Source organism: Pseudomonas sp. SWRI81, assembly GCF_014268545.1.
GTDB classification, from domain to species: domain Bacteria; phylum Pseudomonadota; class Gammaproteobacteria; order Pseudomonadales; family Pseudomonadaceae; genus Aquipseudomonas; species Aquipseudomonas hamedanensis.
Genome location: NZ_JABWQS010000015.1, coordinates 1 through 115,343 on the forward strand (window position 1 = coordinate 1; position 115,343 = coordinate 115,343).

Genomic DNA, 115,343 nt, shown 5'->3' on the forward strand with positions numbered 1-115,343 from the left:
GCTGGTTCAACCAACTGCCGGTGCAGGCCAACAACCTGTCCTCAACCGCCGTCGGGCTGAGGCCGCCATCGCGAGCAGGCTCACTCCTACAGTGGGGCGGTGGGGGGAGTCAGGGTTTGTTGGGAATGCCGTATTTGCGCAGGCGATGGGCGATGGCGGTATGCGAGGTTTGCAGACGGCTCGCCAACTGGCGGGTCGAGGGATAGCTGACGTAGAGTTTTTCCAGCAGCTCTCTTTCGAACGATTCGACGGCCTGTTCGAGGCTGTCGACATCGCTGTCGGTCTGGCGTGCGACGGAGGTGCCGGCAATGTCGAGATCCCCAATATCGACCAGACTGCTTTCGCAAATCGCCGCCGCACGGAAGATCACGTTCTGCAATTGCCGCACGTTACCCGGCCAGCGATTGCCGAGCAGCGCCGGATAAGTGCCCGGGGCCAGACGACAGACCGGGCGCTGAATTTGCGCGCAGGCCTGCTGCATGAAGTAGCGCGCCAGCAACAGAATGTCCTGGCCGCGTTCGCGCAGCGGCGGGACTTCGACATTGAGCACGTTGAGGCGGTAGAACAGGTCTTCGCGGAACAAGCCTTCGCTGACCATTTTTTCCAGGTCGCGGTGGGTCGCGCTGAGGATGCGCACATTGACCTTCACCTCGCGATCACCCCCCACGCGGCGGAAGCTGCCGTCGTTTAAAAAACGCAGCAGTTTGGCCTGCAAGTACGGCGACATCTCGCCGATCTCATCGAGAAACACCGTGCCCTGGTTGGCCAGTTCCATCAGACCTGGCTTGCCGCCGCGCGCTGCGCCGGTGAAAGCGCCGGGGGCGTAGCCGAACAGTTCGCTCTCGGCCAGATTCTCCGGCAGCGCCGCGCAGTTGAGGGCGAGAAATGGGGCACTATGGCGGGCGCTGATCGCGTGGCAGGCGCGGGCCACCAGTTCTTTGCCGGTGCCGGTTTCGCCCTGAATCAACAACGGCGCATCGAGGGCCGCGACCCGTTGGGCGCGGGCCTTGAGGGTGCGGATCGCCGGGGATTCGCCAAGCAGCGCGTCGAAGCCTTCGGCATGGTCGTGGTGCAGCGCCGAGAGTTGTTCGCCGATGCGGTTTGGTTGATACAGGGTCAGCAGGGCGCCGGCGTCAGTGATCGGCGTGGCGTCGAGCAACAGGGTCTGGCCGTTGACGGTGATCTCGCGCAGCGGCAGGCGGAAGCCGTTTTCGAGCAGGGTGTCGAGCAGGCCGGGATCGTTGAACAGCGCCGAGACACTTTCTCCGGCGGGTTCGCGGCCGTATAACGCAATCAACGCCGGGTTGGCCAGCAGCACCTTGCCGGCGCTGTCGAGGGCCAGCACCGGGTCGGTCATCGCCGCCAGCAAGGCGTCGAGCTGCAAGTGCCGACGCTGGCCGGGAAGGATATCGACCACGGTCACCGCTTCAACGCCGAGTACCCGAAACAGCGCATCCTTGAGTTCTTCGAGCACTTGCGGGCTCAGGGTCGGCGCGTCGATGTAGACGTTCGGCGGGATCATCTCCACCGCATCCAGATTGAGATTGCGTCCACCGAGAATAGCCAGGACTTCCTGGGTGATGCCGACGCGGTCGATGAAGCTGACGTGGATACGCATGGGGCGGTTCAGTGTTCTGCAGTGCGGAGGGAGGCAAGTATGCCTTGGGGCGGGGGATTGGTGAAACCTGACGCAGGATTTCAGGCCAACACCAATCTCTGTAGGAGTGAGCCTGCTCGCGATAGCGGTGTGTCAGATAACAGCGATCTTGACTGATACACCGCTATCGCGAGCAGGCTCACTCCTACAGGGGGATGTGGAACGTTCGGGTTATTCGAAATGCTCCGGATTGACCGGATCCCCCGAGTGCATATCCAACTTCTTCCGAATGTCTTCGAACATCAGGTCGTAATGCTTGTGCACCGAGCCGATCTGGCTGTGGGCCTTCGGAATCCCGTATTTCTCGGCAATCCTCGTCACGTCGCGGGCGAAGTTGTAGGCCTCTTCCTTGGGCAGGAAAAACGTCTCCTTCATGTCCTTGCCCTGCATGCTGCCGTGCAGGGTGAACTGAATCCCTTTGCCTTTCTGCGGATCGGTGAACACTTCATAGTCCAGGTGCACGTTGTAATTGACGTCATCGTCCGTCAACGCGTGCCGCTCGATGTGCAAATGACCAGGTTCGAATTGGGCCATTGAGGTACTCCTTTCAAGGCATGGGAGCAGGGCAGGCCTTCAGCCTGCCCCGGTCATTATTGTTATCGGTAGCTGATACCCGGTTTCGCCGTGCTGACCCGCGTACCGGCGGTGCCTTGCACGATGGCTTCGATATCGGCCAGCGAACCGATCACCGCGACCTTGCCAGTATGGCGGGCGAATTCGCAGGCTGCCTGCACCTTCGGTCCCATGGACCCGGCGGCGAAGCCGAGACGTTCGAGTTCGTCCGGGTGGGCTTCGGCAATGGCTTTTTGGGTTGGCTTGCCGTAGTCGATGAACGCGGCGTTGACGTCGGTAGCGATCACCAGCAAGTCGGCTTCCAGTTGCTCGGCGAGCAGCGAGGAGCACAGGTCCTTGTCGATCACCGCTTCGATGCCTTTGAGGTTGCGGTTCTCGTCATACATCGTCGGGATACCGCCGCCACCGGCGCAGATAACGATGCTGCCTTTGTCCAGCAGCCACTTGATCGGGCGGATTTCAAAGATGCGTTTTGGCCGTGGGCTGGCGACTACACGGCGGAATTTGTCGCCGTCGGGAGCAATCGCCCAGCCTTTCTCGGCGGCGAGTTTTTCCGCTTCGGCCTTGTCGTAGACCGGGCCGATCGGCTTGGTCGGGTTCTTGAAGGCCGGGTCGTTGGCGTCGACTTCAACCTGGGTGAGCAAAGTGGCGAATGGCACTTCGAAGTCGAGCAGGTTGCCCAGTTCCTGCTCGATGATGTAGCCGATCATGCCTTCGGTTTCGGCGCCGAGCACGTCCAGCGGGTAAGGGCTGACCGAGGTGTAGGCCGCCGCTTGCAGCGACAGCAGCCCGACTTGCGGGCCATTGCCGTGGGCGATGACCAGTTGGTTGCCGGGGTGGATCTTGGCGATTTGCTCGGTGGCGATGCGGATGTTGGCGCGCTGGTTGTCAGCGGTCATCGGCTCACCACGGCGGAGCAGGGCGTTGCCGCCCAGGGCTACGACGATACGCATGGTGCGAGTCCTTCTAAAAACAGAGGAATGGCAAACGACGCGATCTCCCTGTCGGAACAGCAGACTTTGTGGGAGGGGGCTTGCGCCCGAAAGCGGTGGATCAGTCGACATCACTGCTGAATGATGTACCGCTTTCGCGAGCAAGCCCGCTCCCACCTTTGGCTCGTGTTCCTTCAGTGGGAGCGCTGTGGCGTCAGAGATCAGCCAGGGTCGAGACCAGAATCGCCTTGATCGTGTGCATGCGGTTTTCCGCTTGCTCGAAGGCGATGCAGGCCGGCGACTCGAACACGTCGTCGGTCACTTCGATGCCGTTTTTCAGGTGCGGATATTGCTCGGCGATCTGTTTGCCGACCTTGGTATCGCTGTTGTGAAACGCCGGCAGGCAGTGCATGAACTTGGTGCGCGGGTTGCCGGTGGCTTTCATCAGCTCGGCGTTGACCTGATACGGCAGCAGTTGCTGGATGCGCTCGGCCCAGGCTTCCACCGGCTCGCCCATCGATACCCAGACGTCGGTGTGAATGAAGTCGACGCCCTTGACCGCCGCTTTCGGGTCTTCGGTCAAGGTGATGCGCGCGCCGCTTTCTTCGGCGTACTTGTGGCAACGTTCCACCAGATCGTCCAGCGGCCACAGGGCTTTCGGCGCGCAGATGCGCACGTCCATGCCCAGCTTGGCGCCAATCAGCAGCAGCGAGTTGCCCATGTTGTTGCGCGCATCGCCGAGGTAGGCGTAGCTGATTTCGTGGATCGGCTTGTCGGCGTGTTCACGCATGGTCAGTACGTCGGCGATCATCTGGGTCGGGTGATATTCATCGGTCAGGCCGTTGAACACCGGCACACCCGCGAACTTGGCCAGTTCTTCGACGATTTCCTGTTTGAAGCCTCGGTACTCGATGGCGTCGTACATGCGACCGAGCACGCGAGCGGTGTCCTTCATGCTTTCCTTGTGGCCGATCTGCGAGGAATTCGGGTCGATGTAGGTAACATTGGCGCCTTGATCGTAGGCCGCTACTTCGAATGCACAACGGGTACGGGTCGAGGTTTTTTCGAAGATCAGGGCGATGTTGTTGCCCTTCAAATGCTGCTGCTCGGTGCCGGTGTATTTCGCGCGTTTCAGATCGCGGGACAGGTCGAGCAGGTAACGCAATTCGCGAGGGGTGTGGTGTTCCAGGCTGAGCAAATTACGGTTATGAATATTAAAAGCCATGATGGATCTCCTTCGGTGTCGGTTATCCCCCTGGCTGCACTGGGTAAGTGCCGGCCAGGGCTCAGAGGTTAGTAATCAATCGGGTCGCGGATGATCGGGCAGGTCATGCAGTGGCCGCCGCCGCGGCCGCGGCCGAGTTCGCCGGCGCTGATGGTGATGACTTCAACGCCAGCCTTGCGTAGCAGGGTGTTGGTGTAGGTGTTGCGGTCGTAGCCGATGACCACGCCCGGCTCCACGGCCACCACGTTGTTGCCGTCGTCCCATTGCTCGCGTTCGGCTGCGAAGCTGTTGCCGCCGGTTTCCACCACGCGCAGCTTGGGCAGGTTGAGCGCCGCGGCGACGGTGTCGAGGAAGCTGCCTTCTTCACGGCGGATGTCGATGCCGCCCTGTTTGCTTTCGTCAGGGCGCAGGGTGAAGGCGACAATCTGGTTGACCACTTCGGGGAAGATCGTCACCAGGTCGCGGTCGCAGAAACTGAACACGGTGTCCAGGTGCATCGCCGCGCGGGATTTCGGCAGGCCGGCGACGATGACTTTTTCCACGGCCTTGTTTTTGAACAGGTTCAGCGCCAATTGGCCGATGGCCTGACGCGACGAACGTTCGCCCATGCCGATCAACACCACGCCGTTGCCGATCGGCATGACGTCGCCGCCTTCGAGGGTCGAGCTGCCGTGATCCTTGTCCGGATCGCCGTACCAGATTTCGAAATCGGCATTGGTGAATTGCGGATGGAATTTGTAGATCGCGGTGGTCAGCAAGGTCTCCTGACGACGCGCCGGCCAGTACATCGGATTCAGCGTCACGCCACCGTAGATCCAGCAGGTGGTGTCGCGGGTGAACTGGGTGTTGGGCAGCGGCGGCAATATGAAGCTGGAGTGGCCGAGGAAGTCGCGGAACATCTGGATGGTCTTGCCACCGAAGCTGTCCGGCAGGTCATCGGCGGAAACCCCACCAATCAGGAATTCGGCGATGTGCCGTGGCTCCAGGCTTTGCAGCCAGGATTTCACTTCATTGATCAGGCCCAGGCCCACCGAGTCGGCGGTAACCTTGCGTTCAAGGATCCAGTCCAGTGCTTCGGGGATGGCGACGATGTCGGTCAGCAGGTTGTGCATTTCCAGCACGTCGATCCCGCGCTCGCGCATTTTGGTGACGAAGTCGAAGTGGTCGCGCTTGGCCTGCGCCACCCACAGCACGTCGTCGAACAGCAGCTCATCGCAGTTGTTCGGGGTCAGCCGCTGATGGGCCAGACCTGGGGAGCAAACCATGACTTTACGCAGTTTCCCGGCTTCGGAGTGGACGCCGTACTTCACTTTTTCCGTGGTCATTTCTGTGTTCCTCCAGATGACAAAACAATCAGGGGTTACAGCGTCAGGAAGCCATCGTAGAGGCCGTAGGCCGCCACCACGGCGCCTATGACCACCGCGGCGAAAATCAGCTTCTCGACGTTGGTGAATATCGGTTGCTTGAGTTCCAGCTTGGCCTTGGCGAACAGGATCGCGCCGGGCGCATAGAGCAGGGCCGACAGCAGCAGGTACTTGACCCCGCCGGCGTACAACAACCACACCGCATAGATCAGGGCGATACCGCCGATGATCAGATCCTTGCGCCGTTCTGCGGCGAAACCTGCGTAGCTCTCGCCCCGTACCGCGAGCAGCAGGGCATACGCCGCCGACCACAGGTAAGGCACCAGAATCATCGAGGTGGCGAGGTAGATCAGCGACAGGTAGGTGCTGGCCGAGAACAGCGTGATGATGAGGAAAATCTGCACCATCGCGTTGGTCAGCCACAGGGCGTTGACCGGCACGTGGTTGGCGTTCTCCTTGCGCAGAAATTCCGGCATGGTGTGGTCCTTGGCAGCGGCGAACATGATCTCCGCGCACAGCAGCACCCACGACAGCAGCGCCCCCAGCAAGGATATGATCAGACCGACGCTGATCAGCACCGCGCCCCAGTGACCGACCACGTGTTCAAGCACCGCGGCCATCGACGGGTTCTGCAGTTTCGCCAGTTCCGGTTGGGTCATGATGCCCAGCGACAGCACGTTGACCAGCACCAGAAACAGCAGCACGGTGATGAAGCCGATCACGGTGGCCTTGCCGACGTCCGAGCGTTTTTCGGCGCGGGCCGAGAAAATGCTCGCGCCCTCGATACCGATAAACACCCACACGGTGACCAGCATCATGTTGCGCACCTGGTTCATCACGCTGCCCAGATCGGGGTTTTTCACGCCCCAGATGTCGGCGGTGAAGATGTCCAGTTTGAACGCGAAGACGGCGATCAACACGAACAGCAGCAGCGGTACGACCTTGGCGACGGTGGTCACCAGGTTGATGAACGCCGCTTCCTTGATCCCGCGCAGCACCAGAAAGTGCACGCCCCACAGCAGCACCGACGCGCCGATCACCGCCGCCGGCGTGTTGCCTTCACCAAATATCGGGAAGAAATAGCCGAGGGTGCTGAACAGCAAAACGAAGTAGCCAACGTTGCCCAGCCAGGCACTGATCCAGTAACCCCAGGCGGACGAGAAGCCCATGTAATCGCCAAAACCGGCCTTGGCGTAGGCGTAGACACCGCCGTCCAGGTCAGGCTTGCGATTGGCGAGGGTCTGAAAGACAAAAGCGAGGGTGAGCATGCCGACAGCGGTGATGGCCCAGCCGATCAGCACGGCACCGACGTCGGCGCTGGCGGCCATGTTTTGTGGCAAAGAGAATATCCCGCCGCCGATCATTGAGCCGACTACCAGTGCGACTAGTGCACCGAGTCTTAGTTTTCCGGGCGCTTCAGACATTTGCATGACTCCATTGCAGGAAAGGAGAGCTCACAGCCTAGTACTGTTGTCTGTTCGAATAGCTGACATGGATCAGTGCATGGTCACATTCCATTGTTAATGAATGACTTATGAACCCGTTGCAGGCATAAGACGGTCGTCTGGAAGGCCCGTGCCAGAGGCGTTCCGCTTACGTAATCGGGAATGGCTGTTAATGCTTTCGAACTATGACGCTAGTTGCTTTTCAGCGTTTGGCAAATGTCCGTCATCTGTTTTCAGTACAGAATTGATTAATCAGGATCAGCGCACAAAACCGACTGGATGTGCTACGCGTTATCGTCATCAGCTATATATAAGCGCGCGAAAAAGGGCATTACCTGATAAACGTCATCTACGCTCAGGGTTTTAGTCCGTCGTTGTTACAAATAAACATCAGCGGTTCTTTCGAGGAGATTTGCATGTCGCAACCGACGCAGAAGCTGCGCCTTGGCGCGTTGATCGCTCTGGTGGTGGGGTCGATGATTGGCGGAGGTATTTTCTCGCTGCCGCAGAACATGGCGGCGCGCGCTGATGCCGGGGCGATCCTGATCGGTTGGGGCATCACCGCGATTGGCATGCTGACCCTGGCATTCGTCTTCCAGACCCTGGCCAATCGCAAACCGGAACTCGACTCAGGCGTCTATGCCTACGCCAAGGCCGGGTTCGGCGACTACATGGGTTTCTCATCCGCCTGGGGTTACTGGATCAGCGCCTGGCTGGGCAACGTCGGCTATTTCGTCTTGCTGTTCAGCACCCTCGGCTATTTTTTTCCAGTGTTCGGCCAGGGCAACACGCCGATTGCCATTGGCTGCGCCTCGGTGCTGCTGTGGGCCGTGCATTTTCTGGTGATGCGCGGGATCAAGGAGGCGGCGCTGATCAATCAACTGACCACCGTCGCCAAAGTTGTGCCGTTGATCATGTTCATTGTCATTGCCGCGGTGGCGTTCAAGGCTGACATTTTTACTCGCGACATCTGGGGCACCAGCAACCCGCAGTTCGGCGGGGTGATGGACCAGGTGCGCAACATGATGCTGGTCACTGTGTTCGTGTTCATCGGCATTGAGGGCGCCAGCGTGTATTCGGCCCGCGCGGAGAAACGCAGCGACGTTGGCCGCGCCACGGTGATCGGCTTTATCGGGGTGCTGGCGCTGCTGGTGCTGGTCAACGTGCTGTCGCTGGGCATCATGAGTCAGCCGGAACTGGCCAATCTGCAGAACCCGTCGCTGGCCGCGGTGCTTGAGCACATCGTCGGGCCGTGGGGCGCGTTGCTGATCAGCGTGGGGCTGGCGATTTCGCTGCTCGGTGCGTTGTTGTCGTGGGCCTTGCTGTGTGCGGAAATTCTCTTCGCCACGGCCAAGGACAAGACCATGCCGGCGTTCCTGAAGAAGGAAAACAAGAACCACGTGCCGGTCAACGCGTTGTGGCTGACCAACGCGATGATTCAGATTTTTCTGTTGATCACGCTGTTCTCGGCGGGCACCTACACCAGCCTGATTTACCTGGCCTCGTCGATGATTCTGGTGCCCTACCTGTGGTCGGCGGCGTACGCGGTGCTGTTGAGCGGACGCGGCGAAACCTACGAGCACGCCTCGGCCGAGCGTACCAAGGATCTGCTGATTGGCGGCATCGCGCTGGTTTACGCGGTGTGGTTGTTGTATGCCGGCGGGGTGAAGTATTTGCTGCTGTCGGCGTTGCTGTACGCGCCGGGGGTGATTCTGTTTGCCAAGGCCAAGCATGAACAGGGGCAACCGGTTTTTACCACGGTGGAGAAGGGGATTTTTGCTTGCGTGGTGATCGGGGCGGGGCTGGCGGCTTATGGGTTGTATAGCGGGGTGTTGAGTTTGTAGGCGGGTTTGCTTTGGCAGGTCCGGCCCCTTCGCGAGCAGGCTCACTCCTACATTTGGAACGCGTTCCCCTGTAGGAGTGAGCCTGCTCGCGATAGCGGTTTCAAATTCACCACCGTGGGCAATGCGAACCCAGATCAGTTGCGGGCAAATCCCACCACACCGGCGTCCCGCTGATCAGCACCGGCACGCGCAACCTCTGCGCCGGGCCCCACGCGGTCTGTTCGATCGCCGGATCCTGATCCAGCGCATCTTCGGCCCGCAACGGCTCATCTGTCCCCGGCCCGTGCTCGACTAACAGCTTCGCCGTACGCGCCAGCGACAACCGCGCCGAACCCCCGCGTCCGTTGGCCAGGCGTTCAGTCAGCAACCGGAGCGCACTCGCCGCCATCAAATACCCGGTCGCATGATCCAGCGCCTGCACCGGCAACGGCGTCGGTTTATCCACCTGCTGCCAGCGCATCCCGGCCTCGGCGATACCGCTGCTCATCTGTACCAGACTGTCGAAGCCCCGGCGGTTCTGCCACGGGCCACTCCAGCCGTAGGCGTTGAGGCAGACGTCGATCAGCCCCGGTGCCAGTTGCTGGCGGTGCTCAACACCAAAACCGAGATGTTCCAGAGCGTCGGCACGATAGCCATGCAGCAAAATATCAGCGTCTTTCAATAAACCTTCGAACACGGCTCGATCCGCGGATACTTGCAGATCCAGCCGCGCACAGCGTTTGCCGACGGTCATTTCCGGGACGACGCCGGGCTCGTTCCAGCTCGGCGGATCGATGCGCAGCACGTCGGCGCCCAGCCCTGCAAGAAAGCGGCTGGCGGTGGGCCCCGCGAGTACGCGGGTCAGGTCCAGCACCTTAATCCCGGCCAGAGGTCGTTCGATCGAACCGCGCCACGCGGCGCGCGTCTCGTTCGGCTGCTCGATGAAGTGCACCAGCGGTTCGGCATTCACCGCCAGCCCCTGCGGATGTTGCTGCCACTGCGCCCAGCTGCGCATTTCGGTGGCGCAGCCCTTGGCCTCGACCACCGCTTGCTCCAGATCCTCGCTGGCCCATTGCGCCACTTTTGTCGCCATTGCCGCACGGTCGGCACAGGCACCGAGCACGCGTTCAGCGGCGGCGCGATGATGTGGTGCGTTGGTGTGCAGGCGAATCCAGCCGTCGCGGGTGGCGTAGTCGCCGGCGATGGGGTCCCACAGCGGCGGCACTTGCCAGCCGATCGGGCGAAGCGAGGTGGAGAACCAGAACGAGGCCAGCCGCCGGTCGACTTCCACGCTCGGCAAGTGGCCGGTCTGCTGGTGAAGCAGTTCGCTGACGGCTTGCCCGGCAGCGGCAATACTCGCGCAAGCCAGTTCGGTGACAGCGAAGGCCGAGGGCAGGGCGCCGTGACCGTTGAAGGGAATTGGCGTGCGCGACAAGCCGAATGCGGCTTGAATGGACGTGAGCAGATCAGACATCGAAGGCCCTCCGGAGCGAGAAGGCGATGATAGTGCAAACATTACCAGGCTGAATGAAACTTCCTGTAGGAGTGAGCCTGCTCGCGATCGCGGTGGATCAGTCAGCAAATATTCAACTGATAAACCGCGATCGCGAGCAGGCTCACTCCTACAAGGGATAGGCGGTGTGGCGACTACACGCGGAACTGATCCATCAACTTCATCTGCTGGCTCGCCAGGCTGTTGAGCTGGCTGCTGATCGCCGCCGATTCGGTGGCTTGCCCGGTGAGCGTTTCCGTCACGGTGCGAATCGCCGAGACGTTGCGATTGACCTCTTCGGCCACCGCGCTTTGCTGTTCAGCCGCGCTGGCAATTTGCAGGTTCATGTCGCTGATCACCGTTACCGCATCGCTGATCTTGCCCAGCGCATCGACGGCGTGGCGGATCTGTCCGGCGTTGTTGTGCGCCTGGGTCTGACTCGAATGCATGGTCGCGACCACGCCACGGGTGCCGGTCTGGATGCGTTCGATCACCAGACGAATCTCCTCTACCGAATCCTGCGTGCGCTTGGCTAGATTGCGCACTTCGTCCGCCACCACCGCAAACCCTCGGCCGCTTTCGCCGGCACGGGCCGCTTCAATCGCCGCGTTGAGCGCCAGCAGGTTGGTCTGTTCGGCGATGCTGCGGATCACTTCCAGCACCGAGCCGATCTGCTCGCTGTTGACCGCCAGTGCTTCGACTTCGCTCACCGCTTTGCTGACTTCATCGGCCAGTTGATTGATGTCGCGGGTGCTGCGCTCGATGATCGCCATGCCGTCCTTGGCCGACTGGTCGGCACCCTTGGCGGCGTTGGCGGCGTTCGAGGCGCTGTTGGCGACATCGTGAGCAGTGGCGCTCATTTCGTTGGATGCGGTGGCGACCTGGTCGATTTCGCGGAACTGCACCTGCATGCCTTCGCTGGTCTGCCGGGCGATTTCCGAGGACTGGTCGGCGGTGCCGCGCGCTTCGGTGATGCTCTGCTTGATCTGGGCGATGGTCGGTTGCAGTTTGTCGAGGAAGCGGTTGAACCAGTTCACCAGTTCGCCCAGTTCGTCTTTCTTGCTGTAGTTCAGGCGCTGGGTCAGGTCGCCTTCACCGCTGGCGATGTTTTTCAGCATGTCGGCGACGCTGTTGATCGGGCGGGTAACGCCGGAGGCGGTGAGCCAGATCAGCAACAAACCGACCACACCGGCGGCGACGGCCACCAGCAGGGCGGTGATCACGCCGGTTTCCTGCGCGTCGTCGAGCACCGCTTGCAGCTTGACCGAGTCGGCCAGCAGCACATGCTTTGGCAAGTCGATGACCACGCCCCACGCACGCGAATTGCCGATCGGGTCGACCGGGTACACGGCGCGAATCAGCTCGCCCTGTTCAAGGATTTTTGCGGTGCCGCTGCCGACCAGTTGCAAGACATCCTGGCCATCGGCACCGAGGGTGTCGCTGATTTTTTTGCCGACCCGGCTGGCGTCAGCGCTGTCGGCAGCGAGCACGCCGCTGCCGGAAACGATCAACATATGCCCGGCGTTGTTGAACAGGCTGCGTTGCGAATCGACAGCGGCGGCTTGCAGGGCGTCGAGGGCGATGTCGACACCGACCACGCCGATGGCTTTGCCGTCGACCAGCAGCGGTACGGAAATGGTCGTCATGAGCATTTCCTTGCCACCGACGGCGTCGGCATACGGGTCGAGCAGGCAGGTGCGCTTGTTGTCGCGAGGGCAGGTGTACCAACTGTTGTAGGGCGTACCGCTGACGCTGAGGGTGGTCTTGGTCAGGTCATCTTCGACCATGATCGTATTCAGCGCGGCGCCGCCGGCACGGCTCCAGTACGAGGCGAAACGCCCGGCTTCGTTGGACTGACGCGCGGCATCGTTGGCGAACTCGCTGTCCTTGCCGTCGAGGCCGTTGGGTTCGAAGGCGAGCCAGATGCCGAGCACCTTGTCGTTGCGCTCGAAGGCGGTTTTCAGGCTCTGGTTCAACTCTTCACGCACGGCGCCAGCATCCAGTGAACGCTTGGCCGCCATCGTCCGCAGATCTTTGATCTGGTCGGCGAGGGCAGTGACCACCAGCAGGCTTTCGCCGAAGGTCTTCTGCACCCGCACCGCTTGCTCGGCGGCCTTGGCTTGCAGCAGGTTCTGTACGCTGGCGGTGAGCATCTTGCTGCTCGAGGTGCTGACCAGCGCGTCGTTCTGGTTGGTCTGGTAAATGTTCATGCCGACAATCAGCGCCACCACACCGAGCAGGCACAGGCCGGAGAGCAGGACAATTTTCAGGCGAATGGAAAGGGCGTCGAACATGGGCGATCTCGCGAATGGAATAAACAGGTGGCCTGGGCCAGGAGCCCGGTTTGCCAAATCCATTCAGCGCCATTCAATGCTCATCGGCGTCGAGCGAGACGGCATGAGGCGCTTGCCGACGGACGGTCGCCGCTAAACGTTTGCGCAGGGGAAAGTGCTGAAAACGATTAAAAATTCAGGGAGATTTCGCTCGGCCCTTGAGGGCTTTTTGTGGCGAGGGAGCTTGCTCCCGCTCGACTGCGCAGCAGTCGCAAAACCAAAGTCTGTCAGGCAAAACACCGGGGAGTGCTTCGCCCTCCAACGGGAGCAAGCTCCCTCGCTACAGAGAATTGGCTGAACTAGTGAGGGAGGCATTCCGGGCGTGACCAGATCCACAGGTTGCCCAGGCACATCCCGGCAATTGCCAGGTAAATCGGCCAGCCGTGATCGAGCATCACCAACATCAGCGTCGCGCACAGCAGCATGCTCGCGGTGGCGCTGATCTTGGCCTTGCGCGCGATGATTCTGCCGTTGCGCCAATTACTGAGGATCGGTCCGAACAGGCGATGGTTTTCCAGCCAGGCACTCAGGCGCGGCGAACTGCGGGTCGCCGCCCACGCAGCGAGGAGGATGAACTCGGTGGTCGGCAGGCCGGGCACGACAATCGCGATCAGGCCGATGCCAAGGCTGACATAGGCGAGCAGGCCGAACAGCAGGCGGGCGAGTTTTGAGGTGGCGGGTGCGGGCATGGCTCAGCGGTGGCTTCTGAAGCGGAACGGAGATCTTACAGACTTACGCGATCCCCCTGTAGGAGTGAGCCTGCTCGCGATAGCGGTGTATCAGTCGACATCGATGTTGAATGAAAAGACGCTATCGCGAGCAGGCTCACTCCTACAGAGGAAAACTGTGTTGTGTCAGGCAGGTTCGGCTTCGGTTGCGTATGCCTGTTCCAGCAGCACGGTAAAGCGGTTGAACGCCTCCAGTGCACCTTGCTCCACTTCGGCTTCTTCCTCAGCCGTGAATGGCAAGGCGTCGAGGGTGCGCACGAAGCTTTTCCAGCCCTCGGCCCGGCCGCCTTCCGGCTCACCCAAATGACGGGCACCGAAGGTTTCGCTCAGCTCCAGCGCCACTGCGCGTTTGATCAGGAACGCCGCGCCGAGCTTCGAACCTTCGGACACGAAGAGCCAGCCCAGTGCCCGCGCCTTGCTCGGGTTTTTCACCGCGCCGGCCACGGGCGCGGGGACTTCGGTGTCGAGGTCGGTGAGGTCGGCCCTGGCCGCTTCGGCACGGCAGCGGGCCGGCAGGTCCGGGATAATCGCGGTCAGTTCGGCGTCGTTGTACAGCTCGACCAGTTCCGACTGGAACAGGTATTGCGCGACGACGAAACGGGCGAAGCTGGCGCGGGTTTCGAATGGCGCGTGGGCCTTGACCAACGCATCGAGCTTGCTGTGCGGCTCATAGGTGATCTGGTTCAGGCGTTGCGAACGCAGAGCTTTTTCCGAGGCAGTCATGGGGGGTGTCCTTGATAGATGAGGCGCTTGATAACAAGACGTACGGGCAGGCGCCGGAGCGTAAAAAAACCTCACTGCGCAATAACTGAACACGCGCAGTGAGGCCGGCCGGATCAGATGTCCCAGATCAGGTTGATCGCGAAGTTGCGTCCCGGTTGAGTCAGGCGATCGAGATTGGCCGGTTGCGTTACCGAGGCTTCGCCAACGCTGTCGTAGCCGCGCACGTCATCCCACAGCCAGTATTTCTTGTCGGTCAGGTTGTAAATCCCGCCACTGACGGTGACGTCATCGCTGACTTTGTAATACCCGGCCAGATCGAGAATGCCGAAGCCCGGCGTCTTGAACTGGCTGCTGACACCGTCCGGCGACTTGAAATTGCTGTCGTCGACGCGGTCCTTTTTCTTCACCACGGTCCAGCTCAGCAGGCCGCCATAGGTGTCCTGGTCGTAACCGAGGCCGAAGACGCCGGTGAGTGGATTGACGCTGTTGATCGGCTCGCCGTTGTCGTTGTTTCTACCGTAGGCGTAGGCGATCGAGCCTTGGGTGTAGAGGCCCTGCGGGGCGCCGAATGCATCCAGATTCAAACGACCTTTGACTTCCGCACCCTTGATCGTGGCGCGTTTGATGTTGTTGCTCTGGAAGGTCAGTTGGTCGTCGCCCGGCTTGACCGCGTCCTCGTTAATGAAGTCGCGGTACTTGTTATAGAACACCGCGACGTCGAACGAGCCTTGCTCGAAGTTGCCGCGCAGACCGGTTTCGAAGCCTTTGCTTTTCTCCGGCTCAAGGTCGGAATTAGGCGCGACGGTGTAGCCGGTGGTGTTGTTCTCGAAACGGCCATACAACGCCTTTGCGGTCGGCGTGCGGAAGCCTTCGGCGTACTGGCCGTACCAGGTGTAGTTTTCCGTCAGCGCGTAGGTCAGGCCGAACTTCGGCGACACCTTGTGCCAGGTCTTGTTCTGGTCGCTGACCGTGCCTTTGCCGTCGGCATTTACGGTGTTGAGGAATTCCTCGGTGATGTGCGGCTTGAGCTGGGTGTAGTCGTAGCGCAGGCCCGGCACGAAGGTCCAGTTGTTCCAGCTGATCTGGTCCTGGGCGAACAGGCTGTAGGTGTTGATGGTCGGGTCCGGGAAGTCGCTGGCTTTCTTCAGTACATCAGCTGTGCTGGTCGCGCCAATCGCCGTGCAGCCACGGCCGACGGCCAGGCACTTGCCATCGCCACTGCGCGAACCGGTGACTTTCTGTTGCTTGATTGTGGTGCCATAGGTCAGCACATGATCGGTGTCACCGATGGCGAAAGCCTTGTCCAGTTGCGCGTCGAACACCCACTGCTTTTCCTCGTAAAGCGTATCGCGGGTGCGCAGCACTTTACGGGTCATTGGGTAGTAATACTCTTCGGTACTCTGGTCGGTCTTGGCGATCTGGTGATTGAGGCTCCACTTGACGTTGTCGACCAGCAGGCTGTCGAGGGCAAAGCGGTGCTCGATACCGAAACGCTCGCGGGTAATGGTGTCGTTGCCGGTGCGCCACTGGTACATGCCGCCGGGCAGCAGGCTGGTCGGGATCGTCGGGGCGCCGTTGACGTACGGGCCGCCATAAGCGCTTTTCTGGTCAGTGTCGCGGTCATCCTTGTACTTTTCGTAGGTCAGGCCCAGGCGCGAATCGTCGTTGTAGTTCCAGCCGAGCTTGGCCAGCACGTTGGTCGCGCGCACGTCCTCCGGGTTGGCGGCGGTGCGTGCAAGCCCCGTACCGTTGTGGTTGCCGTAGGACTCGGTTTCATGGCCGTCGCGCTGGCTATAGTGCAACAGCGCATCGAACTGTTCGGCACGTCCGGCGACGGTGGCAGACTTCAACCAGCTGTCGTCGGCAGAGCTGTAACCGCTTTTCAAACGGGCGCCGACGTCTTTGCCGGGCTTGATAATGTCGTCTGCATCGAGGGTGTAATAACTGACGGCGCCACCGATGGCGTTACTGCCGTACAGCACCGACGCCGGGCCACGGAGGATCTCCACGCGCTTGACGATTTCCGGGTCGACGTAGTTGCGCTGGCTCTTGGCGTACGGGCCGTTGAAGAAACCATTGGGGATTTCCACGCCGTCGACCTGCGTCAGAATGCGGTCGCCGTCGATGCCGCGGATGTTGTAGCCGCTGATGCCGCCACGCTGACCGGCGCCACCGACGGAGACGCCTGGCTCGTAGCGCACCAGATCCTTGATGGTGTTGACGTTGTTGCGGTCCAGCTCGTCGCGAGTGTGCACGCTGACAGTGGACGGCACGCTGCTGACGGACTGTTGCTGACGGGTGGCGCTGATGGTCACCTGATCCAGATTCAGCGTGCCGCTGGCGTTGCGCTTTTCCAGCACGACGTTGTTATTGCTGATTTTGCGGAAGCTCAGGTTGGTCCCCACCAACAGCCGCTCCAGGGCTTTTTCCGGCGGCAGCGAACCGCGCACGCCGGGCGACGACACACCCTGGCCCAGTTCTGCCGGCAAGCCGACCTGCCAGCCGGTCACGGCGGTGAAGGCATTGAGCGCCGAGACCAGCGGTTGCTGGCCGATGGCGAACGAGTAATCCGCCATGTTGCGCGACGCCGGTTCAGTGGCCGCCAGCAGCGGTGCGCTGCCGGCCATCAGCATGGCCGCGGTCAACAGTGACAGTACGCGGGAGGGGGAAGCAGTCTGGCGGGTAAGGCGAGAGGACATCGATAGCGCTCCGTGTCGCACGAATCTTTATAGGTGCTGATCGCATGGTGATGCGAATCAATTGCATTGGCTATAACGAGACGTACTACCGGTGGCTATCGAGTAAAAATAATTCTCATTTAGTTCAAGATCACCAACGCGGGAAACTCCTGTAAGCGCGCCGAGGTGATGTGAGCAAGGGAGCGGACCACGTCGAGCGGCTGATCGAGGCGGTAATTGCCAGTGACGGCAACGTCGGCCAGTTGCTCGTTGTTGTTGATGATCCAGCCCGGGTAGTAGCGGCGCAGTTCGGCCAGCACCTGATTCAGCGGGCAGTTCTCGAACACCAGTCGGCCTTGTACCCAGGCCAGGTCCGTGTTGGCATCGAGCCTGGCCGGACGGTCGAAACCGTTGGGGCCGATGCGGATACTTTCCCCAGCGCTCAGGCGCACGCGGGCGTCGTTGTGCGTGGCGCGCAGATCGACGTCGCCACGCTGCACATTGACCTGCGCGACGCCGTCGAGATAACGAACGGCAAATGCGGTGTCATGCACGCTGGCCTGGACCGGGCCGGCATCGATTTCCAGCGGCTGACTGCGCCCGCTGGCGATCTCGAAAAACGCCTCGCCCTGAAACAGCCGGGCCACGCGTTGCTGATCGTTGATGGTGCTGGAGAACGCCGAGTTGGTGTTGAGCAGGACCTTCGAGCCATCTTCGAGTTGCAGGCGCTGGCGCTCGCCAACCACGGTCAGGTGATCGGCTTGCAGGCGCAGCGGCAGGTTGCTGAAACTGAACAGACCGAGCACCAGCACCGCCGCGGTGGCCAAGGGTTTCCAGTGCGCGCGCAAGCGTTTGAAGGCCGTGACCCGGGAAGGTTTCGCCGCGAGGGCCTGTGCACACAATACGACCTGCGGACCGTCCCAGATTGCCTGGGCCCTGGCGAACGCCTCGGCATTCAACGGATCGGCCGCCAGCCAGGCATGAAATTGCCGGGTCTGCTCCTCGTCCGGGCTGCCAAGCACGATGAGCCAGTCCAGCGCCTGGTCCATTGCGTTTGCAGCGTCCTGCACCGAATCCGGTGAAGGCGAGCGGTGGGTGTCCGTCACGGTGGTTCCTCGGGGGCTTCTGGCGAAGCAGTTTCTAGCTTCAAGCTGCAAGCTGCAAGCCGGATGCGTTACTGCTTTTTGTTTTTACTTGTGCTTGCAGCTCAAAGCTTGCCGCTGCTGTTATGTCGCTCGGCGACGCCGATGCAGATCGACATGATCAGTTTCAATTCTTTCTGCACGGTACTCAGCGACACGTTCAGTTCGTCGGCGATCTCCTGATAGCTGTGCCCGTGCAGGCGGCTGAGGATGAATATTTGTTGCTGGCGCATGCTGAGTTGGCTGAGGCTCACGTTCAAACGCTCCAGCAGTTGTTCGGCGTGGGCGGCGTCTTCGGCGCTGCTGGCGGGGGCGGCGATGCTGTGCACGACGTCCTGCGGAACATCGTCGACCATGGTTCGAGAATGAATCCTGCGCGCACGCAAATGGTCCAGCGCCAGATTGCGCGCGGTCTGGAAGACAAAGGGTTCAAGGTGATCGATGGCCCGCTCGCTCAGCGCCCGCGTCACGCGCAGGTAGGTCTCCTGCAGCAGGTCTTCAGCGGTGCTGTGATTGTTGACCATTCGTTCCAGCGTGCGCAGCAGGGAAGTGCGCTGGGCGAGGAAGACGTGGTTGAAGCGCGATTGACTCACGGGAGGACCTGATCCATTTTGAGCGAATGATAATGATTGTCATCCAGCTAAATGGTCAAGCGCTGATTTTGAATACAGCACAAATCCATTGTAGGAGTGAGCCTGCTCGCGATAGCGGTATCACATTCACCATTTTCATTGGCTGATAGACAGCTATCGCGAGCAGGCTCACTCCTACAGAAGAGCCACCCGTTTATTCGGCGTTACACAACGCCAGGCAGTTATCCAGCATGCGGTTGGAGAAGCCCCATTCGTTGTCGTACCAGGCCAGCACTTTCAGCAATTTGCCGCTGGACTTGGTGTGGTTGGCGTCAAAAATCGACGACAGCGGGTTGTGGTTGAAGTCGCTGGAAACCAGCGGCAACGTGTTGTAACCCAAAATCTTCGAATGCTGGCTCGCCGCTTTCAGCAGTGCGTTGACTTCGTCCGCCGAGGCTTCACGCTTGAGCTGTACCGTCAAATCCACCAGCGACACGTTGATCACCGGCACGCGCACGGCCATGCCGGTCAATTTGCCGGCCAGTTCCGGCAGCACCAGGCCGACCGCTTCGGCAGCGCCGGTCTTGCTCGGGATCATGTTCTGGGTGGCCGAACGCGCGCGGTACGGGTCGGTGTGATAAACGTCGGTGAGGTTCTGGTCGTTGGTGTAGGCATGAATGGTGGTCATCAGACCGCTTTCGATGCCCAGTTCGCGGTGCAGCACTTGCGCCACGGGCGCGAGGCAGTTGGTGGTGCACGAGGCGTTGGAAATAATCTGGTGCGACTGGCGCAGAATGTCGTGGTTGACGCCGTAGACGACAGTGGCGTCGGCGCCTTTGGCCGGGGCCGAGATGATCACCTTGCGGGCGCCGGCGCTAATATGCGCGGCGGCTTTGGCGCGGTCGGTAAAGAGACCGGTGCATTCGAACACCACATCAATCTTTTCCGCCGCCCAAGGCAGTTCGGCCGGGTTGCGAATGGCGCTGACTGCAATGCGGTCGCCGTTGACCGTCAGGCTTTCGTTGTCATGAGCCACTTCGGCATCGAAGGTGCCATGAACGGTGTCGTATTTGAGCAGATGCGCGTTGATCGAACTGTCACCCAGATCGTTGATGGCGACGATCTGCAGGTCTTGACGATAGCCTTGGGTATACAGTGCGCGCAGGACATTACGGCCGATGCGGCCAAAACCATTGATTGCGATTCGTAGAGTCATGGAACAGCGCCGCCGTCGTTTTGTTGTTGGAATTACAAGATTATTCGCATAAAAATAGAAAACAAGCCTTTTTAGTGGCAATATTTTGTTTTATCTACAACGAGTGACCTGAATCAACTGGTCCGAATGGTCAAAAAAACCGTCCGTCATTCCAACGACAACGGTGTTTGACCAGCATAGACAATCAGGTCGCCACATCCGTTAGCCTGGAGTTCTACACATGCATCCCCGCGTTCTTGAGGTCACCGAACGGCTTATCGCCCGCAGCCGCGCCACGCGTCAGGCTTACCTTGCATTGATTCGCGGCGCCGCCACTGACGGGCCGATGCGCGGCAAGCTGCAATGCGCCAACTTCGCCCACGGCGTGGCCGGGTGCGGCAGCGAAGACAAGCACAGCCTGCGGATGATGAACTCGGCGAACATCGCCATTGTTTCTTCGTATAACGACATGCTCTCGGCGCACCAGCCTTACGAAGTGTTCCCGCAGCAGATCAAGAACGCCTTGCGCGAAATCGGCTCGGTCGGCCAGTTTGCCGGCGGCACGCCTGCGATGTGCGACGGCGTAACCCAGGGCGAGCCGGGCATGGAACTGAGCCTGCCAAGCCGCGAAGTCATCGCCATGTCCACCGCCGTGGCGCTGTCGCACAACATGTTCGACGGCGCGCTGATGCTCGGCATCTGCGACAAGATCGTCCCGGGCCTGATGATGGGCTCGCTGCGCTTCGGTCATCTGCCGACCATCTTCGTGCCGGGCGGGCCAATGGTCTCGGGTATTTCCAACAAGGAAAAAGCCGACGTCCGTCAGAAGTACGCCGAAGGCAAGGCGACTCGCGAAGAGCTGCTGGAATCGGAGATGAAGTCCTACCACAGCCCGGGCACCTGCACGTTCTACGGCACCGCCAACACCAACCAGTTGCTGATGGAAGTCATGGGCCTGCATCTGCCGGGCGCGTCTTTCGTCAACCCGAACACGCCGCTGCGCGATGCCCTGACTCGCGAAGCCGCGCATCAAGTCACGCGTCTGACCAAACAGAACGGCAACTTCATGCCGATCGGCGAAATTGTCGACGAGAAGGCGCTGGTCAATTCGATCGTCGCGCTGCACGCCACTGGCGGCTCGACCAACCACACCCTGCACATGCCGGCCATCGCCATGGCGGCGGGCATTCAACTGACCTGGCAGGACATGGCCGACCTCTCCGAAGTCGTGCCGACCCTCAGCCACGTCTATCCGAACGGCAAAGCTGACATCAACCATTTCCAGGCCGCCGGCGGCATGTCGTTCCTGATCCGAGAGCTGCTCGGCGCCGGTCTGTTGCACGAAGACGTCAACACCGTGCTCGGCCATGGCCTGAGCCGGTACACCAAAGAGCCGTTCCTCGATAACGGCGAGTTGGTCTGGCGCGAAGGCACGACCGACAGCCTCGACGAAAACATCCTGCGTCCGGTGTCCCGTGCGTTCTCGCAAGAGGGCGGGTTGCGCGTGATGGAAGGCAACCTCGGTCGCGGTGTGATGAAAGTGTCTGCCGTGGCCCTGGAAAACCAGATTGTCGAAGCGCCGGCGATGGTGTTTCAGGATCAGCAGGACCTGGCCGATGCGTTCAAGGCCGGTCTGCTCGAAAAAGATTTCGTTGCGGTGATGCGCTTCCAGGGCCCGCGTTCCAACGGTATGCCGGAGCTGCACAAGATGACGCCGTTCCTCGGCGTACTGCAGGATCGCGGCTTCAAAGTGGCGCTGGTGACGGACGGGCGCATGTCCGGCGCCTCGGGAAAAATCCCGGCGGCAATTCACGTCAGCCCCGAAGCTTATGTCGGCGGCGCTTTGGCGCGCGTGCAAGAGGGCGATATCATCCGCGTCGATGGCGTCAAAGGCACCTTGGAACTCAAGATCGACGCCGCCGAATTCGCAGCGCGCGAACCCGCCAAAGGCCTGTTGGGCAACAACATCGGCAGCGGGCGTGAACTGTTCGGCTTCATGCGCATGGCCTTCAGCTCGGCGGAGCAGGGCGCCAGCGCCTTTACTTCTGCCCTGGAGACGCTTAATTGAAACTGGCTTTGGTCGGTGACATCGGAGGCACCAACGCGCGGTTCGCGTTGTGGCAAAACCAGCAATTGCAATCAGTTCAGGTGCTGGCCACGGCCGACTTTGCCACCCCGGAGGAGGCGATCGGCCTGTACCTGAGCGGGCTCGGTCTGGCGCCGGGTTCGATCGGTTCGGTGTGCCTGTCGGTGGCCGGCCCGGTCAGCGGCGATGAGTTCAAATTCACCAACAATCACTGGCGGCTCAGTCGCAGCGCGTTCTGCAAGACATTGCAGGTCGAGCAGTTGTTGCTGACCAACGACTTCTCGGCGATGGCGTTGGGCATGACCCGCTTGCAGCCGGGCGAATTCCGCGTCGTTTGCGAAGGCACGCCGGAGCCGTTGCGCCCGGCCGTGGTCATCGGCCCGGGCACTGGCCTGGGTGTCGGCACCTTGCTCGATCTGGGCGAAGGTCGCTTTGCCGCGTTGCCGGGCGAGGGCGGTCACGTCGATCTGCCGTTGAGCAGCCCGCGGGAAACGCAACTGTGGCAGCACATCTACAACGAGATCGGCCATGTCAGCGCGGAAACCGCGTTGAGCGGCAGCGGCTTGCCTCGGCTGTACCGGGCAATCTGCGCGGTGGATGGGCATGAGCCGATCCTCGATACGCCCGAGGCGATCACATCGGCCGGTCTGGCGGGTGATCCGGTGGCGCTGGAGGTGCTGGAGCAGTTCTGCTGCTGGCTCGGTCGAGTGGCCGGCAACAATGTGCTGACCACCGGCGCACGCGGTGGGGTGTTTATCGTCGGTGGGGTCATTCCACGGTTCGCCGATTTCTTCCTCCAAAGCGGTTTCGCCCGCTGCTTCGCCGACAAGGGCTGCATGAGCGATTACTTCAAAGGCATCCCGGTGTGGCTGGTCACGGCACCGTATTCCGGGCTGGTCGGCGCGGGCGTGGCCCTGGATCAAGCAATCCGGACCTGAAACACGGTCAACTGTAGGCGTGAGCCTATGTGGCGAGGGGATTTATCTGTGGCGAGGGGATTTATCCCCGCTGGGCAGCGAAGCGGCCCCAAAAAGCTAAGGCCTGCTGCGCAGGCCATCGGGGATAAATCCCCTCACCACAGATAAATCCCCTCGCCACAGGTTTGTTTTCCACAGTGGTTTTGTGGTGTTTGTAAAATCAGTCCTTAAGGCATAATCCGCCCCAACTCCAACAACAAGGATGCCTTCGAAGTGAGCTCAGTCAACAAGTCGATATTGTTGGTCGATGACGACCAGGAAATACGCGAGTTGCTGGAAACCTACCTGACCCGCGCCGGGTTTCAGGTGCGGGCCACCGCCGATGGCGCCGGTTTTCGCCAGGCACTCAACGAAGCGCCGAGCGATCTGGTGATCCTCGATGTCATGTTGCCCGACGAAGACGGTTTCAGCCTGTGCCGTTGGGTGCGCCAGCATCCGCGTCAGGCGCAGGTGCCGATCATCATGCTCACCGCCAGTTCCGACGAAGCCGACCGGGTGATCGGTCTGGAACTCGGCGCTGACGATTACCTTGGCAAACCGTTCAGCCCGCGCGAACTGCAAGCGCGGATCAAGGCCCTGCTGCGCCGCGCGCAATTCGCTCACGAACGCAGCGGCAGTGAAGTGTTGGCCTTCGATGACTGGCGCCTGGACATGGTCAGTCACCGGCTGTTTCACGCTGACGGCGAGGAAGTGATTCTCTCCGGCGCCGATTTTGCCCTGCTCAAACTGTTCCTTGATCACCCGCAGCAAATCCTCGACCGTGACACCATCGGCAACGCCACCCGTGGCCGCGATCTGATGCCGCTCGACCGCATCGTCGACATGGCCGTCAGCCGTTTGCGCCAGCGCCTGCGCGACACCGAAAAACCGCCGCGGCTGATCCGCACCGTGCGTGGCAGCGGTTATCAGCTGGCAGCCAATGTGGTTGCCGGCAATGGTCACTGAGTCGCTGCGCAAACTCGCTGCCAGGGTCCCGGTGCCGCGCTCGCTGCTCGGTCGCATGCTGCTGTTGACGCTGCTCGCGGTGCTGTTCGCGCAGACGTTATCCAGCGTGATCTGGGTCTCGCAACTGCGCGCCACTCAGCTTGAAGGGTTGGTCACCAGCGCCCGTAGCCTCGCCCATTCGATGACCGCCAGCGTCAGCTATTTCCGCTCTCTGCCGGTGGCCTATCGACCGCTGGTACTCGACCAGTTGCGCAGCATGGGCGGCACGCGATTCGTGGTGACGCTCAATGACCGACCCCTGGGCATGGAAGTGCTGCCGGTCACGCCACGCAAGGCGGCGGTGATGAAAGCGGTGGATGAAGTGCTGCGGCAGACCCTGGGGCATGACACCGATATTTCGGTGACGTTTGTCAGCCCCGAGGACCTGCGGATTTTCAACGCCGGGCTGAAACTCGACGAGTTGCCGCGTTCCTGGGCGCACTACGCGCTGACCCTCGAACCGGTCAATCCGCCAGTGCTGGTCACGCAAATTCAAATGGCCCCGGGCGAATGGCTGTACATCGCCTCGCTGTTGCCCGAGCCGTACACCAGTCTCGAAGAGCAAGGCCTGCCGGCGCAGCAGGTCTGGTTCATCGTGCTCACCAGTGGTTTTCTTTTGTTGTTCATCGGTCTGCTGGTGCATTGGCAGAGCCGGCCACTCAAGCGTCTGGCGCGGGCGGCGCGCGACCTGTCGCTGGGCGCCGACGTCGAGCCGGTCGCCGAGGGCGGCGGCAGCGAAGTGGTTGAAGTGGGCCGCGCGTTCAACACCATGCGCGAGCGCATCAGCCGCTATCTGACCGAACGCAGCCAGTTATTCAGTGCGATTTCCCATGACCTGCGTACGCCGATCACGCGTTTGCGCCTGCGCGTCGAGTTGCTGGAAGACGAAAAACTGCAAGCCAAATTCGGCCGCGATCTCGATGAGTTGGAGCTGTTGGTCAAAGGCGCGCTGCAATGCGTCAAAGACACCGACATCCATGAAAACATCGAGCCGGTGGATCTCAATCATGTGCTCGATTGTCTGGTCGAGCCGTACCTGGCGCCCAACGGCAATGGCCGCGTCACCCAGCACGGGCGGGCGCTGTCGGCATATCCGGGCAAACCGCTGGCGCTCAAGCGCTGCATCGGCAACCTGATCGACAACGCCTTGAAGTACGGGCAGAACGCGCACCTGCACATCGACGACGATGACAGCGCGTTTGTTTTGCATGTCGATGATGAAGGGCCGGGCGTGCCGCAGCAGCGGCTGGAGCAGGTGTTCGAGCCGCACTTCAGACTCGCGGGGCAGCAGCAGGGCTATGGATTAGGTTTGGGGATTGCGCGCAACATTGCCCATAGCCATGGCGGTGAGGTGACCTTGCAGAATCTGCGTGAGGGCGGGTTGCGAGTGACGTTGCAGTTGCCGCGCAGTGTTGATTAGCAGACCGCGTTACCGTTCTTCGCGAGCAGGCTCGCTCCCACATTAGACCGCGTTGCGGCGGGTGGAATGCGTTCACCTGTGGGAGCGAGCCTGCTCGCGAAGGCGTCAGATGCATCAATACAAATGTCACAAGTCAGTGACAAACCCCGTCCCCTTCGTTACAAGCCGACCCCAGCCCGTTGTTTAGACTGCCCGCAGTCATAACAACAAAAAAGGGCCACTCCATGGACACCTTTCATCCAGGCTTCAGCAGTTGGCTGAACGCCCCTGCCCATCAGCAATGGCTCGCCGCCGAAGGCCTGCGCCTGCTGGATTTCGCCAAAGCCTCGAAGCTGCCTGAAGGCTTCGGCAATCTCGACGAGCGCGGCCACCTGCCGGTGAACGCCCACGCCGAAACCATGAACACCGCGCGCATGACCCACAGTTTCGCCATGGCCCACATTCAGGGCCTGCCGGGGTTTACCGAACTGGTCGATCACGGCATCGCCGCCCTGCGCGGGCCGTTGCGCGATGCGCTGCACGGCGGCTGGTTTGCGGTCGCCGGGCACCGTGACGACAACACCGGCAAAAACGCCTACCTGCACGCCTTCGTCGCGCTGGCCGCCAGCTCTGCGGTGGTCGCGCAACGGCCCGGCGCACAGGCCCTGCTGGATGACGCGATCGATATCATCGACACGTATTTCTGGAGCGAAGAAGAGGGCGCCATGCGCGAGTTCTTCAATCGCGACTGGAGTGAAGAAGAAGCCTATCGCGGCGCCAACAGCAACATGCACGCGACCGAAGCGTTCCTTGCGCTGGCCGATGTCACTGAAGACCCGCGCTGGCTGATCCGTGCGCAACGCATCGTCGAGCGAGTGATCCACGGTCACGCCGCTGCCAACGGGTACATGGTTATCGAACATTTCGATCGAGACTGGCAACCGCTGCGCGACTACAACCACGCCAATCCCGCCGACGGTTTCCGTCCTTACGGCACCACGCCGGGCCACGGGTTCGAGTGGGCGCGGCTGTTGTTGCACCTGGAAGCTGCGCGGGTCCAGGCCGGCATGCTCACACCGGGCTGGCTGGCAACCGATGCGCAAAAGCTGTTCGAGAACAACTGCCGCCACGGCTGGGATGTCGACGGTGCGCCGGGCATCGTCTACACCCTCGACTGGGACAACCAGGCCGTCGTCCGCCATCGCCTGCACTGGACGCACGCCGAAGCGAGTGGCGCCGCCAGTGCCCTGCTCAAACGCACGGGCGAGGCGCAATACGAAACCTGGTATCGACTGTTCTGGGAATTCTGCGAGACGCATTTCATCGACCGCTGCGACGGCAGCTGGCATCACGAACTCAGTCCACAGAACCTGCCCAGCGCCGATATCTGGCCGGGCAAGCCCGATCTGTATCACGCCTGGCAAGCCGTACTGATCCCTCGATTACCGCTGGCACCGAGCATGGCCACGGCTTTGGCGCAGGTGTCTCGGCCTGCTCCTGTGTAACCATGTGGTGACATTTACGCATCGCTTCGTTACCTGCGAAGCGAAATGCCCTGTTTAAACTCCTGTGCAGCGCAAGCACCAGACTTGCAATGCATAACAACAAGAAAGGTACATCTCGAATGAATGCGATTTCTCGCCTCGCTACTGTCATTTCTGTCGCCTCCCTGTTCCCGCTCGCAATCCTGCCGCTCAGTGTCTCCGCTGCCGAATCCAAAGGTTCGGTCGAAGTCGTGCACTGGTGGACTTCCGGTGGCGAAAAAGCCGCCGTCGATGTGCTCAAGGCTCAAGTCGAAAAAGACGGTTTCACCTGGAAAGACGGCGCTGTCGCCGGCGGTGGCGGTGCGACTGCCATGACCGTGTTGAAAAGCCGTGCCGTGGCCGGCAATCCACCGGGCGTCGCCCAGATCAAAGGCCCGGACATTCAGGAATGGGCATCGACCGGTCTGCTCGACACCGACGTGCTGGAAGACGTCGCCAAGTCGGAAAAGTGGGACAGCCTGCTCGACAAGAAAGTCTCCGATACCGTGAAGTACGACGGTGATTACGTGGCCGTGCCGGTGAACATCCACCGCGTGAACTGGCTGTGGATCAACCCGGAAGTCTTCAAGAAAGCCGGCATCACCAAGAATCCAACCACCCTTGAAGAGTTCTACGCCGCCGGCGACAAGCTGAAGGCGGCAGGCTTCATTCCGCTGGCTCACGGCGGTCAGCCTTGGCAGGACAGCACCGTGTTCGAAGCCGTGGTGCTCTCGGTCATGGGTGTGGATGGCTACAAGAAAGCCCTGGTCGACCTGGACAATAGCGCGCTGACCGGCCCTGAGATGGTCAAGGCACTGACCGAACTGAAGAAAGTCGCGACCTACATGGACGCTGACGGCAAAGGCCAGGACTGGAACCTGGAAGCGGCCAAGGTCATCAACGGCAAGGCCGGCATGCAGATCATGGGTGACTGGGCCAAATCCGAATGGACCGCCGCCAAGAAAGTCGCCGGCAAGGACTACGAGTGCGTGGCCTTCCCGGGCACTGACAAGGCGTTCACCTACAACATCGACTCGCTGGCCGTGTTCAAGCAGAAGGACGCAGGCACTGCGGCCGGTCAGCAGGACATCGCCAAAGTCGTGCTGGGTGAAAACTTCCAGAAAGTCTTCAGCATCAACAAAGGCTCGATTCCGGTACGCAACGACATGTTGAACAACATGGACAAGCTCGGCTTTGACTCTTGCGCCCAGACCGCGGCCAAGGATTTCCTCGCGGACGCCAAGTCCGGCGGCCTGCAACCAAGCATGGCGCACAACATGGCGACCACGCTGGCCGTGCAGGGCGCATTCTTTGATGTCGTGACCAACTACATCAACGACCCGAAAGCCGACCCGGCCGACACCGCCAAGAAACTCGGCGCGGCGATCAAGTCGGCCAAGTAATGCTTGGCCCCTGTAGGAGTGAGCCTTTGTGGTGAGGGGATTTATCCCCGTTGGGTCGCGAAGCGGCCCCGGAAAGTTGCAGCGGCGCAGTGTCTGAAATACCGCGTGTAATGATTTTGCGACTGCTTCGCAGCCGAACGGGGATAAATCCCCTCGCCACAGGGCTCACTCCTACAAGGGAATGCTTTCGTAAACCCCTATTTTGGATTTGCTCATGAGTTCTGTTGCTGTGTTCAGCAAGGCCTCGCCGTTCGATGCATTGCAGCGCTGGCTACCGAAACTGGTGCTGGCGCCGAGCATGTTCATCGTGCTGGTGGGCTTTTATGGCTACATCCTGTGGACGTTCGTTCTGTCGTTCACCACGTCGACGTTCCTGCCCAATTACAAGTGGGCGGGCCTGGCGCAATACGCACGGTTGTTCGACAACGACCGCTGGTGGGTCGCAAGCAAAAACCTCGCTGTGTTCGGCGGCATGTTCATCGGCATTACCCTGGTGATCGGCGTGTTGCTGGCGGTGTTCCTCGACCAGCGCATCCGTCGCGAAGGCTTTATCCGCACCATTTACCTGTACCCGATGGCGCTCTCGATGATCGTCACCGGTACCGCGTGGAAATGGCTGCTCAACCCGGGCATGGGCCTGGACAAATTGTTGCGTGACTGGGGCTGGGAAGGCTTCCGTCTGGACTGGCTGATCGACCCGGATCGCGTGGTCTACTGCCTGGTGATCGCCGCTGTGTGGCAAGCCTCGGGCTTCATCATGGCGATGTTCCTCGCCGGCCTGCGCGGCGTCGATCAATCGATCATTCGTGCTGCGCAAATCGATGGCGCGAGCATGCCGCGCATCTACTGGAAAGTCGTGCTGCCAAGCCTGCGTCCGGTGTTCTTCAGTGCGGTGATGATCCTGGCGCACATCGCGATCAAGAGCTTCGACCTGGTCGCGGCGATGACGGCCGGTGGTCCGGGTTATTCCTCTGACCTGCCAGCGATGTTCATGTACTCCTTCACCTTCAGTCGCGGCCAGATGGGCATGGGCTCGGCCAGTGCGATTCTGATGCTCGGTGCGATCCTGGCGATCATCGTGCCTTACCTGTATTCCGAGCTGAGGACCAAGCGCAATGACTAGTCTCGCTGCCAAACCTGCCATCAGCTTCAGTCGCATCGCCATCTACGCGGTGCTGATTTTCGCTGTGTTTCTGTATCTGGTGCCGCTGGTGGTGATGTTGCTGACCAGCTTCAAAACCCCTGAAGACATCAGCACCGGCAACCTGCTGAGCTGGCCGACGGTGGTCAGCGGTATCGGCTGGGTCAAGGCCTGGGCCACGGTTGACGGCTACTTCTGGAACTCGATCAAGATCACCGTGCCCGCCGTGATCATCTCCACGGCCATCGGTGCGTTGAACGGCTACGTGCTGTCGATGTGGCGCTTTCGCGGTTCGCAGTTGTTCTTCGGCCTGTTGCTGTTCGGCTGCTTCCTGCCGTTCCAGACCGTGCTGCTGCCAGCCTCGTTCACCCTCGGCAAGATGGGCCTGGCGAGCACCACCACCGGCCTAGTGTTCGTTCACGTGGTTTACGGTCTGGCGTTCACCACGCTGTTCTTCCGTAACTACTACGTGAGCATTCCCGATGCGCTGGTCAAGGCCGCGCGTCTGGACGGCGCGGGGTTCTTCACGATTTTCCGCCGCATCATCCTGCCGATGTCGACGCCGATCATCATGGTCTGCCTGATCTGGCAATTCACCCAGATCTGGAACGACTTCCTGTTCGGGGTGGTGTTCTCCAGCGGTGATTCGCAACCGATCACCGTGGCGCTGAACAACCTGGTCAACACCAGCACCGGCGCCAAGGAATACAACGTGGACATGGCAGCGGCGATGATCGCCGGCCTGCCGACCCTGCTGGTCTATGTGGTCGCAGGCAAGTATTTCGTGCGCGGGCTGACGGCCGGCGCAGTCAAGGGGTAATCATGGCAACGCTCGAACTTCGCAATGTAAACAAGACTTACGGCGCCGGCTTGCCGGACACCCTGAAGAACATCGAACTGTCGATCAAGGACGGTGAATTCCTGATTCTCGTCGGCCCGTCGGGCTGCGGCAAATCGACCTTGATGAACTGCATCGCCGGGTTGGAAACCATCACCGGCGGCGCGATCATGATCGGCGATCAGGACGTCAGCGGCATGAGCCCCAAGGATCGTGACATCGCTATGGTGTTTCAGTCCTACGCGCTGTACCCGACCATGAGCGTGCGCGAGAACATCGAATTCGGCCTGAAGATCCGCAAGATGCCGCAGGCCTCGATCGATGAAGAAGTTGCCCGTGTGGCCAAGCTGCTGCAGATCGAACACTTGCTCAACCGCAAACCGGGTCAGCTCTCCGGCGGACAGCAACAACGGGTGGCGATGGGCCGCGCACTGGCGCGTCGACCGAAGATTTATCTGTTCGACGAACCGCTGTCCAACCTCGACGCCAAGCTGCGCGTCGAGATGCGCACCGAAATGAAACTGATGCACCAGCGGCTGAAAACCACCACGGTTTACGTGACCCACGACCAGATCGAAGCGATGACGCTGGGCGACAAGGTTGCGGTGATGAAAGACGGAATCATTCAGCAGTTCGGCACGCCTAAAGAGATCTACAACGACCCGGCCAACCTGTTCGTGGCGAGCTTCATTGGTTCGCCGCCGATGAACTTCATCCCCCTGCGTTTGCAACGCAAGGACGGTCGTCTGCTGGCGTTGCTCGACAGCGGTCAGGCGCGTTGCGAGTTGCCGATGAGCATGCAGGACGCCGGGCTTGAAGACCGCGAAGTGATCCTCGGCCTGCGCCCGGAGCAGATCTGTCTGGCGAACGGCGAGGGCAATGGTTTGCCGAGCATTCGTGCCGAAGTGCAGGTCACCGAACCGACGGGTCCGGACACCCTGGTGTTCGTCAATTTGAACGACACCAAAGTCTGCTGCCGTCTGGCGCCGGACGTGGCACCGCAGGTGGGCGAAAGCCTGACGCTGCAGTTCGATCCATCGAAAGTGTTGTTGTTCGATGCCAATACCGGCGAGCGTCTGGGCGTTGCGAGCCAGGCGCAGGCTGAAGTCCGGTCGGCGAATGTGGCGCAATTCAAAGGCCGCTGAAGAACCCTGTAGGAGTGAGCCTGCTCGCGATGACGGTGTGTCAGTCGACAGAGATGTTGAATGTAAAACCGCTATCGCGAGCAGGCTCACTCCTACAAAAAAAGGAGCACGCGGTGAATGGCCTGTCATTCGTCGCACTTTATGTAAACCGCGTTAGATAAAAACAGTTAATAACAATAAAGACGAGGATGTAGGGATGAAAAAGAAACACGTCAATGCCCGGTTGATCTGCCAAATGTCCGCTGCTGCGGCATTGGTGCTGGCCGGCAATGCGATGGCGGCGGATGCGTTCAGCTCCGACTCCAAATGGATGACCGGTGACTGGGGTGGGGAGCGGACCAGGCTGATCGAGCAGGGTATCGACATCAAGGCCGACTACGTTGGGGAAATGGGCGCCAACCTGAACGGCGGCTACAACGACGACAAGACCGCGCGTTACGCCGACCAGTTCGGTCTGGGCGTGGCCCTCGACCTGCAAAAACTGTGGGGCTGGGACAACACCCAGGCGAAGATCCAGCTGACCAATCGTAACGGCTACAACATCTCCAACGACCGCGTTGGCGATCCGCGTGCCGGCACCCTCAGTTCCTCGCAGGAAGTCTACGGCCGTGGCCACATGGTGCGTCTGACCCAGTTGTGGATTCAGCACCAGTTCTTCGACAACAAGCTCGACGTCAAGGCCGGTTACTTCGGTGAAGGCGAAGACTTCAACACCTTCCCGTGCGAGTTCCAGAACCTGGCGTTCTGCGGTTCTCAGGTGGGTAACTGGGCAACCAACATCTGGTACAACTGGCCGGTCAGCCAGGCCGCTATCCGTGTGAAGTACAACATCAACGACGAGCTCTACGCGCAGATCGGTGCGTACAACCAGAACCCGTCGCAGCTGGAACACGGCAACGGCTTCAAGCTCAGTGGCAGCGGCACCAAGGGTACCGTTTTGCCGGTTGAATTGGTCTGGTCGCCGAAGGTCAACAGCCTGCCGGGCGAGTACCGCATCGGTTACTACAAGAGCACGGCCGATGCCGATGACGTTCGCGAAGACGTCAACGGTTTCGACGCGGCAACCACTGGCGATGCCTACAAGACCCACAGCAGCAAAAGCGGCTACTGGTTCGTCGCGCAACAGCAACTCACTACCCACAACGGTGATGCGACGCGCGGTCTGAACATTGCCGCCAACGCGACCTTCCACGACAAGGACACCAACTTCATCGACAACTACCAGTCGGTGATGTTTGTCTACAAAGGTCCGTTTGATGCGCGTCCGAAAGATGACATCGGCATTGGCGCGGCGCGCATCCACGTCAACAAGGACGTCAAGCGCAACGCTGAGCTGTTGAACGCTTCCAACGGTGTTTCCGACTACGACAACGCCGCGTTCTCGCCGATTCGTGAAACCGAATACAACTACGAGCTCAACTACGGCTTTCACGTCACCAACTGGCTGACCGTGCGTCCCAACCTGCAATACATCACCCATCCGGGCGGTGTGGATGAAGTCGATAACGCTTTGGTCGCTGGCCTGAAAATTCAGTCTACGTTCTGACGCGTCTGCGATAAGCTCCTCTCTATGTGCGCATTTTGCGGACAGCCTTGGCTGTCCGCTTTTTTTTGCGAGACCCGCAGAAAGGGTTGCGTCGTGCCCATTTGTGGCGAGGGGATTTATCCCCGTTCGACTGCGAAGCAGTCGCAAACCCAGAAAACGCGGTCTGGCTGATACACCTCAGTGAATGGTTCTGGGGCCGCTTCGCAACCCAGCGGGGATAAACCCCCTCGCCACAGTATTAACCGGTCACATAGGTAATTGAGTACCCCCATGATTTTCAGGACCGTAGCCAATGCATGAGCATCCGCTGCAACGCTTCTTCAAGTCCCTGCGCGAGCGACCGGTGTTCGCCTGGGAGCGCTATCAGTTGCGCGACGTGTTGGTGATCGATCATCCGCTGTGTCAGGCGGTGTTCAGTCGTCAGGGCGCGCAGTTGCTGCACTTTCAACCGCGCGGGCAAAAGCCGTGGTTATGGTGTGCGGCGAAGTGGCCGCATGTCGGCGCGATTCGCGGTGGCGTACCGGTGTGCTGGCCGTGGTATGGCCGCCACCCGAGCGAAAACGCGTGGCCGTCCCACGGTTGGGCGCGATTGCTTGACTGGAAACTGCTCGACAGCAGCAGCGCCGAGGATGGCGTGCGCCTGCATTGGCAATTGCAGCTGTGCGACTGGCAAGTCGACCTGCACGCGCATCTGGGCGAACGCATGGAGTTACGTCTGAGCACCGAGCATCAGGACGACATGCCCTGCCAGTTGAGCCAGGCGTTGCACGCTTACTGGCGTATTGGCGATGTTGGTGAGATAGCGCTGTCTGGCCTCGAAGGCGCGCAGGGCTATGACCAGTTGAACCGTCAGGTTTGTCAGCAGGAAGGTGAGTTGCGGGTTGATGGCGGCTGCCAGCGGGTGTTTCAGCATGACGGCGAATTGCAGCTCAAGGACCACGCCTGGCAGCGTGAGTTGTGCATTGATACGGGTGACAGTGGTGACACAGTGGTCTGGCACCCGGGGTCACGGCCGCTGTTGGGGGTGAGTTGGGATGAGATTTGCGAGTTCGTCTGCGTGGAAGCAGCGGCGGGCGGCACCGACAGTCTGCATCTGGCGCCGGGGGAGAAGGCGCATTTGAGTTTGCAGGCGTGGGCGGCGGCCTGATTCTGTGTTGCTGCCGCTGGCCTCATCGCGAGCAGGCTCACTCCTACAGGGGGAATGCGTTTCAAATGTAGGAGTGAGCCTGCTCGCGATGGCGATTATCCAGTCAGCCGAGATTTTGGATCAATTGAACTCGTCACCCACCGGATACCGGCTCGCATTCAGGCTCTCTTTGATCTTGCGCAAATGCGGCTGGAAATCCACACCACGGCGCAGGGTCATCCCCGTTGCCAGCACATCCAGCACGGTCAACTGAATGATCCGCGAAGTCATCGGCATATAAATGTCGGTGTCTTCCGGCAGCGGAATGTTCAGGCTCAGGGTACTGGCCTTGGCCAGCGGCGAATTCTCGGCGGTCAGGCCCAGCACCGAAGCACCGTTCTCACGGGCAATCCGCGCCACTTCCACCAGCTCGCGGGTACGCCCGGTGTAGGAAATGATCACGAACAGCTCGCCGGTGTGCGCCACCGAAGCGATCATCCGTTGCATCAGCACATCAGCGTGGGCGGTAACGGCCAGATTGAAACGGAAGAATTTGTGCTGCGCATCCAGCGCCACCGGGGCCGAAGCGCCGAGGCCGAAAAAGTGAATCTGCCGCGCCTGAATCAACAGGTCGACGGCGCGGCTGATCAGGTTCGGATCGAGTGCCTGACATGCACTGTCCAACGATGCAATGGCGCTGCCGAAAATTTTCTGCGTGTACGCTTCGGGATTGTCGTCGGCCTCGACTGCCCGGCTGACATACGCCGCGCCACTGGCCAGGCTCTGCGCCAGTTGCAGCTTGAGCTCGGGGTAGCCGCTGACGCCGAACGAGCGGCAGAAACGGTTGACCGTCGGTTCGCTCACCGACGCCGCCTGGGCGAGGGCGGCGATGCTGAAGCGGGTGGCCTGCTGCGGGTTGAGCAGGATCACTTCGGCCACTTTGCGTTCGGCCTTGTTCAGCTCTTCAAGGCGACTCTGGATCTGTTCCAGTAAATTTCGCACGCGGTCCATATGACATTCCTAATTCACCTGCGCAAGGACGCGCGGGGTTATGCAAATCGGGCCTTTGATATGGCCCGTGACGGTGGCCTATCCTACTGATGGCTCTGACCGACCACCACACGGAATGTGTATTTTGCGAAAATGTTGTGGTTATTACTACATTTTCCCTTGAGTGATGCCTTGAAAAAAGGTATTTGTAGCTTAACTTGATAAAAGAACAAACATCATGCCTTCGATTACGGTTGAACCGTGCACCTTTGCCTTGTTCGGCGCGTTGGGCGATCTGGCCCTGCGCAAGCTGTTTCCTGCCCTTTATCACCTCGATGGCGCCGATCTGCTGCATGAGGACACGCGCATCATCGCGTTGGCCCGTGAAGCCGGTACCGAGCAGCAGCACTTGGCGTTTATTGCCGCCGAACTGCGCCGCTATGTCGGCAAAGAACTGAACGAAACCGTGGCCGAGCGCTTTCTGGCGCGCCTGACTTATCTGCACGTCGACTTTCTCAAGGCTGACGACTACGTCGCGCTGGCCGAACAGGCCGGCAGCAGCCAGCGCATGATTGCCTATTTCGCCACCCCGGCGGCTGTATACGGCGCGATCTGCGAAAACCTGGAAAAAGTTGGTCTGGCCGCGAACACCCGCGTGGTGCTGGAAAAGCCGATCGGTTCGGACCTCGAATCTTCGCGCAAGGTTAACGATGCCGTGGCGCAGTTCTTCCCGGAAGACCGCACCTACCGCATCGACCACTACCTGGGCAAAGAAACCGTTCAGAACCTGATCGCCCTGCGTTTCGCCAACAGCCTGTTCGAAACCCAGTGGAACCAGAATTACATCTCCCACGTGGAAATCACCGTGGCCGAGAAGGTCGGCATCGAAGGCCGTTGGGGCTATTTCGACAAGGCCGGCCAACTGCGCGACATGATCCAGAATCACCTGTTGCAGCTGCTGTGCCTGATTGCCATGGACCCGCCGGCCGACCTGTCCGCCGACAGCATCCGTGACGAGAAAGTGAAAGTGCTCAAAGCGCTGGCGCCGATCAGCCCGGAAGGCCTGACCACGCAAGTGGTGCGCGGCCAGTACATCGCCGGCCACAGCGAAGGCAAATCCGTTCCGGGCTATCTCGAAGAACCCAACTCCAATACCCAGAGCGACACCGAAACCTTCGTCGCCCTGCGTGCCGACATCCGTAACTGGCGCTGGGCCGGCGTGCCGTTCTACCTGCGTACCGGCAAGCGCATGCCGCAGAAGCTGTCGCAGATCGTCATCCATTTCAAGGAACCGTCGCACTACATTTTCGCCCCCGAGCAGCGCTTGCAGATCAGTAACAAGCTGATCATCCGCCTGCAACCGGACGAAGGCATTTCCTTGCGCGTGATGACCAAGGAGCAGGGCCTGGACAAAGGCATGCAACTGCGCAGCGGGCCGCTGCAACTGAATTTCTCCGACACCTGGCGTAGCGCGCGGATCCCCGATGCCTACGAGCGGTTGTTGCTGGAAGTGATGAACGGCAATCAGAACCTGTTTGTCCGTAAAGATGAAATCGAAGCCGCGTGGAAGTGGTGTGACCAGTTGATCGCCGGATGGAAAAAATCCGGTGACGCGCCCAAGCCGTATGCGGCCGGGTCGTGGGGGCCGATGAGCTCCATTGCACTGATCACGCGGGATGGGAGGTCGTGGTATGGCGATATCTGATGTGCAACTGCCAGCGGGCGTGAATGCCCACGAATTCAAGAGCCCGGTGCTGCTGGCCGAAGGCTTGGCGCTGAACGTTGCCAAGCAACTGAGCGAAGCCATTGCGGCACGCGGCAATGCGGTGCTGGTGGTGTCCGGGGGGCGTAGCCCGGTGGCGTTTTTCCAGCACCTGGCCAAGCAGGAACTGGACTGGTCGAACGTCGTGATCACCCTCGCCGACGAGCGCTGGGTGCCGGTTGAACATGCCGACAGCAACGCCGGTCTGCTCAAGCAGTACCTGCTCAAGGGCCCGGCGGCCAAGGCGCAGTTCCTCAGCCTCTACAGCGCTGCGGCGAATGTCGAACAGGCCGCCGAACAGGCCGACCGCTTGCTCGCTGAACTGCCGGCGATTGATGTGCTGGTGCTGGGCATGGGCGATGACGGTCACACCGCGTCGTTGTTTCCAGACAGCCCGAACCTCGCCGAAGCCCTGCAAGCCGACGGCACGCGTCGTTGCTGGCCGATGCTCGCGCCAAGCGTGCCGCGTCAGCGCCTGACCATGAGTCGGGCATTGCTGGCGTCGGCCCGACACAAGATTCTGTCGATTTCCGGTCAGTCGAAACTGACCACCCTGAATGCCGCGCTGGCATCCGATGACGTCGCGGCCATGCCGGTGCGCGCGTTCCTGCAACCTACGTTAGAGATCTACTGGTGCCCATGAGCCAAGGAACAGCCGCTATGACAACCCTATCCCCGACCGTTTCCATGGCGGACAAAGTTGCCCTGATCGACAGTCTCTGCGCCAAGGCGCGGATCTTGCCGGTGATCACCATCGCTCGCGAACAGGACGTGCTGCCACTGGCCGACGCGCTCGCCGCCGGTGGCCTGACCGCGCTGGAAGTGACCCTGCGTTCGCAATTCGGCCTCAAGGCCATCCAGATCCTGCGCGAACAGCGCCCGGAACTGATGACCGGCGCCGGCACCGTGCTTGACCGCAACATGCTCGCGGCAGCCGAAGCGGCCGGTTCGCAGTTCATCGTCACCCCAGGCATCACCCGCGACCTGCTCGAAGCCAGCGTCGACAGCCCGATTCCGCTGTTGCCGGGCATAAGCAACGCCTCGGGCATCATGGAAGGCTACGGTCTGGGCTATCGCCGCTTCAAGCTGTTCCCGGCGGAAGTCAGTGGCGGCGTCGCGGCGATCAAAGCGTTGGGCGGCCCGTTCGGTGAAGTGAAATTCTGCCCGACCGGCGGCGTGAGCCCGGCCAACATCAAGAGCTACATGGCATTGAAAAACGTCATGTGCGTGGGCGGTAGCTGGATGCTTGATCCGGAGTGGATCAAGAACGGCGACTGGGCCCGTATTCAGGAATGCACTGCCGAAGCCCTGGCGCTGCTGGACTGATCGTCACCCCTACACTTCGTTGTGTGTTCTACGGCTTTTCGGTGCGCTTGGTCGGCGCACCGTTTTTTTTGTGCTGAGAAAAGTGCCCGTACATGTTGCGATACATAGTTAACGCACACGGGCTTTTTCCCAAGGTTAACCTGCGTTCATCTTATGGAAGAGAGAACGCCTCATGGACGACCTTCAGTCTCTGACCCCTACGCCACACTCCCTTTATCAACCGCAACGGTCAGCCCCTGGCGGGCCCGATTGGCGCTCAGCCGAAGCCGAGGTGCGCAACATCAGCCGAGGCGTCGAGGGCCTGCCACTGATCCTGCGGCTGTCGCTGGTCGATGCCATGACCGGCGAACCGGTTAACCGCGCGCTGGTGCGTATTCAGCAGGCAATCGATACCGACGTCTATCTGCGCGGCAGTCAATCGACCGATAGCCACGGCGTCGTCCGTTTCACCAGTGTCTGTCCGGATCGTCTGATAGCGGGCACTTCCTGCCTTACCCTGAACGTGTACATTCCAGGCGACGATGCGGGCGCGCGAGCCGATCATGAGGCGTGGGCCGGAACCTTGCACTTGCCCGGCCGCTGCGGCTGTGAACCCCGCGCCGATGACGCGCTGCAACTGATGTTGCAGCCGATTGCCGGCGATGACTTCGAGGACGGCGCCTTCGCTTGGCAGACGCTCGGCATCGATACCTTTGCCGTGTCGTCGCAGCTCGGCCTCGAGGGCTACGAAAAAAACGTCGGTGTGCCGTTTTAGCGCAGCTGGTTCAGCGCCCGCACCAGCAGTTCCATCTCGGCTGCCGTGGTGGTCAGCCCTGGTGTGATGCGAATGCTCGGCCCGCTGGCGGCGCCGTGACGCACCACGCTGAACAGGTTGTATTCGTTGAGCAGGCGCTCGGCCATCGCTTGCTGATCGTCGTGCCGGGTGAAACGCAGCGAGGTGATGCCGCAGTACAACCGTGGATCGTCGGGCGTCATCACCTCGATGCCCGGCAGGTGCCGCACCGCGCTGACCCATAGATTGCGCAGATAGTTGAGCCGCGCACCTTTGGCCGGGGCGCCGCCGAGGGAACGATGCTCTTCGAGTACCAGCGGCAACGTCATCAACGCGGGAATGTTCGGCGTGCTGTACGAGGTTCGTGCACGGATATCGTTGCCCGGGAAGTGCGTTTCGCCCATGTCCGGGTCGATGTCGGCCAGACGCTGCGGCGCGATGTAGACAAAGCCCAGGGTCAGCGGTGCGCCGATCCATTTGTGCAGGTTGTATCCGGCGAACGCGATGCCCAGTGCCTCCAGATTGAACTCGACCTGGCCGAGCGCGTGGGCACCGTCGAGGATGATGTCGACGCCATATTCCTTGGCGAGCGCGGCGATGGCTGCCACTGGCATCACCAGGCCTGTGCGGTGCGTGACGTGCGTCAGGGCCATCAGCTTGAGTTTCGGGTGAGCGATAAACGCCGCGCGGTAGGTCGCCAGCAGGCTGTCGAAACTGGCCGGGTGCGTGTGGTCGATCTCGATGACCTCGGCGCCGCGCTGCCGGGCCAGCCAGCGCATTGCGCCTTTGACCGTGTCGTATTCGAGATCGCAGATCAGCACCTGATCGCCCGGTTGCAGGCGGTTGTAATTGCGGATCAGCGATTGCAGGCCTTCGGTGGCGTTGCGGGTGAACGCCACGCACTGCGCGTGCACGCCGAGCAGCTCGGCCAGTTGTGCGCGAATGTCGAGGCTGTCCTGTTGCTCGAAACGCTGGCGCACATACACCGAGTTGCTGGTGTTGATCAGCTCGATGTTGCGGTGGTACTCCTCGATCACCGTGCGCGACATGCGCCCGAAGTAGCCGTTCTCCAGGTTCACGGGGCCGGGTTGTGCATCGTAACGGTCGGCGAACGTCATCCAGAACGCTTCGTCACGGGCGCGGCGGGTGTTATCGGGCATGGTCGGTCAGCTCTGAAAGAGGAGGGCGCTTCAATGACGCGGAGCGGGTTTGCCGTGTTTGGCGCGCAGCGGTTCAAGCAGGTCCGACAGGCCGTTGTGGTCGATCTCCTGCATCAACGCCAACAGACCGCCAAGTTCGCCATGGGGAAAGCCTTCGCGGGCGAACCAGTTCAGATAGGGCCCCGGCAGGTCGGCAATGATCCGTCCCTTGTATTTGCCGAAGGGCATTTCGCGGGTGATCAGCAATTCGAGTTTTTCAGGATTCATCGCGTTTTCGTCTGGCTTTAAAACAAACTGGAAAATACAGGCATTCTGCATGCAGGCCAAATGACAGATCATGCAAATAACAGGAATACAGATTTTTGCTCTATATGTAACGTATTGAAATTAAAGGGTTTAATCTGATAAGCGAAGCTGGCACGCACACTGCAATATCCCTTGCATCTTCAACCCATCGCAAGGAATTGAAAAATGACCGACATGAATAAAGAAGCCATTTCTGTACTCAACGACCTGATTGAAACCTGCAAGGACGGTCAGGAAGGGTTCAAGACTTGCGCCGAAGACATCAAGCACCCTGAACTGAAAACCCTGTTTGTGCAGCGCTCCGCCGACTGCGCTACCGCTGCTGCCGAGCTGCAAGCTCAGGTGCGCTCGCTGGGTGGCGATCCGGAAACTTCGACCAGCGTCAGCGGCGACCTGCACCGTCGCTGGGTCGACGTCAAAGCGATGTTCACCGGCAAGGACGAAGAGGCCGTTCTGAACGAAGCCGAGCGCGGTGAAGACCATGCGCTGAAGGCTTATCGTGAAGCCATCGAGAAAATCAACAAGCACAACCTGGTGGGCATCAAGGATCTGGTTGAGCGTCAGTACCACGGCGTACAACGCAACCACGATCAAGTGAAAGCCCTGCGTAACCAGGCTCGCGCCAACTCGTAAGCGTCACTGAAACAAAATGTGGGAGCGGGCTTGCTCGCGAATGCGGTGTGTCATGCAACTCTGATGTTGCTGATACGACCCCTTCGCGAGCAGGCTCGCTCCCACTTTTATTTTGCGCAGCCAATCAGCCAATACTGATCGCTGGCAAAGTCGGCAACGTCACCGTCTGCTGCTTGCGCGGCGCGAGAATCTCCGCCTCGCCATCCACCACCAATTCATCACGCTGGTTGAACACGCGAGTGGCAATGCGCACGCGAAACTTCGGCAGTTTCTCGAGAATTTCCAGGCGCACCGTCAGCGTGTCGCCAATCTTCACCGGCTTCTGAAAGCTCATCTGCTGACCGATATAGATAGTCCCCGGCCCAGGCAATTCGCAGGCAACGGCGGCGCTGATCAGCGCACCGCTGAACATGCCGTGGGCGATTCGCTCCTTGAACATGCTGGCGGCGGCGAACTCGGCGTCCAGGTGCACCGGGTTGTGGTCGCCCGACATGGCCGCGAACAGCTGAATGTCGCGCTCCTCGACGGTCTTGCTGTAACTGGCGGTCTGGCCGACTTCGAGGGCTTCGTAAGGGATGTTGGTAACCTGGGTCATCGGTCTCGATTCCTGTGACGGATTGAATCAATCCATAAAAAGTTATTCGCTGCGATGGCGGCGCGGATGGCTCAGGGCCTGGTCGATCCAGGCCAGCACATCGGCGCTGACTTCATCGCGATTGGTTTCGTTGAACAATTCGTGCCGGGCCTGCGGGTAGATCTTCAGGTGCAGGTGCTGGCTGCCCGCCGCGCGCAGGGCATTGGCCAGATCAGTCAGACGCTTGCCCTCGCTCACCGGATCACATTCGCCGCCAATCACCAGCAGCGGCAGGCCCGGATCGATCTGGGCGAGATTGGACGCTTTGCTGATTTGCTGCAACCCGCCGAGCAGGTCGATCCACAGCTGATTGGTGCAGCGAAAGCCGCATAAAGGATCGCTGGCGTAGCGGTCGACTTCCAGCGGATCGCGGCTGAGCCAGTCGAAACGGGTACGCACCGGTTTGAATTTATGGTTGAACGAGCCGAACGACAGCCACTCGATCAGCGCACTGCGGCCCTTGCCGCCCTGACGCAGCTTTTCCAGACGCGCGATCTGGCGGGCGGCGCGATACAGGGCGACCGGCTGGAAATTGGAACCGCTGAGTATCGCCCCCTGCAGGCTGGCACTGTGGTGCAGCAAATAGCCTTGAGCGAGGTAGCTGCCCATGCTGTGGCCGAGCAGGATAATCGGCACGCCGGGGTGTTGCTGGCCGATGTGCTGGTTGAGGCTGGCGAGGTCGCCGAGCACTTTGCGCCAGCCGTCGTCATCGGCGAAGTGGCCGAGGGTGCCGTTGTCGGCGGTTCGGCCATGTCCGCGCAGATCCGGGGCGTACACACCGTAGTCTTTGTCGCAAAACGTGTCGGCGAGTCTGGCGTAGCGACCGCTGTGTTCAGCCATGCCATGGGCTATCAGAATCACCGCTTTCAACGGCGCGCCCGGCAGCCAGCGATTGACGTACAGGCGGCTGCGGTCACTCGCATCCAGCCATAGGGTGTCGTGGATCATGGCGATTCCTTTGCTCAGGGTCGGCACATGTATAGCGCGTCTGATCAGCCCACGCCACGGCAGGAAGATTCACACGGTCAATGACGGCTTTACCCATATTTGCCTGATTGGCCATAACTGCTAGTGTCCGTGAAGCTCCGCTTTTTGCTTTCCCGCTCAACGGATGAGCGAGAAATGACAGAAACGCGGCCCGGATCGGCTCAGGTAAAGAGGACAAGAACAATGCAACCTGATTTCTGGAACGACAAACGCCCGGCCGGCGTACCGCTGGACATCGACATGGGTGAGTTCAAGTCGGTGATCGAGGTGTTCGAGCGTTCCTGCAAAAAATTCGCCGATCGTCCGGCGTTCAGCAACATGGGTATCACCCTGACTTACGCCGAACTCGAACGTCAGAGCGCCGCGTTCGCCGGCTATCTGCAAGCGCATACCGATCTGGTGCCGGGGGATCGCATCGCGGTGCAGATGCCTAACGTCCTGCATTATCCGATTGCGGTGTTCGGCGCTTTGCGTGCCGGGCTGATCGTGGTCAATACCAATCCGCTGTACACCGCGCGCGAGATGCGTCACCAGTTCAAGGACTCCGGCGCGCGGGCGCTGGTGTACCTGAACGTGTTCGGGCAGAAAGTCCAGGAAGTGCTGCCCGACACGGACATCCAGTACCTGATCGAAGCGAAGATGGGCGATCTGATGCCCACTGCCAAGGGCTGGCTGGTCAACACCGTGGTCAGCAAAGTGAAAAAAATGGTCCCGGCGTATTCGCTGCCGCAGGCGACCTCGTTCAAGAGTGCGCTGCGTCTGGGCCGGGGCCTGGGTATCAAACCGTTGAGCGTCGGCCTCGACGACATTGCCGTGCTGCAATACACCGGCGGCACCACGGGCCTGGCCAAGGGCGCGATGCTCACCCATGGCAATCTGGTGGCGAACATGCAGCAGGTGCGCGCCTGTCTGGCGCAGCTCGGGCCGGATGGTCAGCCGCTGCTGCGCGAAGGGCAGGAAGTGATGGTCGCGCCGCTGCCGCTGTACCACATCTATGCCTTCACCGCGAACTGCATGTGCATGATGGTCTCGGGCAATCACAACGTACTGATCACCAATCCGCGCGATATCGCCGGCTTCATCAAGGAACTGAAAAACTGGCGCTTCTCGGCGTTGCTCGGCTTGAACACCTTGTTTGTGGCGCTGATGGACCATCCGGATTTCAAGACTTTGGATTTCTCCAGCCTGAAACTCACCAACTCCGGCGGCACCGCGCTGGTCAAGGCCACCGCCGAGCGTTGGGAGCAGATCACCGGGTGTCGCATCACTGAAGGTTACGGTCTGACCGAAACCTCGCCGGTGGCCTGCACCAACCCGTACGGCGACCAGTCGCGCCTGGGCACGGTGGGCCTGCCGGTGCCGGGCACTTTGCTCAAAGTCATCGATGATGACGGTGCCGAGCTGCCCCTGGGCGAGCGCGGCGAGTTGTGCATCAAAGGCCCGCAGATCATGAAGGGCTACTGGAACAAACCCGAAGCCACTGCCGAAGTGCTGGATGCCGACGGCTGGTTCAAGTCTGGCGACATTGCCGTGATCGACCCGGACGGTTTTGTGCGCATCGTCGACCGCAAGAAGGACATGATCATTGTCTCGGGCTTCAATGTGTACCCCAACGAAATCGAAGACGTGGTCATGGCTCACCCGAAAGTCGCCAACTGTGCGGTGATCGGCGTGCCGGACGAACGTTCGGGCGAGGCCGTGAAGCTGTTCGTGGTGGCGCGGGAGTCCGGGGTCAGCCTTGAAGAACTGAAGGCCTACTGCAAAGAGAATTTCACCGCCTACAAGGTGCCCAAACACATTGTGTTGCGTGAGTCATTGCCGATGACGCCTGTAGGGAAAATTCTGCGGCGTGAGTTGCGGGATATCGCCTAAGCGGTGAATGGCCGTGCGTTGCGCGGATCGCGAGCAGGCTCACTCCTACAAGGGAACTGTGTACTCCCTGTAGGAGTGAGCCTGCTCGCGATTCTTTGTTTGGTGCCCATGAAAACCGGGGCTTTCACAGGTTTATAGGATTTTTGCTCTAAAATGACTGCTGGCAAGTCTTGAGTCATCAATATGACTGTAGGGCCCACGTTTGGCTCTAGTCGACCCTTGGCAAAGCTGCTACTCTCGGCGCGCTTTGTGACTTCTCGGCCTCTGTAAAGCCAGATTCACCAATACAAAACACACACCAATAATAATCGCATCAAATGCGGTGAAGAATTCGCGTTGCTGAGGAGTGGGCTTCCATGATCGAAGACTTTTGGAAGGATAAATACCCGGCTGGAATTGCTGCCGACATCAATCCAGACGAGTATCCGAACATTCAGGCAGTGTTGAAGCAATCCTGCCAACGCTTCGCCGACAAACCGGCTTTCAGCAACCTGGGCAAGACAATCACCTACGGTGAACTGTACGAATTGTCCGGTGCGTTTGCCGCCTATCTGCAACAGCATACCGACTTGCAGCCCGGCGATCGAATCGCCGTGCAACTGCCCAACGTCCTGCAGTACCCGGTCGCGGTTTTCGGTGCCATTCGCGCCGGGCTGATCGTGGTCAACACCAACCCGCTGTACACCGCGCGGGAGATGGAACACCAATTCAACGATTCCGGTGCCAAAGCGCTTGTCTGCCTGGCCAACATGGCGCACCTGGCGCAAGCCGTGGTGCCGAAAACCGGGGTCAAGCACGTCATCGTCACTGAAGTCGCCGACCTGCTGCCACCGCTCAAGCGCCTGCTGATCAACAGCGTCATCAAGTACGTGAAGAAGATGGTGCCGGCCTATCACCTGCCCAACGCCATCAAGTTCAACGATGTGCTGAGCAAGGGGCACGGCCAGCCAGTAGCGGAAGCCAACCCGGACAGCGGCGATGTCGCCGTGCTGCAATACACCGGCGGCACCACAGGCGTGGCCAAGGGTGCGATGCTGACCCATCGCAACCTCGTCGCCAACATGCTGCAGTGCAAGGCGCTGATGGGCTCCAACCTCAACGAAGGCTGCGAGATCCTGATCACGCCGCTGCCGCTGTACCACATCTATGCGTTCACCTTTCACTGCATGGCGATGATGCTGATCGGCAACCACAACATCCTGATCAGCAATCCGCGCGACCTGTCGGCGATGGTCAAGGAACTGTCGAAGTGGAAGTTCAGCGGTTTTGTCGGCCTCAACACCTTGTTTGTGGCCCTGTGCAACAACGAAGCCTTCCGCAAGCTGGACTTCTCGGCGCTGAAAGTCACCCTGTCCGGCGGCATGGCCCTGCAACTGGCGGCAGCCGAGCGCTGGAAAACCGTGACCGGCTGCGCCATCTGTGAAGGCTACGGCATGACCGAAACCAGTCCGGTGGCCACGGTCAACCCGATCCAGCACATCCAGATCGGCACCATCGGCATTCCGGTGCCGTCGACCCTGTGCAAAGTCATCGACGACGCCGGTGTCGAGCAGCCGCTGGGCGAAATCGGCGAACTGTGCGTCAAGGGCCCGCAAGTGATGAAGGGCTACTGGCAGCGTCAGGAAGCCACCGACGAGATGCTCGACAGCGAGGGCTGGTTGAAGACCGGCGACATCGCGCTGATCCAGCCGGACGGCTACATGCGCATCGTCGATCGCAAGAAAGACATGATTCTGGTCTCCGGCTTCAACGTGTACCCGAATGAACTGGAAGACGTGTTGGCGACCCTGCCAGGCGTGTTGCAGTGCGCGGCCATCGGCGTGCCGGACGAGAAATCAGGGGAAGCGATCAAGATTTTCATTGTCGCCAAACCGGGCGTGACCCTGACCAAAGAACAGGTCATGGACCACATGCGCGCCAACGTCACCGGTTACAAAGTGCCGCGTTCGGTGGAGTTTCGCGATGCGCTGCCGACCACCAACGTCGGCAAGATCCTGCGTCGTGAGCTGCGAGATGAAGAGCTGAAGAAGCTGAAGGCCAAGAGCGCCGCTTAAACACGAAGCCCCGCAGATGCGGGGCTTTTTTGTAGCTGCAAACTTTAGTTTTCTGCCGACTGTGAAGCCGCCTTCGCGAGCAGGCTCGCTCCCACATTTGACGGTGTTCTCACTGACGGAACGCGTTTGAATGGGGGAGCGAGCCTGCTCGGGAAGCTGTTACTGACGAAACGGCGCAAAATTCACGTTGGTTCCCGCCGGTCGCATGTCCTGCAGGTACGAATCCTTGTCCGCACTCAATTCCAGGCTCAAGGCGGCCTTGCGCTTGCCTTCATTGCGAATCACCAGCCCTTCGAGCTTTTCGCGCAGGAACACCGTCGGCACTTTCAGGTGCAGCAGTTCGTCGGTGGCTGGCGTGTGCATCAGCAGGTGGATCCACTCGTACTGCCCGATGGCCAGGCGCGACACCGGCAGGTCGAACCACCAGATGTTGCGGTTACGGTTCAGTTCGGCGAAGTGGCAATTGTTGCTGCCCAGCACGGCGCCGCCCAGTTCCTGGTTGCGACGGGCGATGGCCTGCTTTTTATCGAGTTTCATAACATTCCTGCGGATCGGTTCCTGGGGCGCAACGCCCCTATGGAGCGCATTCTCGGGGCAACGCACGCAAACATAAAGCGCAACCTGCACACGACGACGAAATGCCCGGGAAAATAATTGAAACTTGGCGCAAAGCGTACCGGTCAACCGTTACGTACTGACTTTTCTTCCCTTATGCGTCACGGAGAACACCATGAGTAGCACAGGCGATAAAGTAAAAGGCATGGCCAACGAAGCCGTCGGCAACATCAAACAAGGCGTCGGCAAAGCTACTGACAACGACCGGCTCCACGCGGAAGGCAAAGTCCAAGAGAAAAAAGGCGAAGCCCAGCAAGCGGTGGGCAACGCCAAAGACGCTGTCAAGAAAGGCGTCGACAAGGCGTAATCGAGCCTTGAACGAATCACCCGAGCGGCCATCCAAGGATGGCCGTTTTTGTATCAGAACCCTGCGGTCATCCGCCAAAGGATCGCCAAGTAGGCTACCTTGAGGTAAAAAACGGCCCCTGAGTCGCCACGACTTCAACCTTTTGCGGCGCAAGGAGACGCGAATGATATTTCCGGACATGAAAGGTCTGCCCCTGCACCGGGTGATGGTGCGCACGGTCACCGAGTTTATCGACGACGAGATGTCGACCTATGCCTCGGCACTGGCCTACCAGATGCTGTTCTCGCTGTTTCCGTTCATTCTGTTTCTGATTGCCCTGATCGGCTTTCTGCACCTGCCGGATTTCTTCTCCTGGCTGCGTCTGCAATCGGAGCTGGTGTTGCCGCCGCAGGCGCTGGAGCAGGTCAACCCGGTGATCGATCAGTTGCAGCAGTCCAAGGGCGGCCTGCTTTCAATCGGTATCGTTATCGCTCTGTACACCGCATCGGCCGGCGTGCGGCTGATGATGAGCGCGATGAACGCCGCGTATGACGTGGTTGAAGGCCGGCCGGTCTGGAAGCGTTTCCCATTGTCGATCGTCTACACCGTCGGCATTGCCGGCATGCTGTTGATCGCCGCCGCGCTGATGGTGCTCGGGCCGCAGGTGATGGGCTGGATTGCGGCGCAGGTCGGGCTGGAAGAAGTCATTGTTACCATCTGGACGATTGCGCGCTGGCCGGTGATCGTGATTCTGATGATGGTGGCCGTGGCGCTGATCTACTACGTGATGCCCGACGTCAGACAGGAATTCCGTTTTATCACGCCAGGTTCGGTGCTGGCCGTGGTGGTGTGGATCATCGCCTCGCTGGGCTTTGCCTTTTACGTAAAAACCTTCGCCAACTACAACGCGATGTATGGCAGCATCGGTGCGATTATCGTGCTCTTGCTGTATTTCTACATTTCCGCGGCGGTGTTGCTGCTGGGCGCGGAAATGAATGCGGTCATCGAACACATGTCCGCCGAAGGCAAGGACAAGGGCGACAAAACCCCCGATGAAACGCCCAAACAACACGTCTCGGGCCTGGGCCGCGATCATTCGCTCAAGCCGGACACTGATGAAGCCCGACCATGATCCGTGAAATTCTTAAAATGGGCGACGAGCGCCTGCTGCGCATCGCCCCACCCGTGCCGGCCGAAATGTTTGACAGCCCAGAGCTGTGGCAACTGATCGATGACATGTTCCAGACCATGGAAAGCGTCAACGGCGTTGGCCTGGCCGCGCCGCAGATCGGCGTTGACCTGCAACTGGTGATCTTCGGCTTCGAGCACAGCGAACGTTACCCGGACGCCGAAGCGGTGCCGCAGACGATCCTGATCAACCCGCTGATCACGCCGCTGAGCCCGTTCACCGAAGAGGGTTTTGAAGGATGCCTGTCGGTGCCGGGCCTGCGCGGCGCGGTGGATCGTTATCAGCAGATTCGCTACGAAGGCTTCGATCCGAAAGGCGAGCCGATTGTGCGCGTGGCCGCAGGCTTTCATGCGCGGGTGGTGCAGCATGAATGCGATCACCTGATTGGCCGGCTGTATCCGTCGCGGATTACCGATTTCAGCAAGTTCGGCTTTACCGAAGTGATGTTTCCCGACCTGGATCCTGCGGCTGACGACTAATTCGAATCCACCATAATTCCCCTGTAGGAGTGAGCCTGCTCGCGATAGCGGTCTGTCAGTGACAAATTCGGTGACTGATACTCCGCTATCGCGAGCAGGCTCACTCCTACAGGTGGAATTGGGTCAGATCGAAGGGTGCAGTCCCATCGCAATCATCGGCTTGCTCCGCGCATACCGGCTCAGCCGCTCCGCCATCGCCTGGGGCAGGGCCGGGTCGAACGTGAACCCGCGCCGCTCATAAAACCCGCGTAGATCCGGATGGCAAAACAGCCACACCGGCTCGCTCACGTCTTTTATCGCGGCGCCAATCAACTGTGCGGCAATTCCTTGCTTCCGCCATTCCGGATCGACAAACAACCCCGTCAGCCAATGCCCGCCCGCTACCGGCCGCAAACACAGCGCCGCCACAATGTCGCCGCGCCGCGCCACCCACAACTGCGCCTCGCGTACGGCTTTCATCGAGGACTGGTGGCTGCGGTAGAATTTGTTCATCAGCGGCCACAACGATTCGTCGAGTTGGCTGTAGTGGATGTCGGGCATGGTTTCGCTATCGGTTCGAAAAGTGCCGATTATAAAAGAACGCGCGCCTGCGGATAGGTGTATACCTGACCTCACATCCCCTGTGAGTGGAGCACGCATCATGTCCAAAGGTATGGATTCAAAGAAAGCCGCGAAGAAGAAACCGGCCAAGACCGCCATTGAAAAACGCGCGGAAAAGAAAGCCAAGAAAGTCGACATCTTCGGCCACTGATCACCGCTACCGAAAGCCCGGTTCACGGGCTTTCACACCGTCCGAAAAATAAACTGCAAGATTCAACCGCGTCGTTGCACAGAAGGGGACTACTCCCGTTCCGAGCAACGCCATGGCTTTTTATTTCGATGCCGAGCATCGCCAGCAAATCGAATCCCTGCGCCGACGCTTTACCGCCCGTACTGAATGGCCGACCTGGCTGTTGCTGATCGCTGTTTATGCGGGCTGGTTCGCCATTGTCCTCAACAGCGCTTGGCTGGGTCGCGGTTGGAGTACGTTGCTGCTGATCCCGTTGCTGGTGCTGTGGTTGTCACTGCAGCATGAGCTGCTCCACGGCCATCCGACCCGTTGGCCGATCGTCAATAAAGTCCTCGGCTACCCACCGTTTGCCGTGTGGTATCCCTACACGCTCTATCGCGACAGCCACTTGCTGCATCACCGCGATGAGGATTTGACCGTGCCGGGTGTCGATCCGGAAAGCCGTTACTTGAAGTCCGCCGACTGGCAGGGCAGCTCTTTGTTCGAGCGCGGTATGCATTGGCTGAACAAAACCGTACTCGGCCGGGTTGTGATTGGCGCACCGCTGGCGTTGACCGCGTTGGCGCGTGAGGAGCTACAACGCTTGAAAAACGCTGACTACCAAGCATGGCTGATGTGGCTGACCCACGGCTTCGCGACCCTGCTGATGCTGTGGTTCATTGCCCGATACAGCGTCCTGCCGGTGTGGCATTACCTGCTGTTGATCAGCGTGCCGGCGCTGTCGATCGCGATGATCCGCTCCTACTTCGAGCACCGCCCCCATGCGCAGCCGGAGCAACGCACGGTGCTCAACGAAGCCGGGTGGCCATGGCGCTGGATGTTTCTCAACCTCAACTTTCATCTGGTCCATCATGATTTGCCGGGGCTGGCCTGGTACGACTTGCCCAAGGTGTACTGGATGCGTCGCGAGCAGTGGGTGGCGCGCAGTGGCGGATTTGTCGTGCGGGGGTATGGCGAGTTCTGGCGGCGCAATGGGCTGACGCCGATCGACAGTCCCGAGCATCCTTTTCACTGATCACAAGAACACCACTAACCCCTTGTAGGAGTGAGCCTGCTCGCGATAGCGGTAGTTCAGATAAATCAATGTGGACTGACACACCGCTATCGCGAGCAGGCTCACTCCTACATTGGTAATTGTCGTCGGGGAGAATATGCATGGCCCAACACCACGCCGAACTGCTGATGTACCCAGCCCCCGAGCCCATCCGCCTGGCCAACGAACTATGGCTTACGCGCATCCTTGAACACCTGGGCCACAGCCGTCTCGACGCGACCCATCTATCGCTGCCCGAGCTCTGGCGATCACCGCACCTGCTGCTCACGCAAACCTGCGGGTATCCGCTGATGACGGCGTTACGCTGCGCGGTCCGAGTCATCGGCCGGCCACGCTATGAACTGCCCGACGCCAGCGCCGGCAACCATTGCAGCCTGATTCTTGGTCGCGCTGACGACCCGCGAAAACAGCTCGCGGACTTTCGCAACAGTCGCGCCGTGATCAACAGCGAGGACTCCAACAGCGGCATGAATCTGTTTCGTCAGCGCCTGGCGCCGTTGCATCGGCACGGCCAGTTCTTCGGGTCGGTCGGCATCAGCGGCGGTCACCGTGAAAGCTTGCGCTGGCTGCGCGAAAATCGCGCCGATCTGGCTGCCATCGACAGCGTCACCTACGCCTTTCTGGCCCGGCACGCCGCGCATGAAGTCGCCGGATTGAGTGTGGTCGCGCGCAGCGCTGTCAGTCCGACGTTGCCGTTTATCACCGTTGCCAGCGCGACGGACGCTCAAGTCGAGGTGTTACGGCAGGCGATGAATCAGGCCTTGCGCGAACTGCCTGAGGTGGCGCAAACCTTGGGGCTGGCCGAGGTGATGGCGGCCAGTGAGCGCGACTATCAGGTTTTGCTCGACTATCAGCGGGAGGCTGAAGTTCTGGGCTATGGGCGATTACGCTGAAGCACGGCGAGCTATATTTCTCTGTGGAATATAGGGATGAAATATAAGTATTTTTAAAGAATAAGGCGGCACGCTACGATCGCGCCACCGGACGACCGGACATTCAGCGACCCCTTACCCAGGAGCCCCTATGTCCGGCGCCGACCTTTCCCATCGCCATACTGTGGACGGCCTGTTTCGCGCCCACTATCGCTGGCTCTGCACATTCGTGCGCCGGCATCTGGCGGACGCCGCCAGCGTTGAAGACATTGCCGCGGAGACCTTCGCGCAATTGCTTGAAGCGCCGGCGCTGACGGCGATTCGCGAACCCCGCGCCTTGCTGACAACCATCGCTCAACGCCTGCTTTATCAGCGCTGGCGGCGTGCGGCGCTGGAGCGGCGGTATCGGCAGCAGATTGATGTTGATTTCGCCCAGTCGCCTGAAGACCTCGTACAGCTCGCGCAAACCTTTGATCGTCTCGACCACAGCCTGCATCGTTTGCCGGCCAAGGTCCGTTCGACCTTTCTATTGGCGCGCATCGATGGCCTGACCTACCCGCAAATCGCTGCCGAACTGGGCATCTCGCAGCGTTCGGTCAGCGTGTACATGGCCCGTTCTCAAGCGCTGTGCGACCGGCACAGCGCCAATCAATTCCTGAAAAAGAGGTCCGCATGAGATCGTTCAAAACCCTGCTCGGACGTACGCTGCTGGCGCTGAGCCTGAGTGTCGGCGCGGTTTCAGCGGCAGACAAAAACGCGCCAATCCACTTCGGCGATATCACTTGGGAGAGCGGCAGTTTCATTACCGAAGTGCTGCGTCTGATCGTCGAAAAAGGCTACGGCTATCCGACCGATACGCTGCCCGGCAGTACCGTCAGCCTGGAGGCGGCCCTGGCCAAAAACGATATCCAGGTGATCGGCGAGGAGTGGGCCGGGCGCAGTCCGGCGTGGGTCAAAGCGGCCGCCGAGGGCAAGGTGTTTGGCCTCGGTGACACGGTCAAAGGCGCCACCGAAGGCTGGTGGGTGCCGGAGTACGTGATCAAGGGCGACCCCGAACACGGCATCAAAGCGCTCGCGCCAGAGCTGAAATCGGTGGCTGATCTGCCGCGCTACAAGGACGTGTTCCGCGACCCGGAAGATCCCTCACGCGGGCGTTTTCTCAACAGCCCGACCGGCTGGACGTCGGAAATCGTCAACAGCCAGAAACTCAAGGCGTATGCCCTGACCGACAGTTACGTCAACTTCCGCACCGGCTCCGGCGCGGCATTGGATGCCGAAGTGGCATCGTCGATCAAGCGCGGCAAACCGGTACTGTTTTATTACTGGTCACCGACGCCGCTGCTCGGTCGGTTCAAATTGGTGAAGCTGGAGGAGCCGCCCTTCGACGCCGAGGCGTGGAAAACCCTGGCCGATGCCAACCACCCCAATCCACGGGGCACGCGGTCGATGCCGGCCAGCCTGGCGATTGGCGTATCGGCACCGTTCAAGGCGCAGTACCCGGAGTTGGTCGCGGTCTTCGAGAAAGTCGACCTGCCGATTGATCTGTTGAACCAGACTTTGGCGAAAATGAGCGAAAAACGATTGCAGCCGCGCGCGGTGGCCGAGGCGTTTTTGCGTGATCAGCCGCAGGTCTGGACGGCTTGGGTGCCGGGGGAAGTGGCGGCGAAGGTGAGCGGAAGTTTGTAGGATTTTTCTGATGTTTCTGTAGTGCTGCAACTACCGCTATCGCGAGCAGGCTCACTCCTACAGGGAAATGGATTCCCCTGTGGGAGCGAGCCTGCTCGCGATAGCGCCTGCCCCGGCAGCCTTTTCTCCGCTGCGCTGAACCGTTTCTTGTGCAAAAAGTGCCAGATAGTGGCCGACTAGTGGCCTTGCGCCCGGCGTCGGGCTGGCTATGCTTGCTGGTAACTAACCATGTCGACCGTCATGGCATGCCATGTGCGCAGGTTGGTGTGAATTCATGCTGCCAGAGTGCGCAATCAAGGCACCGACACTGAACCAACAAGGAGCGGTTCTGACATGGAAGTTCTTCAGCGCGTTAGGGCTGGCCCGCGTGCGGGCTATCAAGAAAAGGATGTCTTGATTAGAGCGTCGCTGCATGGACTCTCCGATTGATCATCATTTATCACCTGACAACTTCCTCCCGTGGAGGAAGGCGTGTGCCTGTTCTGTGGAACGTAGTGGTAGATCTTGAAAGACCTGCACTTTCATCAAACCAAAGATCGCGCGAAAGGTGATAGAACCATGTTCAACCTACATCACAAGGCTGACTTGCAGCAGATTGAACGCTTCAGTTGCGCCTTGACCGAGGCCAACGCCAAGCTGGAGGCGATCAGCCGTTCCATGGCGATGATCGAATTCACCCCTGAAGGCATCGTTCTGGATGCCAATGAAAACTTCTGCAAGACCATGGGTTACAGCGCCGAAGAAGTGCGCGGCAAACACCACCGGATATTCTGCGAAGAAGGGTTTTATCGCAGTGAAGACTATGCCCGGTTGTGGCGCGATCTGGCCCGCGGCGAGCCACTCAGCGGGACTTTTCTGCGCTTGAACAAGAGCGGCAGGGAAATCTGGCTTGAGGCCAGTTACATGCCGGTCTATGGCCCCGACAAGCAAGTCAGAAGTGTGATCAAGGTCGCAGCGGACATTACCGCGCGAATCAACAAACAACACGAAGAGGAAGCCATGCTCGCGGCGATCGGCCGCTCAATGGCCGTCATTGAGTTCACCCCGCAAGGCAACGTCATCACGGCCAACGACAACTTCTTGCAAACCATGCAGTACTCGCTCAACGAAATCGTCGGCCAGCACCACAGCCTGTTTTGCCATCGCGCCGAAGCCGAATCAGCGCACTACAAGGCGTTCTGGGCCTCGCTCAACCGCGGCGAATATCACTCGCACCGCTTCGAGCGCAAGAACAAGGCCGGGCAGATGGTTTATCTCGAAGCGTCTTACAACCCGTTGTTCGACGCCAAGGGCCGGTTGTACAAAGTAGTGAAGTTCGCCAGTGACATCACCCAGCAAATGACCACGTTGCAGAATGCTGCGGAATCGGCCCACAGCACTTCGGTACAAAACGATGCCTGCGCGCAAAAAGGCTCACAGGTCGTGCAGCAGACCGTGCAAATCATTCAGGACATTTCCCGCGATCTGAATGAAGCGGCGGTGAGCATTGATGCGGTGAGCAAACAGTCGGACATCATCGGCAGCATCGTCCAGACCATTCGCGGCATTGCCGATCAGACCAATTTGCTGGCGCTCAACGCTGCGATTGAAGCCGCGCGGGCCGGTGAGCACGGGCGCGGTTTCGCCGTCGTGGCCGATGAGGTGCGCAGCCTGGCGGCGCGAACCAGTCAGGCCACCCTGGAAATTGTCGATGTGGTACGCAGGAACCATGACTTGTCGCTGAGCGCCGTGTCGAGCATGCAATCGAGCCTGAGCCGCACCGGGCTGGGCGTGGAGCTGGCGAACGAGGCGGGGGAGGTGATTCTGGAGATCCAGCAGGGATCGCGGCACGTGGTGGATGCGATCAGTCAGTTCAATGAGACGTTACAGTTGAACTGATCCATACCGATCGGCGAAGAATCTGTGGGAGCGAGCCTGCTCGCGAAAACGGCGGCGCATTCAACACCAACGTTGATTGATCCAGCACGTTGGCGAGCAGGCTCGCTCTCACAATTGATTCAAGGTTTACTCAAAGATCAAAGCGCAGCCAGAAACTTGTCCGCCTGCTTGTCAGTGTCCTTCACGTCATTGTCTTTGTCCGCCTCTGCCAACTTCATCTTATCCTGCATACGCTCGGCGATCTCTTTACCGATCGCCAATTGCTTCTCTGGCGGCATGGCTTTGATATCGTCTTCGGTCAGTCCCAACTCTTGCAGGATGCTGTCGCGCAGCCGCTGTTCCGGCGTCTTGCTCATGTAATCCTTGAATTCATCAGTCGCGGTTCGTGCGGCAACCGTAGTGTCAGTCGATTGCAGGCCAACGCGGGTCTTGGCGAATGCTTCGTCGACGTTGTCGCTGATACGCGTGGCTTCACTGACTTGCTGTGTGGCGATCTGCGTGGCCGAGTCTTGCACTTTGGTGCTGGTTTCGGTGTTTTGTGTCTGTATCTGGTTTTGCAGGGTTTGCAGCATGGCCCCATGCAAACCACCTTGCAGACCGGCCGCCGCCGTGGACGTTGCATCGTCGTTCAACGCTTTGGGCAGGTGAATGATTTGTTGTTGTTTGGCACTGACCAACATAGGAGTAGACCTGTAGGTAATTGCGGGTGGCAGTTGCGGAGCAATTACTGTGCCTGATGCGCAACGTCTTTTATTTCAATAGCTTATGGAGCTGCAGAGGGCTGCCGGGGGGAGGCGGCGCTTGCCGCCTGCGGCAGCCGTTGGCCGCAGGTGCTCAAGACCGGCCGCCTGGTCGTGCCTGCCGGTCATCAGGCCGCAGCCGCCTCATCCGGCAGCGCCGAGGCGGGCAATCCAAAAACCCGGTCAAACAGCCAGTTGAACGCAAACGTGTAGCACGGGATGAAAATGATCAGCGCCAGGTCCAGCAGGAACGCTTGCACCAGACTGATGTTCATCCACCACGCAATCAACGGAATCAGGAACACGATCAACGTCAGTTGAAAGCCCACGGCATGGGCGATGCGCCGTTTCACCGTGCGGGTGCGTGAAACCTGGCGGCTTTCCCAGTGTTCGAACAACGAGGTGTAGATGAAATTCCAGGTGACGGCGATGGTGGTAATGATCACCGCCAGTGGCCCGGTGCTGCCCGGCGATGTGCCCGATAACAACGCCAGGCCGAGGGCCGAGAAGGTCATGCCGATTATTTCGTAGAGCGACACGTAGACCAGTTTGCGTTTCACGCCTTGCATGCAGGTTTGCCTCTTTTTTGCTGAATGTTTGGCCAGCCGGGCTGGCGGAGGCGACGAAAGATAGCTTCAATGGCGCTGACAGAAAAAGTCGTTAGCTTTCAGTTTTATTGATAGGTGGTGAGTGTGAGCTTCAACAGCGACAGCATCGAATTGTTCCTCGCCGTGATTGAACGCGGCTCGTTTTCCGCTGCCGCGCGGCAGCTGGGCAAAGCGCCGTCGGCGGTGAGCATGGGCATCGCCAACCTGGAGGCCGAGCTTGGCTACGCCTTGTTCGACCGCAGCCATCGCGAACCCCAGCCCACCGCCATGGCGCAATCACTGGTACCTCACGCACGATTGATCGCCGAGCAGCTCAAGCAGTTGCGAGTGCATGCGGTGGAGTTATCGCTGGGGCTGGAAAGCAAGTTGTCGATTGGCGTGGTTGCGGACATTGATCGGCGGCGGTTGCTGGTTGCGATCAAGTTGATCGCCGAGCGTCATCCGTTGCTCGACATCGAAGTGCTGACTGCCCCGCAAGATGATGTGCTGGCGATGCTGCACAGCGGCCGGGTCAGTGTGTGCCTGGCCTTTGCCGGGTTGAGTGTGAATGTGTTGGAGCAGTTCCAGTTCGTCGGCAGCGAACGCATGATCGCCACACTGGCGGCGGACAGTCCGCTGTTGCAGGGGCGGGATGTGTTTCTGGAGGATCTGGTGCAAGTGCGGCAGATCATCGTCGCCAGCCGTGACTTGCCGATCAGTGAAACCCGGCCGTTGGTGGCTGAATCGTATTGGCGCACGGACAGCCTGGAGACGGCGATGGAAATGGTCGAGGCGGGGTTGGGCTGGGGAAACTTTCCGCTGTCGGTGGTGCAGCCATGGCTGGAGGCCGGGCGGTTGAAACGGCTGAGTTTTCGCAACATTGAAAATGGGCTGGTCATGCCGGTGCATGCGGTGTGGCTCAAGAGCCAGCCGTTGCAGAAGGGCGCGCAGGCCCTTGTGGATTTACTCAGTCACTGATCCCGACGCAAATCCCCTGTAGGAGTGAGCCTGCTCGCGATGGCGGAGTGCTATTCAACACATTCATTACCTGACACAACGCTATCGCGAGCAGGCTCACTCCTACAGTTGGAAAGCGTTCCCCCTGTAGGAGCGAGCCTGCTCGCGAAGGCTTCGGATCAGCCACCGCAGGACTCGCGGATAAACGCATCCACCTCAGCCACCCCCGGCGCAGTCGCCGGCCCCCAGCGCGTCACGGCCAACGCCGCCGCGGCATTCGCCCGCCGCGCCGCTTCCGGTGCATCCAGCCCTCGTGCCAATCCCGCTATAAACACCCCGGCATGAGCATCGCCAGCCCCGTTACTGTCCACCGCGTGCACGGCAAAACCCGGCACGTGGCGACGCTCGCCGGCCTGATGAATCCAGCAGCCTTGCGGCCCGTCGCGCACCACCATCAGCACGTTGGCCGGCAGATGCCCGGCGAGACGATCCAGCGCCACAGCGATGTCCTCGGCACCGGTAAAACGCAGCGCCTCGACGCTGTTGCTGGTCCACACATCGATGCGCGGCAGCAGCGCCTGCATCAGCGGCGAATCCGGCGATTCCACCAACGGCCCGGGATCGAATACCACGTGAACCGTTGCCGGCAATGCCAGCGTCCAGTCGAGCAAGGCCTGGGCCTTGCCGGCGTGGAGCAAGCTGTAACCGCTGAGATAAACGTAGTCGCCGGCCTCGGCAGCGACGCTGTTCAGATCCTCCTCGGTGACCTCGCCTTCTGCGCCGATGTACGAAATGAAACTGCGCTCGGCCGACGCATCGGTCAGCGCCACACACAGACCGGTATCGCGCAGCGCCGGTTTACGGATGCCGATGCGAATGCCTTCGGCGTTCATCGCCTGGCGCGCCAGGTCGCCGAAACGCCCGCTGCCGTGGCGCCCCAGATAAACCACCGGCAAGCCATTGCGCGCCGCCGCCGCCATCACATTGAACCCGCCACCCGCTTCGAATCCGGCCGACTGCGCCAGTACATCACCGCCGATTTGCGGCAGTTTTTCCACGGCCATGACCAGGTCGATGATGACCTGGCCGGTGTGCAACAGCTTAGGCATGGGCATTCTCGGTTGGCGCGGCGCGGCGATCCTTCGCCCCGCCGAGGAGGAAGTAAATGCCACCGGCCACAACGAAGGTCACGATCCAGCCGAGGCCGTTATGGCCCAGCCACGAGTCGGACAGAAAGCCCTTGAACCAGACGTTCTCGGCGGTGGTGCCGATGGTGGTGAAGCTGAACCCCAGCACGATGGCAATGGCCCAGGCGCCGAATGCACGCCACTCGATGCCACCGCTGTACCAGTAGGCGCTGCGAGGACTGACGTCGAGCAGGTCTTGCGGACTGTAGTAATGACGGTGAATCAGATCGACCACGAAGATCCCGACCCATGCGGTGATCGGCACGGCCAACAGGGAAATGAAGGTGATGAACGGGCCGTAAAAGCTGTCAGCGATCAGCATGAAGTAGATCGAACCGGCGAAGATCGCGACGATGTCGACCACCACTGCGTAGACGCGCTTGACCTTGAGGCCAAGGGTCAGCGTGGTCAGACCGGCCGAGTACACCGACAGGTTGTTCGACAGCAGCAGACCGCCGAACGCGGTGATCAGGTACGGCACGGCCATCCACGTCGGCAACATGTCGCGTATGGCCACGATCGGGTCAGTCGCTGACGCCAGGTCGTTGTTGCCCACCGAGAGCAAGCCGCCGAGGGTGATCAGCAGCACCAGCGGAATGCCTGCGCCGAACGCTGCCGACGCCACCAGCCGCACGGCTTTGACGCTGCGGTGCTGATAGCGCGACATGTCCGCGCCGGCATTGGCCCAGCCGATCCCGGTGCCGGCGGCCATGGTGCCGATGCCGATGATCATCGCGCTCAGCGGCGCCGGCGTGGCATTGAACACTGCGCTCCAGTCGATGGTTGCGCAGAGAAAACCGCCGACCAGAATGTTCAGCGCGCCGAACACGTAGGTCGCCCATTTCTGGATTACCAGCAAGGTCGCGTGGCCGAGACCCGACACCGCCAACGTCAGCAACACGAAAATCGCAATGAAGACCAATGTCAGCAACGGCGCGCTTTTGGCCTCCACCGGCGAGCCGAACAGCATCGAACACAGCGATAGCAGCACGAACGCCGCCGTGGTGGTGTTGACGGTTTCCCAGCCCAGCCGCGACATCAGCGAGACCAGTGTCGGGCCGATGTTGCCGCGTACCCCGAAGATCGCGCGGGACAGCGTCAGGCTTGGTGCGCGGCCACGACGGCCGGCGATGGAGATGATCCCGACCACGGCAAACGAACCGGCCGCGCCAAGAATGGCGACGATGATCGCTTGCCAGATCGCCAGACCGCGAAACGCCACCAGCGTCGCACCCAACGGCAAACCGAGAATGGAAATATTGGCGGCGAACCAGACCCAGAACAGCTGCAGCGGATGGCCGTTGCACTCGGCTTCCGGCACGGGCTCGATGCCGCGGGTTTCCAGCTGCCCGACGCTTTGCCCGGTGGTTGTTGAACTCATGAACGTGCTCCTGTTTGCCTTTTTTGTGGTTGTGGCAATGATGCAAAACGACATGACCATTGGCCTTCCGAGCCTGTCTGTGCGATCCATTGCTTTGTGAATATTTCAGAAATGCGCCGCCCCTTTCGCGAGCAGGCTCGCTCCCACACTGGATTTGTGGTGTTCACATCCCCCTGTGGGAGCGAGCCTGCTCGCGAAGAGGCCAGCCCTGTCAACGCAACGCCAACAGACCCTGCACCAACGGCTCAAGCTCCAGATGATTAACCGCTTTCACCGTTTCAATCATCGGCACAGGCCAACACTCAAGCCCCAGACAGGCACCGAGCATCGCCCCGAGAATCGCCGCGATGGTATCTGTGTCGCCCCCCAGACTGGCGGCCATGCACAGCGCTTCGAATGCGCTCATCTCACCAATGGCCACTTGTTGGGCCAGTGCGAATGAAACCACCACCGACTCCTGCGACGCCACCGAGGTGCCGATCACGTCGTAGAGCAGGTCGGCGAGCAATGCCTTATCGCTGTCGACGCTGATGCTGCGCGCCCAGCTGATCCGGGAGGCGATGCGCCCACCCGCCACCCAGTGTCCGTGGGCTTCGGCTTGCTGGGCAATGTGCTGACCGAGGTTCAACGCCTCGCCCAGGTCGACGCCATTGATACCAGCGGACACCACCGCCGCCACCGCCGCCGCACTGGAAATCCCCAGTGTGGTGTTGTGGGTCACCTGACAGGCTTGCACCACGGCCGCGATAAAATGCTCGGTATCAGCGACATTCGCCGCAATGCCGACCGGGGTAATCCGCATCGCCGCGCCGTTGGTGGTGCCATAGCGCCCGGCTTCTTCGGGCGAATGGCCGGCGAGGATCATTTCAATGGCACGTTTGGTCGAGGGGCCGAGCAAATCCTGCGAGCCTTTGGCCTGCATCTCGGCTTCCCATTCGATCAAGCGCTGGGCGAGGATGGCCGGCTCGATGCGGCCCTGGCCTTCGACCAGCAACTCGCCAACCAGGATTGCCTGTTCGGTGTCGTCGGTGATCGAGCCTTTGGGCATGTTCGCGGCGATCGGTTGCAGCGGTCCGGCGTCCTGCAGATCGGTGATCTGGCCAAAACGGCTTTTGATGGTTTCGCGGTCCAGCGATTGGGTCGGCATGCCTAGCGCATCACCCAGGGCCAGACCATAGAAAGCGCCAAGCGCACGGTTGAGCGTGGTCATTGCGATTCTCCAAATTGCAGGTGCAGACGAAAATGCACCGGGTCGAGCAGGCTTTCGACCTGCTCCATGAAACGGTTCTGCCGGTCGTACGTGGTGCGCAGGGCTTTGAGAAACACCGTGCCGACCGGACGGCCGAGCAGTTCGGCGTCTTCGGCGTTCAGCGGCTCGGCGCCGATCCACTGATCGCCGCGCTCGCCGATGTAGCCGTAGGCGGCCAGGGTGATGGTCAGGGAATTGTCGATCAGACCGACGCGCGGCAGGCTTTCCAGGCCGCCGTTGGCGGGCATCAATGCACGTTCCAGAGACACCAGCGTACCGTCGGTGGCACGCCGGCGACGGTCGAGGGTGATGAATTGATCGGTGCCGAACCGCACCAGCAGATCCGGACGGGTCACGGCTTCGAGGCGCAACACTTCAGTGTTGATCAGCGCCCCGCTGTCGGCCAGCGCCTGCGCCCAGCCGCTGCGCTGGTCGAGGGCAACACCGTCGTAGGTGACGATCGAGCCAACCCCGCTTTGCGTGGCGATGTAATTGCGCCGCTTCAGTTCGGCCAGCGCTTCGCGCAGCGTGCCACGGCTGACCTGGAATTCTTGAGCCAACTGGTGTTCGCCGGGCAACAGAAAGCCGTCCTCCATCAGGCCGCTTTCGATGCGTCGAACGAGCTCGTCGACCACCCTTTTTTTCTTGTCAAATCGTACCTGTCTAATCATGTACAAAGTGATAACCGAAACGGCAGGCGGCGGGCAAGGGATATTTGAGGGAAGGTGACAGAAGGAGGAGAGTAGCGCGATCCCTGTAGGAGTGAGCCTGCTCGCGATTACGTCAGCACATCCAGCATCAATGTGGCTGAAAGAATGCTATCGCGAGCAGGCTCACTCCTACAGGGGTTAGGTTGTGTCAGCGTTGTTTCAAGCGGTCAATGACGACGGCCAAAAGCAAGATCGAACCGCGAATCACATACTGATAAAACGTATCAATGTTCTTCAGGTTCATCGCATTCTCGATAATCGCCAGAATCAACACCCCGGCAATCACATGGCGGATCATGCCGATGCCGCCGCTCAGCGACACCCCGCCCAGTACGCAGGCAGATATCACCGTGAGTTCGAAACCCTGGCCAATCATTGGCTGCCCGGAAGTCATCCGCGAAGCCAGGATCACACCAGCCAGCGCACCAATCACGCCGTGCACGGCGAAGATTATGATCTTGGTCCGGTCAACGTTCACACCTGCCAACAGCGCCGCTTCCTGGTTGCCACCAATGGCCATGGTGTTGCGCCCGTAGGTGGTGTAATTCAGCAGCCAGCCGAAGAACAGGAAGCAGACGATGGTGATCAGGATCGGCACCGGCACACCGAACAATTGGCCGTTACCGAACACGAAGAACGATTCCTGCGACACGCCAACCGCTTTGCCGTTGGCAAAGATATACGCCAGACCACGAACAATCTGCATCGTCGCCAACGTGGTGATCAACGCGTTGACTCGCAACTTGGCGATCACGATGCCATTGATCAGCCCGACGATCAGGCCCATCACCAGCGCTGCGCTGACACCGAGGAACACGCTGTTGGTGTCGCGCATGACGACCGCCGCGACCACGCCGGCACAGGCAATCACCGAGCCGACCGACAGGTCGAAGTGCCCGGACGCCAGGCAATAGAGCATGGTGCATGCGGCGATGCCGGTGGTGGAAATCGCCAGGCCCAGACCGCGCATGTTCAATGGCGAGAGGAAGTTATCGATCAGCAGCGTACAGGCGACAAAAATACCGACGGCCGCGAGCAGCATGACCCAGTCATCGAGGAAGCGGCGCAGATCCAGGGGTTTGCGCGCGGTCGGCAGGGTTTCGTTTTGGGTTGTCATCATAGTCACCTCTCAGTTCGCCACGCCGTCAGCGCGGTGGCGCGGCAAAGCCAGTTGCAGCAGGTTGGATTCATTGGCCTGGTCACGGCTGACTTCGCCGCGCAGGGCGCCTTCGCACAGCACCAGGATGCGGTCGGAAACGCCCATCACTTCCATCAGGTCGCTGGACACCACAATCACCGAAATACCGTCGGCGGCGAGGTTGTGGATGATCTGGTAGATCTCCGCCTTCGCGCCGATGTCGATGCCACGGGTCGGTTCGTCGAGCAGCAGCACTTTCATCGGCATCGACAGCCAGCGGCCAAGAATGGCCTTCTGCTGGTTGCCGCCGGAAAGAAATTTGATCTGCTGCCCGGCGTGCGGGGTTTTCACTTTCAGGGCCTTGATCTGCTTGTCGGCATTGTCCTTTTCCCACAAGCCACGGATCAGACAGCCCAGGCTCGAATGCGCACCGCGGGCGCTGATGTTGATGTTCTCGGCAACGCTGGCCAGCGGGATGATGCCTTCCTTCTTGCGATCCTCCGGGCACAGCAGAATCCCCGCGGCAATCGCATCGCGCGGTGAGCGCAACGTCAATTCGTGGCCGCGCAATTCAAGGCGTCCGGCGGTGTGGCGCTCCAGGCCGCTGAGCAAACGAAACAGCTCGGTACGCCCTGCTCCGACCAGTCCGAACAGGCCAAGGATTTCGCCCTTGTGCGCCTCGAAACTGATCGGCTCGCGCAGGCCCGGGCCGAGCAGCCCATCAACTTTCAGCGCCACGGCGCCGCGTGGGCGGTGGCGATAATCGTAGATGTCCTGAATGTCACGCCCGACCATGCACGTCACCAATTGATCGTGGGTCAACTGGCTCATGTCGTCGAAGGTGCGCACGTAGCGGCCGTCCTTGAACACCGTGACGGCGTCGCAGATGCGGAACACTTCTTCCATGCGATGGGAAACGTAGAGCACGACTTTGCCCTCGTCGCGCAGGCGGCCGATGATCGCCATCAAGCGGTCGATCTCGCGGGCCGAAAGGCTGCTGGTCGGCTCGTCGAAAGCGATGACATGGGCGCCACGGGACAACGCCTTGGCGATTTCCACCAACTGCCGCTGGCCGAGCGACAAGCGTCCGACTTTGGTCTGCGGGTCGATTTCATCGGCCAGGCCTTTGAGGCAACTCAAGGCTTGCTGACGCAATACGCCGCGATTGATCAGGCCGAAACTGGCCGGCAGATGGCCAAGAAACAGATTCTCGGCCACGGTCATTTCCGGAACCAGATGCAGCTCCTGGTGAATCACCGCGACGCCACTGCCAATGCTGTCGGCGGTGGACTTGAACGCCATCGTCTGCTCGCCGATCTGCAGTTCGCCGCTGCTGGGAATATAGGCGCCACCCAGGATCTTCAGCAGGGTCGATTTGCCCGCGCCGTTCTCGCCCATCAAGGCATGAACCTGCCCGGGATGAGCGACGAAGCTGATGCCGTCGAGCGCTTTTACGCCGGGAAAGCTTTTGCCGATCCCGTTAAAACGCAGGCTGCCACTGGCGCTGTGTTGTTGTGTCTGTACTTGCGCGTGCATAAAGCCACCTCTTCACACCGAAAAACGGCCCGGCTGCCCGGGCCGTCGCTGGCTCAGTTCCACAAGCCGATTTTTTCCAGCTCTTGCTTGAAGTTCTCGCGGGTGATCAGGGTGACGTCATCCATGGCGGTGTACTTCGGCGGTTCTTTGCCGGTGGTGACCCACTCGTACATCATCTCGGCGGTCTTGTAGCCTTCGATGTGCGGGCTTGGCAGCATCGAACCGAAGAAGCCGCTGTTAGGCTTTTTCAATTCGCCAATGGCGTCGGTACCGTTGATGCCGATGCCGATCACGTTGGCGGCGGCAAAACCGGCGGCTTCGGTGGCGCGCACGCCGCCAAGCACGGTGTTGTCGTTCATGCCGCCAATGATCAGGTTTTTCGCCGCACTCGGCAGTTTCACCAACGCTGAGTTGGTGGCGTCCATGCTGCCCGGCACGTCGAGGGTTTTCAGCGCGGCGAAGAGGATGTGGTCCGCAGGCATCCCGGCCTTCTTCAGGGCATCGACCGAACCGTCGGTGCGCTTCTTGCCGGTGTCGAGTTCGTTGTAGGTGTTAACGACCGCGTAGGTGTCTTTCCAGTCCCAGTTACGCTTTTTCGCTTCCGCGGCCATGGCGGCGCCCTGCTTTTGGCCGACTTCGAATGCAGCCATGCCCAGGTACGGCACGTCTTCCATGAACTTGCCGTTGGCATCGACGAAGCGGTCGTCCACGGCAATCACTTTCAGGTCGTTGAGTTTGGCTTTGGCCATGATGGCCGGGCCGAGGGACACATCCGGCGGGCAGATCACGAAGCCCTTGGCGCCATTCGCCGCCAGGCTGTCGATGGCCGAGAGGGTTTTCTCGCCATCCGGCACGGCGATCTTGATCAGCTCAAAGCCCTTGTCCTTGGCGGCTTTTTCGGCAAAAGCCCACTCGGTCTGGAACCACGGTTCTTCGGCCTGCTTGACCAAAAAACCGATCTTCACCGCATCGGCGGCGAGCAGCGCACTGCTCAGGCTGAACGCAGTGACCGCCAGGGCAGTGCTGCACAGGGTACGAATCCCGAAACGACGTTTCATCAGATGACTCCTTGTTATTTTTTTTGAGCAAATTTAACAGCTTGTGGCGAGGGAGCTTGCTCCCGCTGGGCTGCGAAGCGGCCCTAAAACCGGTTACCTCGGTCAATCAGACACACCAGGTGGCCCGAATTTACGACTGCTGCGCAGCCGAGCGGGAGCGAGCTCCCTCGCCACAGGTGTGGTGGCGTGACACATACTGCTGCAAAGCTGGGTAAAAATAGTCATATCGTATGATGATTGGATTTCAAGCGTAGTTCAGCGCTCGGAATCCGCTTTATTCAGTCGTGGTACATCACCGAGCGTCCACCATCGATGGTGATGCACGAGGCGTTGATAAACGGTGCTTCGTCGCTGGCCAGGAACACCGCGGTCATCGCCACCTCAATCGGCTGACCGATGCGCTTGGGCGGATGCAGGTCGAAAGCACGCTGACGCTCGGCCTGCGGGTCGGCGAAACCGTTCCAGTAGTCGACATTCAATTGCGTTTCGATGTAGCCAGGCGCAATCGCATTGACGCGAATACCCTTCGGCGCGTATTCAATGCCGAGGGCGCGGGTCAGGCCGAGCAGACCGTGCTTGGCCACCGGGTACGGAAAGCAGCCGGGAATGATGTGGCTGGAATGGGTCGAGGCGATATTGATGATGCTGCCGACGCCCTGCTCGATCATTTGCGGCAGCACGGCTTTACAGCCATACCAGGCGCCATCCAGATCGATTGCGAAGCAACGGCGCCAGTCTTCTTCGGTCATTTGCAGCGGATCGCGGAAGACATTGACCCCGGCGCAGTTGACCAGCACATCGATGCGGCCATGCAACTCCACCGCGCGTCTGGCCAGGGCGTGCAGCTCCTGCTGGTTCGACACGTCAACCTTGAGCGCCTGCACATCATGGCCCTGACCGCGCCAATGGGCGGCGACCTGCTCGGCCTTGTCGGCCTGGATATCGCTGATCAGCAGCTTTGCCTGCTGCGAAGCGAAAGCCGCGACGATCGCCTCACCGATGCCTTGCGCGGCGCCGGTCAGCAACACCACTTTGTTTTTCAGGCGCTCACCTTTCGGCGGTGGCGGCACGGCTGGCAATGTCAGCGCTTCAGCCATGGCTCAGGCCTCCTGCGCGCAGGCGCAAAAAAACCGGGCATCGATGGATGTCCGGTTTTGACGGCATGGGGAATCAAACAGACAGGCGTCGCTCACGGCACTGAGCCGTTGCGAGACGCGGACTCCGCTGGGGAGTGCAATCAAGATTCGCTGCATCACTTCACCTGTTTTGTTCTTTTTAAGTGTGAGTGCGTGTTACTGCTGGAGCCGACTATAAACCCGACCCGCAAATAATCTCAATATATAATTTTGCATCCCATATTTTGGGATTTAACCAGCAAAACGCGTACAGAGTTTTCCTGCAACATCGACGCGCATTGTCAGCACGGCGCCATCCAGGGGGTGGTCGAGCGGACTCTTGGCGCTGGTGATGTACAGGGTTTTCAGGTCTTCGCCACCGAATACACAACTGGTCGGGCGACTGACGGGCAGATCGATTTTACGGTCCACCTGCCCTTCAGGCGTCAGGCGCAACAGGCAACTGCCGTCCCACCGGGCGTTCCATACGTAGCCTTCGGCGTCCATCGCCGAACCGTCGGGACCGCCCTGCGCGTCCGGGCCGTACCAGACCTGCGGGACGTCGAGATGACCGTCGGGGTGAATGAAATAGCGATGGAGCGTGCTGTCGAGACTCTCACCAAACAGCAGCGTGGTGCCGTCATCGCTCCAGAGCAATGTGTTGGGAATGCCCAGCCCGAGCAACAGCGGTGTGACGCGCTGGTCCGGATCGACGCGGAACAGCCCACCAGAACGGCGCACAATCGGCAGATCCTCGCCCTGCTCGCCGATATTGTTTTGCATGGTGCCCAGCCACAGTCGGCCCAAGGCATCGCAACGGGCTTCATTGGGACGGTTGCCCGGTTGCGGATCGGCGACACAGAACAGGCTCAGGCCTGGTTCAAGGCCTGGAGAGTCGAGGTCGAGGCGATAGACACCGCTGCTCAGGGTGACCAGTGCATCGCCGCTGGCGCAGGGGATGAATGCCGAGATGTGCTCGGGCATTTGCCAGATTTGCACGTTCTGGCCGATCAGGCGCAGCGCTTGTTTGCCGGCGATATCGACCCAGTACAGCGCCTGGGCTGGCGCATCCCAGAACGGGCCTTCGCCGAGTTGCGCGCGGTGTTGGGTCAGGGCGGTGCAGGTCATGTCTGATCCTTCATGTTTCTTGTTGTTTTCATTGTAGGAGTGAGCCTGCTCGCGAAAGCGGTGGTTCAGTACCAACGGTGTCGCCTGACACGCCGCCATCGCGAGCAGGCTCACTCCTACAAGGGCTGTGTGTGTCAGCTGGCTTTTCAGCTGGCTTTTTTGTCGGCCATGACTTTCGGGTAAAACCGTTTGATCGCCAGATCGGCGTTGTCGATCAGTGTCATGCACGCCCACACACCACGGGTCGAATCCCGCGCAGCGATGGCGTCGGCCATGTCTTTGTGGATCGGCAAGGTGCGGCGCAGTTCATCGGGGTCGGCGGCGGACACTTCGAATGACACCGCCAGCAGCGCGCCCAGGGCCGGGACCATTTGCTCGATGAATTGGTTATGGCTGGCGGCCAGAATGCATTCGTGAAAGACCTGGTCGGCGCGGTTGTAATCGCTGCCGCTGTCGACGGCACGTTCAAGGGCGTTATAGGCCAATTGCACCGCTTCGATCTGCTCCGGCGTGGCTCGTTCGCAAGCCCAGCGCACTGCCATCGGTTCGATGGTGCGGCGTAAATCCAGCAGGTCATCGACGAAATTTTCCGGCAGGCCGTTGCGCGACAGCCAGCCGACGACTTGCGGATCAAACAGGTTCCAGCGCCGCACCGGCAGCACCCGCGTGCCGACTTTCGGTCCGACTTCGAGCAGGCCTTTGGCGACGAGGGTTTTGATCGCTTCGCGAATGACCGTGCGGCTGACGCCCAGCTGTTCGCCCAGATCTGCCTCGACTTTGATGGTCTGGCCCGGTTTGACCTGGCCGGCGGCAATCCAGCTGCCAAGCCAGTCGACCGTCGACGCATGAAAGCTGCTGGACATGGACACCTCAAGGCAGATCGCGATGGGTGCCTACGCTAATCATCATATGAATAACAGTCAACCAGGATTTTCAGCTGAAACACAAAACAAATGTAGGAGTGAGCCTGCTCGCGATAGCGGTGTACCAGTCAAAGCAAATGTCGACTGTCATACCGCTATCGCGAGCAGGCTCACTCCTACAAGGGAATTTAAGTCAGGGTTCCAGACCGATGCGAAAGAACTCGCCGCCGCTCCACACCCCAAGCCAGCGCTGGCCCTCGATCTCGCGGCTCACCGCCAGTTCCACCAACTGGTAAAACACATTACGGTGAATCAATGCTTCGAGGTTGGTGCGCACATGCACATAAGGCGCAGGTTCCTGGGTCTGCGGATCGATCTCGACCCGGATCGGATGCTCAGGCCCCGCTTCGGTGGTTTCGTCGACGTTGGTGGTAAAACGCAAAACCTGCGCCTCGCCCTCGCCTTCCACCTCCACTGCAATCGCCACGAAGGGCGCGTCATCGACCTTGATCCCGACTTTCTCGACTGGCGTGATCAGAAAGTAATCATCACCGTCGCGACGGATGATCGTGGAGAACAGCTTGACCATCGGCTTGCGCCCGACCGGCGTGCCCAGGTAATACCAGGTGCCGTCGCGCGCAATGCGCATGTCAATGTCGCCACAGAAATCCGGGTTCCACAAATGCACCGGCGGCAAGCCTTTGGTTTTCGGGATCTGTCCCAACAGGTCATTGGCTTTTTGCGGGCCACTCATGGCGTACTCCTGTGTTTACGGGTTGCCGATCCCCAGCAGGCTGCGCGCATATTGCGTCAGCGGCGGGCCGATCAGGTCCTCGGGTTTGTTATCGTGGAACGTCAGTAAACCGCCACGACTCTTGATCCGTGCAGTATCAATCAAATACTGGGTACTGGTCTCGATCAACATGATCTGAATCACCCCGCCGTCGATGCCAAGGCGATCCACGGCTTCCTCATCCAGCCACTCGTCGGAGTTGCCGATGCGGTCGTCAGCCCTGGCGAAACGCGTGTACAGCAGGTAATGCGCGCCGGCATCGCGGGCTTCGCCCATGGCCTGGTCGAGGCCTTCGGGCGCACGGGCGCGGCGGACCATCGGGAAGTATTCGATAAAGCCCTTGAAGGCTTCTTCAGCGACCACGTTTGGCCGAGGATAAGAACCACCCGGCGGGGCAAAAGCACCCTGGGCGATGTAGATGAACGAGTCCGGCTGAATGCGGAAATTGTTCACGCGCCGGCTGTCGCTGTGGTCCAGCAACCCTGCATCGCTCATCTGGTCGCGAGTGCCTTCGGCCATATCGCTGACAGTCATACAGCCGCCAAGCGCCAAAACGGCCAGCAGCAAAACCAGGCTACGCATCCTATTCCTCCAAAGGCCGGTGACGGAAAACCGGCGAATGGCCATTGAATGCAGCTTTTGCGCCAGCTCGCAGGAATGTGCAGGTATCGAATCTGAAATGCTTTATTTGTGGCGAGGGAGCTTGCTCCCGCTCGGCGGCGCAGCCGACGTAAAACCGCGCGCTGCGGTGTGCGGACAGGTCTGTTGGGGGATTGATTTGGGGTCGCTTCGCAACCCAGCGGGAGCAAGCTCCCTCGCCACATCAGCCGCCGATAATCTTCATGACAGTAGCGCCGCCAGAGAACGCCACTTCCTGTTTGTCTCCCAACGCTTTCACCAGCAAACGCTGCAACGCCGGCAATGCCTCATGGCGCGGCTTGTCGAGCAGGTCGCCGACATAGTGGCGGTTGCTCGACGACAGGCAACCGTGCAGCCAGCCGGTGGAAGACAGGCGCAACCGCGAGCAGGTTCTGCAGAACGGCACGCTTTCGTTGGCGATCACGCCGAAGTTGCCGCGTCCCGCAATCGCATACCGCACCGCCGTGGCATCGACTGGCGCGTCAGTTTGCGCATACTCGTAGCGCTCGCCGATCAGCGTCAGCAATTGCTGCAGGCTGACGAACTGTTGCAGGAACGCGTTGGCATCTTTGGCCAAGTGGCCCATGCGCATCAGCTCGATGAAACGCAATTCGAACCCGCGCTCCAGGCAGTAATCAAGCAACGGCAGCACCTGATCAAGGTTCTGCCCACGCAGCGGCACCATGTTGACTTTGATTTTCATGCCTGCCGCCGCAGCCTGCTCCATGCCGTCGAGCACGCTCGCCAGGTCGCCGCCGCGGGCGATGCTGCGGAAGGCGGCGGGGTCGAGAGTATCGAGGGACACGTTGATCCGGCGCAGACCGGCGTCCACCAGCAGCGGGAGCTTTTTCGTGAGGAGTTGACCGTTGGTGGTCAGGCTGATGTCGTCCAGGCCCATCTGGCCGATGGCGCTCATGAAGGATTCGAGCTTGGGGCTGACCAGTGGCTCGCCACCGGTGATGCGCAGGCGTTCGATGCCGGCGGCTTCGATCAGGTACGCCACGCCACGCGCCATGGCGTCGGCCGACAATTCGTCCTGCGCCGCGACCAGCCGCTTGCCGTTGGGCACGCAGTAGGTGCAGGCGTAATTGCAGGCAGAGGTCAGGCTGATGCGCAAATTGCGAAAACGCCTGCCTTGACGGTCAACGATCATGAGCACTCCGGCAATAGAATTTCGAGCCGCTAAAACTTGACTCACAAATCAAGTTTTAGCAAGCCCTATGCCTGAGTATATTCCTGCGGTATTGCGCCCAATGGCGAAATAACGGCGCAATCGAGCAGCTGAATGACTCAACTGCTCGGCGTTTCCGGATCACGCTTGCGCTTGTTGCCCATGCGCACGCCGATGTCCATCAGGAACTGGAAGAAACCTTCCTGATCTTCCAGCACATTGCTCCAGAACGGCGAGTGATACAGCGCAACTGCGCCGTGCACCAGCGCCCAGGCGGCGCAGTAATGGAAATAGGGCGGCACGTCTTCCAGCTTGCCTTCGCTGATGCGGCCCTTGATCAGCAGGGTCAGGCGTTCGAAGTTCGAGGCGCGGATCTTGTGCAGCTCCTCGACCATCTCCGGCACCTGATTGCCCTTGACCACTTTCTCTTCGAGACGGTCGAACAGGCGATAGCGCTGCGGGTCGCGCATGCGGAATTCGAAGTAGGCGCGCGACAGCGCCTCCTTGTCCTTGTCGACGTCGGCCGAATGCAGCAGCTCATTCAAATCGCGCTCGTAGTCGAGCATCAGGCGCAGATAGATCTCCGCCTTGGATTTGAAGTGTTTGTAGATCGTGCCTTTGCCGATACCCACGGCATCAGCAATCATCTCGACGGTGACGCTGTCTTCACCTTGTTCGAGGAACAGCTTGAGCGCGGTATCGAGAATTTCTTGCTCGCGGCGACGAAACTCACGGACCTTACGAGGTTCTTTGTGCATAAGAAAAGGTCTGAAGGGTCAAAATCGAAGCCGCGTATTATGCCTAACTTGCGCAAAAATGCACGGATCATCCGACCATATCTGTGTTTGCTGTTCATTTTGAGAACGTTTCGGAGGGAATGAGAACTCAACTGAAGCGAACGTATTCCAAATTTGTTTAAAAACCCCGACCGGCTCACTGGACTGCACGCCAGACTGATCAATACTTGAACTGTCGGGCGGCATCTCCCCCAAGTGCCGCGCCGATAAAGGTACCAACGGACCGCGTGCCTTTGTTTTACTCCTAATGGTCTTAACCCGGATTCACCCCCCAGAACCCGGGTTTTTTTTGCCTGCGATTCAGCCAGCCGTCACGCGGCAGATTTAACACTGGCGAGCGGGAACAGCCGCTTGAAGTTTTCCGTGGTCTGCTCGGCAAAACGCTCGTAGTTCTCACCGCGCAGCATCGCCAGGAACTCAGCCACTTCGCGCACGTACTGCGGCAGGTTGGGCTTGCCGCGATACGGAATCGGCGCCAGATACGGCGAATCGGTTTCAACCAGCAGGCGATCGGCCGGAACCTTGCTCGCCACATCGCGCAGCGCGTCGGCGTTGCGGAAGGTGACAATGCCTGACAAGGAAATGTAATAGCCCATGTCCAGCGCAGCCTTGGCCATGTCCCAGTCTTCGGTGAAGCAATGCAGCACGCCGGCTTGAGGCAGCGCCGCTTCGCGCAGCAGTTCGAGGGTGTCGGCACGGGCGCCGCGGGTGTGGATGATCACCGGTTTGCCGGTCTGTTGCGCCGCTTGCAGGTGCAGGCGGAACGACGCCTGTTGCAACTCGGCGGCCTCCGGCTCGTAGTGATAGTCCAGACCGGTTTCACCGATCGCCACCACTTTCGGGTGATCGAGTTCGTGCAGCAGCCAATCCAGCGCCGGAGCCGCGCCGGGCTGCACATCCAGCGGATGAACGCCGACGGAACAATCGACGTCGTCGTAACGCTCGGCAAGGGTTTTGACGTCGGCGGCGTTGTCGGCGCTTACACCGATACACAGAAAGTGCCCCACCCCGCGCGCGCGGGCGGCATCCAGTGCGGCTTCCAGCGAGCCGTCATGGGCGGTGAGGTCGAGGCGATCAAGGTGACAATGGGAATCTACGAGCATAAAAGGGCTGCAACTTACATCGTATGAGTGGGACGGTCGGACTTCATCGCTCCGGCCAGATGGGTTTCGATGCGACTGCGCGCGGTGTTGTCGCCATCGTTGAACTGTACGCCGACACCCGCCGCGCGATTGCCTTGTGCACCTTTGGGGGTGATCCAGGTGACTTTTCCGGCGACCGGAATTTTCTCCGCTTCATCCATCAGATGCAGCAGCATGAACACCTCGTCGCCCAACTTGTAGCTTTTGTTGGTCGGGATGAACAGGCCGCCATTCTTGATAAATGGCATATAAGCGGCGTAAAGCACGGCCTTGTCCTTGATGGTCAGGGACAAGATGCCGTTGCGCGGCCCTGGGCTGACGGATTCAATCATGCTGACCTCCACTGCTGACATTCAGAGTCTAGGTACACATTTCTATCTTTGACCAGGCAATCCCGCCCATTGCACCAACAATGCTTCGAGCAGCAGCGCCGGATTGAGATTGGCCTTGCTCAGGACTTTCTGGCGCTGGGCGAGAATCCAGTCCTGAATATCGAGCACTTTGCCCTGCGCACTTTTCTGCGCCAGATATTGCACGACCTTGCGCATATCGTTCAGGCCGAGGCCAGCTTCATCCTGTGTCAGCTGATAGCGCAGGATCAGGCTCGACCAGTCGCAGAACCAATCGAACAGGCGCAGCATCGGAATGTTCTTCCACTCTTCGGCCAGTTGCGTCGGCGATTGCTGCTGCTTGAGCAGCCTCTTGACGCCTTCGACCACTTGCGCACGCTGCTCACGCACGCCCTGAGACTGGAGGGTGACCGCCATCAGGGGCGAGCCGGCCGCGAGTGTCAGCAATTCGACGCGCTCTTCTTCAGAGCAATCAGGAAGCGCCTGAGCCAGCCATTGCAGGCTCATCGCTTCGCCCGGTAGCGGACAGGCCTGCTGTACGCAACGGCTCTTGATGGTCGGCAGCAGACGACTGGTCTGATGGCTGACCAGCAGCAGAACGGTATCGCCGGAAGGTTCTTCAAGACTTTTGAGCAAAGCGTTGGCGGCGTTGATATTCATCGACTCCACCGGCTCGATCAGCACCACCTTGCGCCCGCCGAGTTGCGCGGTCTGCACCACGAAACTGACCAGATCACGGACCTGATCAACCTTGATCGCCTTGTCGGCTTCTTCCGGTTCGAGAATGTAGTTGTCCGGGTGACTGCCGGCCCTGAGCAACAGGCAGGATTTGCACTCACCGCACGCCTCGGGCGTCGGACGCTGACACAGCAGGCTGGCCATCAATCGCTCGGCGAGCGCGCGTTTGCCGATCCCGGCCGGACCGTGCAGCAAATAGGCGTGGGCATGCTGACTGCGTCCGGCCAGTTGCTGCCAGAGGCTGGCCTGCCATGGGTAGGCCTCAGCCACGGGCCAGCTCCAGCAAGTTCGGCAGCAAGGTATCCAGCGATTGTTGCACCTTGGTCAATGGCTGACCGGCATCAATGCGCACATAGCGCGCAGGATCGGCTTCGGCACGCTTGAGAAACGCATTACGCACGCTCTCGAAAAACGCCCGGCCTTCCAGCTCGAAACGATCCAGCCGCCCCCGCGCACTGGCACGGGCCAGGCCGATTTCCACTGGCAGATCGAAAATCAGCGTCAAATCGGGACGTAAGTCGCCCTGTACGAAGGTTTCCAGCGTGGCAATGCGCTCCAGCGACAAACCGCGACCGCCACCCTGATAAGCGTAAGTCGAGTCGGTAAAGCGATCACACAGAACCACGGCGCCACGGGCCAGCGCCGGGCGAATCACTTCTGCCAGATGCTGCGCACGTGCGGCGAAGACCAATAACAGCTCAGCGTCCGGGTTCATCACTTCATCGGCCGGTGCCAGCAACACCTCGCGAATCCGCTCGGCCAGCGGCGTACCACCGGGCTCGCGGGTCAGCACCACTTCGACACCCGCGGCGCGCAGGCGCTCGGCGAGGTATTCGCGGTTGGTGCTCTTGCCGGCGCCTTCCGGGCCTTCCAGGGTAATAAACAAGCCAGTCACAGGCAGTCCTTAATCAAAGTCATTGCGCGTTTTGCGGGGCATCGGCTTCAGGTTCCGCGACCGGCGCAGGTGACTGCGGCGGCACTGGCGGCAGCGCTTCGGGCGCGGTGTTCGGCGAGGCCGCAGGAATCGCCTCATCGACTGCCGGAGCCGATTGCGGCGTTGTCGCTGGCGCGGGGCTTGAACGGTAGTCGGCGCGGCGCTTCAGCTGGTATTCACGCACCGCGTTGTTATGCGCGTCGAGGTCGTCGGAAAACACATGGCTGCCATCGCCACGCGCGACGAAATACAGACTGGTGCCCGCCACCGGATTAAGCGCGGCGTGAATCGCTTCACGCCCGACCATTGCAATCGGTGTCGGCGGCAAACCGGGAATCACGTAAGTGTTGTATGGCGTCGGCTCTTTCAGGTGAGCGCGGGTCAGTTTGCCCGTGTAGCGATCGCCCAGACCGTAGATGACGGTCGGATCGGTCTGCAACTGCATGCCCAAGGCCATGCGCCGCACAAACACGCCAGCAATCTGACCGCGCTCCTGAGGTACACCGGTTTCCTTCTCGACCAGCGAGGCCATGATCAGCGCTTGATAGGGTTCGGTGTAAGGCACATCGGCCGAACGTTGCTCCCATTCCCTGGCGAGCACTTCGTCGAGACGATCGAAGGCTTTTTTCAGCAACTCGGCATCCGACATGCCCCGCACGAAACGATAGGTGTCGGGAAAGAACCGGCCCTCAGGAAACAAGCCCTTGTGGCCGATCTTCGCCATGACTTCGCTGTCGCTCAGACCGTTCAGAGTCTGAGTGAGCTTCTCATCCTTGGCCAAAGCGGCGCGTACTTGCTGAAAGTTCCAGCCTTCGACCAGGGTCAGGCTGTATTGCACGACGTCGCCACGCTTCCACGAGTCGATCAGACCGTTGACGGTCATGCCTGGCTGCATGCGGTATTCGCCGCTGTGAATCGGCGTGCCGGCAAGATTGAAGCGCCAGTACACCCGGAGCCAGAACGCGTCCCGGATGACGCCATCGGTTTCGAGCCCCAGAAAAGTCCGGGTCGGTGTAGAGCCTTTCGGCACATCCAGCAGTTCTTCCTGCGTGATGTTCAGGGGCTGTTCCAGTGCGGAATGAATCTTCCAGGCGCTGGCGCCCAACAGCAGCCCCGCCAGAACCAGTCCGGTTTCCAGCAGCAGCAATAGTTTACGTCTCACGAATCAAGCATCCAGTAGCGCGCGGGCAATGGTTTGCAGTTTACGGGTGAGCGGGCCAACCGGCCAGCTCAGTGCAGCGTAGGCGCGTACCGGCCAGACGCCATACACGCTGTTGCAGACAAACACCTCATCGGCCCATTGCAGCTGTTCCAGGCTGATATCGGCGATTTGGCTGGGGATTGCCAACGACTCGGCCTGAAACAATATTTCGCTGCGCATCACCCCGGCGACCCCGCAACGCTTCAAATCAGGCGTGATCAAGACACCGTCGCGCACCAGGAACAGATTGCTGAACACGCCTTCGATGACTCGCCCCGCCTGATCGAGCATCAAGCCTTCGGCATGCTCGTCATCCTGCCATTCGGCACGGGCGAGAACCTGCTCCAGTCGATTCAGGTGTTTGATCCCGGCGAGCAAAGGCTGCCTGGACAGGCGCGTATTGCATGGGAACAGACGAATGCCGGCTTCGCCATGAACAGCGGGATACGCCGCAGGAGGGTTGCCTTGCAGAATACGCCGGCCCGGTGCCGCCGGATCGGGCGCATAGCCGCGCAAGCCGTCACCCCGGGTGAGGATAAGCTTGAGCACGCCCGTGCCCATCGCTGCCGCATAGCTGAGCAGCTCGGCGCGGATCAGCTCGATGTCCGCAGCGATAGCCAGACGCGTGCAGCCATCGGCTAAACGCGCCAGGTGCCGATCCAGCAGGATCGGTTGGCCACCGTGCACGGCGATGGTCTCGAACAGACCGTCGCCGTAGGCCAGGCCGCGATCTTTCAGCGACAGACTGTCAGCCGGTTGACCGTCGACCCAGCAGTCCATCAGCCGGCAAACCGACGGAAGGCCAAGGTGCCGTTGGTGCCGCCGAACCCGAACGAGTTGGACAACACGACATCGATGTCCATGTTGCGCGCGGTGTGCGGCACAAAATCGAGATCGCAGCCTTCGCCCGGCTCATCAAGGTTGATGGTCGGCGGCGCGACCTGACCGTTGATTGCCAGCACACTGAAGATCGCCTCGACCGCGCCCGCCGCACCCAGAAGGTGACCGGTCATGGACTTGGTGGAGCTGACCGCCAGTTTGTAGGCGTGATCACCGAACACGGACTTGATTGCGTTGGCTTCGGCGAGGTCGCCAGCCGGGGTCGAAGTACCGTGAGCGTTGATGTATTGCACCTGATCGGCGTTGATCTTCGCATCGCGCAGCGCATTGGTGATGCAGCGTGCAGCCCCGGCGCCGTCGCAGGGCGGCGAGGTCATATGGTACGCATCGCCGCTGGTACCGAAGCCGATCAGCTCGGCGTAGATGGTCGCACCGCGCGCCTTGGCGTGCTCCAGCTCTTCAAGCACCAGCGCTCCGGCACCGTCGGACAGGACAAAACCGTCACGGTCCTTGTCCCAGGGACGGCTGGCGCGGGTCGGCTCGCCATTGCGGGTCGACAGCGCGCGGGACGCGCCAAAGCCGCCCATGCCTAGACCGCATGCGGCCATTTCAGCACCGCCGGCGATCATTACATCGGCTTCGTCGTACATGATGTTGCGCGCCGCCATGCCAATGCAGTGCGTACCGGTGGTACAGGCCGTGGCGATGGCGTAGTTGGGTCCCTGCACTTTCAGATGGATAGACAGGCAACCGGAAATCATATTGATGATCGAACCAGGCACGAAGAATGGCGAAATCTTGCGTGGGCCCGACTCATGCAGTGCGTGGCTGGTCTCTTCGATATTGGTCAGACCGCCGATACCCGAACCCATGGCGACGCCGATGCGCTCACGGTTGGCGTCAGTGACTTGCAGCCCGGCGTTGTTCATTGCCTGAACGCCTGCAGCGAGGCCGTACTGAATGAACAGGTCAAGTCTGCGTGCTTCCTTGACCGGCAGATATTCCTCGACATTGAAGCCCTTTACCGAACCGCCGAAGCGGGTGGAGTAGGCAGAAAGGTCGGTGTGTTCGATCAGACCAATGCCACTGCGGCCAGCCAGAATGCCCTGCCAACTGCTCAGCACAGTGGTGCCCAGTGGCGACAACATACCCATACCGGTGACTACGACGCGTCTACGCGACACAGCACTCTCCTTTTTCAGATGACGATTTTGCATCAGGCCTAAAGAAAAAACCGCACGCCATGATGGCAGTGCGGTTTTTCCATGACAGCGAGCAACGATTACAAACTATTACGCCTGGTGGGCAGTAACGTAGTCGATTGCAGCTTGTACGGTAGTGATCTTTTCAGCTTCTTCGTCAGGGATTTCGGTCTCGAATTCCTCTTCCAGAGCCATCACCAGCTCAACGGTGTCAAGGGAGTCGGCACCCAGGTCTTCTACGAAGGAAGCAGTGTTGACCACTTCTTCTTCTTTAACACCCAGTTGCTCGGCAACGATTTTCTTGACGCGCTCTTCGATGGTGCTCATACCTTGTTTTCACTCCTAATGGACAAATTCAGGCAGCTGGCCAGTGGGTAAGTGTATAGAAAGACTTTTCAGCTTTTCAACTGAAAGCTTCACTCCTCAAACCCTGTGGCCCTCTGCCTATAAATAGATTGCAGCTTTATAACGGATTTTAGACAGCTCGTATGACATTTTTTTGAAGCAATCCGTCACATTTTACTTACATGTACATCCCACCGTTCACCGGAATTGTAGCCCCGGTGACGTATGCCGCACCGTCGGATGCAAGAAAAGCGACCACGGACGCGATCTCTTGAGCTTGTCCCAGACGACCCAGCGGAATCTGCGTCTGCAAGGCTTCACGCTGTGCTTCAGGCAGCTCGCGGGTCATATCGGTGTCGATGAACCCTGGGGTTACCGAGTTGACCGTAATCGAACGCGAACCGACTTCACGCGCCATCGCACGGCTGAAACCCTCCAGACCGGCCTTGGCGGCTGCATAGTTTACTTGGCCGGCGTTGCCCATGGCACCCACCACTGAGCCAATACTGATAATTCGACCCCAACGCGCCTTGGTCATGCCACGCAAAACGCCCTTGGACAGGCGATACAGACTGTTCAGGTTGGTATCGATCACGTCGTACCATTCGTCGTCTTTCATGCGCATCATCAGGTTATCGCGGGTGATGCCGGCATTATTGACCAGAATCGCCACTGGCGCACCGAACTGCTCCTGAATGCCTGCCAGCACGGCGCTGACCGATTCGTCGCTGGTGACGTTGAGTTCGAAACCCGCGCCCTGGATGCCGTTCTCCTTCAGGGTGGCGGCAATGCGCTCAGCGCCCGACGCGGAGGTCGCGGTGCCGATAACGATGGCGCCCTGGCGACCCAGTTCCAGCGCGATGGCCTGGCCGATACCGCGGCTTGCACCGGTGACCAGTGCAACTTTACCTTGCAGACTCATGCAAGTTTCTCCTGATTCAGGCCTGCGCTGCGCGAGCGGCAGCGAAGGCGTCTGGGGTATTGAGGTTGGAAGTCGCAACGCCTTCAGCGCAACGTTTGTTCAGGCCGGCGAGGACCTTGCCCGGGCCGCACTCGACCAGAGTGGTCGCACCCTTGGCCGCCAGAGTCTGTACCGACTCAACCCAGCGCACTGGCTTATAAAGCTGTTCGAGCAGATCACGCTTGAGGGTGTCCAGATCGGCCGGCACTTGCGCGCTGACGTTCTGCACCACCGGAATTTGCGGCGCCTGCCAGTCGATGGCGGCAATGGATTCGGCGAAACGTTCGGCGGCCGGGCGCATCAGCTCGCAGTGCGACGGTACGCTGACTGGCAATGGCATGGCGCGCTTGGCACCGCGAGCCTTGCAGCCTTCGATGGCGCGCTCGACAGCAGCCTTGGCACCGGCAATCACGACCTGGCCTGGCGAGTTGAAGTTGACGGCGCTGACCACTTCGCCTTGCGCCGCTTCGGCGCAGGCCGCGAGGACATCGGCATCTTCCAGACCGAGAATGGCGGCCATGCCACCCTGTCCGGCCGGAACCGCTTCCTGCATCAACTGGCCACGACGCTCGACGAGTTTGACCGCATCAGCGAGCGTCAGGCTGCCAGCCGCGACCAGCGCACTGTATTCGCCCAGGCTGTGACCGGCAACGAATGCCGGACGCGCGCCACCTTCAGCCAGCCACAGACGCCACAGGGCGATCGAGGCGGTCAGAATGGCCGGTTGGGTTTTATCGGTTTGATTGAGCAGCTCTTCCGGGCCCTGCTGGGTCAGTGCCCACAGGTCGTAGCCCAGCGCAGCAGAGGCTTCTTGAAAGGTTTCGAGGATCAGCGGATGTTGCGCGCCCAGCTCGGCCAGCATGCCGAGGGACTGCGAACCCTGTCCTGGAAAGACGAATGCGAGGGAAGCAGACATGTAACAAGCCCCTAATGATCTTGTCGTCGGAAAATGACGCCCCGCGTGGGACGCAAGAAACTGACAGTTTGGATGGCCCTTTGAACCGGGCGGTCACATTTAAGCATTGTCCGACGAAAACGCCTAAGACAACAAATCCTCCAGACGACCGTGGAGGCGCTCGGGCAGGTTCTCCTGAATCTCGATCAACGCCCGGGAAATCGCGCTCTGAAAGCCCTGAACGCCGGCCGAACCGTGACTTTTCACGACGATGCCCTGCAAGCCGAGAAAGCTTGCGCCATTATGTCGCGCCGGAGCCAGATCGGCCTGCAGGCGTTTCATCAGCGGCAAGGCCAGGGCGCCGACGGCACGGGAGGCGAGGTTGCGCTTGAACAGCGCTTCGATGCGCGCGGCGATCATCGTCGCCAGCCCCTCGCTGGACTTGAGCAGGATATTGCCGACAAAACCGTCGCACACCACGACATCCGCCTCGCCGCGATACAAACCATCACCTTCGATGAAGCCGATGTAGTTGATGCCACGAGCCGCCTGCAGCAGCGTTGCCGCCAGCTTGACCTGCTGATTGCCCTTGATGTCTTCGGTACCGATGTTCAGCAGCGCCACCCGCGGACGGGCAATGCCCAGCGTCTGCGCGGCCACCGAACCCATGACGGCGAACTGCAACAGGTGCTCGGCACTGCAATCGACGTTGGCGCCGAGATCGAGCAACTGGCAATAACCGGTCTGCGTCGGAATCGCGGCAACCATCGCCGGACGATCAATGCCTGGCAGCGTCTTCAGGACAAACCGCGACAATGCCATCAACGCGCCGGTATTGCCGGCACTGACACAGGCCTGCACCTTGCCGTCACGCAACAGCTCGAGGGCGACCCGCATCGACGAGTCCGGCTTGCCGCGCAGAGCCTGGGCAGGCTTTTCATCCATGGTGATGACTTCGCTGGCCGCAACAATCGTCAGGCGCGCGCGATCGGCAGCCGAATGGCCGGTGATCAATTCTTCAAGAAGGGAGGGTTGACCGACAAGGGTCAGGTGCAGCGAGGGCGTAGCAGACAGGCAAGCGAGACTGGCCTGAACAATGCTGCGGGGACCGAAGTCCCCGCCCATTGCGTCAATCGCGATGACTTGAGCAGACAAGTGATTACTCGTCAGCGCCCTTGTCGATCACTTTACGGCCACGGTATACGCCTTCTGGCGATACGTGGTGACGCAGGTGAACTTCACCGGTGGTTTTTTCTACAGACAGGGTGCTAGCCTCGAGAGCGTCGTGCGAACGGCGCATGTCACGGGCAGAGCGGGATTTTTTGTTCTGCTGAACAGCCATAATTGATTAACTCCTAAACGTTTGGGTCACGCTTTAACTGCGCCAATACACTGAACGGGTTGGACCGCGTTACCTCGTCCTCGCTCGGTTCGGGCTCATCTGCTCCCGCCGGCTGCTGGCATTCTTCCGGATGATGAGCAGGCACAATGGGCAAGGCGAGCAGAAGCTCCTCCTCGATCAGTGACTGCAGATCCAATGGATCTTCGCCCAGTTCCAGCACGTCATAACCTTTCGGCAACGACTGGGTATTCGCACCCTCCTTCACCACCGCGTAACTGCATTCGCTGTGGATCGGCAGGGTGACCAGCTCAAGACAACGCTGGCAAACCATTTTGACTTCGGTGTCGATAAAACTGTGGATGACCACAGATTTACGTTCATCTCGTTCAAAAACGAATTTGGCCTGCACCGTACCGACATCGTCGGAAAGCGGGTCGCAGAGTCTCTTCAAATCGGCCAGCAGCAGTTCACCTTGGAGGGTGGTGCCACGATCAGCCAATTTGCGCGGGTCAACGTGAGGTGGAATCGGGTCATTCAACATAGGCGCAGCATTATAGGGATGCACCCACCCATGTCAAAGGAAATTGTGCCCTGTCCGTCACTTGCGTGCCTCCGTTAGAATCCGCTCCTGCCTCAGGAGACACCCATGCTGCCTTTATTACTTGCTTCCAGCTCGACCTATCGCCGGGAATTGCTCGCCCGCCTGCACCTGCCGTTCGTCTGCAGCTCGCCGGATATCGACGAAAGTCACCGTCCAGGCGAAGCCGCGATCGAACTGGTCAAACGCCTCGCCGAGGAAAAAGCCAGGGCCTTGGCTGACAGCCACCCTGCTCATCTGATCATCGGCTCGGACCAGGTGGCCGTACTCGGCGACCGCATCATCGGCAAGCCTCACACTTTCGACAAAGCCCGCGAGCAATTGATGGCCGCCAGCGGCGCCAGCGTGACCTTCCTCACCGGCCTCGCCCTGCTCAACAGCCAGACCGGGCGCGGCCAGGTCGACTGCGTGCCGTTCACGGTCCATATGCGCACACTGGATGAGGCGCGCATCGAGCGCTACTTACGCCTCGAGCAGCCGTACGATTGCGCCGGCAGTTTCAAGGCCGAAGGTCTCGGCGTAAGCCTGTTTCAATCGACCGAAGGCCCGGACGCCACCAGCCTGATCGGCCTGCCGCTGATTCGCCTGATCGACATGTTGCTGGCTGAGGGCGTACAGATTCCTTAAAGCAAAAGATCGCAGCCTTCGGCGGCTCCTACAGAATCAGCGTCACCGCAAAAAAAAGCGATTGAACATTAATCCTGTAGGAGCTGCCGCAGGCTGCGATCTTTTGATCTACCGGCAATTTACCGCAACGAAGGCCCGTGGAAGCCCATCCACATCGCCAACTGCTCAGCGACGCTGGCACCGAGCTTTTTCGAGAAGCGGTCGAACGGCGATTCCTCAACAGTGAAGTCCACCAGTTCTTTCTCACCAATCACGTCACGCGCCACCGAACTGGCATTGCCCAAACCATCGATCAACCCCAACGGCAAGGCCTGCTCACCGGACCAGACCAGCCCGGAGAACAGCTCCGGATGCTCTTTATCCTTCAGGCGATCGCCGCGCCCCTGCTTCACGCTATTGATGAACTGCTTGTGCGTGGTATCCAGCACGCTCTGCCAGAATGCGGTTTCCTCAGGCTTTTGCGGCTGGAACGGATCGAGGAATGCCTTGTGCTCGCCCGAGGTATAGGTGCGGCGCTCGACGCCGAGTTTTTCCATGGTACCGACAAAACCATAACCGGCCGCTGTTACCCCAATCGAACCGACGAGACTGGCCTTGTCGGCGTAGATCTGGTCCGCCGCGCTGGCGATGTAATAGGCACCGGACGCACCGAGATCGGAAATCACCGCGTACAGCTTGATCTCCGGGTGCAGGCCCCGCAGGCGCTTGATCTCGTCATAGACATAACCGGACTGCACCGGACTGCCGCCCGGGCTGTTGATGCGCAGAATCACACCCTTGACCTTCTTGTCCTCAAACGCCGCCCGCAGACTGCCGACAATGTTGTCGGCACTGGCCGGCTCCTTGTCGGCGATCATGCCGTTGATGTCGATCAATGCGGTGTAATTCGTGCCGCGTGCGGCACTCTTTTCCATGTCCATCAGCGGCGTGAACAGAATCAACGCAACAAACAGATAAACAAACGTCAGCAGCTTGAAGAAAATCCCCCAGCGCCGCGAGCGGCGTTGTTCCTGCACACCGGCAAGCAGCGTCTTTTCCAGCAGCTTCCAGCTTTTTGCGTCACCGTCGTCGGCACTTGCCTTGGCCGGTGCTTTCCATTCGTCGGTCATGCCATCTACCCCAACAAAAATCTATTAAGCCCGCTGGCCCAGCCAGGCATGCAATTCAGAAAAACGATCGATCGACAGGCGCGGCTCGAACTGCTGCAGGGATTCGATCGATTGCGCGCCATAACTGACCGCCACCGAATCCATCCCCGCGTTACGCGCCATCAGCAGGTCGAAGGACGAATCTCCGACCATCAACGCCTGCTCCGGGCGCACGCCGCAGTGGCTGACGATCTGCTCAAGCATCAGAGGGTGTGGCTTGCTGGCAGTTTCATCGGCAGCACGGGTGATATCGAAATAATCTTCCCAGCCGTTGGCCTTGAGAACGCGGTCCAGCCCGCGACGATTCTTGCCGGTCGCGACCGCCAGGTGATAGCCCTGCTCGCGAAACGACGCCATCGACTCGACGACGCCTTCAAATAACGGCGAAGGCACGGCTTCTGCCGCGATGTAGTGATCGGCGTAGTGCTCGCGAAACGCGAGCATTTCAGCGTCGCTGATTTCGGGGTACAGGGTGCGAATCGCTTCCGGCAGGCCGAGGCCGATGATGCCCTTGACGGCGAAGTCATCGCGCAGCTCGAAGCCGGAACGCCCGGATGCCGAATGCATGGCTTCGACGATCCGATGGATGGAATCAGCCAGCGTGCCGTCCCAATCGAAAATCAGCAGTTTGTAATCAGATGGGCGCACTCAATCGCTCCACGGTCTTGGCCCACATTTCATCGACCGGTGCTTGCAGGGTCAGCTTGCCGCCGTCGGGCAGCGGCACGGTCAGCATGTAGGCGTGCAGGAACAGGCGCTTGCCACCCAGATCACGGATTTCTTTGGTGAAATCGTCATCGCCGTATTTGCTGTCGCCGGCAATGCAATGCCCGGCATGCAGGGTGTGCACGCGAATCTGGTGAGTACGCCCGGTGACAGGCTTGGCCTCGACCATGGTCGCGAAGTCGCCGAAGCGGCGCAGCACCTTGAACACGGTCAGGGCTTCTTTGCCTTCTTCGTTGACTTCGACCATGCGCTCGCCGGAGCGCAGATTGCTCTTGAGCAATGGCGCACGGACTTGCTTGATCGAGGTGGCCCAGTTGCCTCGGACGAGTGCCATGTAGCGCTTGTCGACGCCATCGCCGCGCAACTGCTCGTGCAGGTGACGCAACATGCTGCGTTTCTTGGCAATCATCAGCAGGCCGGAGGTGTCCCGGTCGAGACGGTGAACCAGCTCCAGTTCCTTGGCATCGGGACGCAACTGACGAAAGGCTTCGATCACGCCGAAATTCAAGCCGCTGCCACCGTGAACCGCAATGCCGGCGGGCTTATTGATCACGATCAGGGCTTTATCTTCGAAGACGATCGAGGCTTCCAGGCGCTGTAACAGCCCTTGGGCCAGCGGCACCGGCTCGTCGCGCTCAGGCACGCGAACCGGCGGTACGCGCACGATATCGCCGGCCTGCAGCTTGTATTCAGGCTTGATCCGACCTTTGTTCACGCGCACTTCGCCTTTGCGCAAAATGCGGTAAATCAAGGTCTTGGGCACGCCTTTGAGCCGGGCGAGGAGAAAGTTGTCGATTCGTTGGCCGGCATACTCCGGCGAGACTTCAAGCAGTTGAACGCCTGGAGTCGAAGGGGCAGTAGTTGTCATGCCGCGGATGATAACAATTTTTATGGAATTGAAGCACTTAATCATTGCTGCTATAGTCGCGAACGCCGCCAAAAGCGGCCTGGACAGCGGAACCACGGTCAAAGACCGGCCCTGACCAACGCAATTCACCAGGGCGCGAGGCCGTCCTACGGGGCTTTCGCTACGTAACGGTGGAGTCTGCAGTTGTAACGAGCGCAGGTGACATGAGGCCTGAATTACACCGCCGAGCAGAGTTTTCACTCGCCTGGCAGGCAAATATTCACGGCCAGTTCACAAAGTGCAGTCAGCTGCAAATGACCCCGAGCGAAGACTTCGGAAACATCGCCTGAATTAGCCATGATGCGTGACCTCCCCTTTCGGAGCTCACGGTAAATGCCAACCCGCTGCGGATTCTGCGCGCGGCAGCACCCGAATTATCAGGGATACGTGTAGGGTGGAGATGCACAACCGCCGGACTGTGTAGCAACAGGTTTGATCAAGACGCTTCATCTCGTCCACAGCCGCTGGTTGATTCCTCCTCCTGACTGAGTGCTTAAGTAGCCACAGCAAGCAGGACGCGTACGTCGCGGTATCGGCCCAATTGGCCTGACATCGCTGGACACGGGAATGGCCAACCACTCCCGACGCACCTGACACCGACCGTGAGAAGTCGTGTGTGCCGAACGCCGTTTCCGGCAGCCCGGAAACCGACGGTACTACATGAAAAGAATGCTGATTAACGCAACTCAACCCGAAGAGTTGCGTGTTGCACTGGTAGATGGCCAACGCCTCTACGACCTGGACATCGAATCCGGTGCACGCGAGCAGAAAAAGGCCAACATCTATAAAGGCCGTATCACTCGCATCGAACCAAGCCTTGAGGCTGCCTTTGTCGATTTCGGCTCCGAGCGCCACGGCTTCCTGCCCCTCAAAGAAATCTCCCGCGAATACTTCAAGAAAGCCCCTGAAGGCCGCGTCAATATCAAGGACGTCCTGAGCGAAGGCCAGGAAGTCATCGTTCAGGTCGAGAAAGAAGAACGTGGCAACAAGGGCGCCGCCCTGACCACGTTCATCAGCCTGGCCGGTCGTTACCTCGTGCTGATGCCGAACAACCCGCGTGCCGGCGGTATCTCCCGTCGCATCGAAGGCGAAGAACGCAACGAACTGCGTGAAGCGCTGAACGGTCTGGTCGCTCCAGCCGACATGGGCCTGATCGTGCGCACTGCCGGCCTTGGCCGCAGCAGCGAAGAAATGCAATGGGACCTCGATTACCTGCTGCAACTGTGGACCGCCATCAAAGAAGCCTCGCTGGATCGCTCCGCGCCATTCCTGATTTATCAGGAAAGCAACGTGATCATCCGTGCCATCCGCGATTACCTGCGCCAGGACATCGGCGAAGTGCTGATCGACAGCGTTGAAGCCCAGGACGAAGCCCTGACCTTCATCCGCCAGGTCATGCCGCAGTACGCCAGCAAGATCAAGCTGTACGAAGACAGCGTGCCGCTGTTCAACCGTTTCCAGATCGAAAGCCAGATCGAGACCGCTTTCCAGCGCGTCGTCGAATTGCCTTCCGGCGGTTCCATCGTCATCGATCCGACCGAAGCCCTGGTGTCCATCGACATCAACTCGGCGCGCGCCACCAAAGGCAGCGACATCGAAGAAACCGCCCTGCAGACCAACCTTGAAGCCGCCGAAGAAATCGCCCGTCAGTTGCGCCTGCGCGACATCGGCGGCCTGATCGTCATCGACTTCATCGACATGACCCCGGCCAAGAACCAGCGCGCCGTGGAAGAGAAAGTCCGCGAATGCCTGGAAGCCGACCGCGCCCGCGTGCAGATCGGTCGCATCTCGCGCTTCGGCCTGCTGGAAATGTCCCGTCAGCGCCTGCGTCCATCGCTCGGCGAAAGCAGCGGCATCGTCTGCCCTCGCTGCAACGGCACCGGCATCATCCGTGACGTTGAATCGCTGTCGCTGGCGATCCTGCGCCTGATCGAAGAAGAAGCGCTGAAAGACCGCACCGCCGAAGTTCGCGCCCAGGTGCCGATCCCGGTTGCAGCCTTCCTGCTCAACGAAAAACGCAACTCGATCACCAAGATCGAACTGCGCACCCGCGCGCGCATCGTCATTCTGCCGAACGATCACCTCGAGACGCCGCACTTCGAAGTTCAGCGCCTGCGTGACGACAGCCCGGAAGCTGCGACCAACCAGTCCAGCTACGAAATCGCGGCAGCCGCTGCCGAAGTCGAAGAAGTCCAGCCAGCCGCCGCGACCCGCACCCTGGTTCGCCAGGAAGCCGCGGTCAAGACAGCGCCGGCCCGCGCAAACGCTCCAGTGCCGACCGAAGTCGCCGCCGCTGCGCCAGCCCCGGCTCCGGTCGCCGCGCCAGAACCAAGCCTGTTCAAAGGCTTGGTGAAGTCGCTGGTCAGCCTGTTCGCCACCAAGGAAGAGCCTGCCGCGCCGGTTGCCGTAGAAAAACCGGCTGCCGAGCGTCCAGCCCGCAATGAAGAGCGTCGCAACGGTCGTCAGCAGAGCCGCAACCGTAACGGTCGCCGCGATGAAGAACGCAAGCCGCGCGAAGAACGTGCCCCGCGTGAAGAACGCGCACCGCGTGAGCCGCGTGAAGAGCGTCAGCCACGCGAAGCCCGCGAAGTGCGCGAGCCTCGTGAAGCTCGCAGCGAAGCACCGGCAGCCCGCGAAGAGCGCGCGCCACGTGCTCCGCGTGAAGAACGTGCACCGCGTGCACCGCGTGAAGACCGCAAGCCACGTGGCGAGCGTGAAGAACGCGTGCGTGAACTGCGCGAGCCACTGGACGCCGTGCCAGCCGCAGCCGCTGCTGCCGTGACCGCTGAAGAGCGTCCGGCCCGTCAGCCACGCGAAGAGCGCGCCCCGCGTCCGCCGCGTGAAGAGCGCCAACCGCGCGCCGAGCAGGCCGCAGCTGCCGTCGCTGAAGAAGAAGTCAACACCACTAACGAAGAGCAACTGCCGGAAGATGGTCAGGACAACGCCGAAGGCGATCGTCCACGTCGTCGCTCCCGTGGTCAGCGTCGTCGCAGCAACCGTCGCGAGCGTCAGCGTGATGCCAACGGCAACGTGATCGAAGGTTCGGAAGAGTCCGAGTCCGGCGAAAACGCTGAAGCCCCAAGCACTGCCGATCTGGCTGCCGGCCTGGCAGTCACCGCCGCTGTAGCCAGCAGCACCATCAGCGCTCCGGCTGAAGCACAGGCTCATGAGCAGGCTGAACGTGCTACCGCCGCTACACTGGAAAGCGCTCCAGTCGAAGCGCCGGTTGTCGAAGCGACTACTCCGGTGCAAGTGACTGCCGCGCCAGAAGTCGAAGTGGCCCCTGCTCGCGAAGCTCAACCTCAGGTTGAAGCGGCTGCCGAACCTGAAGCTGTCGCTGAAGCGCCAACGGCAATCACTGAGCCAGCGGTTGAAACCGTAGCTGAAACAGTGACCGAGACCGTGCGTGAAGTTCGCGAAGAGCAGACTGCGTTCAACTGGGTTGCCGAGCCAGCTGTCACCGAAGCTCCAGCGCCGGTCGCTGAAGCCGAAGTACCGCCAGCCATGGTTTCCGAGCCAGTAGTTGCCGCGGCTGAACCAGCGCCAATGGTTGAAGCACCGGTTGTCGAAGCACCGGCCGTTGTCGAAGCGCCAGCTCCGGTAGTTGAAGCGCCGGCTCCGGTCAGCGCCCTGACGCCAAATGGCCGCGCGCCTAACGACCCGCGTGAAGTGCGTCGTCGCAAGCGTGAAGAAGAGCGTCTGCAGAAGGAGGCCGAACTGGCTGCCGCTGCTGCTCCGGTCGCCGCCGAACCCGCCGCTGCGGCTGACGTGGTCGAGGCAGCGCCTGCCCCGGTCGCTGAGCAGGCATCGGTTGAAGCGGTAATCGCTGAAGCACCACGCTCCGTTCAGGACGCGGTTGAACAGCGCGAAGAGGCTCAGGAAAAAGAGCACGAGCCTAAACCGCTTGTCTGATTCCTGAAGCTCAATAAAAAGCCCCGCCTGGTGAAAGCCAGGCGGGGCTTTTTTATGCATGCAATCCAGACCGCACCGATGTTCATCGTAGGAGTGAGCCTGCTCGCGATAGCAGTGTGTCAGTCAGCACATCTTTAGCTGAACCACCGCTTTCGCGAGCAGGCTCACTCCTACAGGGAACTATGCAGGGCTCAGGATTGAGGAAATACCAGAGATTCAGGCACATCGATATCCCACAACACCCCGGGATCATCCACCGCCACTTCCATCACCCGCCCCTGCGCGAATAACGGCCGAGCCCCACGATCGCCGGTCAGCGCCTGCAACTGCGCGCCAAACCCACGCCCAAACCCCACGGGATGCCCAAACTCGTCGCCCAGCACCGGCACGCTCACCGCATCATCGGCCATCGCCGCGGCCACCTGCTCAATACTCGATGGCAGGATAAACGGCATATCGCCAAGGATAATCAACCAGCCATCCGCATCGGCGCACGCAGCAACACCGGCGGCAATGCTGTCGCCCATCCCGGTCGATTCGATCGACACGACGTCGCAGCCATAAGCCTGCGCCATGCGCATCGCCTGCGGCCGTGCCTCAGTCGTCACCAGCACACGCTTGTCGAGGCTGGCCGGCAAATTCACCAGCACCTGTTCAATCACCGAACGCACCGCGCCGTCGCGCCCCGTGCAGTCAGCCAGCAATTTGTCCTTATCAGGGCCGGCGACCTGGCGAAAGCGACTGCCCTCGCCCGCCGCCAGCACAATCACTGCGATGGATCGGCTCATACGCCCTCCAGCGGTTTCTTCTGTTTCAGCTCTACGCCGTTCTTGATCGCGACAATCTCCGCCAGCAAGGACAAGGCGATCTCCGCCGGCGAGTGGCTGCCAATGTGTAAACCGATCGGCCCGTGCAGGCGATCGATCGACGCTTGCGACAAGCCTAGCTCAGCGAGGTTTTCCCGGCGTTTGCGGCTGTTGATCCGCGAGCCGAGCGCACCGACGTAGAAGGCCGGCGAATCCAGCGCCGTGAGTAACGCCATGTCATCCAGACGCGGATCATGGGTCAACGCGACAATCGCCGTACGCTCGTCAGTCTGGATGTTCAGCACCGCCTCATCCGGCATGCCGGCCACGAATCGACCGTGCTGCTCTTCCCAGCCGTAAACGAACTCGGTGCGCGGATCGCAGATCAGCACTTCGAAATCCAGCAGCCGCGCCATGTCCGCAACGTAGCGCGACAACTGCCCGGCGCCGATCAACAACAAGCGCCAGCGCGGGCCGTAAATCGCCCGCAGGGTCTTGCCGTCGAACACCAGCGAATCGGCTTTATTCGCCGGCGCAAGAACCACCTTTCCGGTGTCGATGTTCAGCTCGCGAGCGACAATTTCATGGTTTTCGCAACGCTGCAGCAGTTCGGCCACCCACGCCGGATCGCCAACACGCTCCTCGGTCAAACGCAGGGTGCCCCCGCAAGGCAGGCCGAAACGCGCAGCCTCCTCGCGGGTCACACCGTAGGTGATCATCTGTACCGGCGGGCCGTCGGTGGCGATCCGGCCGTCGTGCAGCCGGGCGATCAAGTCATCCTCGACACACCCGCCCGACACCGAACCGATCACCACACCATCCTCGCGCAATGCCAGCATGGCGCCAGGTGCCCGGGGCGCGGTGCCCCAGGTCTGGACCACGCTGAACAGCACCACCCGTTGTCCGGCGCGACGCCATTCCAGCACGCTGCGCAGGACATTGAGGTCGACGCTGTCCATTACGCTTCTGCCTTTTGCCAGCCCTGCAACTGATAACGCACTGGCAGGTTGCGGATGCGCTTGCCGGTAGCGGCAAAAATCGCATTGCACAGCGCCGGCGCAATCGGTGGCACGCCCGGTTCGCCAACCCCGCCCAATGGCACTTCATCGGGCGGCGTGACCAGATGCACGGCCACTTCTTTCGGCGCCAGCGACATGCGCGCCACTTCGTACATGTGGAAGTTGTCCTGCTGGACCTTGCCGTCCTTGAAGCTGATTTCGCCCAGCACAGCATTGCCTAGGCCCATGACGCAGGCGCCTTCGAACTGCGAACGAATCCGCTCGGGGTTGATTTGCGGCCCGCAATCGACGGCGATATCTGCCTTATGCACGATCAGCGTGCCGTCGTCCTTGACCTCGACTTCGATCACCGCTGCCACGTAGGTGACGAAGCTGTAATGCACCGCCAGACCGAGACCACGGCCCTTGGGCAGTTTGCGCCCCCATCCGGCGGCTTTGGCCGCAGTTTCCAGTACGGTGCGCATGCGCCCGGTATCGATCGGATAGCGCTCAGGGGATTCGCCGTAGTTCCACTCCTCGCTCAGCGTGCGCGGATCAATCTGCCGGTCCGGACCCAGCAGCTTGATCTGGTACTTGAGCGGATCTTGCCCGGCCTTGTGCGCCAACTCATCGACAAAACTCTGGATCGCAAAACCATGGGGAATGTTCGACACCGAGCGATACCAGCCAACCCGCGTGTGTACCCTGGCTTCGGGGTTCTCCAGACGCACGTTGGGAATTGCGTAGGCCATGTTGGTGAAGCCCATGCCCAGTTCGAACGCCGCCTCATGGTTCATGTCCGGCGCGAACAACGCGGTGATGCTCGGGGCCACGGTGCGATGCAACCAGCCGGACGGCATGCCGTTCTTGTCGACGCTGGCCTTCAGGTACTCGGCCGACACGGTGTGGAAATACGAATTGTGGATGTCGTCTTCACGCGTCCACTGCACCCGTACGGCCTTGCCCGGAAACTCCTTGGCGAGGATTGCGGCTTCAACCACGAAGTCCGGTTTCGACTTGCGGCCGAAACCACCGCCCAGCAGCGTCACATTGAAGGTGACCTTGTCGAACGGCACGCCCAGACGCTCGGCGATGCGCTCACGGGTGACTTGCGGTGCCTGACTCGGTGCCCAGGCTTCGCAAACGCCGTCATGGAAACGGGCAACGGCAACCATCGGCTCCATTGGCGCCTGCGCCAGATGCGGTAAGTAATAAGACGCCTCGAGCGTGCTGGCGGCGCCGCTCAAGGCCTTGTCGATGTCACCGGTGTTGCGCACCACTTTGCCGGGTTTCAGCGAAGCCGCTTCAAGCTCCTTGCGATAGGCAATCGAGTCATAGCTGGCATTCGGGCCATCGTCCCACTCGATCTTCAGCGCCTCGCGGCCTTTGATCGCCGCCCAGGTATTGCTCGCCACTACGGCTACGCCGCCCAGTGGCTGGAACTCCGACGGCAACGGACGGCTTTCGATTCGAATCACTTTTAGCACGCCGGGCACTTTCAGCGCGGCGCTGTCATCCAGGCTTTTGACCTTGCCGCCATAGACCGCCGGGCGGGCGATGGTGGCGTAGAGCATGCCATCGAAATGCACGTCGGCGCCGTACACCGCACGGCCATTGACGATATCGGCACCGTCGATGGCCTTGGTGCCTTCCTTGCCGATGTAGCGAAATTCCGACGGTTGCTTCAGGCGCAGGCTGTCACGCGCCGGCACCGCCAACGCACTCGCGGCAGCGGCGAGTTCGCCATAGCCCAGCTCGCGACCGGTCGGTTTATGGATGACTTTGTGTAGCTGCGCGTGGCATTCGCCGACCGGCACCTTCCACTGCGCGGCGGCCGCTTGCTCAAGCATGGTCCGCGCGGCCGCACCGCAACGACGCATCGGCTCATACCAATGGCGCATGCTGCGCGAACCGTCGGTGTCCTGGTTGCCGAAACGCACTTCATCGCCCGGCGCCTGTTGCACCTTGACCTGAGCCCAATCGGCCTCCAGCTCATCGGCGACGACCATGGTCAGGCTGGTGCGCACGCCCTGGCCCATTTCCGAACGGTTGCACACCACGGTGACGCTGCCGTCGGCGGCGATGCTCACATAAACCTTGGGGTCGTCGATCCAGCCATTGGGCATGCCGTCGGCGCCAAATTTCTTCGGCGCGTCTTCGGCCAATGCATCCTGCCAGCCCCAGCTCGCGGCCAGTACCAGCGCTCCGGTGGCGCCGACGCCTTTGAGAAAGCCACGACGGCTGAGGTTGCTCAGGGCGAAATCATTCGGAAGGCGGCTCATGCCTTGGCCTCCTTCAGGTGGGTGGAAGCCTGGCGGATGGCCGTCTTGATCCGGTTGTACGTACCGCAGCGGCAAATATTGCCGACCATGGCTTCTTCGATCTGCTCGTCGCTGGGGTTCGGGTTGGTTTTCAACAAAGCGGTGGCGGACATGATTTGCCCGCCCTGGCAATAACCGCATTGTGCAACGGCGCTGTCGAGCCATGCCTGCTGGACGACTTTGCCGATCGGGTCGGCGTGCAGGTTGTCGATGGTGGTGACGTTCTGGCCGACTACCGAGCCGATCGGCGTGATGCAACTGCGCGCCGGTGAACCGTCGATATGGATGGTACAGGCGCCACACAGGCCCATGCCGCAGCCGAATTTGGTGCCGTTGTAACCGGCGACGTCACGAATCGCCCATAGCAGCGGCATGTCTTCAGTGACATCGAGAGAATGGTCTTGACCGTTGAGTTTCAGGGTAATCATGGGCACGCCCGCATAGTTATTGGAGGTTATGGGGTCGAGCAATCTGCCGCCGGAAAATCAGCGGTGGGTTCGCGCAGATCGACTCAGGCTAATCAGGCTCTCTTGTGCCGACGATGACGTCTGCACCGGGCCTTTGGTGGAGCAAATGGGTGGTATCGTTAGCTCGCTAAGTTAACCCAGCATTAACAAAAAAGCCCTGCACTATCAGTGCAGGGCTTTTGATGGCGTTGGCAAAGCGTAGCCTTAATACCGATTGGGCTCCATCTCCAGCTCGACATTGAAACGCTCGGCAATGTCTTTCTGGATCCGTTGCGCCAGGTCGAGCAGTTGCAGCCCGGTCGCCGCGCCATAGTTGACCAGCACCAGCGCCTGCAATTTATGCACGCCCGCGTCGGCCTCGCGAAAGCCTTTCCAGCCGGCGCGCTCGATCAGCCATCCGGCAGCGAGTTTCATCTGCCCGTCCGGTTGCGCATAAGCCACCACATCCGGGTGCTGCTGCTTGATCTGTGCGACCACGGCGGCAGGCACCAGCGGATTCTTGAAGAAGCTGCCGGCATTGCCGAGCACCGCCGGGTCCGGCAGTTTTTCGCTGCGGATGCTGCAAATGGCACGGCTGACGTCGGTGGGCGTCGGCTGCTCGATGCCCTGCTCGCTCAGGCGCTGACGCACCGGGCCGTATTCCAGATGCAGGTGGGCGGCGCGATCAAGGTTAAAGCGCACCCGCAGGATCAGCCAACGCCCCGGCTGCTGTTTGAACAGGCTGTCGCGGTAAGCGAAGTTGCACTCTTGCAAGCTGAAATCGCGCAGCTCGCCGGACTGGCGATCCAGCGCGGTGAGACCGGCGAACACATCCTTGATCTCGACGCCGTAGGCGCCGATGTTCTGCATCGGCGCGGCACCGACGGTGCCGGGGATCAGGCTGAGGTTTTCCAGACCAGAAAAACCCTCGGCCAGAGTGTGTTGCACAAATGCATGCCACGGCTCGCCGGCTTCCGCTTCGATCACCACGCGGTTGCCGCCATCACTGAGCACGCGAATGCCCCGCGTGGCCATGCGCAAGACCAACGCCTGGATATCCGCGGTCAGCAGCAAGTTGCTGCCGCCACCGATGACCAGCAACGGCAGCTCATGAGATTTGGCATAGTCCAGCGCTTCACGCACATCGGCATCGCTGTGGGCTTCGGCAAAAAATTGCGCGCGAACATCCACACCAAAGCTATTGAACGGCTTCAGGGAAACCTGTGATTGCACCTGCACACTCATAACCGGCCCTTCACTTCGATCAGCAGTTGGTCGCAAGCCGCTTCGATCAGGTCCAGCACTTGCTCGAAACCCTGGTCGCCGTCGTAATACGGGTCCGGCACCTCATCGACCAGACCGGCGTAGCGACGCAGGAACAGATCCAGTTCGGCTTTGCCGGTAGACGGTTGCAAGGCCTTGAGGTTGCGCAGGTTGCTGTGGTCCATCGCCAGAATCAGGTCGTAGCTGGCGAAGTCGGCACGACTGACCTGTTGCGCGCGTTGCAGCGACAGGTCATATCCGCGCAGTTTCGCGGTGGCCTGGCTGCGTTTGTCCGGCGGATTGCCGACATGCCAGTCGCCGGTTCCGGCAGAGGCTACTTCAACCTGATCCGCCAGCCCCGCTTCGCGCAATTTGTGGCGCAACACGCCTTCGGCCGTGGGCGACCGGCAGATGTTGCCCAGGCACACAAACAGAACGCGCATCACGCCTCCAGCAGGCGGCGAACGCGCTCAAGGTCTTCGATCGTGTCGACACCGGTTGGCGGCGCGATCAGCGCATCGGCGACATGAATGCGCACGCCGTGCCACAGGGCACGCAGCTGTTCGAGCGATTCGGTGTTTTCCAGCCAGCAAGTGCCCCAGTTAACGAAATCCTGCAGGAAACCGGCGCGGTAGGCGTAGATGCCGATGTGGCGGCGATAGGGGACGCCTTCCGGCAGTTGCTCTCGGCTTTTGGCGAACGCATCGCGCGCCCACGGCAGCGTGGCACGGCTGAATGTCAGCGCCAGGCCATTGAGGTCGCTGACGACCTTGACCACGTTCGGGTTGAACAGTGTCTCGACGTCTTCGATCGGCTCGGCCAGCGTCGCCATCCGCGCTTCGGTGTGGGCGGCCAGGTTGGCCGCGACCTGATCGATCACGCTCGGCGGAATCAGCGGCTCGTCGCCCTGCACGTTAACCACGATTGCGTCCGGCTCAAGGCCCAGCTTCGCCGCCACTTCGGCCAGACGATCGGTGCCGGAATTGTGATCTTCACGGGTCAGCACCACTTCAGCGCCGAATCCCTTGCAGGCCTCGACGATGCGCGCATCGTCAGTCGCGACCACGACCCGGCTGGCGCTGCTTTTGCTCGCCTGTTCCCAGACGTGCTGGATCATTGGCTTGCCGCCGATATCCAGCAGCGGTTTGCCCGGCAGACGGGTCGAGGCGTAACGTGATGGAATGACAACGGTGAAGGCAGTGGTCATTTATCCAGACGCTCGTCGGTGGTCAGGGTGCGGGCTTCGCTTTCCAGCATCACCGGGATGCCGTCACGGATCGGGTACGCCAGACCGGCGCCCTTGCTGATCAGTTCGGTCTTGTCGGCGCTGAGCTTGAGCGGGCCTTTGCACACGGGGCAGGCGAGGATGTCGAGCAATTTGGTGTCCATGAACATTCCCAGGAAAAAAGAGTTAAGGCAAAAGACGATCCGGCAACAGGCGTATCAGCTGTGTGTCGAACCAGGCCACGAAGGCCGGCGACGGCACGGCATCGACCGCCAGATACCACCAGTCGTCCGCAGCGAAGGCACGGCACTTGACCGCATCCTTTTCGGTCATCACCAACGGCAATGACGGGGTGAAATTCAAGGCTTGCACGCTGTATTCGGCGTGGTCGGCAAACGCATGGGGCACTGCGCGCCAGTCTAGCGCTTCGAGGGTATTGAAGAAACGTTGCGGATTGCCGATGCCGGCGACCGCGTGCACGGCCTGGCCTGCCGGGAAATGATCGAGGGGCTTGCGCTCGCCGCTGCGCAGATTGACCAGCGCAGTGGGTTGCAGGCGAAAGGCGAAACCATCGTCGCGATCATCCAGGGCACCGTTGAACAGCACGCCGTCGACACTTTGCAGGCGCTCGATCGGCTCACGCAACGGCCCGGCCGGCAGACAGCGTTTGTTGCCGAGGCCACGGGCGGCATCGATCAGCACCAATTCCAGATCCCGCGCGAGGCGGTAATGCTGCATGCCGTCGTCGGAGAGGATCAGGTCGAGCGGCTCACTGGCGAGCAGGGCTTTGACGGCGGCGCTGCGATCAGGATCGATCATCAGCGGCACGCCGGTGCGCTGGACGATCAGCAGCGGCTCGTCACCGGCAACCTCGGCGCTGTGCCCGGCCTCGACCCGCCACGGCAGTTGCGGTGGCTTGGCACCATAACCGCGACTGACCACCCCGACGCGCAGTCCACGCCGGCGGCAATGCTCGATCAGCCAGAGAATCATCGGCGTCTTGCCGGTGCCGCCGACAGTGATATTGCCGACCACGATCAGCGGCACCGGCGACTGATAGATTTCACCTTCGCCGTCGAGAAAGCGCTGGCGCTTGTTGACCACCACGCGGCGGTAAAGCATTTCCAGCGGCCGCAGCAGCATCAGGGCCGGGTGCCCCTGGTACCACGCGGCGAGCAAACGATCGGACAGGCTCATCAGGATTTCGGCGCCGCCTCGACCGTCGTCATGCGCAAATGGCTGAAACCCAGCTTGCCGGCCGCGTCCATGGCGGTGATCACCGATTGATGCTGGGCCTTGCCATCGGCACTGATCGACAACGGCATGTTGGTGTCGCCGTTGGATTCTTTCTGCATGGCTTCCATCAGCGTTGCCAGATCGTTCTTCGGCAGAATCTTGTTGTTCACCGAGAACACGCCTTCGGCGCTGATCGCGACATCCAGTTGCTTGAGTTGCTGGTCTTCGGCCGGCGAGCCGCTGACGGCTTCCGGCAGGTCCACGCGCAGCTGGGTTTCACGGGTGAAGGTGGTGGTCACTACGAAAAACAGCAGCAGGATGAACACCACGTCGATCAGCGACGCGAGGTTTATGTCCACGGTTTCCCGGGGCTTGCGACGGAATTTCACGCTTTGCCCTCAGAGAGGTCGACGTCACGGTCGCCCTGCACCACTTCGACCAGTTTGATTGCTTCCTGCTCCATGCCGACCACCAGCTCATCGATACGACGTTGCAGGAAGCGGTGGAAGAATACCGCCGGAATGCCGACCATCAGGCCCGCTGCGGTGGTAATCAGCGCCTTGGAGATACCGCCCGCCAATACCGAAGCGTTGGTGGTCATGCCGGAACCGGTGAACGCACTGAAAATGTCGATCATGCCCAGCACAGTGCCGAGCAAACCGAGCAGCGGCGCCATGGCCGCGATGGTGCCGAGGGCGTTGATGTAGCGTTCAAGTTCATGAATGACCCGCGCGGCGGCCTCTTCGATGCACTCTTTCATGATTTCGCGACCATGCTTGGAGTTGGCCAGGCCGGCCGCGAGGATTTCCCCCAGCGGCGAGTTGGCGCGCAGTTCCTTGAGTTTTTCCTTGTTGAGCTGCTTGTCCTTGATCCAGACCCAGACCTGGCCCAGCAAATGCTCGGGGGTGACGCGACTGGCGCGCAGGGTCCACAGACGCTCGGCGACGATCGCCATGGCCGCGATGGAACTCAGAATGATCGGCAACATCATCCAGCCGCCGGATTTGACCAATTCCCACACAGTGACAGTCCCCTCGAAAAAGTGCGCCACTTTACCATACCGATTGGCGTTTAAGACCCGCTGCCCCGACGACCGTGAGGTGGCATCCATGCTGGCACCGATCAACGGCCGGGCGCAGGCGGATCACGCCAGAAACGCCGCTGTTGACGCATCGTCCACGGTGGTTTGAAGCGACCCAGTTGCAAATGAATGGCACCCTGCTCGGCGCTGTCGTAGATGCGCAGGCCTTGCTTGCGGTAGCGCGCAAGCACGGTCGGATGCGGGTGACCGAAGGCATTGCCGTGGCCTCGGGAGATCAGTACCGATTGCGCTTGCAGCGCGTTGAGCAGGGCCATCGATGATGAACTGCGGCTGCCGTGATGCGGCGATTGCAGCCATTGCGTCGGCACCGCCAGAGGGCTGCCGAGCAGGAGGCGTTCGGCGTGCGTGTCGATGTCGCCCGTGAGCAACAGGCGTTCGCCGTTGGCCTCGATTTGCAACACACAGGAACGCTGATTGCTGTCATCCGCGTCCGACCATTGCCAGAGCTGGAACTGCACGCCATCCCACTGCCACTGCTCGCCACTTTCACAGGCTGCGGCGTTCAGTTCCGCCGGCAGGTTTAGCGGATCGCCGCTGACGATCCGCGCCACCGGCAAGCCGCGCCTCACCGCCCGGGCACCGCCGGCGTGATCGGCATCGGCGTGACTGAGCAGCATCAAATCGAGCTTTTGCACGTTGAGTTTGCGTAGCGCAGGCAGCACCACGCGTTCGCCCAGATCAAAATCACCGACACGCGGGCCGGCGTCATACAGAACCGCGTGGTGGCGGGTGCGAACCAGGATGGCAAGACCTTGGCCGACGTCGAGTTGCCAGATATCGGCCTGCCCTTCTTCTATTGGTTCTCGGGGCGGTAGCACCAATAGCAACATCAGCGGCCAGCCCAATGGGCGCAGCGGTACGCCACGGGGCAAAAGCAATAAGACCGCGCCGAGACCGCCCACCGCCAGTGCCCAGAATGGAATGGCTGCGGGTATCCACGCCGGCCATTGTCCGGCGATCAGCGCAAGCCCGATAAACAGCCAGTCGATCAGGCCGCCCGCCAGCCACAGCAGCCCTTCGCCAACATAGGGCACGGGCAATAACAACGTTCCGAGCAATGCCGGCGGCAGCACCACAAGGCTGACCCAAGGCACCGCCAGCAGGTTCGCCAACGGCCCGCTCACGCTGATCGGCAGGCTCAAAGCCAGCAACACCGGGAACAACCCGATCGCGATCAACCACTGCGCGCGCGTCCAGGTCTGCCACCAGCGCCACGCGCCCAGCCGCCCGCCGAAGGTGAGAATCAGCACCGCCACCGCAGCAAAGGATAGCCAGAAACCAGGCCGCAAGCTCGCCAGCGGATCAAGCAACAGCACGCCGTTGAATGCCAGTAACAACGGCCACCATGTACCGAGATGGCGAAAGCGCAGGCGCCATAACAGCACCAGCGCCACCATCACACAGGCGCGCTGCACCGGCACATCGAACCCGGCGAGCAAGCCGTAACCGAGCGCTGCGGCGAATGCCAGACCGCAGGCCCACGGCAGCCAGGGCCAGCGCAGCGGCCACAGCCCATAGCGCGCCAGCCCGGCGACCAGCAGATACACCACGGCCGCGAGCAAACCAATGTGCTGGCCGGAGATCACCAGCAAATGCACGGTGCCGGTGTCCTGCAGAATTTGCCAGTCCTCGCGGCTGAGACCGGAACCATCGCCCAGCACCAGCGCGGCCAGCGCGCCCTCGCGTCCCTGTGCATCCACTGCCAGCAAGCGCTGACGAAGACTGTCGCGCCAGGCATTGCGGGCTGGCGTGAGGCGTTGGCCGTCCTTGATCGTACCCGTCGCGCCGATGCGCTGCGCCAACAGCCAGGCCTCGTAATCGAACGCGTCTGGGTTGAGCAGGCCACCGGGGCGCTTCAACTTCACTGCCAGGCGCCAGCGCTCACCGCTTTTCACCGGCGGCCCGGCGTACCAGGCCAGGCGCATCAGCGACGGCAGCGTTGCATGGCGTGAGCGCGCATCGGCCAGCTCGAAACGCACCACGCCGTCACTGCTCTGCGGCAAGCCGACCACCCGCCCTTCGACCCAGCGGGTTTCGCCGTCCAGGCGCGGCGGCAAGCGATCGTTCAGCGCCCACAGCGCGCCGACGCAGGCCCAGGTGAAGCCAAACAGAAAACACGCCAATGGATAGCTGCGAAAGGGCAGCAGCATCAACGCCACCACTGGCAGCACCACCAACAAACCGACCGGCGGCAACGCCGGCATGAAAACCGGGGCCAGCAGACCGACTGCCAGCGCCATCATCCCTGTGCGCATATGCCCGTCCTTAAGAGTCCCCACCTAGGCATAGCCGGTGCCGGGCACGTCCGCCGTCAACAATTGTCACAAAGTCTGAATGGGTGGTTCGTAGAATCCAGACATACTTGCCGCCTTAACCGACCGAGAAGCCTTATGCCCCGGCGCTTATTCAAACGATACATGCCCGACCCGACGAGCATCAGGGAACACAAATCCTTACGCTTTCTCGGCACGTTGCTGCATGACCCTAACCTCTGGCACCTCAATCGCCATTCGGTCGCCCGGGCGATGGCGGTTGGCCTGTTCGCGGCCTTCCTGCCGATCCCGGCGCAGATGCTGGTGGCGGCTGCGCTGGCGGTGATGGTGCGCGGCAATATGCCGATCGCGGTGAGTCTGGTCTGGCTGACCAATCCGATCACCATGCCGGCGGTGTTCTTCTGCACCTATCAGGCCGGCGCGTTCTTGATGGACGTGCCCGCACGGCACCTGCCGGATGAGCTGACCTGGGAATGGATCAGCGGTGAACTGTCAACGTTGTGGCAGCCGTTTCTGCTGGGTTCGGTGGTGGTCGGCCTGGTGCTGGGCGCCCTCGCCTATTGCCTGGTGATGCTGTACTGGCGCTGGTGGGTGGCGCGGCAATGGCGGCGGCGCAAGAAAAGTCGGCAGAAATGAATCAATGCAAAACGGCCTCCGCAATGGGAGGCCGTTTTGTTTTGTGGTGTCTGCATGGGCCCCTTCGCGAGCAGGCTCGCTCCCACGGGGAAAATCATTCCAATGTGGGAGCGAGCCTGCTCGCGATGGCCACGACCGGATGTGAAATCAGGTGCGCATTCCGCGCCCGCTCACCAGCAATCGCGCACAGCCGAGATACAGCACCACCGTCGCCACCAGCATGAAGGTGATGGCAATGCCGATGCGGATATCCGACACACCAAGGATGCCGTAGCGGAACGCATTGACCATGTGCAGCACCGGGTTGGCCAGCGACACGGTCTGCCAGAACGGCGGCAGCAAGGTGATCGAGTAGAACACGCCGCCCAGGTAGGTCAGCGGGGTCAGCACGAAGGTCGGGATGATCGAGATATCGTCGAAGTTACGCGCAAATACCGCGTTGATAAAACCGAGCAGCGAAAAGATCGTCGCCGTCAGCACCACCACCAGAATGGTCACGCCGAGGTGATGCACCTGCAAATCGGTGAAAAACAGCGACAGCATCGTCACGATCAGACCCACCGCCAAACCGCGCAATACGCCGCCAATGGTGAAGCCGATCAAAATCGTGTGCGGTGACACCGGCGAAACCATCAGTTCTTCGATCGAGCGCTGGAACTTGCTGCCGAAAAAGCTGGAAACCACGTTGCCGTAGGAGTTGGTGATCACCGACATCATGATCAGCCCCGGCACGATGTACTCCATGTAGGTGAAGCCACCCATATCGCCGATCTGCCGGCCGATCAGGTTACCGAAGATTACAAAGTACAGAACCATGGTAATGGCCGGCGGCAGTAGCGTCTGCGGCCAGATCCGCATGAAGCGTTTGACCTCGCGGTAAACGATGGTTTGCAGGGCGACAAGGTTGGGACCGAACTCGGAACTCATACCGCCACCTTCGACAGATTTTTCTCCACCAGGGACACGAACAACTCCTCAAGGCGATTGGTTTTGTTACGCAGGCTCAGCACTTCGATGTTCTGCAGCGCCAGTTGGCCAAACAGCGCGGTGATGCCCATCGACTTGTCGACCTGGACTTCCAGCGTATGCGCATCGACCAGCCGCGACGGGTAGCCGACCAGCTGCGGCGCGGCGGACAGATCGCCCTTGAGATCAAGCAGGAAAGTCTCGACATGCAACTGACTGAGCAACTGGCGCATGCTGGTGTTCTCGACAATCGTGCCGTGGTCGATGATGCCGATGTTGCGGCACAGCTGTTCGGCCTCTTCCAGGTAATGCGTGGTCAGGATGATGGTGATGCCTTTCTGGTTCAGCTCGGTGAGGAACGTCCACATCGAACGGCGCAACTCGATGTCGACGCCGGCGGTCGGCTCATCGAGGATCAACAGACGTGGCTCATGCACCAGCGCACGGGCGATCATCAGGCGCCGCTTCATGCCGCCGGACAGCGAACGCGACGGCACATCGCGCTTGTCCCACAGGCCGAGCTGGGTCAGGTACTGCTCGGCGCGTTCCTTGGCGATCTTCGCCGGAATGCCGTAGTAACCGGCCTGGGTCACGACGATGTCGAAGGTCTTTTCGAACTGGTTGAAGTTGAATTCCTGAGGCACGACGCCGATCGAGCGCTTGAGCGCCGCCGGGTTCTTGTCCAGGTCATGGCCGAAGATATTCACCGTGCCGCTGGTCTTGTTGACCAGGGTCGAGAGGATGCCGATGGTGGTGGATTTGCCGGCGCCGTTGGGGCCGAGCAAGGCGAAAAAATCACCCTCGGCGACGTCCAGATCGATACCACTCAAGGCCTGGAACCCGTTGCCGTAGGTTTTGGTTAGCTGCCGGATGGACAGAGCGGAACTCATATCTGATTTATGCACCAAGAAGGAAGGAAAGGAATAAATAAGGGCGGGCGGCGAGGGAAACAACCGCGACACGAAGCGCAATGGTGCTTGCCGTCGCCGCACAAGTACAGTCAAGTGTGTCGATAGTAATTATCAAGTCAACGCGGTCATGACCGCCTTCTGGTACGCCGGACGCTGCTTCAGGCGCTGGTACCAGGCGTGCAGATGGGGCTGCGCGGCGCGTTCGATGGGCATTTCGAACCAGGCATAAATGAAGCTGCCCAACGGGATGTCGCCCATGCCAATCTCGTTTCCGGACAGATAAGGCTGGCTGATCAAGGCATGATCGGCCATGTTCAGCAATTCATCGCATTCCTTGATCGCGGCGTTGATCGCGTTCCAGTCCTGCTTCTCGGCAGGCGTGCGCAGCACACCCCAAAAGACAGTGCGAAACGGCCCGGCGAAGCTGGAAGTGGTCCAGTCCATCCACTTGTCCGCCGTGGCGCGGGCTTGCGGGTCTGCCGGATACCAGGCGCTGTCCGGCGCATGTTTGGCCAGCAGGTAGCGGACGATGGCGTTGGATTCCCACAGCACGAAACCGTCATCCTCGATCACCGGCACCCGGCCATTCGGATTCATCGCCCGGTACTCGGGCGTGTCGACCACACCAAACGCGCCGCCGGCATCGATGGCCTCGTACGCCAAGCCCAGCTCTTCGGCAGCCCATAAGGGCTTTCTGACGTTCGACGAATTTTTCCGTCCCCAGATCTTCAGCATGACCGCCTCTTTGCAAGTGAGTGGACGGCCAGCATACGCCGGATCAGGTGCGACTCAAATCCGTCTGCATATCGCCCAGCAGGACCGGCAACTGCGCACTGAACAGATGCGGGTAGCACTTTTCCAGGTGCTCGAAGAAGAAAGTTTCCGGTACATCGGTGAACTGGCCGTGATCGATCAGATACTCCATCAACTGCGCGCCGTCACGGTTGAACGGGTGAAAAACGCTGTCGTTGATGCCATCGAAATCCAATGCTTCAACGTTAAACAACTCGCACAGTTGCTGATTGAACGCCGGAGTGGCCTTGACCCAGCGGCCATCGAGAAATAGCTCGGTATAGCCATGCATGGCAAACACATCGCTTTTCAGCAACTCGAGCAGACGCGGCGTCGACAGGTGGTTGCGCACATCGGCCAGACCGATGCGCGCCGCAATTCCACAGTGCCGCGCGCAACCGGCGAGCAGTGTGGCTTTCGGCACGCAGTAACTCTCCCCCGCTGCCAGCGCGTAGCTGCCACGCAAGGTTTGCGGATCCCGGCTGAAGGTGTAGGGGTTATAACGCACCGCCTCGCGCACGGCGTAGTAAAGACTGATCGCCTGCTTACGCGGATCATGGCTGGCGCCGCGATGCCGCTCGGCGAACTCCACCACTGCCGGGTGGTCACTATCGATGAAGCGGCCGGGGCTCAGATACTCGTGCATGGCGGCAATCTCCTGGATGAGTCACGAGTCTAGCGACAGCCTGAGCACAGAGATAACGACGTTTCGGCCAAACCTGAAAGCAAAGCTGCGCAGCTACGAACGATTTCCCACACGTGTTGCCCACCGAACCTACGAAAACCATCCGGGGTTTCCCACGATTTCAATCACCATGCTCTGACCACCCGCTTTTACAGATGCCGTCTAAGCTCTGGAGGGTCGATTTGCCTTGGTTCACGGAGGACTGAATATGCTGTTGTTGTGGATACTGGTTTTGATCGTCGGCGTGGCGTATCTCGCCCATCGACGCATCGCCCCGCTGCCCGCGTTGGGCATCGTTGCCGTCTATTTACTGGCAATGGGGATTTTCAGTCACGCGCCGGGCTGGCTGCTGTTCATCTTCTGGGTCCTGCTGGCGGTGGTTGCCGCGCCGCTGTTGCTGCCTGACCTGCGCCGCAAACACTTCACTGCGCCGCTGTTCAACTGGTTTCAGAAAACCCTGCCGCCGATGTCGCAGACCGAACGCGACGCGATCGATGCCGGCACGGTGTGGTGGGATGGCGAGTTGTTCAGCGGCCGTCCGGACTGGGACAAACTGCTGTCCTACCCCAAGGTTCAGTTGAGCGAAGAAGAACAGGCTTTCATCGACGGGCCGACCGAAGAACTCTGCGCGATGGTCACAGACTGGCAGATCGGCCAGTCGATGGACCTGCCGCCCGAAGCGTGGACACACATCAAGGAACATGGCTTTTTCGCCCTGATCATTCCCAAGGAATACGGCGGCAAGGGTTTCTCCGCCTACGCCCACTCACAAGTGGCGATGAAACTGGCGACTCGCAGCGGTGACCTTGCCTCCACCGTGATGGTGCCCAACTCCCTTGGCCCGGCCGAACTGCTGTTGCATTACGGCACCGACGAACAACGCCATCACTATCTGCCGCGTCTGGCCCGTGGCGACGACATCCCCTGCTTCGCCCTCACCGGCCCGCTTGCCGGCTCCGATGCCGGCGCGATGCCCGACACCGGGATCATTTGCAAAGGCGAATGGGAGGGTGAGCAAGTTATTGGTCTGCGCCTGAACTGGGAAAAACGCTACATCACCCTTGGCCCGGTGGCGACCCTGCTCGGCCTCGCGTTCAAAGCTTACGACCCGGACCACCTGCTGGGCGATAAGGAAGACCTGGGCATCAGCCTCGCGCTGATTCCGACCGACACCGCCGGCGTGGAAATCGGCCGTCGCCATCTGCCGCTGGGCGCCGCGTTCATGAACGGCCCCAACGCCGGCAAGGACGTGTTCATTCCGCTGGACTACCTCATCGGTGGCCAGGAAATGCTCGGCAAGGGCTGGATGATGCTGATGAACTGCCTGTCGGTCGGGCGTTCGATCTCGCTGCCAGCGGTGGGCACCGGCGCGGCCAAGTTCACCAGTCTGGTCACCGGCCAGTACGCGCAGATTCGTGAGCAGTTCAATGTGCCGCTGTCCGCTTTCGAAGGCATTCAGGAAGCCATGGCGCGCATCGGTGGCAACGCGTGGATGATGGATGCCGCGCGGATGCTCACCGCCAACGCCGTGGATCTGGGCGAAAAACCCTCGGTGCTGTCGGCGATCCTCAAGTATCACCTCACCGAGCGCGGCCGCGAGTGCATCAGTCACGCCATGGACGTGCACGGCGGCAAGGCGATCATCATGGGGCCGAACAACTACCTTGGTCGCAGCTGGAACGGCGCGCCGATCTTCATCACCGTGGAAGGGGCCAACATCCTCTCGCGCAACCTGATGATCTTCGGTCAGGGCGCGATCCGCTGCCATCCTTTCGTGCTCAAGGAAATGGCTCTCGCCGGGCGCGAAGACAAGGATCAGGCGCTCAAGGAATTCGATGGCCTGCTGCTCAAGCACATCGGTTTCGCCGTCAGCAATGCCGCCAGCACGCTGGTGCTGAACCTCGGCCTTGGCCACTTCGAACATGCGCCGGGCGACAAAATCAGCCAGGGCTACTTCCGTGCGCTCAACCGTCAGGCCGCCGCATTCGCCATGCTCGCCGATTTCAGCATGATGCTGCTGGGCGGCGAACTGAAACGCCGCGAACGTCTGTCGGCACGCCTGGGTGATGTGTTGAGCAACCTGTACCTCGCCTCCGCCGCACTCAAGCGCTATCACGACCTGGATTCGCCGGCGTACATGGAGCCGCTGTTCCGCTGGGCCATGGAAGAAAGCCTCGGCCAGTCGGAACGGGCACTGGACGAACTGCTGGGCAATTTCCCCAACAAAGTGTTCGGCTGCCTGTTGCGCGTCATCGTGTTCCCGTTCGGCCGTCGCCACAAAGGCCCGTCCGACAAACTTGGCGCCGAAGTCGCGGCAGTCATCGGTCGCGCCAAGGGCGATCCGGCGCTGGAAGAACTGCTTGCCGGCTGCTATCGCCCGCAAGCACCGGACGATGCGGTGGGTGCCTTGCAACACGCCAGCGATCTGCTGAATGCTGCACAACCGCTGCACAAAAAACTCCACATCGCCCTGAAAAACGGTCAGGTCAAACCGACTGCGGGCGAACACGCCATCGACGCGGCACTGGAAGCCGGCGTGCTGCAACCGCTGGAAGCGCAGAGCCTGCGTGATGCCGAAGCGGCACGCCGCAAAGTGATCGACGTCGATGATTTCGACAAAGAGGAGCTGGCGCTGGCCGAAGGAAAAATCCGCTGAGACGTGCTGACGTTTAGCGGTTATTTATGAAAAACGGGCGCGGGGGCTTTATACTCCCGCGCCCGTTTTGCTCTTGAGGACTTATCTCGTGTCCAACGTCGTTGCCGATCATCTTGTTTTGCTCGACCACCTGCGCAGTATCCTGGTCGCCGTAGGTGAGGCCGAACAGGTACCCGAAGAAAGCCATGCCCTGTTCCTCGAGCGCTTCGACGAACTGCTGGCCTCCCTGCCGATCGACCCTATCGAAAGCCAATACCTGGGCCAGGACATCCTCACCCAAGTCATCAGCCGCTACCCACAAATCGCCCACCTGATCCCGCGCGATCTGCTGTGGTACTTCGCAGGCGACTGCCTGCATTACCTGTCCGACGAAGAAATCGATCTGTACCAGGCCCTCGAAGAACGCCGCTACGAAGCCGAACAGAACGACGAACCCTTCGACTGGAACCAGGAAAAACAACTGATGGCCATGTCCGCACAGGACAGCAAACACTGATTTTCAACACACAATCAAAGGCCCGCATGGAGATCCCATGCGGGCTTTTTTTTCAAGATCAAAAGCCCCTCCGCCCGCTCTTAACCACTCAACACAATGAGCGCAAGCTCGAGTAGCTTTTGATCTTGCCGTGCCGGCCCCATCGGCAGGCTGAGTGTAGGGATTGATCCGGGCGTGGGAGCGCAGCGACCGTTCGACGCAGTCGAACACAGCGGAAGGAGGTGCAGCGAAGCAAACCGGAAACGCTGCGCCCGGATCGATCCCGAAACGAAGGAACCCCGAGCCCCAGCGAGCGGGCCGAACGCCGGGGCCCAGCGTTTTGGTTACTTTTGGGCGTCTGCAAAAGTGACCCGCTGTAAGAGCGGAACCATAAGAAGCCGTCACCGCAGAAACGGATATTCACCCAAAACCAAGAAAAACACTCAAAGCAATCCCTCACTCTCAGGCAACTCATACGCCACAGCCGCGTTGCTCCCGCTAACCGATTTCCCAGGCTTGCCCAACGTCGGCTCCTTCTCCAGACACTCCACCAGATAATCAATAAACACCCGCAACTTCGGTGGCAAATAACGCGTCGGCGAATGCAGCAACCACAACCCGCCGTGGTAAGAGGCAAGGAACGTCCAGTCCGGCAACACCTGCACAATCAGCTTCTGCTCCAACGCATAACGCGCCGTGAAATACGGCAAACTGCCAATCCCGATATGCTGCAACACCGCCCCCAACCGCACGCCCGTATGATTGGCGGCATATCGCCCACGCACACCTACCGTCACCGCTTTGCTGCCCTTCTTGAATTTCCAGCGCGCATCGCTCGGCGTTTCGCCCAGATAAATGCAACTGTGGTTGAGCAAATCGTGAGGATGCGTCGGCGTACCGTGTTCGGCCAGATATTGCGGCGTAGCGCAAAGCAAATGGTCGATGGTCAGCAACTGCCGCCCCACCAGACCGGCTGGGGGGCGATCGGTTATGCGAATCGCCAGGTCGACATGATCGTCAATCAAATCGACCTCGCGATCTTCCAGCAATAATTCCACATCCACTTTGGGGTAACGCCGCAGAAACTCCGGCATGTGCGGATGCACCACAAACCGCCCCACCGCTTTCGGCACACTGACGCGCACCAGGCCCTCCGCTTCGTGGGTGAACTGGCCACTGATTTCCATCACCGAACGGGCCGCGCTGACCATCTCCCGGCAGCGCTTGAACACCTCTTCCCCGCCGTCACTCAAGCGCAGTTTGCGCGTGGTGCGCTGCAGCAAGCGGGTGGCCAGCGCTTTTTCCAGACGCGAAATACTGCGGCTCACCGCCGAGGGCGACGAGCCCATCTGCCGAGCCGCTTCCGAAAAGCTGCCGGTCTCGACCACCTTGACGAAAATCGCCATTTCACCCAGCAGTGGCAGCGGTAGATTGATGCTCACAACGCACAAGTCCTTTGATGTTTGAACGGATTATCACGTTATTGCACGATTCATATAATAAAAATAGAAACTTCAATCAGGGCATGGAATATGACGCTTCGCCTTTTTTTCCATAGCGATGACCTCAAGGCGAATGTCGAAGTCCTCGACTGCACACCCTACGAGAACGAATTCGCCGTGGTGCTGCGCGCCACCTTGTTTCATCCCCAGGGTGGCGGCCAGCCTTACGATACGGGCTGGATCGGTGATGCCGAAGTGCTGCGGGTGGTTCAGGATCCCGAGCGAATCATTCATTACGTCGATCGGTCGGTAAGCCTTGGCATGACGCAGATCCGCGTCGACCAGGAGCGCCGTCGTTATAACGCCCGCATGCATTCAGCGGGGCATTTGATCGGTCACTTCATTCAGGCCATGGGCTGGACGCCGGTCAAGGCGCACCACTGGCCAGACGAAGGCCGCGTCCAGTTCAAACCGGGCGATGCCGCGCAAGAAGTACAGGCGCAAGCCGTCCAGCACGGCATCGAGCAGTGGATCGAACACGATCTGCCGCGCCTGACCTCGCTGCGCGAAGGCGCGCGGGAAATCGGTTTTGGAGAACTGCCGGCCTACGGCTGTGGCGGCACTCATGTACGCAGCCTGAAGGAATTGGGCACAGTCACGATCGCGTCCCTTTCGCAGAAGAAGGGCACGTTGTCCGTCCACTACAGCGTGGATTGAGCTTTTCGGGCGCTGCCGCCGCGCAGCGTCCGACGCCGGGGGAGCCGCATTCGAAGGTTCCGTTGACTATCGATAGATGGACCTAAACCATGATGCTAGACGTCGAGCGTCTCGATGAGACGTGCATAAAAAAACTGGCCAACGAAGAAGTCCTCGCCATCCGCCTCAAAAGCTTTTTACCCGAGCCGCTGGCGATCGAGCTCGGCGACAAGATTCTCGCGCCGGGTTTTGAAGGCTACATCAACGCGCCGAGTATCGGCCGTATCGGCATGGCATTTTATGAGGCGGAAAACCAACCGTTACTGATCGAGGATTACTTCGAACGCGCCACCCGCAATATCGCCGAATTGCGCAATCGCTGCGCGCCCTACTCTTCCCCGGTCGACACCCTGCGCTGCATGCTCGATGAATCATGGCCGGCCGGTGCCCACCTGGAAAACCTCTACGGCCGCAAGATGTATGTCGGCCTGTCCCGCGTAGTCAAACCCGGCGTGTGCTTTCTGGCCCACCACGACATCTTCGCCAAAGACGCACCGGACAGCTTCCAGGCGCGCAGCCTCGAAGCGCAGTTCGCCTGCAACGTTTACCTGAACATGCCCACCGAGGGCGGCGCCTTGCAGATGTGGGAAGACGACATCACCCCGGACCAGTTCGATGAAATGCGTGGCGACAGCTACGGCATCGAGCCGTCGCTGCTGGGGCCGCCCGCCCTCGAAGTGCGACCGCAGCCCGGCGATTTCATCATGTTCAATTCGCGCCGTATGCACTCGGTCACCCCAGGCGTGGCGGACCCGCGCTTGAGCCTGTCCTTCTTTGTCGGCTATCGCGGCAATGCTTCCCCTCTGACTTTCTGGAGCTGACATGTTTTCCAACTACCTGGGCGAGTTTCTGGCGCTGGCAACTATTCACTTTCTTGCTGTGGTCGCACCCGGCCCGGACTTCGCCGTGACCATTCGCCAGAGCGTTCGCTTCGGCCGACTGGTGGGAATTTGCACCGCGTTGGGTATCGGCGCGGGGATTTCCGTGCACGTGTTGTATACCTTGCTCGGTGTCGGTGCCCTGATGCACACCACGCCTTGGCTGCTGACGGTGGCCAAAGTGGTCGGCGGCGCATACATCCTTTATCTGGGCATCAGCCTGATCCGCAGCAAACCGAAGAGCAGCATCGAAGGCGAAAAAAACACTGACGAGCCGCTGGTCGAACAGTCGTTGTTCAAAGCATTCAGCACCGGTTTTCTGACCAACGCGACCAACCCCAAGGCCACGCTGTTTTTCCTCGCAATCTTCACCACGATCATCAGCGCCAGCACACCGCTGCAGATCCAGGCGTTCTATGGTTTGTGGATGTGTTTCGTCAACGCGCTGTGGTTCGTGATCGTCGCGCTGTTTTTTTCCAGCAATCAAGTGCGTTTGCTGTTTATGCGCCTCGGACATTGGTTCGAGCGCAGCATGGGCGTCATTCTGATCCTGTTTGCCGGACGCCTGATGCTATCGATGTAACTCACACAAAAAAGTCCCGGCCATCACCCCGCCGGGACTTTTTCATTTGTGCGCCTCTTTTGCATTTCTGTGCGACAGATCAAGTTTGTGACTCCCTCTTCACCCGCTCACGGTGTTAGGTTGCAAAATGTTTCTGTCGCAAGCGTCAGACATACTTTCCCAATCTCTAGCAAAGGAATGCCTGTTACATGGTCTTTTCCCTGAAAAAACTGGCCGCCGCCACTCTGGTCCTAGCCAGCCTCACCGCGTTTACCAGCGCCGCCCAAGCCAACATCACTGCCGAGCAGAGCGCAGCGATCCTGAAATCCTTCGACGGCAAGACCGTAGCGGACTTCCGCAGCTTCCTCGGCAGCCTGGCGAAAAGCGACCTGGCCAAAACGGACAACCTCAACCAGTCCGTCAGCGCCTTCCTCGACAACAAGACCTTGAATGCCGAACAGCAGAATGAAATCCATCGCCTGCTGGGTATCTACACCCGTGTGAAATACGGCAAGGCCGCGCTGGAAACACTGCGCCAACTTGTCGAGATTCCGACCTTCCGCAAGGACGGCGTGGCGCAACACGACAACCCTGAATTCATCAAGATTGCTGGCGAGATTCAGAAACTCGCCGAATCCTTCAATCTGAAATTCCGCAACGTCGATAACCGTGTCTACGAAATCTCTCTGGACGGCAAAGGCAACGAAGTCGTCGGTATTCACGCGCACGCCGATGTGGTGCCAGTAACACCGGAAAACTGGGTGCTCAAGGACGGCACCAGGCTCGACCCGTTCAAGGTCACGCTGATTGGCGATCGCATGTACGGTCGCGGCACCGAAGACGACAAGAACGCCATTGTCGTCGCGCTGTACGCCATGAAGGTGATCAAGGACGAGGAGCTGCCATTGGCGCGCAACTTCAAACTGCTGGTCGACACCACCGAAGAAACCAGCGGCGACGCCATTCCCTACTACTTCGAGCGCAACCCGACGCCGAAGTACAACATGGCGCTGGACGGCGGCTATCCGGTAGTGATCGCTGAAAAAGGTTACGGCACTGTCATGGCCAACTTTGCCAAACGCAAAGGCGAAGGCAACGGCGCGGAAATCGTTTCGATGACCGGCGGCAAGGCAACCAACCAGATTCCGTCCGCTTCGGTGGTCACGCTGGTGACCGACAAGCCTGCCGAGCTGGCCGCCAGCCTGCAACAAGCCGGCGACGCCTACGCCAAAGCCAACGGCGGCGACTTCGAAGTCGCTGCAAAGGTTGACGGCAAAGACGTCAAACTGACCGTCACCGGGGTTTCTGCGCACTCCTCCGAACCTGAGTCCGGCGTCAACCCGGTCGCACGGATGCTGAGTTTCATCAACAGCCTGGACGGCAAAGTCGCGCTCAAGCACAACCAGTTCACCGATGCCGCGCGTTATGCCGATGACAACTGGGGCCTGGATTACCTGGGCAAAAAACTCGGCGTCGGCTTCTCCGACTCGTTCATGGGACCACTGACCACCTCGCTGACCTATGTCGGCGAGGACGACAAAGCTTTCAAACTGGCGGTGAACCTGCGCGTACCGAAGGGCAAATCCCCGGAAAAGCTCAAGGCCGAGATCGCGGAGAAACTGGACGCCTGGAGCAAGAAGACCAATGTCGCGGTGGCATTCGATTATTCGGTGGCCGAACCGATGTATCGCAACCCCGAAGGTGAATGGGTCAAGGCGCTGCTCGCCGTGGCCAGCGAAAACCTCGGCATGAAGTCGGAATTCGGTACTTCCGCAGGCGCGACTTCGGTTCACGAATTGCCGAACGGCGTGCAATTCGGCCTGGCGCGACCTGAAGCCAAATACACCGGCCACACCGATGGCGAATTCAAAACCGTCGAGCAATTTCTGCTCGATCTGCAGATCGTCACGGAGATGATGGGACGTGTCGGGCAGTTGCCAAAGCTCTGATGCGCTGTTTTAACCCGGTCGCTTGTGACCGGGTTAAACATACGAAAGGACCCGGCATCGGGTCCTTTTTTTGCTTCCACAAAACGCGCGCGTCGAGGCTGTCAGCCCCCATGAGCAGGTCGGGCGTCGATCACCTGCAGCCGACATTTAACTTCGTTGCACTTGCAATCATATTGAAGCCTTGAGTAAGGTGCAGGCACGACGGAACGTACGGAGATTGTGGAATGATCGGCTTTTCCAGTTTCACTAAAACGCCAGAAACCAGCCTGGCCGCTCAGGCCTGCATCGATAAGATCCGCACAGTTTCAACGCAGCAGACTGCGGGTTCTTCCTCGCCGCTGCTCACCATGATCGATATCGCCAATCGCCTCGAAAGGGATCCAGGAACGGCCAGGCATATCTGGGTCATCCGCTCCAACAAGCAGAGCCAGACGGCAAATGCCCACACCCGCGTCAGCGCCTGGCCCCTGCGTTTGAGCGCCACAGCTCGCGCCAGTGAAAAACCGCTGCTGTACCTGACCACTTCGGCGACATCGGCCGAGTTGTGTGCGCTTTCCAATGAATCGGCCCATCGGGGCATTCTGTGCAATGACATCGAAACCTTGCCTTCACGCTGGCCCAAGGGGGCTCATCCCTGGGTGCCACTCTGGCTG

At 60.4% G+C, this 115,343-nt stretch carries 108 protein-coding genes (1 of these 108 running past the window's edge); 38 read left to right on the forward strand and 70 right to left on the reverse strand.

All coding sequences use genetic code 11. The features are described from left to right. Positions 1–109 precede the first annotated feature (109 nt). From HU765_RS11880 to arcD (HU765_RS11905), 6 genes are all read right to left on the reverse strand, one after another. The gene (locus tag HU765_RS11880; protein WP_186547182.1) at positions 110–1,618 is read right to left on the reverse strand and encodes a sigma-54-dependent transcriptional regulator; all 1,509 of its coding nucleotides are present in this window, start codon (positions 1,616–1,618) and stop codon (positions 110–112) included. A 210-nt stretch (positions 1,619–1,828) separates the two neighbouring features. Then, on the reverse strand, positions 1,829–2,191 hold the full coding sequence (locus HU765_RS11885; RefSeq protein ID WP_186620629.1) for a DUF5064 family protein: 363 nt from the start codon (positions 2,189–2,191) through the stop codon (positions 1,829–1,831). 62 nt (positions 2,192–2,253) lie between these two features. Continuing rightward, entirely contained in the window at positions 2,254–3,183 is a 930-nt protein-coding gene (gene arcC / locus HU765_RS11890; RefSeq protein WP_186547184.1) for a carbamate kinase, read from the reverse strand. 193 nt (positions 3,184–3,376) lie between these two features. Beyond that, positions 3,377–4,387, reverse strand: a complete 1,011-nt coding sequence (locus HU765_RS11895; protein WP_186620630.1) for an ornithine carbamoyltransferase — start codon at positions 4,385–4,387, stop codon at positions 3,377–3,379. Between the two features lie 68 nt (positions 4,388–4,455). Then, complete coding sequence (arcA, locus tag HU765_RS11900; RefSeq protein ID WP_186547186.1) at positions 4,456–5,712, reverse strand: arginine deiminase; 1,257 nt, start codon at positions 5,710–5,712, stop codon at positions 4,456–4,458. A gap of 35 nt (positions 5,713–5,747) precedes the next feature. Then, positions 5,748–7,175 carry an arginine-ornithine antiporter gene (gene arcD, locus HU765_RS11905; protein ID WP_186547187.1) on the reverse strand — a complete coding sequence of 476 codons (1,428 nt, stop codon included), beginning with the start codon at positions 7,173–7,175 and terminating at the stop codon, positions 5,748–5,750. 437 nt (positions 7,176–7,612) lie between these two features. Between arcD (HU765_RS11905) and arcD (HU765_RS11910) the strand changes: the two genes are divergently transcribed. Beyond that, positions 7,613–9,040, forward strand: coding sequence for an arginine-ornithine antiporter (arcD, locus tag HU765_RS11910; RefSeq protein WP_186620631.1), 1,428 nt, complete (start codon positions 7,613–7,615; stop codon positions 9,038–9,040). A gap of 106 nt (positions 9,041–9,146) precedes the next feature. Here the strand turns inward: arcD (HU765_RS11910) and HU765_RS11915 are convergent, their stop codons facing one another. From HU765_RS11915 to gap, 8 genes are all read right to left on the reverse strand, one after another. Then, a complete protein-coding gene (locus HU765_RS11915; RefSeq protein ID WP_186620632.1) occupies positions 9,147–10,493 on the reverse strand; it encodes a CoA transferase in 1,347 nt (448 codons plus the stop codon). A gap of 173 nt (positions 10,494–10,666) precedes the next feature. Further along, the gene (locus HU765_RS11920) at positions 10,667–12,805 is read right to left on the reverse strand and encodes a methyl-accepting chemotaxis protein (RefSeq protein ID WP_186620633.1); all 2,139 of its coding nucleotides are present in this window, start codon (positions 12,803–12,805) and stop codon (positions 10,667–10,669) included. Between the two features lie 338 nt (positions 12,806–13,143). Continuing rightward, entirely contained in the window at positions 13,144–13,533 is a 390-nt protein-coding gene (locus HU765_RS11925) for a YbaN family protein (protein WP_186620635.1), read from the reverse strand. Between the two features lie 165 nt (positions 13,534–13,698). Further along, positions 13,699–14,295, reverse strand: coding sequence for a biliverdin-producing heme oxygenase (locus HU765_RS11930; RefSeq protein ID WP_186620637.1), 597 nt, complete (start codon positions 14,293–14,295; stop codon positions 13,699–13,701). A gap of 113 nt (positions 14,296–14,408) precedes the next feature. Then, positions 14,409–16,994: a TonB-dependent receptor gene (locus tag HU765_RS11935; protein WP_186620639.1), complete on the reverse strand. Its 2,586-nt coding sequence runs from the start codon at positions 16,992–16,994 to the stop codon at positions 14,409–14,411. 119 nt (positions 16,995–17,113) lie between these two features. After that, positions 17,114–18,079, reverse strand: coding sequence for a FecR domain-containing protein (locus HU765_RS11940; RefSeq protein ID WP_186550592.1), 966 nt, complete (start codon positions 18,077–18,079; stop codon positions 17,114–17,116). Positions 18,080–18,180: 101 nt separating this feature from the next. Beyond that, positions 18,181–18,708 (reverse strand): sigma-70 family RNA polymerase sigma factor, encoded by a 528-nt coding sequence (locus HU765_RS11945; RefSeq protein ID WP_186620641.1) that lies wholly within the window; start codon positions 18,706–18,708, stop codon positions 18,181–18,183. Positions 18,709–18,901: 193 nt separating this feature from the next. Further along, entirely contained in the window at positions 18,902–19,903 is a 1,002-nt protein-coding gene (gene gap, locus HU765_RS11950; RefSeq protein ID WP_186620648.1) for a type I glyceraldehyde-3-phosphate dehydrogenase, read from the reverse strand. A 220-nt stretch (positions 19,904–20,123) separates the two neighbouring features. Between gap and edd the strand changes: the two genes are divergently transcribed. From edd to HU765_RS12005, 11 genes are all read left to right on the forward strand, one after another. Then, complete coding sequence (edd, locus tag HU765_RS11955; protein ID WP_186620650.1) at positions 20,124–21,950, forward strand: phosphogluconate dehydratase; 1,827 nt, start codon at positions 20,124–20,126, stop codon at positions 21,948–21,950. Then, positions 21,947–22,906: a glucokinase gene (locus tag HU765_RS11960; RefSeq protein WP_186620652.1), complete on the forward strand. Its 960-nt coding sequence runs from the start codon at positions 21,947–21,949 to the stop codon at positions 22,904–22,906. The genes edd and HU765_RS11960 overlap by 4 nt, the downstream gene beginning before the upstream one ends. 252 nt (positions 22,907–23,158) lie before the next feature. Continuing rightward, entirely contained in the window at positions 23,159–23,890 is a 732-nt protein-coding gene (locus HU765_RS11965) for a response regulator transcription factor (protein ID WP_186550602.1), read from the forward strand. Beyond that, on the forward strand, positions 23,880–25,349 hold the full coding sequence (locus HU765_RS11970; protein ID WP_186550604.1) for an ATP-binding protein: 1,470 nt from the start codon (positions 23,880–23,882) through the stop codon (positions 25,347–25,349). The genes HU765_RS11965 and HU765_RS11970 overlap by 11 nt, the downstream gene beginning before the upstream one ends. A gap of 224 nt (positions 25,350–25,573) precedes the next feature. After that, positions 25,574–26,833, forward strand: a complete 1,260-nt coding sequence (locus HU765_RS11975) for an AGE family epimerase/isomerase (RefSeq protein WP_186620654.1) — start codon at positions 25,574–25,576, stop codon at positions 26,831–26,833. 119 nt (positions 26,834–26,952) lie between these two features. Further along, entirely contained in the window at positions 26,953–28,254 is a 1,302-nt protein-coding gene (locus HU765_RS11980) for an ABC transporter substrate-binding protein (protein WP_186550608.1), read from the forward strand. Between the two features lie 214 nt (positions 28,255–28,468). Next, positions 28,469–29,377 carry a sugar ABC transporter permease gene (locus HU765_RS11985; RefSeq protein ID WP_186550610.1) on the forward strand — a complete coding sequence of 303 codons (909 nt, stop codon included), beginning with the start codon at positions 28,469–28,471 and terminating at the stop codon, positions 29,375–29,377. Continuing rightward, on the forward strand, positions 29,370–30,215 hold the full coding sequence (locus HU765_RS11990; protein WP_126365763.1) for a carbohydrate ABC transporter permease: 846 nt from the start codon (positions 29,370–29,372) through the stop codon (positions 30,213–30,215). The genes HU765_RS11985 and HU765_RS11990 overlap by 8 nt, the downstream gene beginning before the upstream one ends. 2 nt (positions 30,216–30,217) lie before the next feature. Beyond that, positions 30,218–31,378, forward strand: a complete 1,161-nt coding sequence (ugpC, locus tag HU765_RS11995) for a sn-glycerol-3-phosphate ABC transporter ATP-binding protein UgpC (protein ID WP_186620655.1) — start codon at positions 30,218–30,220, stop codon at positions 31,376–31,378. Positions 31,379–31,574: 196 nt separating this feature from the next. After that, positions 31,575–32,924 (forward strand): carbohydrate porin, encoded by a 1,350-nt coding sequence (locus tag HU765_RS12000; protein ID WP_186620657.1) that lies wholly within the window; start codon positions 31,575–31,577, stop codon positions 32,922–32,924. A gap of 292 nt (positions 32,925–33,216) precedes the next feature. Next, positions 33,217–34,071 carry a D-hexose-6-phosphate mutarotase gene (locus tag HU765_RS12005; RefSeq protein ID WP_186620660.1) on the forward strand — a complete coding sequence of 285 codons (855 nt, stop codon included), beginning with the start codon at positions 33,217–33,219 and terminating at the stop codon, positions 34,069–34,071. Positions 34,072–34,191: 120 nt separating this feature from the next. Here HU765_RS12005 and HU765_RS12010 read toward each other — a convergent pair whose 3' ends face one another. Beyond that, positions 34,192–35,052 (reverse strand): MurR/RpiR family transcriptional regulator, encoded by an 861-nt coding sequence (locus HU765_RS12010; protein WP_169842436.1) that lies wholly within the window; start codon positions 35,050–35,052, stop codon positions 34,192–34,194. Between the two features lie 226 nt (positions 35,053–35,278). Here HU765_RS12010 and zwf point away from each other — a divergent pair, with 226 nt between their 5' ends. From zwf to HU765_RS12030, 4 genes are all read left to right on the forward strand, one after another. After that, positions 35,279–36,745 carry a glucose-6-phosphate dehydrogenase gene (gene zwf / locus HU765_RS12015; protein ID WP_186550618.1) on the forward strand — a complete coding sequence of 489 codons (1,467 nt, stop codon included), beginning with the start codon at positions 35,279–35,281 and terminating at the stop codon, positions 36,743–36,745. After that, entirely contained in the window at positions 36,732–37,445 is a 714-nt protein-coding gene (gene pgl, locus HU765_RS12020) for a 6-phosphogluconolactonase (protein ID WP_186620668.1), read from the forward strand. Before zwf ends, pgl begins: the two co-directional genes overlap by 14 nt. Before the next feature lie 17 nt (positions 37,446–37,462). Then, the gene (locus HU765_RS12025; protein ID WP_186550621.1) at positions 37,463–38,128 is read left to right on the forward strand and encodes a bifunctional 4-hydroxy-2-oxoglutarate aldolase/2-dehydro-3-deoxy-phosphogluconate aldolase; all 666 of its coding nucleotides are present in this window, start codon (positions 37,463–37,465) and stop codon (positions 38,126–38,128) included. Between the two features lie 172 nt (positions 38,129–38,300). Continuing rightward, on the forward strand, positions 38,301–38,882 hold the full coding sequence (locus HU765_RS12030; RefSeq protein ID WP_186620670.1) for a hypothetical protein: 582 nt from the start codon (positions 38,301–38,303) through the stop codon (positions 38,880–38,882). On the opposite strand, the gene HU765_RS12035 is transcribed toward HU765_RS12030, so the two are convergent. Then, positions 38,879–40,060 (reverse strand): aminotransferase class V-fold PLP-dependent enzyme, encoded by a 1,182-nt coding sequence (locus HU765_RS12035; protein ID WP_186620672.1) that lies wholly within the window; start codon positions 40,058–40,060, stop codon positions 38,879–38,881. The genes HU765_RS12030 and HU765_RS12035 overlap by 4 nt on opposite strands. 30 nt (positions 40,061–40,090) lie before the next feature. Then, positions 40,091–40,327, reverse strand: a complete 237-nt coding sequence (locus tag HU765_RS12040) for a DUF3820 family protein (RefSeq protein WP_003227425.1) — start codon at positions 40,325–40,327, stop codon at positions 40,091–40,093. 204 nt (positions 40,328–40,531) lie between these two features. Here HU765_RS12040 and HU765_RS12045 point away from each other — a divergent pair, with 204 nt between their 5' ends. After that, positions 40,532–40,999 carry a PA2169 family four-helix-bundle protein gene (locus HU765_RS12045; protein ID WP_186620674.1) on the forward strand — a complete coding sequence of 156 codons (468 nt, stop codon included), beginning with the start codon at positions 40,532–40,534 and terminating at the stop codon, positions 40,997–40,999. Between the two features lie 124 nt (positions 41,000–41,123). Here HU765_RS12045 and HU765_RS12050 read toward each other — a convergent pair whose 3' ends face one another. Next, positions 41,124–41,594, reverse strand: a complete 471-nt coding sequence (locus HU765_RS12050) for a MaoC family dehydratase (RefSeq protein WP_003227420.1) — start codon at positions 41,592–41,594, stop codon at positions 41,124–41,126. Positions 41,595–41,636: 42 nt separating this feature from the next. Next, positions 41,637–42,581, reverse strand: a complete 945-nt coding sequence (locus tag HU765_RS12055; protein ID WP_186620676.1) for an alpha/beta hydrolase — start codon at positions 42,579–42,581, stop codon at positions 41,637–41,639. A gap of 222 nt (positions 42,582–42,803) precedes the next feature. Here HU765_RS12055 and fadD2 point away from each other — a divergent pair, with 222 nt between their 5' ends. Beyond that, positions 42,804–44,492: a long-chain-fatty-acid--CoA ligase FadD2 gene (gene fadD2 / locus HU765_RS12060; RefSeq protein WP_186620677.1), complete on the forward strand. Its 1,689-nt coding sequence runs from the start codon at positions 42,804–42,806 to the stop codon at positions 44,490–44,492. Positions 44,493–44,848: 356 nt separating this feature from the next. After that, entirely contained in the window at positions 44,849–46,546 is a 1,698-nt protein-coding gene (gene fadD1, locus HU765_RS12065) for a long-chain-fatty-acid--CoA ligase FadD1 (RefSeq protein WP_186550632.1), read from the forward strand. 159 nt (positions 46,547–46,705) lie between these two features. On the opposite strand, the gene HU765_RS12070 is transcribed toward fadD1, so the two are convergent. Further along, positions 46,706–47,083, reverse strand: coding sequence for a hypothetical protein (locus HU765_RS12070; RefSeq protein ID WP_119427887.1), 378 nt, complete (start codon positions 47,081–47,083; stop codon positions 46,706–46,708). A gap of 193 nt (positions 47,084–47,276) precedes the next feature. On the opposite strand from HU765_RS12070, the gene HU765_RS12075 reads away from it, so the two are divergent. From HU765_RS12075 to def, 3 genes are all read left to right on the forward strand, one after another. Next, a complete protein-coding gene (locus tag HU765_RS12075) occupies positions 47,277–47,468 on the forward strand; it encodes a CsbD family protein (protein ID WP_186550634.1) in 192 nt (63 codons plus the stop codon). 163 nt (positions 47,469–47,631) lie between these two features. Continuing rightward, entirely contained in the window at positions 47,632–48,579 is a 948-nt protein-coding gene (locus HU765_RS12080) for a YihY/virulence factor BrkB family protein (RefSeq protein WP_186550636.1), read from the forward strand. Next, a complete protein-coding gene (def, locus tag HU765_RS12085; protein WP_186620678.1) occupies positions 48,576–49,115 on the forward strand; it encodes a peptide deformylase in 540 nt (179 codons plus the stop codon). The genes HU765_RS12080 and def overlap by 4 nt, the downstream gene beginning before the upstream one ends. 123 nt (positions 49,116–49,238) lie before the next feature. Here the strand turns inward: def and HU765_RS12090 are convergent, their stop codons facing one another. Then, a complete protein-coding gene (locus HU765_RS12090) occupies positions 49,239–49,655 on the reverse strand; it encodes a GNAT family N-acetyltransferase (RefSeq protein ID WP_186620679.1) in 417 nt (138 codons plus the stop codon). Between the two features lie 323 nt (positions 49,656–49,978). Here HU765_RS12090 and HU765_RS12095 point away from each other — a divergent pair, with 323 nt between their 5' ends. The 5 genes from HU765_RS12095 (at position 49,979) to HU765_RS27035 (ending at position 55,395) form a co-directional block, all read left to right on the forward strand. Further along, positions 49,979–50,920, forward strand: coding sequence for a fatty acid desaturase (locus HU765_RS12095; RefSeq protein ID WP_186620680.1), 942 nt, complete (start codon positions 49,979–49,981; stop codon positions 50,918–50,920). 140 nt (positions 50,921–51,060) lie between these two features. Beyond that, complete coding sequence (locus HU765_RS12100; RefSeq protein WP_186620681.1) at positions 51,061–51,852, forward strand: PhnD/SsuA/transferrin family substrate-binding protein; 792 nt, start codon at positions 51,061–51,063, stop codon at positions 51,850–51,852. 130 nt (positions 51,853–51,982) lie between these two features. Further along, entirely contained in the window at positions 51,983–52,507 is a 525-nt protein-coding gene (locus tag HU765_RS12105) for a sigma-70 family RNA polymerase sigma factor (RefSeq protein ID WP_186620682.1), read from the forward strand. Further along, complete coding sequence (locus tag HU765_RS12110; protein WP_186620683.1) at positions 52,504–53,517, forward strand: ABC transporter substrate-binding protein; 1,014 nt, start codon at positions 52,504–52,506, stop codon at positions 53,515–53,517. The genes HU765_RS12105 and HU765_RS12110 overlap by 4 nt, the downstream gene beginning before the upstream one ends. 558 nt (positions 53,518–54,075) lie before the next feature. Beyond that, a complete protein-coding gene (locus tag HU765_RS27035; RefSeq protein ID WP_186620684.1) occupies positions 54,076–55,395 on the forward strand; it encodes a methyl-accepting chemotaxis protein in 1,320 nt (439 codons plus the stop codon). Between the two features lie 137 nt (positions 55,396–55,532). On the opposite strand, the gene HU765_RS12120 is transcribed toward HU765_RS27035, so the two are convergent. After that, positions 55,533–56,075: a hypothetical protein gene (locus tag HU765_RS12120; RefSeq protein ID WP_186620686.1), complete on the reverse strand. Its 543-nt coding sequence runs from the start codon at positions 56,073–56,075 to the stop codon at positions 55,533–55,535. 188 nt (positions 56,076–56,263) lie between these two features. Beyond that, a complete protein-coding gene (locus HU765_RS12125; RefSeq protein WP_186620691.1) occupies positions 56,264–56,704 on the reverse strand; it encodes a PACE efflux transporter in 441 nt (146 codons plus the stop codon). A 123-nt stretch (positions 56,705–56,827) separates the two neighbouring features. Between HU765_RS12125 and HU765_RS12130 the strand changes: the two genes are divergently transcribed. Beyond that, positions 56,828–57,700, forward strand: coding sequence for a LysR substrate-binding domain-containing protein (locus HU765_RS12130; RefSeq protein ID WP_186620693.1), 873 nt, complete (start codon positions 56,828–56,830; stop codon positions 57,698–57,700). 158 nt (positions 57,701–57,858) lie between these two features. Here HU765_RS12130 and HU765_RS12135 read toward each other — a convergent pair whose 3' ends face one another. From HU765_RS12135 to HU765_RS12265, 27 genes are all read right to left on the reverse strand, one after another. Continuing rightward, entirely contained in the window at positions 57,859–58,788 is a 930-nt protein-coding gene (locus tag HU765_RS12135) for a PfkB family carbohydrate kinase (RefSeq protein ID WP_186620694.1), read from the reverse strand. Beyond that, the gene (locus HU765_RS12140) at positions 58,781–60,247 is read right to left on the reverse strand and encodes a cytosine permease (protein ID WP_186620702.1); all 1,467 of its coding nucleotides are present in this window, start codon (positions 60,245–60,247) and stop codon (positions 58,781–58,783) included. Before HU765_RS12140 ends, HU765_RS12135 begins: the two co-directional genes overlap by 8 nt. A gap of 211 nt (positions 60,248–60,458) precedes the next feature. Then, positions 60,459–61,457 (reverse strand): ADP-ribosylglycohydrolase family protein, encoded by a 999-nt coding sequence (locus HU765_RS12145; RefSeq protein ID WP_186620715.1) that lies wholly within the window; start codon positions 61,455–61,457, stop codon positions 60,459–60,461. Next, a complete protein-coding gene (locus HU765_RS12150; RefSeq protein WP_186620717.1) occupies positions 61,454–62,167 on the reverse strand; it encodes a GntR family transcriptional regulator in 714 nt (237 codons plus the stop codon). Before HU765_RS12150 ends, HU765_RS12145 begins: the two co-directional genes overlap by 4 nt. A 187-nt stretch (positions 62,168–62,354) precedes the next feature. Next, positions 62,355–63,323 carry an L-arabinose ABC transporter permease AraH gene (araH, locus tag HU765_RS12155; RefSeq protein WP_186546985.1) on the reverse strand — a complete coding sequence of 323 codons (969 nt, stop codon included), beginning with the start codon at positions 63,321–63,323 and terminating at the stop codon, positions 62,355–62,357. A 12-nt stretch (positions 63,324–63,335) separates the two neighbouring features. Continuing rightward, entirely contained in the window at positions 63,336–64,880 is a 1,545-nt protein-coding gene (gene araG, locus HU765_RS12160) for an L-arabinose ABC transporter ATP-binding protein AraG (RefSeq protein WP_186620719.1), read from the reverse strand. A gap of 53 nt (positions 64,881–64,933) precedes the next feature. Beyond that, the gene (locus HU765_RS12165) at positions 64,934–65,938 is read right to left on the reverse strand and encodes a substrate-binding domain-containing protein (protein WP_186546983.1); all 1,005 of its coding nucleotides are present in this window, start codon (positions 65,936–65,938) and stop codon (positions 64,934–64,936) included. 278 nt (positions 65,939–66,216) lie between these two features. After that, the gene (locus HU765_RS12170; protein WP_186620722.1) at positions 66,217–67,035 is read right to left on the reverse strand and encodes an SDR family oxidoreductase; all 819 of its coding nucleotides are present in this window, start codon (positions 67,033–67,035) and stop codon (positions 66,217–66,219) included. 270 nt (positions 67,036–67,305) lie between these two features. Further along, entirely contained in the window at positions 67,306–68,181 is an 876-nt protein-coding gene (locus tag HU765_RS12175) for an SMP-30/gluconolactonase/LRE family protein (protein WP_186620724.1), read from the reverse strand. A 146-nt stretch (positions 68,182–68,327) separates the two neighbouring features. Continuing rightward, entirely contained in the window at positions 68,328–69,044 is a 717-nt protein-coding gene (locus HU765_RS12180; protein ID WP_186546980.1) for a FadR/GntR family transcriptional regulator, read from the reverse strand. 193 nt (positions 69,045–69,237) lie between these two features. Further along, positions 69,238–69,798, reverse strand: coding sequence for a DUF1285 domain-containing protein (locus tag HU765_RS12185; RefSeq protein ID WP_186620728.1), 561 nt, complete (start codon positions 69,796–69,798; stop codon positions 69,238–69,240). A gap of 15 nt (positions 69,799–69,813) precedes the next feature. Then, positions 69,814–70,419, reverse strand: coding sequence for a DUF4823 domain-containing protein (locus HU765_RS12190; RefSeq protein ID WP_186620729.1), 606 nt, complete (start codon positions 70,417–70,419; stop codon positions 69,814–69,816). A gap of 241 nt (positions 70,420–70,660) precedes the next feature. Then, a complete protein-coding gene (locus tag HU765_RS12195; protein ID WP_186620737.1) occupies positions 70,661–71,629 on the reverse strand; it encodes a radical SAM protein in 969 nt (322 codons plus the stop codon). A gap of 137 nt (positions 71,630–71,766) precedes the next feature. Next, the gene (locus HU765_RS12200) at positions 71,767–72,405 is read right to left on the reverse strand and encodes a TetR/AcrR family transcriptional regulator (RefSeq protein WP_090285183.1); all 639 of its coding nucleotides are present in this window, start codon (positions 72,403–72,405) and stop codon (positions 71,767–71,769) included. 350 nt (positions 72,406–72,755) lie between these two features. Continuing rightward, on the reverse strand, positions 72,756–73,547 hold the full coding sequence (locus tag HU765_RS12205) for a TatD family hydrolase (protein WP_186620739.1): 792 nt from the start codon (positions 73,545–73,547) through the stop codon (positions 72,756–72,758). Positions 73,548–73,561: 14 nt separating this feature from the next. After that, positions 73,562–73,918, reverse strand: a complete 357-nt coding sequence (locus HU765_RS12210; RefSeq protein ID WP_186546975.1) for a PilZ domain-containing protein — start codon at positions 73,916–73,918, stop codon at positions 73,562–73,564. Between the two features lie 42 nt (positions 73,919–73,960). Then, on the reverse strand, positions 73,961–74,944 hold the full coding sequence (locus HU765_RS12215; protein WP_186620741.1) for a DNA polymerase III subunit delta': 984 nt from the start codon (positions 74,942–74,944) through the stop codon (positions 73,961–73,963). Beyond that, positions 74,937–75,569: a dTMP kinase gene (tmk, locus tag HU765_RS12220; protein WP_186546973.1), complete on the reverse strand. Its 633-nt coding sequence runs from the start codon at positions 75,567–75,569 to the stop codon at positions 74,937–74,939. Before tmk ends, HU765_RS12215 begins: the two co-directional genes overlap by 8 nt. A 19-nt stretch (positions 75,570–75,588) precedes the next feature. Then, entirely contained in the window at positions 75,589–76,770 is a 1,182-nt protein-coding gene (gene mltG, locus HU765_RS12225) for an endolytic transglycosylase MltG (RefSeq protein WP_186620743.1), read from the reverse strand. Positions 76,771–76,773: 3 nt separating this feature from the next. Continuing rightward, positions 76,774–77,589, reverse strand: coding sequence for an aminodeoxychorismate lyase (gene pabC / locus HU765_RS12230; RefSeq protein WP_186620753.1), 816 nt, complete (start codon positions 77,587–77,589; stop codon positions 76,774–76,776). Then, on the reverse strand, positions 77,589–78,833 hold the full coding sequence (gene fabF / locus HU765_RS12235) for a beta-ketoacyl-ACP synthase II (RefSeq protein WP_186620762.1): 1,245 nt from the start codon (positions 78,831–78,833) through the stop codon (positions 77,589–77,591). The genes pabC and fabF overlap by 1 nt, the downstream gene beginning before the upstream one ends. Before the next feature lie 108 nt (positions 78,834–78,941). Continuing rightward, positions 78,942–79,178 (reverse strand): acyl carrier protein, encoded by a 237-nt coding sequence (acpP, locus tag HU765_RS12240; RefSeq protein WP_007987170.1) that lies wholly within the window; start codon positions 79,176–79,178, stop codon positions 78,942–78,944. A 196-nt stretch (positions 79,179–79,374) separates the two neighbouring features. Further along, entirely contained in the window at positions 79,375–80,118 is a 744-nt protein-coding gene (gene fabG, locus HU765_RS12245; protein ID WP_034155354.1) for a 3-oxoacyl-ACP reductase FabG, read from the reverse strand. 16 nt (positions 80,119–80,134) lie between these two features. Next, entirely contained in the window at positions 80,135–81,073 is a 939-nt protein-coding gene (gene fabD, locus HU765_RS12250) for an ACP S-malonyltransferase (RefSeq protein ID WP_186620771.1), read from the reverse strand. A 123-nt stretch (positions 81,074–81,196) separates the two neighbouring features. Then, on the reverse strand, positions 81,197–82,207 hold the full coding sequence (plsX, locus tag HU765_RS12255) for a phosphate acyltransferase PlsX (RefSeq protein ID WP_186620773.1): 1,011 nt from the start codon (positions 82,205–82,207) through the stop codon (positions 81,197–81,199). A 4-nt stretch (positions 82,208–82,211) separates the two neighbouring features. Beyond that, complete coding sequence (rpmF, locus tag HU765_RS12260) at positions 82,212–82,394, reverse strand: 50S ribosomal protein L32 (RefSeq protein ID WP_003179396.1); 183 nt, start codon at positions 82,392–82,394, stop codon at positions 82,212–82,214. A gap of 13 nt (positions 82,395–82,407) precedes the next feature. Then, entirely contained in the window at positions 82,408–82,935 is a 528-nt protein-coding gene (locus HU765_RS12265) for a YceD family protein (RefSeq protein ID WP_003204262.1), read from the reverse strand. Positions 82,936–83,040: 105 nt separating this feature from the next. Between HU765_RS12265 and HU765_RS12270 the strand changes: the two genes are divergently transcribed. Beyond that, complete coding sequence (locus tag HU765_RS12270) at positions 83,041–83,619, forward strand: nucleoside triphosphate pyrophosphatase (protein ID WP_186620775.1); 579 nt, start codon at positions 83,041–83,043, stop codon at positions 83,617–83,619. A gap of 119 nt (positions 83,620–83,738) precedes the next feature. Here the strand turns inward: HU765_RS12270 and sppA are convergent, their stop codons facing one another. From sppA to rluC, 3 genes are read right to left on the reverse strand one after another with little or no spacing between them, the layout of a single operon-like run. Further along, entirely contained in the window at positions 83,739–84,728 is a 990-nt protein-coding gene (sppA, locus tag HU765_RS12275) for a signal peptide peptidase SppA (protein WP_186620776.1), read from the reverse strand. Between the two features lie 24 nt (positions 84,729–84,752). Next, positions 84,753–85,415, reverse strand: coding sequence for an HAD-IA family hydrolase (locus tag HU765_RS12280; protein WP_186620778.1), 663 nt, complete (start codon positions 85,413–85,415; stop codon positions 84,753–84,755). Then, entirely contained in the window at positions 85,402–86,361 is a 960-nt protein-coding gene (gene rluC / locus HU765_RS12285; protein WP_126365426.1) for a 23S rRNA pseudouridine(955/2504/2580) synthase RluC, read from the reverse strand. Before rluC ends, HU765_RS12280 begins: the two co-directional genes overlap by 14 nt. A 699-nt stretch (positions 86,362–87,060) precedes the next feature. Between rluC and rne the strand changes: the two genes are divergently transcribed. Further along, entirely contained in the window at positions 87,061–90,312 is a 3,252-nt protein-coding gene (gene rne, locus HU765_RS12290; protein ID WP_186620780.1) for a ribonuclease E, read from the forward strand. Positions 90,313–90,503: 191 nt separating this feature from the next. On the opposite strand, the gene HU765_RS12295 is transcribed toward rne, so the two are convergent. From HU765_RS12295 to HU765_RS12350, 12 genes are all read right to left on the reverse strand, one after another. Beyond that, the gene (locus HU765_RS12295; RefSeq protein ID WP_186620781.1) at positions 90,504–91,100 is read right to left on the reverse strand and encodes a nucleotidyltransferase family protein; all 597 of its coding nucleotides are present in this window, start codon (positions 91,098–91,100) and stop codon (positions 90,504–90,506) included. Next, positions 91,097–92,077, reverse strand: coding sequence for an XdhC family protein (locus HU765_RS12300; protein WP_186620784.1), 981 nt, complete (start codon positions 92,075–92,077; stop codon positions 91,097–91,099). The genes HU765_RS12295 and HU765_RS12300 overlap by 4 nt, the downstream gene beginning before the upstream one ends. Continuing rightward, positions 92,077–94,398 (reverse strand): xanthine dehydrogenase family protein molybdopterin-binding subunit, encoded by a 2,322-nt coding sequence (locus tag HU765_RS12305; protein ID WP_186620785.1) that lies wholly within the window; start codon positions 94,396–94,398, stop codon positions 92,077–92,079. Before HU765_RS12305 ends, HU765_RS12300 begins: the two co-directional genes overlap by 1 nt. Continuing rightward, complete coding sequence (locus HU765_RS12310) at positions 94,395–94,865, reverse strand: (2Fe-2S)-binding protein (protein WP_186546958.1); 471 nt, start codon at positions 94,863–94,865, stop codon at positions 94,395–94,397. The genes HU765_RS12305 and HU765_RS12310 overlap by 4 nt, the downstream gene beginning before the upstream one ends. A 243-nt stretch (positions 94,866–95,108) precedes the next feature. Beyond that, positions 95,109–96,128, reverse strand: a complete 1,020-nt coding sequence (murB, locus tag HU765_RS12315; protein ID WP_186620789.1) for a UDP-N-acetylmuramate dehydrogenase — start codon at positions 96,126–96,128, stop codon at positions 95,109–95,111. After that, positions 96,125–96,589: a low molecular weight protein-tyrosine-phosphatase gene (locus HU765_RS12320; RefSeq protein WP_186620791.1), complete on the reverse strand. Its 465-nt coding sequence runs from the start codon at positions 96,587–96,589 to the stop codon at positions 96,125–96,127. The genes murB and HU765_RS12320 overlap by 4 nt, the downstream gene beginning before the upstream one ends. Then, the gene (gene kdsB / locus HU765_RS12325; RefSeq protein WP_186620793.1) at positions 96,589–97,353 is read right to left on the reverse strand and encodes a 3-deoxy-manno-octulosonate cytidylyltransferase; all 765 of its coding nucleotides are present in this window, start codon (positions 97,351–97,353) and stop codon (positions 96,589–96,591) included. The genes HU765_RS12320 and kdsB overlap by 1 nt, the downstream gene beginning before the upstream one ends. Further along, the gene (locus tag HU765_RS12330; RefSeq protein ID WP_003179363.1) at positions 97,350–97,535 is read right to left on the reverse strand and encodes a Trm112 family protein; all 186 of its coding nucleotides are present in this window, start codon (positions 97,533–97,535) and stop codon (positions 97,350–97,352) included. The genes kdsB and HU765_RS12330 overlap by 4 nt, the downstream gene beginning before the upstream one ends. Before the next feature lie 22 nt (positions 97,536–97,557). After that, positions 97,558–98,568 (reverse strand): tetraacyldisaccharide 4'-kinase, encoded by a 1,011-nt coding sequence (gene lpxK, locus HU765_RS12335; RefSeq protein ID WP_186620795.1) that lies wholly within the window; start codon positions 98,566–98,568, stop codon positions 97,558–97,560. Further along, positions 98,568–98,996, reverse strand: a complete 429-nt coding sequence (locus HU765_RS12340) for a biopolymer transporter ExbD (RefSeq protein WP_186620797.1) — start codon at positions 98,994–98,996, stop codon at positions 98,568–98,570. Before HU765_RS12340 ends, lpxK begins: the two co-directional genes overlap by 1 nt. Then, positions 98,993–99,628, reverse strand: a complete 636-nt coding sequence (locus HU765_RS12345) for a MotA/TolQ/ExbB proton channel family protein (RefSeq protein ID WP_186546953.1) — start codon at positions 99,626–99,628, stop codon at positions 98,993–98,995. The genes HU765_RS12340 and HU765_RS12345 overlap by 4 nt, the downstream gene beginning before the upstream one ends. 101 nt (positions 99,629–99,729) lie before the next feature. Continuing rightward, positions 99,730–101,964 carry a DNA internalization-related competence protein ComEC/Rec2 gene (locus HU765_RS12350; RefSeq protein WP_186620799.1) on the reverse strand — a complete coding sequence of 745 codons (2,235 nt, stop codon included), beginning with the start codon at positions 101,962–101,964 and terminating at the stop codon, positions 99,730–99,732. Positions 101,965–102,099: 135 nt separating this feature from the next. Between HU765_RS12350 and HU765_RS12355 the strand changes: the two genes are divergently transcribed. Then, positions 102,100–102,618 carry a DUF2062 domain-containing protein gene (locus HU765_RS12355; RefSeq protein WP_186546951.1) on the forward strand — a complete coding sequence of 173 codons (519 nt, stop codon included), beginning with the start codon at positions 102,100–102,102 and terminating at the stop codon, positions 102,616–102,618. A gap of 147 nt (positions 102,619–102,765) precedes the next feature. Here the strand turns inward: HU765_RS12355 and HU765_RS12360 are convergent, their stop codons facing one another. The 4 genes from HU765_RS12360 to HU765_RS12375 all read right to left on the reverse strand — a co-directional run bounded on the left by HU765_RS12360 (position 102,766) and on the right by HU765_RS12375 (position 105,933). Beyond that, positions 102,766–103,545, reverse strand: coding sequence for an ABC transporter permease (locus HU765_RS12360; RefSeq protein ID WP_186620801.1), 780 nt, complete (start codon positions 103,543–103,545; stop codon positions 102,766–102,768). Then, positions 103,542–104,474 (reverse strand): ABC transporter ATP-binding protein, encoded by a 933-nt coding sequence (locus tag HU765_RS12365; RefSeq protein WP_186546949.1) that lies wholly within the window; start codon positions 104,472–104,474, stop codon positions 103,542–103,544. Before HU765_RS12365 ends, HU765_RS12360 begins: the two co-directional genes overlap by 4 nt. Positions 104,475–104,606: 132 nt before the next feature. Next, positions 104,607–105,230, reverse strand: coding sequence for a glutathione S-transferase (locus HU765_RS12370; protein WP_186620803.1), 624 nt, complete (start codon positions 105,228–105,230; stop codon positions 104,607–104,609). A gap of 43 nt (positions 105,231–105,273) precedes the next feature. After that, positions 105,274–105,933, reverse strand: coding sequence for a transglutaminase family protein (locus HU765_RS12375; RefSeq protein ID WP_186620805.1), 660 nt, complete (start codon positions 105,931–105,933; stop codon positions 105,274–105,276). Between the two features lie 247 nt (positions 105,934–106,180). Between HU765_RS12375 and HU765_RS12380 the strand changes: the two genes are divergently transcribed. Further along, positions 106,181–108,628: an acyl-CoA dehydrogenase gene (locus tag HU765_RS12380; protein WP_186620807.1), complete on the forward strand. Its 2,448-nt coding sequence runs from the start codon at positions 106,181–106,183 to the stop codon at positions 108,626–108,628. A gap of 88 nt (positions 108,629–108,716) precedes the next feature. Beyond that, positions 108,717–109,124 carry a PA2817 family protein gene (locus HU765_RS12385; RefSeq protein ID WP_186620809.1) on the forward strand — a complete coding sequence of 136 codons (408 nt, stop codon included), beginning with the start codon at positions 108,717–108,719 and terminating at the stop codon, positions 109,122–109,124. A 422-nt stretch (positions 109,125–109,546) separates the two neighbouring features. Here HU765_RS12385 and HU765_RS12390 read toward each other — a convergent pair whose 3' ends face one another. Next, positions 109,547–110,545 (reverse strand): LysR family transcriptional regulator, encoded by a 999-nt coding sequence (locus tag HU765_RS12390; RefSeq protein WP_186546944.1) that lies wholly within the window; start codon positions 110,543–110,545, stop codon positions 109,547–109,549. 90 nt (positions 110,546–110,635) lie between these two features. On the opposite strand from HU765_RS12390, the gene HU765_RS12395 reads away from it, so the two are divergent. From HU765_RS12395 to HU765_RS12415, 5 genes are all read left to right on the forward strand, one after another. Continuing rightward, complete coding sequence (locus HU765_RS12395) at positions 110,636–111,262, forward strand: alanyl-tRNA editing protein (RefSeq protein ID WP_186620811.1); 627 nt, start codon at positions 110,636–110,638, stop codon at positions 111,260–111,262. Between the two features lie 89 nt (positions 111,263–111,351). Further along, on the forward strand, positions 111,352–112,122 hold the full coding sequence (locus HU765_RS12400; RefSeq protein ID WP_186546942.1) for a 2OG-Fe(II) oxygenase: 771 nt from the start codon (positions 111,352–111,354) through the stop codon (positions 112,120–112,122). Between the two features lies 1 nt (position 112,123). Next, positions 112,124–112,762, forward strand: coding sequence for a LysE family translocator (locus tag HU765_RS12405; protein ID WP_186546941.1), 639 nt, complete (start codon positions 112,124–112,126; stop codon positions 112,760–112,762). 188 nt (positions 112,763–112,950) lie between these two features. Next, positions 112,951–114,690, forward strand: coding sequence for a dipeptidase (locus HU765_RS12410; protein ID WP_186620813.1), 1,740 nt, complete (start codon positions 112,951–112,953; stop codon positions 114,688–114,690). A 224-nt stretch (positions 114,691–114,914) separates the two neighbouring features. Beyond that, positions 114,915–115,343, forward strand: the 5' end (the start) of a protein-coding gene (locus HU765_RS12415; RefSeq protein ID WP_186620815.1) for a pyruvate dehydrogenase. 672 nt of this gene lie beyond the right edge of the window; the window shows 429 of its 1,101 coding nt (coding positions 1–429); it begins with the start codon at positions 114,915–114,917; its stop codon lies beyond the right edge, outside the window.

What these genes read in the sequence shown, in the direction of transcription:
- HU765_RS11880 (WP_186547182.1), bottom strand. Translation starts at nt 1,618, where the DNA reads ATGCGTATCCACGTCAGCTTCATCGACCGCGTCGGCATCACCCAGGAA.
- HU765_RS11885 (WP_186620629.1), bottom strand. Translation starts at nt 2,191, where the DNA reads ATGGCCCAATTCGAACCTGGTCATTTGCACATCGAGCGGCACGCGTTG.
- arcC (WP_186547184.1), bottom strand. Translation starts at nt 3,183, where the DNA reads ATGCGTATCGTCGTAGCCCTGGGCGGCAACGCCCTGCTCCGCCGTGGT.
- HU765_RS11895 (WP_186620630.1), bottom strand. Translation starts at nt 4,387, where the DNA reads ATGGCTTTTAATATTCATAACCGTAATTTGCTCAGCCTGGAACACCAC.
- arcA (WP_186547186.1), bottom strand. Translation starts at nt 5,712, where the DNA reads ATGACCACGGAAAAAGTGAAGTACGGCGTCCACTCCGAAGCCGGGAAA.
- arcD (WP_186547187.1), bottom strand. Translation starts at nt 7,175, where the DNA reads ATGTCTGAAGCGCCCGGAAAACTAAGACTCGGTGCACTAGTCGCACTG.
- arcD (WP_186620631.1), top strand. Translation starts at nt 7,613, where the DNA reads ATGTCGCAACCGACGCAGAAGCTGCGCCTTGGCGCGTTGATCGCTCTG.
- HU765_RS11915 (WP_186620632.1), bottom strand. Translation starts at nt 10,493, where the DNA reads ATGTCTGATCTGCTCACGTCCATTCAAGCCGCATTCGGCTTGTCGCGC.
- HU765_RS11920 (WP_186620633.1), bottom strand. Translation starts at nt 12,805, where the DNA reads ATGTTCGACGCCCTTTCCATTCGCCTGAAAATTGTCCTGCTCTCCGGC.
- HU765_RS11925 (WP_186620635.1), bottom strand. Translation starts at nt 13,533, where the DNA reads ATGCCCGCACCCGCCACCTCAAAACTCGCCCGCCTGCTGTTCGGCCTG.
- HU765_RS11930 (WP_186620637.1), bottom strand. Translation starts at nt 14,295, where the DNA reads ATGACTGCCTCGGAAAAAGCTCTGCGTTCGCAACGCCTGAACCAGATC.
- HU765_RS11935 (WP_186620639.1), bottom strand. Translation starts at nt 16,994, where the DNA reads ATGTCCTCTCGCCTTACCCGCCAGACTGCTTCCCCCTCCCGCGTACTG.
- gap (WP_186620648.1), bottom strand. Translation starts at nt 19,903, where the DNA reads ATGACTCTACGAATCGCAATCAATGGTTTTGGCCGCATCGGCCGTAAT.
- edd (WP_186620650.1), top strand. Translation starts at nt 20,124, where the DNA reads ATGCATCCCCGCGTTCTTGAGGTCACCGAACGGCTTATCGCCCGCAGC.
- HU765_RS11970 (WP_186550604.1), top strand. Translation starts at nt 23,880, where the DNA reads ATGGTCACTGAGTCGCTGCGCAAACTCGCTGCCAGGGTCCCGGTGCCG.
- HU765_RS11975 (WP_186620654.1), top strand. Translation starts at nt 25,574, where the DNA reads ATGGACACCTTTCATCCAGGCTTCAGCAGTTGGCTGAACGCCCCTGCC.
- HU765_RS11980 (WP_186550608.1), top strand. Translation starts at nt 26,953, where the DNA reads ATGAATGCGATTTCTCGCCTCGCTACTGTCATTTCTGTCGCCTCCCTG.
- HU765_RS11985 (WP_186550610.1), top strand. Translation starts at nt 28,469, where the DNA reads ATGAGTTCTGTTGCTGTGTTCAGCAAGGCCTCGCCGTTCGATGCATTG.
- HU765_RS11990 (WP_126365763.1), top strand. Translation starts at nt 29,370, where the DNA reads ATGACTAGTCTCGCTGCCAAACCTGCCATCAGCTTCAGTCGCATCGCC.
- ugpC (WP_186620655.1), top strand. Translation starts at nt 30,218, where the DNA reads ATGGCAACGCTCGAACTTCGCAATGTAAACAAGACTTACGGCGCCGGC.
- HU765_RS12000 (WP_186620657.1), top strand. Translation starts at nt 31,575, where the DNA reads ATGAAAAAGAAACACGTCAATGCCCGGTTGATCTGCCAAATGTCCGCT.
- HU765_RS12005 (WP_186620660.1), top strand. Translation starts at nt 33,217, where the DNA reads ATGCATGAGCATCCGCTGCAACGCTTCTTCAAGTCCCTGCGCGAGCGA.
- zwf (WP_186550618.1), top strand. Translation starts at nt 35,279, where the DNA reads ATGCCTTCGATTACGGTTGAACCGTGCACCTTTGCCTTGTTCGGCGCG.
- pgl (WP_186620668.1), top strand. Translation starts at nt 36,732, where the DNA reads ATGGCGATATCTGATGTGCAACTGCCAGCGGGCGTGAATGCCCACGAA.
- HU765_RS12025 (WP_186550621.1), top strand. Translation starts at nt 37,463, where the DNA reads ATGACAACCCTATCCCCGACCGTTTCCATGGCGGACAAAGTTGCCCTG.
- HU765_RS12030 (WP_186620670.1), top strand. Translation starts at nt 38,301, where the DNA reads ATGGACGACCTTCAGTCTCTGACCCCTACGCCACACTCCCTTTATCAA.
- HU765_RS12035 (WP_186620672.1), bottom strand. Translation starts at nt 40,060, where the DNA reads ATGCCCGATAACACCCGCCGCGCCCGTGACGAAGCGTTCTGGATGACG.
- HU765_RS12040 (WP_003227425.1), bottom strand. Translation starts at nt 40,327, where the DNA reads ATGAATCCTGAAAAACTCGAATTGCTGATCACCCGCGAAATGCCCTTC.
- HU765_RS12045 (WP_186620674.1), top strand. Translation starts at nt 40,532, where the DNA reads ATGACCGACATGAATAAAGAAGCCATTTCTGTACTCAACGACCTGATT.
- HU765_RS12050 (WP_003227420.1), bottom strand. Translation starts at nt 41,594, where the DNA reads ATGACCCAGGTTACCAACATCCCTTACGAAGCCCTCGAAGTCGGCCAG.
- HU765_RS12055 (WP_186620676.1), bottom strand. Translation starts at nt 42,581, where the DNA reads ATGATCCACGACACCCTATGGCTGGATGCGAGTGACCGCAGCCGCCTG.
- fadD2 (WP_186620677.1), top strand. Translation starts at nt 42,804, where the DNA reads ATGCAACCTGATTTCTGGAACGACAAACGCCCGGCCGGCGTACCGCTG.
- fadD1 (WP_186550632.1), top strand. Translation starts at nt 44,849, where the DNA reads ATGATCGAAGACTTTTGGAAGGATAAATACCCGGCTGGAATTGCTGCC.
- HU765_RS12070 (WP_119427887.1), bottom strand. Translation starts at nt 47,083, where the DNA reads ATGAAACTCGATAAAAAGCAGGCCATCGCCCGTCGCAACCAGGAACTG.
- HU765_RS12075 (WP_186550634.1), top strand. Translation starts at nt 47,277, where the DNA reads ATGAGTAGCACAGGCGATAAAGTAAAAGGCATGGCCAACGAAGCCGTC.
- HU765_RS12080 (WP_186550636.1), top strand. Translation starts at nt 47,632, where the DNA reads ATGATATTTCCGGACATGAAAGGTCTGCCCCTGCACCGGGTGATGGTG.
- def (WP_186620678.1), top strand. Translation starts at nt 48,576, where the DNA reads ATGATCCGTGAAATTCTTAAAATGGGCGACGAGCGCCTGCTGCGCATC.
- HU765_RS12090 (WP_186620679.1), bottom strand. Translation starts at nt 49,655, where the DNA reads ATGCCCGACATCCACTACAGCCAACTCGACGAATCGTTGTGGCCGCTG.
- HU765_RS12095 (WP_186620680.1), top strand. Translation starts at nt 49,979, where the DNA reads ATGGCTTTTTATTTCGATGCCGAGCATCGCCAGCAAATCGAATCCCTG.
- HU765_RS12100 (WP_186620681.1), top strand. Translation starts at nt 51,061, where the DNA reads ATGGCCCAACACCACGCCGAACTGCTGATGTACCCAGCCCCCGAGCCC.
- HU765_RS12105 (WP_186620682.1), top strand. Translation starts at nt 51,983, where the DNA reads ATGTCCGGCGCCGACCTTTCCCATCGCCATACTGTGGACGGCCTGTTT.
- HU765_RS12110 (WP_186620683.1), top strand. Translation starts at nt 52,504, where the DNA reads ATGAGATCGTTCAAAACCCTGCTCGGACGTACGCTGCTGGCGCTGAGC.
- HU765_RS27035 (WP_186620684.1), top strand. Translation starts at nt 54,076, where the DNA reads ATGTTCAACCTACATCACAAGGCTGACTTGCAGCAGATTGAACGCTTC.
- HU765_RS12120 (WP_186620686.1), bottom strand. Translation starts at nt 56,075, where the DNA reads ATGTTGGTCAGTGCCAAACAACAACAAATCATTCACCTGCCCAAAGCG.
- HU765_RS12125 (WP_186620691.1), bottom strand. Translation starts at nt 56,704, where the DNA reads ATGCAAGGCGTGAAACGCAAACTGGTCTACGTGTCGCTCTACGAAATA.
- HU765_RS12135 (WP_186620694.1), bottom strand. Translation starts at nt 58,788, where the DNA reads ATGCCTAAGCTGTTGCACACCGGCCAGGTCATCATCGACCTGGTCATG.
- HU765_RS12140 (WP_186620702.1), bottom strand. Translation starts at nt 60,247, where the DNA reads ATGAGTTCAACAACCACCGGGCAAAGCGTCGGGCAGCTGGAAACCCGC.
- HU765_RS12145 (WP_186620715.1), bottom strand. Translation starts at nt 61,457, where the DNA reads ATGACCACGCTCAACCGTGCGCTTGGCGCTTTCTATGGTCTGGCCCTG.
- HU765_RS12150 (WP_186620717.1), bottom strand. Translation starts at nt 62,167, where the DNA reads ATGATTAGACAGGTACGATTTGACAAGAAAAAAAGGGTGGTCGACGAG.
- araH (WP_186546985.1), bottom strand. Translation starts at nt 63,323, where the DNA reads ATGACAACCCAAAACGAAACCCTGCCGACCGCGCGCAAACCCCTGGAT.
- araG (WP_186620719.1), bottom strand. Translation starts at nt 64,880, where the DNA reads ATGCACGCGCAAGTACAGACACAACAACACAGCGCCAGTGGCAGCCTG.
- HU765_RS12165 (WP_186546983.1), bottom strand. Translation starts at nt 65,938, where the DNA reads ATGAAACGTCGTTTCGGGATTCGTACCCTGTGCAGCACTGCCCTGGCG.
- HU765_RS12170 (WP_186620722.1), bottom strand. Translation starts at nt 67,035, where the DNA reads ATGGCTGAAGCGCTGACATTGCCAGCCGTGCCGCCACCGCCGAAAGGT.
- HU765_RS12175 (WP_186620724.1), bottom strand. Translation starts at nt 68,181, where the DNA reads ATGACCTGCACCGCCCTGACCCAACACCGCGCGCAACTCGGCGAAGGC.
- HU765_RS12180 (WP_186546980.1), bottom strand. Translation starts at nt 69,044, where the DNA reads ATGTCCAGCAGCTTTCATGCGTCGACGGTCGACTGGCTTGGCAGCTGG.
- HU765_RS12185 (WP_186620728.1), bottom strand. Translation starts at nt 69,798, where the DNA reads ATGAGTGGCCCGCAAAAAGCCAATGACCTGTTGGGACAGATCCCGAAA.
- HU765_RS12190 (WP_186620729.1), bottom strand. Translation starts at nt 70,419, where the DNA reads ATGCGTAGCCTGGTTTTGCTGCTGGCCGTTTTGGCGCTTGGCGGCTGT.
- HU765_RS12195 (WP_186620737.1), bottom strand. Translation starts at nt 71,629, where the DNA reads ATGATCGTTGACCGTCAAGGCAGGCGTTTTCGCAATTTGCGCATCAGC.
- HU765_RS12200 (WP_090285183.1), bottom strand. Translation starts at nt 72,405, where the DNA reads ATGCACAAAGAACCTCGTAAGGTCCGTGAGTTTCGTCGCCGCGAGCAA.
- HU765_RS12205 (WP_186620739.1), bottom strand. Translation starts at nt 73,547, where the DNA reads ATGCTCGTAGATTCCCATTGTCACCTTGATCGCCTCGACCTCACCGCC.
- HU765_RS12210 (WP_186546975.1), bottom strand. Translation starts at nt 73,918, where the DNA reads ATGATTGAATCCGTCAGCCCAGGGCCGCGCAACGGCATCTTGTCCCTG.
- pabC (WP_186620753.1), bottom strand. Translation starts at nt 77,589, where the DNA reads ATGGACTGCTGGGTCGACGGTCAACCGGCTGACAGTCTGTCGCTGAAA.
- acpP (WP_007987170.1), bottom strand. Translation starts at nt 79,178, where the DNA reads ATGAGCACCATCGAAGAGCGCGTCAAGAAAATCGTTGCCGAGCAACTG.
- fabG (WP_034155354.1), bottom strand. Translation starts at nt 80,118, where the DNA reads ATGAGTCTGCAAGGTAAAGTTGCACTGGTCACCGGTGCAAGCCGCGGT.
- fabD (WP_186620771.1), bottom strand. Translation starts at nt 81,073, where the DNA reads ATGTCTGCTTCCCTCGCATTCGTCTTTCCAGGACAGGGTTCGCAGTCC.
- rpmF (WP_003179396.1), bottom strand. Translation starts at nt 82,394, where the DNA reads ATGGCTGTTCAGCAGAACAAAAAATCCCGCTCTGCCCGTGACATGCGC.
- HU765_RS12265 (WP_003204262.1), bottom strand. Translation starts at nt 82,935, where the DNA reads ATGTTGAATGACCCGATTCCACCTCACGTTGACCCGCGCAAATTGGCT.
- HU765_RS12270 (WP_186620775.1), top strand. Translation starts at nt 83,041, where the DNA reads ATGCTGCCTTTATTACTTGCTTCCAGCTCGACCTATCGCCGGGAATTG.
- sppA (WP_186620776.1), bottom strand. Translation starts at nt 84,728, where the DNA reads ATGACCGACGAATGGAAAGCACCGGCCAAGGCAAGTGCCGACGACGGT.
- rluC (WP_126365426.1), bottom strand. Translation starts at nt 86,361, where the DNA reads ATGACAACTACTGCCCCTTCGACTCCAGGCGTTCAACTGCTTGAAGTC.
- rne (WP_186620780.1), top strand. Translation starts at nt 87,061, where the DNA reads ATGAAAAGAATGCTGATTAACGCAACTCAACCCGAAGAGTTGCGTGTT.
- HU765_RS12295 (WP_186620781.1), bottom strand. Translation starts at nt 91,100, where the DNA reads ATGAGCCGATCCATCGCAGTGATTGTGCTGGCGGCGGGCGAGGGCAGT.
- HU765_RS12300 (WP_186620784.1), bottom strand. Translation starts at nt 92,077, where the DNA reads ATGGACAGCGTCGACCTCAATGTCCTGCGCAGCGTGCTGGAATGGCGT.
- HU765_RS12305 (WP_186620785.1), bottom strand. Translation starts at nt 94,398, where the DNA reads ATGAGCCGCCTTCCGAATGATTTCGCCCTGAGCAACCTCAGCCGTCGT.
- HU765_RS12310 (WP_186546958.1), bottom strand. Translation starts at nt 94,865, where the DNA reads ATGATTACCCTGAAACTCAACGGTCAAGACCATTCTCTCGATGTCACT.
- murB (WP_186620789.1), bottom strand. Translation starts at nt 96,128, where the DNA reads ATGAGTGTGCAGGTGCAATCACAGGTTTCCCTGAAGCCGTTCAATAGC.
- HU765_RS12320 (WP_186620791.1), bottom strand. Translation starts at nt 96,589, where the DNA reads ATGCGCGTTCTGTTTGTGTGCCTGGGCAACATCTGCCGGTCGCCCACG.
- kdsB (WP_186620793.1), bottom strand. Translation starts at nt 97,353, where the DNA reads ATGACCACTGCCTTCACCGTTGTCATTCCATCACGTTACGCCTCGACC.
- HU765_RS12330 (WP_003179363.1), bottom strand. Translation starts at nt 97,535, where the DNA reads ATGGACACCAAATTGCTCGACATCCTCGCCTGCCCCGTGTGCAAAGGC.
- lpxK (WP_186620795.1), bottom strand. Translation starts at nt 98,568, where the DNA reads ATGAGCCTGTCCGATCGTTTGCTCGCCGCGTGGTACCAGGGGCACCCG.
- HU765_RS12350 (WP_186620799.1), bottom strand. Translation starts at nt 101,964, where the DNA reads ATGCGCACAGGGATGATGGCGCTGGCAGTCGGTCTGCTGGCCCCGGTT.
- HU765_RS12355 (WP_186546951.1), top strand. Translation starts at nt 102,100, where the DNA reads ATGCCCCGGCGCTTATTCAAACGATACATGCCCGACCCGACGAGCATC.
- HU765_RS12360 (WP_186620801.1), bottom strand. Translation starts at nt 103,545, where the DNA reads ATGAGTTCCGAGTTCGGTCCCAACCTTGTCGCCCTGCAAACCATCGTT.
- HU765_RS12365 (WP_186546949.1), bottom strand. Translation starts at nt 104,474, where the DNA reads ATGAGTTCCGCTCTGTCCATCCGGCAGCTAACCAAAACCTACGGCAAC.
- HU765_RS12370 (WP_186620803.1), bottom strand. Translation starts at nt 105,230, where the DNA reads ATGCTGAAGATCTGGGGACGGAAAAATTCGTCGAACGTCAGAAAGCCC.
- HU765_RS12375 (WP_186620805.1), bottom strand. Translation starts at nt 105,933, where the DNA reads ATGCACGAGTATCTGAGCCCCGGCCGCTTCATCGATAGTGACCACCCG.
- HU765_RS12380 (WP_186620807.1), top strand. Translation starts at nt 106,181, where the DNA reads ATGCTGTTGTTGTGGATACTGGTTTTGATCGTCGGCGTGGCGTATCTC.
- HU765_RS12395 (WP_186620811.1), top strand. Translation starts at nt 110,636, where the DNA reads ATGACGCTTCGCCTTTTTTTCCATAGCGATGACCTCAAGGCGAATGTC.
- HU765_RS12400 (WP_186546942.1), top strand. Translation starts at nt 111,352, where the DNA reads ATGATGCTAGACGTCGAGCGTCTCGATGAGACGTGCATAAAAAAACTG.
- HU765_RS12405 (WP_186546941.1), top strand. Translation starts at nt 112,124, where the DNA reads ATGTTTTCCAACTACCTGGGCGAGTTTCTGGCGCTGGCAACTATTCAC.
- HU765_RS12410 (WP_186620813.1), top strand. Translation starts at nt 112,951, where the DNA reads ATGGTCTTTTCCCTGAAAAAACTGGCCGCCGCCACTCTGGTCCTAGCC.